At 70.1% G+C, this 84,410-nt stretch carries 61 protein-coding genes and 1 pseudogene; 41 read left to right on the top strand and 21 right to left on the bottom strand.

What is annotated here, in order from left to right; genetic code table 11:
• Together CEK68_RS02410 and radA are read left to right on the top strand one after the other, a co-directional pair.
• The coding region (locus CEK68_RS02410; protein WP_152238429.1) for a transposase at positions 1-302 on the top strand (302 nt) is incomplete at its 5' end.
• A gap of 136 nt (positions 303-438) precedes the next feature.
• Positions 439-1,824, top strand: a complete 1,386-nt coding sequence (radA, locus tag CEK68_RS02405) for a DNA repair protein RadA (protein ID WP_152238428.1) — start codon at positions 439-441, stop codon at positions 1,822-1,824.
• 290 nt (positions 1,825-2,114) lie between these two features.
• On the opposite strand, the gene CEK68_RS02400 is transcribed toward radA, so the two are convergent.
• The 6 genes from CEK68_RS02400 to CEK68_RS02375 all read right to left on the bottom strand — a co-directional run bounded on the left by CEK68_RS02400 (position 2,115) and on the right by CEK68_RS02375 (position 11,759).
• Positions 2,115-3,419, bottom strand: coding sequence for a jacalin-like lectin (locus tag CEK68_RS02400; protein ID WP_152238427.1), 1,305 nt, complete (start codon positions 3,417-3,419; stop codon positions 2,115-2,117).
• Positions 3,420-3,528: 109 nt separating this feature from the next.
• Positions 3,529-4,830, bottom strand: a complete 1,302-nt coding sequence (locus CEK68_RS02395; protein WP_152238426.1) for a histidine-type phosphatase — start codon at positions 4,828-4,830, stop codon at positions 3,529-3,531.
• A 127-nt stretch (positions 4,831-4,957) separates the two neighbouring features.
• Positions 4,958-7,855 (bottom strand): TonB-dependent receptor, encoded by a 2,898-nt coding sequence (locus CEK68_RS02390; protein ID WP_152238425.1) that lies wholly within the window; start codon positions 7,853-7,855, stop codon positions 4,958-4,960.
• 268 nt (positions 7,856-8,123) lie between these two features.
• Positions 8,124-9,122, bottom strand: coding sequence for a FecR domain-containing protein (locus CEK68_RS02385; protein WP_152238435.1), 999 nt, complete (start codon positions 9,120-9,122; stop codon positions 8,124-8,126).
• Between the two features lie 65 nt (positions 9,123-9,187).
• Positions 9,188-9,712 (bottom strand): RNA polymerase sigma factor, encoded by a 525-nt coding sequence (locus CEK68_RS02380; RefSeq protein WP_193314080.1) that lies wholly within the window; start codon positions 9,710-9,712, stop codon positions 9,188-9,190.
• Positions 9,713-10,034: 322 nt separating this feature from the next.
• Positions 10,035-11,759 (bottom strand): IlvD/Edd family dehydratase, encoded by a 1,725-nt coding sequence (locus CEK68_RS02375; RefSeq protein WP_152238423.1) that lies wholly within the window; start codon positions 11,757-11,759, stop codon positions 10,035-10,037.
• A gap of 174 nt (positions 11,760-11,933) precedes the next feature.
• Between CEK68_RS02375 and CEK68_RS02370 the strand changes: the two genes are divergently transcribed.
• On the top strand, positions 11,934-12,731 hold the full coding sequence (locus tag CEK68_RS02370; RefSeq protein WP_150410456.1) for an SDR family oxidoreductase: 798 nt from the start codon (positions 11,934-11,936) through the stop codon (positions 12,729-12,731).
• A gap of 160 nt (positions 12,732-12,891) precedes the next feature.
• Here CEK68_RS02370 and CEK68_RS02365 read toward each other — a convergent pair whose 3' ends face one another.
• A complete protein-coding gene (locus CEK68_RS02365) occupies positions 12,892-13,875 on the bottom strand; it encodes a LysR substrate-binding domain-containing protein (RefSeq protein WP_152238422.1) in 984 nt (327 codons plus the stop codon).
• 152 nt (positions 13,876-14,027) lie between these two features.
• On the opposite strand from CEK68_RS02365, the gene araD1 reads away from it, so the two are divergent.
• From araD1 to CEK68_RS02325, 8 genes are all read left to right on the top strand, one after another.
• Positions 14,028-15,035 (top strand): AraD1 family protein, encoded by a 1,008-nt coding sequence (gene araD1, locus CEK68_RS02360; protein WP_152238421.1) that lies wholly within the window; start codon positions 14,028-14,030, stop codon positions 15,033-15,035.
• An 18-nt stretch (positions 15,036-15,053) separates the two neighbouring features.
• Positions 15,054-16,493, top strand: a complete 1,440-nt coding sequence (locus tag CEK68_RS02355; RefSeq protein WP_152238420.1) for an aldehyde dehydrogenase family protein — start codon at positions 15,054-15,056, stop codon at positions 16,491-16,493.
• A 97-nt stretch (positions 16,494-16,590) separates the two neighbouring features.
• Entirely contained in the window at positions 16,591-17,583 is a 993-nt protein-coding gene (locus CEK68_RS02350) for an ABC transporter substrate-binding protein (protein WP_152238419.1), read from the top strand.
• A 10-nt stretch (positions 17,584-17,593) separates the two neighbouring features.
• Entirely contained in the window at positions 17,594-19,105 is a 1,512-nt protein-coding gene (locus CEK68_RS02345) for a sugar ABC transporter ATP-binding protein (RefSeq protein ID WP_152238418.1), read from the top strand.
• Entirely contained in the window at positions 19,102-20,157 is a 1,056-nt protein-coding gene (locus tag CEK68_RS02340; RefSeq protein WP_017913527.1) for an ABC transporter permease, read from the top strand. Before CEK68_RS02345 ends, CEK68_RS02340 begins: the two co-directional genes overlap by 4 nt.
• Positions 20,154-21,179 (top strand): galactofuranose ABC transporter, permease protein YjfF, encoded by a 1,026-nt coding sequence (gene yjfF / locus CEK68_RS02335; protein ID WP_152238417.1) that lies wholly within the window; start codon positions 20,154-20,156, stop codon positions 21,177-21,179. The genes CEK68_RS02340 and yjfF overlap by 4 nt, the downstream gene beginning before the upstream one ends.
• A gap of 46 nt (positions 21,180-21,225) precedes the next feature.
• Complete coding sequence (locus tag CEK68_RS02330; protein ID WP_152238416.1) at positions 21,226-21,846, top strand: glutathione S-transferase; 621 nt, start codon at positions 21,226-21,228, stop codon at positions 21,844-21,846.
• A 92-nt stretch (positions 21,847-21,938) separates the two neighbouring features.
• On the top strand, positions 21,939-22,658 hold the full coding sequence (locus CEK68_RS02325; protein ID WP_226977738.1) for a DUF4261 domain-containing protein: 720 nt from the start codon (positions 21,939-21,941) through the stop codon (positions 22,656-22,658).
• 63 nt (positions 22,659-22,721) lie between these two features.
• Here the strand turns inward: CEK68_RS02325 and CEK68_RS02320 are convergent, their stop codons facing one another.
• Complete coding sequence (locus tag CEK68_RS02320; protein ID WP_017910272.1) at positions 22,722-23,987, bottom strand: cation:proton antiporter; 1,266 nt, start codon at positions 23,985-23,987, stop codon at positions 22,722-22,724.
• A gap of 178 nt (positions 23,988-24,165) precedes the next feature.
• On the opposite strand from CEK68_RS02320, the gene CEK68_RS02315 reads away from it, so the two are divergent.
• The 3 genes from CEK68_RS02315 (at position 24,166) to CEK68_RS02305 (ending at position 28,427) form a co-directional block, all read left to right on the top strand.
• The gene (locus tag CEK68_RS02315) at positions 24,166-25,296 is read left to right on the top strand and encodes a membrane dipeptidase (RefSeq protein ID WP_226977737.1); all 1,131 of its coding nucleotides are present in this window, start codon (positions 24,166-24,168) and stop codon (positions 25,294-25,296) included.
• A gap of 455 nt (positions 25,297-25,751) precedes the next feature.
• Positions 25,752-27,815, top strand: a complete 2,064-nt coding sequence (fusA, locus tag CEK68_RS02310; protein WP_152238414.1) for an elongation factor G — start codon at positions 25,752-25,754, stop codon at positions 27,813-27,815.
• Positions 27,816-27,944: 129 nt separating this feature from the next.
• A complete protein-coding gene (locus CEK68_RS02305; protein WP_152238413.1) occupies positions 27,945-28,427 on the top strand; it encodes a hypothetical protein in 483 nt (160 codons plus the stop codon).
• Between the two features lie 139 nt (positions 28,428-28,566).
• On the opposite strand, the gene CEK68_RS02300 is transcribed toward CEK68_RS02305, so the two are convergent.
• On the bottom strand, positions 28,567-30,156 hold the full coding sequence (locus tag CEK68_RS02300; protein WP_226977736.1) for an alpha-L-arabinofuranosidase C-terminal domain-containing protein: 1,590 nt from the start codon (positions 30,154-30,156) through the stop codon (positions 28,567-28,569).
• A gap of 377 nt (positions 30,157-30,533) precedes the next feature.
• Here CEK68_RS02300 and CEK68_RS02295 point away from each other — a divergent pair, with 377 nt between their 5' ends.
• Positions 30,534-31,598: an aldose epimerase family protein gene (locus tag CEK68_RS02295; RefSeq protein ID WP_193314079.1), complete on the top strand. Its 1,065-nt coding sequence runs from the start codon at positions 30,534-30,536 to the stop codon at positions 31,596-31,598.
• Between the two features lie 96 nt (positions 31,599-31,694).
• On the opposite strand, the gene ccsA is transcribed toward CEK68_RS02295, so the two are convergent.
• On the bottom strand, positions 31,695-32,489 hold the full coding sequence (gene ccsA, locus CEK68_RS02290) for a cytochrome c biogenesis protein CcsA (protein ID WP_017913516.1): 795 nt from the start codon (positions 32,487-32,489) through the stop codon (positions 31,695-31,697).
• A 105-nt stretch (positions 32,490-32,594) separates the two neighbouring features.
• Here ccsA and ffh point away from each other — a divergent pair, with 105 nt between their 5' ends.
• The 8 genes from ffh (at position 32,595) to rplS (ending at position 39,607) form a co-directional block, all read left to right on the top strand.
• Entirely contained in the window at positions 32,595-33,974 is a 1,380-nt protein-coding gene (ffh, locus tag CEK68_RS02285; RefSeq protein ID WP_152238411.1) for a signal recognition particle protein, read from the top strand.
• A gap of 22 nt (positions 33,975-33,996) precedes the next feature.
• Complete coding sequence (locus CEK68_RS02280; RefSeq protein WP_152238410.1) at positions 33,997-35,271, top strand: hypothetical protein; 1,275 nt, start codon at positions 33,997-33,999, stop codon at positions 35,269-35,271.
• Positions 35,272-35,350: 79 nt separating this feature from the next.
• Positions 35,351-36,415, top strand: a complete 1,065-nt coding sequence (locus CEK68_RS02275; protein WP_152238432.1) for a nitronate monooxygenase — start codon at positions 35,351-35,353, stop codon at positions 36,413-36,415.
• Positions 36,412-37,212 (top strand): aminotransferase class IV, encoded by an 801-nt coding sequence (locus tag CEK68_RS02270; protein WP_152238409.1) that lies wholly within the window; start codon positions 36,412-36,414, stop codon positions 37,210-37,212. Before CEK68_RS02275 ends, CEK68_RS02270 begins: the two co-directional genes overlap by 4 nt.
• Positions 37,213-37,386: 174 nt before the next feature.
• Positions 37,387-37,647, top strand: coding sequence for a 30S ribosomal protein S16 (gene rpsP / locus CEK68_RS02265; RefSeq protein WP_010342240.1), 261 nt, complete (start codon positions 37,387-37,389; stop codon positions 37,645-37,647).
• 43 nt (positions 37,648-37,690) lie between these two features.
• Positions 37,691-38,203 (top strand): ribosome maturation factor RimM, encoded by a 513-nt coding sequence (gene rimM / locus CEK68_RS02260; protein ID WP_017907937.1) that lies wholly within the window; start codon positions 37,691-37,693, stop codon positions 38,201-38,203.
• 73 nt (positions 38,204-38,276) lie between these two features.
• Positions 38,277-39,059, top strand: a complete 783-nt coding sequence (gene trmD / locus CEK68_RS02255) for a tRNA (guanosine(37)-N1)-methyltransferase TrmD (RefSeq protein WP_152238408.1) — start codon at positions 38,277-38,279, stop codon at positions 39,057-39,059.
• A gap of 131 nt (positions 39,060-39,190) precedes the next feature.
• Positions 39,191-39,607: a 50S ribosomal protein L19 gene (gene rplS, locus CEK68_RS02250; protein WP_010342237.1), complete on the top strand. Its 417-nt coding sequence runs from the start codon at positions 39,191-39,193 to the stop codon at positions 39,605-39,607.
• Between the two features lie 298 nt (positions 39,608-39,905).
• Here rplS and CEK68_RS02245 read toward each other — a convergent pair whose 3' ends face one another.
• On the bottom strand, positions 39,906-41,366 hold the full coding sequence (locus tag CEK68_RS02245) for an MATE family efflux transporter (protein WP_152238407.1): 1,461 nt from the start codon (positions 41,364-41,366) through the stop codon (positions 39,906-39,908).
• Positions 41,367-41,884: 518 nt separating this feature from the next.
• On the opposite strand from CEK68_RS02245, the gene CEK68_RS02240 reads away from it, so the two are divergent.
• The gene (locus CEK68_RS02240) at positions 41,885-42,292 is read left to right on the top strand and encodes an RNA-binding S4 domain-containing protein (RefSeq protein ID WP_043092749.1); all 408 of its coding nucleotides are present in this window, start codon (positions 41,885-41,887) and stop codon (positions 42,290-42,292) included.
• A 338-nt stretch (positions 42,293-42,630) separates the two neighbouring features.
• Here CEK68_RS02240 and katG read toward each other — a convergent pair whose 3' ends face one another.
• Both katG and CEK68_RS02230 read right to left on the bottom strand, forming a co-directional pair.
• Positions 42,631-44,880 carry a catalase/peroxidase HPI gene (gene katG, locus CEK68_RS02235; RefSeq protein ID WP_152238406.1) on the bottom strand — a complete coding sequence of 750 codons (2,250 nt, stop codon included), beginning with the start codon at positions 44,878-44,880 and terminating at the stop codon, positions 42,631-42,633.
• Positions 44,881-45,122: 242 nt separating this feature from the next.
• Positions 45,123-48,431 carry an AAA family ATPase gene (locus CEK68_RS02230; RefSeq protein ID WP_226977735.1) on the bottom strand — a complete coding sequence of 1,103 codons (3,309 nt, stop codon included), beginning with the start codon at positions 48,429-48,431 and terminating at the stop codon, positions 45,123-45,125.
• A 350-nt stretch (positions 48,432-48,781) separates the two neighbouring features.
• Here CEK68_RS02230 and CEK68_RS02225 point away from each other — a divergent pair, with 350 nt between their 5' ends.
• Both CEK68_RS02225 and CEK68_RS02220 read left to right on the top strand, forming a co-directional pair.
• On the top strand, positions 48,782-49,477 hold the full coding sequence (locus CEK68_RS02225; protein ID WP_017907930.1) for a YafY family protein: 696 nt from the start codon (positions 48,782-48,784) through the stop codon (positions 49,475-49,477).
• 57 nt (positions 49,478-49,534) lie between these two features.
• Positions 49,535-50,194 (top strand): glutathione S-transferase family protein, encoded by a 660-nt coding sequence (locus tag CEK68_RS02220; protein ID WP_152238404.1) that lies wholly within the window; start codon positions 49,535-49,537, stop codon positions 50,192-50,194.
• 659 nt (positions 50,195-50,853) lie between these two features.
• Here CEK68_RS02220 and mutS read toward each other — a convergent pair.
• Positions 50,854-53,466: a DNA mismatch repair protein MutS gene (gene mutS / locus CEK68_RS02215; RefSeq protein WP_152238403.1), complete on the bottom strand. Its 2,613-nt coding sequence runs from the start codon at positions 53,464-53,466 to the stop codon at positions 50,854-50,856.
• 445 nt (positions 53,467-53,911) lie between these two features.
• Between mutS and CEK68_RS02210 the strand changes: the two genes are divergently transcribed.
• Positions 53,912-55,840 (top strand): alpha-L-fucosidase, encoded by a 1,929-nt coding sequence (locus CEK68_RS02210; protein WP_152238402.1) that lies wholly within the window; start codon positions 53,912-53,914, stop codon positions 55,838-55,840.
• Between the two features lie 186 nt (positions 55,841-56,026).
• On the opposite strand, the gene galA is transcribed toward CEK68_RS02210, so the two are convergent.
• The 4 genes from galA to CEK68_RS02190 form a co-directional block, all read right to left on the bottom strand.
• Complete coding sequence (gene galA, locus CEK68_RS02205; RefSeq protein ID WP_152238401.1) at positions 56,027-58,588, bottom strand: beta-galactosidase GalA; 2,562 nt, start codon at positions 58,586-58,588, stop codon at positions 56,027-56,029.
• The gene (locus CEK68_RS02200; RefSeq protein ID WP_152238400.1) at positions 58,585-59,748 is read right to left on the bottom strand and encodes an arabinogalactan endo-1,4-beta-galactosidase; all 1,164 of its coding nucleotides are present in this window, start codon (positions 59,746-59,748) and stop codon (positions 58,585-58,587) included. The genes galA and CEK68_RS02200 overlap by 4 nt, the downstream gene beginning before the upstream one ends.
• A gap of 16 nt (positions 59,749-59,764) precedes the next feature.
• Positions 59,765-62,479, bottom strand: a complete 2,715-nt coding sequence (locus CEK68_RS02195) for a TonB-dependent receptor (protein ID WP_152238399.1) — start codon at positions 62,477-62,479, stop codon at positions 59,765-59,767.
• Positions 62,480-62,804: 325 nt separating this feature from the next.
• Positions 62,805-63,698: a LysR family transcriptional regulator gene (locus CEK68_RS02190; RefSeq protein ID WP_152238398.1), complete on the bottom strand. Its 894-nt coding sequence runs from the start codon at positions 63,696-63,698 to the stop codon at positions 62,805-62,807.
• 102 nt (positions 63,699-63,800) lie between these two features.
• On the opposite strand from CEK68_RS02190, the gene CEK68_RS02185 reads away from it, so the two are divergent.
• The 3 genes from CEK68_RS02185 (at position 63,801) to CEK68_RS02175 (ending at position 66,848) form a co-directional block, all read left to right on the top strand.
• Positions 63,801-64,808, top strand: a complete 1,008-nt coding sequence (locus tag CEK68_RS02185; RefSeq protein WP_152238397.1) for a putative sulfate exporter family transporter — start codon at positions 63,801-63,803, stop codon at positions 64,806-64,808.
• A 156-nt stretch (positions 64,809-64,964) separates the two neighbouring features.
• A complete protein-coding gene (locus CEK68_RS02180; RefSeq protein WP_152238431.1) occupies positions 64,965-65,576 on the top strand; it encodes a DUF4142 domain-containing protein in 612 nt (203 codons plus the stop codon).
• Positions 65,577-65,840: 264 nt separating this feature from the next.
• Positions 65,841-66,848: a cation diffusion facilitator family transporter gene (locus CEK68_RS02175; RefSeq protein WP_152238396.1), complete on the top strand. Its 1,008-nt coding sequence runs from the start codon at positions 65,841-65,843 to the stop codon at positions 66,846-66,848.
• Between the two features lie 398 nt (positions 66,849-67,246).
• Here CEK68_RS02175 and CEK68_RS02170 read toward each other — a convergent pair whose 3' ends face one another.
• Positions 67,247-69,310 (bottom strand): 3-hydroxyacyl-CoA dehydrogenase NAD-binding domain-containing protein, encoded by a 2,064-nt coding sequence (locus CEK68_RS02170; protein WP_152238395.1) that lies wholly within the window; start codon positions 69,308-69,310, stop codon positions 67,247-67,249.
• A gap of 239 nt (positions 69,311-69,549) precedes the next feature.
• Between CEK68_RS02170 and rpoE the strand changes: the two genes are divergently transcribed.
• From rpoE to recO, 9 genes and pseudogenes are all read left to right on the top strand, one after another.
• Positions 69,550-70,170, top strand: a complete 621-nt coding sequence (rpoE, locus tag CEK68_RS02165; RefSeq protein ID WP_010340494.1) for an RNA polymerase sigma factor RpoE — start codon at positions 69,550-69,552, stop codon at positions 70,168-70,170.
• Positions 70,167-71,132, top strand: coding sequence for a sigma-E factor negative regulatory protein (locus CEK68_RS02160; RefSeq protein WP_152238394.1), 966 nt, complete (start codon positions 70,167-70,169; stop codon positions 71,130-71,132). The genes rpoE and CEK68_RS02160 overlap by 4 nt, the downstream gene beginning before the upstream one ends.
• Positions 71,133-71,231: 99 nt before the next feature.
• A complete protein-coding gene (locus tag CEK68_RS02155) occupies positions 71,232-72,776 on the top strand; it encodes a DegQ family serine endoprotease (protein ID WP_152238393.1) in 1,545 nt (514 codons plus the stop codon).
• A gap of 173 nt (positions 72,777-72,949) precedes the next feature.
• Positions 72,950-74,740: a translation elongation factor 4 gene (lepA, locus tag CEK68_RS02150; RefSeq protein WP_017911022.1), complete on the top strand. Its 1,791-nt coding sequence runs from the start codon at positions 72,950-72,952 to the stop codon at positions 74,738-74,740.
• 101 nt (positions 74,741-74,841) lie between these two features.
• A complete protein-coding gene (gene lepB, locus CEK68_RS02145) occupies positions 74,842-75,642 on the top strand; it encodes a signal peptidase I (RefSeq protein ID WP_010340595.1) in 801 nt (266 codons plus the stop codon).
• 20 nt (positions 75,643-75,662) lie between these two features.
• Positions 75,663-76,040 carry a DUF4845 domain-containing protein gene (locus tag CEK68_RS02140; RefSeq protein WP_010340596.1) on the top strand — a complete coding sequence of 126 codons (378 nt, stop codon included), beginning with the start codon at positions 75,663-75,665 and terminating at the stop codon, positions 76,038-76,040.
• Entirely contained in the window at positions 76,030-76,710 is a 681-nt protein-coding gene (gene rnc / locus CEK68_RS02135; protein WP_026143959.1) for a ribonuclease III, read from the top strand. Before CEK68_RS02140 ends, rnc begins: the two co-directional genes overlap by 11 nt.
• Positions 76,707-77,612, top strand: coding sequence for a GTPase Era (gene era, locus CEK68_RS02130; protein ID WP_010340598.1), 906 nt, complete (start codon positions 76,707-76,709; stop codon positions 77,610-77,612). Before rnc ends, era begins: the two co-directional genes overlap by 4 nt.
• Before the next feature lie 237 nt (positions 77,613-77,849).
• Positions 77,850-78,566 (top strand): annotated as a pseudogene (gene recO, locus CEK68_RS02125) (DNA repair protein RecO); the annotation flags it as partial.
• Between the two features lie 492 nt (positions 78,567-79,058).
• Here recO and CEK68_RS02120 read toward each other — a convergent pair.
• Complete coding sequence (locus CEK68_RS02120) at positions 79,059-81,236, bottom strand: TonB-dependent siderophore receptor (RefSeq protein WP_226977734.1); 2,178 nt, start codon at positions 81,234-81,236, stop codon at positions 79,059-79,061.
• A gap of 307 nt (positions 81,237-81,543) precedes the next feature.
• Positions 81,544-82,260 carry a response regulator gene (locus CEK68_RS02115; protein ID WP_026144765.1) on the bottom strand — a complete coding sequence of 239 codons (717 nt, stop codon included), beginning with the start codon at positions 82,258-82,260 and terminating at the stop codon, positions 81,544-81,546.
• Positions 82,261-82,408: 148 nt separating this feature from the next.
• Here CEK68_RS02115 and rlmD point away from each other — a divergent pair, with 148 nt between their 5' ends.
• Together rlmD and CEK68_RS02105 are read left to right on the top strand one after the other, a co-directional pair.
• On the top strand, positions 82,409-83,755 hold the full coding sequence (gene rlmD, locus CEK68_RS02110) for a 23S rRNA (uracil(1939)-C(5))-methyltransferase RlmD (RefSeq protein ID WP_150409277.1): 1,347 nt from the start codon (positions 82,409-82,411) through the stop codon (positions 83,753-83,755).
• A gap of 83 nt (positions 83,756-83,838) precedes the next feature.
• A complete protein-coding gene (locus tag CEK68_RS02105; protein ID WP_152238391.1) occupies positions 83,839-84,345 on the top strand; it encodes a CYTH domain-containing protein in 507 nt (168 codons plus the stop codon).
• Positions 84,346-84,410 lie beyond the last annotated feature (65 nt).

Raw genomic sequence — 84,410 nt, 5'->3', positions numbered from 1 at the left:
TTGCCTCGGCGGTGACCGCCTTCGCGGGCCTGAATCCGTGCCTGCAGGAGTCGGGCGAGCGCAAAGGCCACGTCTGCATCTCGCGCACCGGCTCGCCCCGCTTGCGCGCAGGCCTGTTCATGCCGGCCCTGGTGGCCATGACCCACAACCCGATCATCCGGGCGCTGAAACAGCGGCTGAGCGAACGTGGCAAAACCGGCAAGCAGATCGTGTGCGCCGCCATGCGCAAGCTCCTGCACCTGGCCTACGGCGTTCTCAAATCGGGCACGGCGTTCGATCCGAAAAGGGGCCTTGCCTGCTAGGGGGTGAGACGGTATCTACAAAATGTCTGGTTTGCCTGCCCGCCGATGTTGCTGGACGAGCGCGGCGCACCTCCGTCGCGGACGCTGAGACCGCCAGCCACTATGCTGGTGCATTGTCTGAGCGGACCAGAAGCAGATGGCGAAAGCGAAAACGGCCTATGTCTGCGGCGAGTGCGGCGCCGAATACAACAAGTGGCAGGGCCAGTGCACCGAATGCGGTGCCTGGAACGCGCTGAGCGAGATCGTGCTGGAGAGCGCGGCCACGGCCAAGGCGCCGGCCGCGGCGCGGCGCAGCGGCTGGGCCGGCAAGGCCGAGACGCCGAAGATCACCGCGCTCAAGGACGTGGAGCACCGCGACCAGGCGCGCGTGTCCACCGGCATCGGCGAGTTCGACCGGGTGCTGGGCGGCGGCCTGGTCGAGGGCGCGGTGGTGCTGATCGGCGGCGACCCCGGCATCGGCAAGTCGACCCTGCTGCTGCAGGCGCTGGCGAAGATGGCCGGCACGCTGCCGGTGCTGTATGTGACCGGCGAGGAATCGTTGGGCCAGGTCGCCGGGCGCGCGGTGCGCCTGGACCTGCCGCTGGACGGCCTCAACGCGCTGGCCGAGACCGGCATCGAGCACATCCTGCAGCACGCCAGCGCGGCGCGGCCCAAGCTGATCGTCGCCGACTCGGTGCAGACCCTGTGGACCGAGGCGCTGACCGCCGCGCCGGGTTCGGTCAGCCAGGTGCGCGAGAGCGCGGCGCGCCTGGTGCGCTACGCCAAGGAGACCGGCACCGCGGTGTTCCTGGTCGGCCACGTCACCAAGGAGGGCGGCATCGCCGGCCCGCGCGTGCTCGAGCACATGGTCGATGCGGTGCTGTACTTCGAGGGCGAGAGCGGCAGCCGCTTCCGCCTGCTGCGCGCGTTCAAGAACCGCTTCGGCGCGGTCAACGAACTGGGCGTCTTCGCGATGGGCGAGAAGGGGCTGAAGGAAGTCTCGAACCCGTCGGCGATCTTCCTGTCCGGCGGCAGCGCGCACCAGCCCGGCAGTTGCGTGATGGTCACCCGCGAGGGCACGCGGCCGCTGATGGTGGAAGTGCAGGCCCTGGTCGATGCCTCGCCGCTGTCCAATCCGCGGCGCGTGGCGGTGGGCCTGGAACAGAACCGGCTGGCGATGCTGCTGGCGGTGCTGCACCGCCATGGCGGCATCGTGGTCGGCGACCAGGACGTGTTCGTCAACGTGGTCGGCGGCATCCGCGTGCAGGAGACCGCGGCCGACCTGCCGGTGCTGCTGGCGGTGCTGTCGTCGCTGCGCGATCGGCCGTTGGCGGAAAAGACCATCGCCTTCGGCGAGGTCGGCCTGTCCGGCGAGATCCGCCCGGTGCCCAATGGCGAGGACCGGCTGCGCGAGGCCGCCACGCACGGCTTCAAGCGCGCCATCGTGCCCAAGGCCAATGCGCCCAAGACCGGTACGGTCAAGGGCATGGAGGTGATCGCGGTGGAGCGCCTGGCGCAGGCGCTGGAAGCGGCGAGCGAATAGGCTGCGGCGTCGGCGGGCAGCGGCGCGTCGTCCCCGTGTACTGCGTCGCTTCGAATCGCGATGCGGTGGTGTGCGCGCGAGTGCGGCCCACGTAGACGCGTGGCCGCATCGCGCGGCCTGGTGTGGAGATTTCCGATCCGTATCGTCAGCGACAATGCATCCGCTCGCTGCACGTCGATGCGCGCGACCGGCCGCAGGTCGCAGCCGGCGCCTCTAAGGCGAACGGCGCGCGTCGCCACGCGTGCCGTTGCCGTTGCGGTGCCGCAGGCGCGATGGCGCCCGCGATTGCGTCAATCCTTGCGGTACACCACGCCGAGCTTGTCGATCTCGTCGCCGTCGCGGCCGGTGAAGCCGGCGATGTGCCAGCCGCTGGGCGCGGTGAGCGTGTAGGTCTCGGCGGTCGGCGTGCCGGCGCTGAGGCTGCGGCCCTGGTTGGTGCGCAGGCTCAGCGAGAACAGCCGGGTGTGGCCGTTGTACTGGCCCACGCTCAGCGTGGCCGAGGTCAGCCGCTCGTTGGCTCCCAGGCGCAGCGTGACCGGGTCGCCGCCGCTGCCGCCGTGGGCCAGGGTGCTGCCGTTGTCCAGGCCCAGCGCGATGCCGTCCAGGCGCGAGGCGCCGCGCAGGGTCACGCTGGCGATGGTGCGCTGCTCGGCGCCCTTGGCGATGTCGTTGAACGGGGTGCCGTGCGGGCCGCCGAACTGGTCGCTGGTGCGCACGGTGGTGCCGACCGCCCAGCCGAACTGCGCGGCCAGCGGGTAGTGGTCGGACAGCGGCTTGCCGTCGCTGTCGTAGAAGTTGCCGTCGTCGAGCTTGTAGCGGTTGGCGACCAGGGTCAGCTGCGGCGCGTCGCGGTACAGGATCTTGTCCACCACTTCGCAGTCGTTGGTCGGCGGGGTGCCGCACAGCAGCGGCGCGGCGCCGGCGGCCGGGGCGCTGCCCTTGACCAGTTCCACCCACGTATCGGTCAGGCCGTTGGCGGAAATCAACGCGCGGATGTTGTCGTCGGCGCGGGTGTAGCGCGTGTTGGAGTCCATCATCACCAGCACCGCGTTGCCGGCCGACCAGGTCTGGATGAACTGCGAGAGCTGGCTGATGTTGGCGCGCCGCGCGGCCAGGTCGGCGCTCTCGGTGCCGGCGTTGGGGTGCGCGTTGTACACGTCCAGCAGCACGCCGTCGTCCAGGCGCACGCGCATGTAGCTGAAGCCCTTGGGGGTGAGGCAGTCGGTGCCGTTGCACTTGTCCCACTTGATGCGGGTGAAGTCGTCGAAGCGGTAGTTGCTCAGCGTGTTGAGGCCGTCGCCGATCGCCGCGCCGCCGCTGGTGGGCGTGCGGTAGGGGTGCTTGTCGCCCGCGTACAAGGTGGCGTGATAGTTGAAGTCTTCCTGCACGTTGATCAGGCCGTAGGGCGCCAGCTTCGGTGCGATCTGGGCGGTGTTGGCGGCCGGGTTGCTGCTGGAGATGCCCTGCGGCAGGCCGGCGACGTTGTAGGTGAGCACGTCGAGCACGCCGACGTCCGATTGCGCGTGGACCACGCCGGCGCAGGCCAGGCTCAATCCGATGCCGTAGCTCACGAGGGTGCGTAGATGCTGGATCATGAATCGCCTCTTGCGGGTTGGGAGGAACAGCGGGTGGCGCGAGCGCCAGGGGCGGTGCCGGAAGGCACCGATGCCGCCGCGCGACCGGCCGGGGCCGGCGCACGTGGCGTCATGGGGTCAGGAACTGCGGATCGAGCGCGGCCTCGACTGCGGCGGCGAAGGCGGGCAGCGGGCAGTCGTAGGCGGCGTCGGCGCGGCTGCACTGCGGGATGAACACGGGCGACTCCAGCGGCGGCGCCTGCACCGTCAGCGCGCGGCGTTCGCGCAGTTGCGCCAGGCTCTGCGCGGTGTAGCGCAGGCGGATCACGCGTTCGCCGTCGGCGCGGCGCCAGCGCTCGAACACCAGCGCGCCGCCGGGCACGGTCTGGTCGGGCTGGTAGCCGGGCAGTTGCCAGTGCAGGTCGAGCATGCCGGCCAGCAGGGTCAGGGTGCCGTCGTGGCCGGACAGCACCACCAGCCGCGCCGCGCCGCCGATCGGTTCGGCCCGCGTGGCCTGGCCGCTGCCGTCCAGCAGCGTCGCCAGCAGCCGCGCGGCCAGCGGCGAGGCGGCCATGCGCGCCACCGCCGGCGCGCGCAGGCGCAGCGTGAACTCGGCCTGGTGCGGGGCGAAGACGCGCAGCAGGCTGGCCTCGTCGACGCCGCGCCAGCCCAGCGCGGCGAAGTCCTGGCCGTCGGCCCAGGCCATCAGCAGGCTTTCGCTGAGGCCGGAAGCAGTCGAGGCCGGGCCTTCGATGCCGGGGATCGCGTCGTCGGCATCGCCCAACCGCGCCGGCACCGCATCCAGGCGCAGCTTGCCGCTGCCGACGTCGGCCGGGCAGGGCCGTTGCGCGCACTGCAGCAGCAGTTGCTGCAGGCTGTCGATGGCATCCGCCTGGGCCGCGTTCCAGGCCTGCGCATCGCCGCCGATGCGGCCGGCGATGGCCGCGCGCATCTGCGCCACCGCGGCGGGAGTGCGCAGGGCGGGCGCGCCGTCGAACAGCGGATCGGAGGCATCGTCGGCGACGCTGTGCACCGGATTGGCGCAGCCCGGGGTCAGCGTGCTGGCCAGCGCCTGCGCCGAGGCGAGGGTGCGTTGGGTGCGGTTGGCCCAGTAGTACGCGGCCGCGCAGCCGTCGCCGGCGAACAGCCCCAGCGGCGCATAGCGGGCGCGGTAGTAGGCGCCGAACAAGCGTTCCAGCGCCGCGCCGTTCGCGGTGAGATACCCGGCGGGCACCGCGAAGCGCGGCCAGGGGCGCGCCGAGTAACGCTCCAGTTGCTCCGCGCTGGACATCGCCGCGCGCACGCCGTGGCGCTTGAGGATGACGACTTTTTCCAGCGTGTCCGTCGCGGCCGCTTGCGCACGTGCGGCGGTGCAGGCCAGTGGCGCGAAGGCGAACAGGACGAGGGTGGCGAGGCGCGGCAGCGATGGCATCGGCAAGCTCCAGGCAGAGGCGGTACGCCGCGCGGCGGTGGACGGCGCACGGTGCGGTGGCCGGCGCCCGCGGCGATGCAGGCCGCGGGGCGGGCTGACTGCCGCGCGTGGGCGGCAGCGCGGCGGATCAGAAACGTGCGCGCAAGCCCACCGACCAGGTGCGGCCGTAGTCGGTGTAGCCGCCGAACAGGCGGTCGCCGACGTATTGGCGCTGCACGGCGCCGGTGAGATTGATCGCGTTGACGAACACCGACAGGGTGTCGTTGACCTTCCAGGCCACGTTCGCGTCGAGGCTGCCGAACTTGTCGCTGTTGAGCGTGGCGACGTTGGCAGTGCCGACCGCGTTGACGATGTCGTCGCTCCAGCCATAGCTCACCCGCGCCATCAGCGGTCCCTTCTCGTAGAACAGCACCGCGTTGTAGGTGTTCTTGGCCACGCCTTCGAGGCTGTCGGTGAAGGTGCGGCTGCCGTCGCGATAGGTGGCCTCGCTGTCGGTCCAGGTGTAGTTGAGCTGCATGCCCAGCCCGTCCAGCGGCGCCGGCAGGCCGGCGAAGACCTGCTGGTAGGCCACTTCCACGCCCTTGACGCTGGCCTGGCTGCCGTTGGTCTTGGACGAGAGCAGGTAGGTCTGGCCCTGGTACTGCAGGTTCGACATCTGGGTCTGGATGAAGCGCGAGATGTCCTTGTAGAACACGCCGCCGGTCAGCGCCGAGGTGCCGTCGATGTACCACTCGAAGGTCAGGTCGTACTGCCAGGCCTCGAACGGGCGTAGCGACGGATTGCCGCCGCTGGCGGTGAGGATCTCGCCGCTGGAATTGAAGGTGAGCTTGGACGACAGGTCGGTGAGGTCGGGGCGGGTGATGACCTTGGCCGCGGAACTGCGCAGCACCATGTCCTCGCGCACGTCCCAGGCGGCGTTGAACGAGGGCAGTGCGTTGCTGTAACTGCGTTCGAAGTGCACCGGTTGCGCGCTGCCGTTGACGTCGGCATGGCCGTCGGTGGTCTGCTCGGTGCGCACCAGGCGCACGCCGAGGTTGCCGCGCAGCGCGCGGCCGGCCAGGTCGCCGCCGAAGTCGGCCATCGCATAGGCCGAGCCGATCTTCTCCTTCACCTCGTAGGAGTTCTGCAGGTCGGCGCTGTTCGGCGTGTTGACCAGGTCCGCGGCGGTCGGCCAGGTGCCGAAGAAGCGCGATTCGATCGGCGCCAGCCACTGCCGGGGCAGGTTGCCGTTGGCGTCGGTCAGCATGTCGTCCACCGGCAGCGCGGTGAAGTTGCCAGCCGGGAAGCGCACCCCGGCGATGCTGGTCAGCAGCAGGTCGGCGCGATCGTAGGTGCGCGAGCGCTGCCGGTACTTGGCGCCGAACTTGAGCTCGCGAAAGAAGCCGTCGCCGAGCGCGCGCTTGGCGTCGAACTGCAGCGCGTCCTCCTTGTCGCGCGCATCGATCTCGCGCCACTCCAGGCGGCGCCCGGCCACGCTGGCCGGGTTGGTTGGGTCGAAGCCGTTGGTGAAGCGCCAGTCGGGCACGTCGTCGCCATCGGCCTGCGGCATGTCCACGCGCATCGACAGGGTGGTGCCGCTGCGCAGGCGCGTGCGCCGGATCGGATCGGAGTCGTAGCTGTGCGCCTGCGAGTGGAACGCCACCGCGCCCAGCGTCCACGCATCGCCGCTCCAGGTGCTGGACAGGCGCGCGCTGCGGTTGTCGTCGGTGATCCCGGAGGTCTCGCGCGAGATCTGCACCTGGCCGTTGCGGTAGTCGAAGCCGGCGACGCCGCCATGCGCCACGCGCAGGTTGCTGAGCTTGGCCAGGCTGTCGAAGCCCACGCCCAGGCTGTATTCGTCGTAGTGCACGGTCTGCTTGGCGTAGAGCAGGTCCAGGTTGGTTTCCCAGGCCGCGCTCGGCTTCCACTGCAGCGAGGCGGCGATGCCGGTGCGTTCGCGCTGCTCCAGTTCCAGCGTCGGGCGCAGGCCGGTGGGGACGTAGTTGGCGCCGGGCACGCCCGGCACGCCGTTGCGGTAGTAGTCCCAGCTCACTTCGTTGACCCGGTCCTGGCGCAGGCTGCGCTGCGCGTAGGCGCCGGACAGCAGCAGGCCGAAGGTGCCGTCGGCGTTGACCCAGTTGAACAGGCCGGACACGCGCGGGTCGTTGGCGTGGGTGCGCTGCGCCTGGCTCGACTCCAGCGACACGTTGGTGAGCGTTTTCCCCAGTTCCAGCGGGCGGAACGTGCGCACGTTGACGATGCCGCCGATCGCGCCTTCGTCCAGGTCGGCGGTGGGGCTCTTGATCACTTCCAGGCCGGCGACCAGTTCCGCCGGCAGGGTGTCGTAGCGGAACTGGCGGCCGGTCTGGCCGGAGGTGCGCACGTTCTCGTTGACCGCCATGGTCTGGCCGTTGAGCGTGGTCACCTGGAAGTTGGGCCCCAGGCCGCGCACGCGCACGTACACGCCTTCGCCGCGGTCGCGCACGATCGACACGCCGGGCACGCGCTGCAGCGCTTCGGCCACGTTCTGCGCCGGCAGCTTGCCGATGTCCTCGGCGGCGATCACGTCGACCACGCTGTCGGCGTAACGCTTCTCGCGCAGCGCGGCGCTGAGGCTGCCGGCGTAGCTGCCGAGCACCTGGATGCTGTCCAGTTGCTTGACCGGCGCATCCGCCGACGCCACCGGTGCCGGCGTCGGTGCGGCCGCCATCGCCGCCGGTGCAGTGGCGGCTGTTTCCGCCGGCGCGCTCGCTGCCTCGATCGTCACCGTGGTCGGGGTGAGGAAACGGTAGCGCAGGCCGGTGCCGTCGAGCAGTTGCTGCAGCGCCTGTTCTGGCGCCGCGCCAGCGCGGCTGCCATGGGTCTGCGGGTTGCCGGTGCTGCCGGCGGCATAGACGAACTGCAGGCCGGTCTGCCGCGACAGCGCATTGAGCGCGCGCGCCAGCGGCTGCGCGGGAATCGCCTCGACCGCGATGGGCGCGGTCTGCGCGCCGGCGACGCCGGCGTGCAGGGCGAGGGCGATGGAAAGGAACAGGGTGCGGCGCATCGTCGGGTCCTGTGAGAGCGGGGGTGGTGTGGTGCGCGCGGCATCGCCCATGGGCGTTTGCTTGCGCTGTCCCCGGACTACGAGGCGCGACGACGAAGATCGGGCACCGTTTTTCGATGAATTTTCTGTGACACGTGCGTGGGGGTGCTGGCTTCGCGTGCGCGCACGGATGCGTGCGTGCACGATGCATGTGACGCGCTGATGGCGTGCCGGCCGTCTGGTTTGAAGGATGCGTGCGTCGCGCAGTGCGCGCGACGCAGTTGCCGCGCTACTGCAGGCGCGCCTGTGTCGGCGTGCGGCTGCGCACGTGGATGCCGTCGGCGCTGGTGCGCACCTGCAATGTCGGTTGCGCATCCAGGAAGGCGCGCAACGCGGCGACGTCGTCGCCACGCAGGTTGCCGGTCAGTCGCATCGCCCCGGCGTCGGCGTCGTCGATCAGCAGACGGGTGCGGTTGAGCCGGTTGAAATCCTCGGCGACATTGGCCAGCGGTTCGTCGCGGAACACGATGCGGTGTTGCCACCACGCGTGCATCGCCGCGACGTCCTCGTTGCCCAGTTCGACCCGGCCATCGGCGGTGTCGATGCGCGCGCTCTGGCCGGCGCCGAGATCGGCCAGCATGGGTTGTTGCGGCCGATCCTGGCGCCACACCTGCACGCGCCCGGCCGAGACCTCGATGCGCGCCTGGTCGGGATGCAGGGCGATGTCGAAGGTGGTGCCGATATCTTCCACGCGCAGGCCTCCGGCCTGCACCTGCAGCGGGCGCCGGTCGGCGGCGACCACGAAACTGGCCTGGCCCTGCAGCAACTGCAGCTTTCGGCTCCAGGGGGTCAGCGTGGCGCGTACCTGGGTCTGCGCATTGAGCCGCACCGTGCTGCCGTCGGCCAGTTGCACGCTGCGTTGTTCGCCGAGCGCGGTGCGGTAGGTCTGGCTGCGCGGCCAGGCCCAGCCGACCAGCACCGCCACCGCGCACACCGCGGCGGCCGCGGCCAGACGCCAGCGCGGCGCGGCGTGGGCGCGCGCCGCACGCGTTGGCGCTGCCGCTGTCGCGCGCCGCGTCACGGGCAGGGCGATGACGTTGCCGCTCGCCGTGCCATCGGCGGTGTCGTCGCTGGCGAGCAAGGCGTCCACGTCCAGGTCCATGCCGCGCAGCGCCTCGCCGAGTTCGCCGGCCACGCGCTGCATGGCCAGATACTCGCGCAGATGCTGCGGCGAGGCGGTCAGCCAGTCCAACAACTGCTGTTCCTGTTTCGCGTCCAGCGGCTGCATGCGTTGCACCGCATGCCAGTGCGCGGCATCGGCGATGGCACTGCGCGAAGAGAACGTACTGTCGTTCACCAGCGGTCTCCGCTCTCGGCCAGCGCGCGGCGGCAGGCCGACAACCCGCGCACCACGTGCTTCTTGACCATGTGCGGCGACACGCCCATGCGTTCGGCGATCTGCTTGTAGCTCAGCCCGTCGCGGTACTGCATCACCAGCACCGCGCGGGTGCGCGCGGGCAGCGCGGCGAGCAGGGCCTGCAGGTGCTGCTGGCGCTGCCGCCGGTGTGCGCTGTCTTCCACGTCGTCTCCCGCCGCCAGCAATTGCGAGAACTGCTCCATCTCGTCGATGCGCAGCGGCGCCTGGCGGCGACGCGCGGCCTGTTCGCGCGCCAGGTTCTGCGCGACGGTGTACAGATAGGCTTCGGGATTGGCGATGGCCTCGCCCTGCTGCCGATGCGCGCGCAGCAGCCGCAGATAGGTTTCCTGCACCATGTCCTCGGCGTCTTCGCGTGCGCCACGGCGCACGAAGAAGCCGCGCAGCACCGGGCCGTGTTCCGCGAACATGCGCGCCCATGCGCGTTTGGGGTGAGCCGCCACCGAGCCTGCCTTGTCCCTGGGGTGCGGGGCAGGCTAGAAGCTGCAGATGACGGCGCGGTGACGTGGGCGCGGTGCGTGTGGAAGAAGGCGGCGTTCGCCGCTTCCTGTGGGAGTCGACTGTCATGCAGCCGCGACGCGCGACGTGGTGTGCGTTCCGATGGCGTAATGCGTCGGGACTGAAGTCCCTCCCACAGTGCACCTGGCGGGCTCGCCGCAAGCCCCTGTGGGAGCGGCTTCAGCCGCGATGAGGCGTTGCCGGTGGCGCGTGTCGCGGCTGAAGCCGCTCCGACGAAATCGCGGTGGATGCATCTCGCCGCGACCGCTAGTGCGAATCGCGCGCCACCGCGTCGCCGCTGCCGCCGACCAGGAAGTCCAGGTCGGCGCCCAGGTGCGCCTGCTGCACGTGCTCCACGTAGAGCTTGCTCCAGCCGCGCGTGGGTGCCGGCGGCGGGGTCCATTCGCTGCGCCGGCGCAGCAGTTCCTCGTCGCTGACTTCCAGGTGCAGTGCGCGGCCGGGGACGTCGAGTTCGATGATGTCGCCGTCGCGCACCAGCGCCAGGGTGCCGCCGGCGGCGGCCTCCGGCGAGGCGTGCAGCACCACGGTGCCGTAGGCGGTGCCGCTCATGCGCGCATCGGAGATGCGCACCATGTCGGTGATGCCGGCGCGCAGCAGCTTCGGCGGCAACGGCATGTTGCCGACCTCGGCCATGCCCGGGTAGCCGCGCGGGCCGCAGTGCTTGAGCACCATGATGCAGTCGGCGTCGATGTCCAGCGCCTCGTCGTCGATGCGCGCCTTGAAGTCCTCGATGCTCTCGAACACCACCGCGCGCCCGCGGTGCCGCAACAGGTGCGGCGAGGCGGCCGACGGCTTGATCACCGCGCCGTCCGGCGCCAGGTTGCCGCGCAACACGGCGATGCCGGCCTCCGCGCGCACCGGCGCATCCAGTGGGTGGATCACCTCGCGGTTCCAGCACGGCGCCTGCGCCACGTTCTCGCCCAGGGTGCGGCCGTTGACGGTGCGCGCGTCCAGCGCCAGTTCGCTGCCGAGTTCGCGCATCACCGCCGGCAGCCCGCCGGCATAGTAGAAGTCTTCCATGAGGTACTGGCCGGACGGTTTGAGGTTCACCAGGCACGGCAGCCGCGAGCCGAGCCGGTCCCAGTCGTCCAACTGCAGCGGCACGCCCACACGGCCGGCCAGGGCGAGCAGGTGCAGCACCGCGTTGGTGGAGCCGCCGATCGCCGCATTGACCTTGATCGCGTTGGCGAAGGCGTCGGCAGTGAGGATCTGCGACATGCGCAGATCCTCTTCCACCATCTGCACGATGCGCCGCCCGCTGAGCCGCGCCAGCCGCGCGCGGCGCGCATCCATCGCCGGGATCGCCGCGTTCTCCGGCAGCGACATGCCCAGCGCCTCGACCATGCTGGCCATGGTCGAGGCGGTGCCCATGGTCATGCAGCTGCCCTTGGAGCGCTGCATGCAGGCCTCGGCCTCGACGAAGTCGTCCTGGCTCAGGGTGCCGGCGCGGACCATCTCCGACATCTCGATCACGCCGGTGCCCGAGCCCAGCGGCTGCCCGCGCCAGTTGCCCGACAGCGACGGCCCGCCGGACACGCCGATGGTCGGCAGGTCCACGCTGGCCGCGCCCATCAGCAAGGACGGGGTGGTCTTGTCGCAGCCCATCAGCAGCACCACGCCGTCCAGCGGATTGGCGCGGATCGATTCCTCCACGTCCATGCTGGCGAGGTTGCGGAACAGCATCGCGGTGGGGCGCATCTGCGTCTCGCCCAGCGACATCACCGGGAACTCCAGCGGGAACCCGCCGGCCTCGTAGACGCCGCGTTTGACGTGTTCGGCCAGTTCGCGCAGGTGGCCGTTGCACGGGGTCAGTTCCGACCAGGTGTTGCAGATGCCGATCACCGGACGGCCATCGAACATGTCGTGCGGATGGCCGGCGCTCTTGAGCCAGCTGCGGTAGTAGAAGCCCTGCTTGCCTTCGCGCCCGAACCACGCCTGGCTGCGGCGCGGCGGTTTGCTGGGTGAGCCCATGTCGGCGGATTCCTCGAGTCCAGGACGCCGGGATCCGCCTTGTGCGCAAGCCGCCCCCGGATGCTTTACGCCGGGGATGCTAGCGGGCATATTGATACGTGAAAAATAGCAAATATCTCCGAATGGATATTTGTTTTCATATATCGAAATCCTATCCACCTAGAGCGAAACGGCATGGACAACTCGGCAAGCGCAGCGCCTTCCTCCCTCGGCAACGCAACCTATGGCAGCCTGCACGGGCGCCGCGTCTTCATCACCGGCGGTGGCTCCGGCATCGGCGCCGCGCTGGTCGAGGCCTTCGCCGCGCAGGGCGCGCAGGTGGCTTTCGTCGACGTCGCGGCCGAGGCCAGCGCCGCGCTGGCCGAGCGGCTGGCCGCGGCCGGCCTGACCGCGCCGTGGTGGCGCCGCTGCGACGTCACCGACGTGGCCGCGCTGCAGGCGGCGATCGGCGAGGCGGCGACCGAGCTGGGCGACTTCCACGTGCTGCTCAACAACGTCGGCAGCGACGACCGCCACGCGCTCGACGCGGTGACCCCGGAGTACTGGGAGCGCTGCGTGTCGATCAACCAGCGTGCGGCGTTCTTCGCCATCCAGGCGGTGGTGCCGGGCATGCAGCGGCTGGGCGGCGGTTCCATCGTCAACCTCGGCTCCACCGGCTGGCAGAGCAAGACCGGCGGCTATCCGGTGTACGCCACCGCCAAGTCCTCGGTGAACGGCCTGACCCGCGGCCTGGCCCGCGACCTGGGCGCGGCGCGGATCCGCATCAACGTGCTGACCCCGGGCTGGGTGATGACCGAACGCCAGGTCACCCTGTGGCTGGACGAGGCCGGCGAGCGCGAACTGGCACGCAATCAGTGCCTGCCGGACAAGGTGATGCCGGAGGACATCGCGCGCATGGCGCTGTTCCTGGCCTCGGACGAGGCGCGCGCGATCACCGCGCAGGAGTTCGTGGTGGACGGCGGCTGGACCTGAGCGCGGTCGCGCGGCTGGGCGTCGCGGGGGCACCGGTTCGGGCAGGGCAACAGCGGAGGCGGTATCCGGCTTCGCTCGTCGGGGCTGAAGCCCCTCCCACAAACAGCCGGGCGCTGCTGCTGGGCGGCGCGTTGTGGGAGGGACTTCAGTCCCGACGCGATCAGCCGTCCGCAGGCAGCGACGGCGTGGCCGCCGTCACGGCGACACCGTAGACCGTGGCAGCCGACTGATGCAGCGCCTGCAGCACGATTCGCGCGCCGGGCGACAGCAGCCAGTCGCGGCGGGTGATCAGGCCGAAGGCGTCCATGCGGCAGGACAGCGCCACCGGCACGATCGCCACGCTGCCGTGGTCGGCGAAATGCCGGGCCACGTCCTCGGGCACCACCGCCAGCGCGTCGCCATGCCGCAGCAACTGCGGCAGGACCACCAGCGCCGAGGTCTCGATCACCCGCTTGGGCGCTTCCAGCCCGGCGTTCTGGAACATCAGTTCGAAGCGGTGGCGCAGCACGCTGCCGTCCGGTGGCACGATCCACGGTGCCTCGGCCAGCACCGCCAGCGTCGGCGCTGGCGCCGCCAGCAGCGGATGGCCGGGGCGGGCGATGGCGCAGACCTTTTCCTCGGCCAGCGCCTGGTAGTGCAGGTGGCGCTTGTCGTGCCGCGCGAACAGACGCGCCACCACGATGTCCAGTTTGTTCTGCGCCAGGTGCTCCAGCAGCACGTCGCTGCCGTCCACGCGCAGGCTCACCCGCAGCAGCGGATGCTGCGCGCCGACCTGGGCCAGCGCCGACGGCAGCAGGCTCATCGCCGGCCCGGCGATCGCGCCGACGGCCACGCTGCCGGCATAGCCGGCCTTCAGCGCCTCGATCTCGGCGCCGGCCTCGCCGAGGCTGGCCAGGGCGATGCGCGCGTGGCGGATCATCGCCTCGCCGTACCAGGTGGCGCGCATGCCGCGCGGCAGGCGCTCGAACAGCGGCACCGTCAGCATGTCCTCCAGGTCCTTGAGCAGCTTGGACGCCGCCGGCTGCGACATGTTCAAGGTCTCGGCGGCGCGGTGGATGTTGCCTTCCTCCTCGATCGCCAGCAGCAGCATCAATTGCCGGGTCTTCAGGCGGGCGCGGACGAACCAGGGCGGGGCGGCAGGCATGGCGCTCACAGAGATACGAATGTTCGTATACGTTAAGCCAAAACCGATATTTGTTGCATATAGGTCGTCCGGCCAGAATAGGTCGGGCGCATCGCGCCGCGCGTGTCCCGCGCCGCCCGCTGCGCGTCCGCATTCCGACAGGCGACCGATGCATGCGATTGATCCAGTTGCTCGATGACGCCGGCACGCCCGGCGTCGGTGTGGTGGAAGACGATGGCCGCCAGGTGCGGCTGCTGCGCGAGGTGGCGTCCACCTATGCGCTGGCCAACGCGGCGCTGGCCGCCGGCAACAGCCTGGAGGCGCAGGCGCAGCACCTGCGCGGCGAGCGCGTGCTCGACTACGCCGCGCTGCTGGCCGCCGGTCGCGTGCTGCCGCCGCTGACCCATCCGGACCCGGCGCATTGCCGCGTCACCGGCACCGGCCTGACCCACCTGGGCAGCGCCGCCACCCGCGATGCCATGCACCAGAACCTGCAGCAGCAGGCGGCGCAGGGCACGCTCACCGATTCGATGAAGATCTTCCAGCTCGGCGTGGACGGCGGCATCCCGCGCGATGGCCAGCCCGGCGCGCAGCCGGAATGGTTCTACAAGGGCGACGGCAGCAGCCTGGTCGCGCCGGGCGCGCCGCTGCCATCGCCGGACTTCGCCCTGGATGGCGGCGAGGAGCCGGAACTGGTCGGGCTGTACGTCATCGGCGCCGACGGCGTGCCGTACCGGCTCGGCTTCGCGCTGGGCAACGAATTCTCCGATCACGTCACCGAGCGCCAGAACTATCTGTACCTGGCCCATTCCAAGCTGCGCGCCTGCGCGGTCGGCCCGGAGCTGCGCTGCGGCGCGTTGCCGCGCGACCTGCGCGGCCATAGCCGCATCCGCCGCGGCGATGCGGTGATCTGGGAGAAGCCCTTCGTCACCGGCGAGGCCAACATGTGCCATTCGCTGGCCAATCTCGAATACCACCATTTCAAGTACGCCGCGCACCGCGTGCCCGGCGACGTGCACCTGCATTTCTTCGGTACCGCCACGCTGAGTTTTGCCGACGGCGTGCAGGCGCAGCCCGGCGACCGCTTCGAGATCGAACTGGCCGAGTTCGGCGCGGCGCTGGTCAATCCCTTGCAGCGCGTCGACAGCGGATTCGCCCTGGGCGGCGTGCGCGCGCTGTAGAACCGCACGGAGGTAGGCATGACCCGACGTTTCCAGAGCTACATCGACGGCCGCTGGGTGGCCGGCGACGCCCTCGCTCCCGACGAGAATCCGTCCGACCTGTCGGCACCGGTCGGCGAAGCGGGCAGCCTCGACGCGGCCACGGTGCGCGAGGCGATCGCCGCGGCCAACGCGGCGCAGTCGGCGTGGGCCGCGAGCACCCCGCAGCAGCGCGCCGACGCGCTGGACGCGGTCGGCAGCGAGATCGTGGCGCGCAAGCAGGAACTGGGCGCGCTGCTGGCCTCGGAAGAGGGCAAGACCTTACCGGAGAGCATCGGCGAGGCGGCGCGCGCCGGGCAGATCTTCAAGTTCTTCGCCGGTGAGGCGCTGCGCATTCCTGGCGAGACGCTGGCCTCCACCCGGCCCGGGGTCAACGTCGAGATCACCCGCGAGCCGGTCGGCACGGTCGGCATCATCGCGCCGTGGAATTTCCCGCTGGCGATCCCGGCGTGGAAGATCGCGCCGGCGCTGGCCTACGGCAACACGGTGGTGTTCAAGCCGGCGGAGATCGTGCCCGGCTGCGCCTGGGCGCTGGCCGAGATCCTCAGCCGCGCGGGCCTGCCCAATGGTGCGTTCAACCTGGTGCTCGGCAGCGGCAGCACGGTCGGTCAGGCGCTGGTCGCCGAGCGCGGCATCGATGCGCTGAGCTTCACCGGCTCGGTGCCGACCGGCAACCGTCTGCTCAAGCAGGCCGCCGAGCGCGGGCTGAAGATCCAGCTGGAGATGGGCGGCAAGAATCCGCTGGTGGTGCTGGCCGATGCCGACCTGGACCTGGCAGCGGAGATCGCGGTCAACGGCGCCTACTTCTCCACCGGCCAGCGCTGCACCGCGTCGAGCCGGCTGATCGTCGAACGCGCGGTGCACGACGACTTCGTCGCGCGCGTGCGCACGCGCCTGGCCGCGCTGAAGATCGGCCATGCGCTGGAGCCGGGTGTGGACATCGGCCCGGTCGCCAGCGCCAGCCAGTTCGAACAGGATCGCGACTACCTGCGCATCGCCCGCGAGGAAGGCGCCGAACTGCTCTACGGTGGCGAGGCGCTGGAGTGCGCGCACCGCGGCTACTACCTGCGCCCGGCGCTGGTGGCCGCGCAGCCGCAGCACCGCATCGCCCGCGAGGAGGTGTTCGGCCCGGTCGCCGCGGTGCTGGTGGCCGACGACTACGAGCACGCGCTGGCCTTGGCCAACGACACCGAGTTCGGCCTGTGTGCCGGCATCGCCACGCGCTCGCTGAAGCACGCCACGCATTTCAAGCGGCATGCGCAGGCGGGCATGGTGATGGTCAACCTGCCCACTGCCGGCGTCGACCCGCACGTGCCGTTCGGCGGACGCAAGGCCTCCAGCTACGGCCCGCGCGAGCAGGGCCGGTATGCGGTGGAGTTCTACACCACGGTCAAGACGGCTTACACATCCGCACCATGAACTGATCGAATCAGCGCACGCCGGCCTGGGAGGGTGGGCGGCGCGTCGCGGCCTCCGGGCCCGTCCGCCGCCAGCGTGCCATCAACGAGGAGGGGCTATGCAGAAGCACACGTCGGGAATGTGGGCGCTGGGAATCGCGGCGCTGCTGGGAATGGCGCTGGCCGCGTGTTCCGGCGGCGGCAAGGACGCCGGCAAGGCGCCCGGGCAACTCACCGTCGGTTTCAGCCAGGTCGGCGCCGAGAGCGAGTGGCGCACCGCCAACACCGCATCGATCAAGCAGGCCGTCGCCGATGCCGGCATGAAGTTGAAGTTCTCCGATGCGCAGCAGAAGCAGGAGAACCAGATCAAGGCGCTGCGCTCGTTCATCGCCCAGCGCGTGGACGTGATCGCGTTTTCGCCGGTGGTGGAGTCGGGCTGGGAGACGGTGCTGCGCGAGGCCAAGACCGCGAAGATCCCGGTGGTGCTGACCGACCGCGCGGTGAAGGTGTCCGACGACAGCCTGTACGTGACCCTGATCGGTTCGGATTTCGTCGAGGAAGGGCGCAAGGCGGCGCGCTGGCTGGTCGAGCGCTCGCCGCTGAAGGACGGCGACAAGCCGGTGCGCATCGTCGAACTGCAGGGCACCGTCGGCTCGGCGCCGGCGATCGATCGCATGAAGGGCTTCAAGGAGATCCTGGCGGCGCATCCGCGCTTCCAGATCGTGCGCTCGCAAAGCGGCGATTTCACCCGCGCCAAGGGTAAGGAAGTGATGGAGGCGTTCCTGAAGTCGGAGGGACGCAACATCGACGTGCTCTACGCGCATAACGACGACATGGCGATCGGCGCGATCCAGGCGATCGAGGAAGCCGGCCTGAAGCCGGGCAAGGACATCCTGGTGATCTCGGTGGACGGGGTGAAGGGCGCGTTCGAGGCGATGCAGGCCGGCAAGCTCAACGTCACCGTCGAATGCAATCCGCTGCTGGGCCCGCAACTGGTGCAGGCCATCCGCGACCTCAAGGCCGGCAAGCCGCTGCCCAAGCGCATCGTGGTGGAGGAGTCGGTGTACACCCAGGACCAGGCCGCGGCCGAACTGCCCAAGCGCAAGTACTGAGGCCGCGCGCATGCATCCGCTGGTGCTGGAGGCGCAGGGACTGAGCAAGGCCTATGCCGGCGTGGCCGCGCTGGAGGACGTGGCGCTGCGTTTGCGCGGCGGCGAGATCCACGCGTTGATGGGCCAGAACGGCGCCGGCAAGTCGACTCTGATCAAGCTGCTCACCGGCGTGACCGCCGCCGACGCCGGGCGCATCGTGCTGGATGGCGCGGTGGTCTCGCCGGCGTCGCCGCAGCAGGCGCAACGGCTCGGCATCAGCACCGTGTACCAGGAAGTGAACCTGTGCCCGAACCTGTCGGTGGCCGAGAACCTGTTCGCCGGCCGCTACCCGCTGCGCGGCTGGCTGCGGCGCATCGACTGGCGCCGGGTCGAGCGCGAGGCCGAGGCCGGCCTGCAGCGTTTGGGCATCGCCATCGACGTGCGCCGCGCGTTGGGCAGCTATCCGGTGGCGGTGCAGCAGATGGTGGCGATCGCGCGCGCGGTCGGGGTGTCGGCGCGGGTGCTGATCCTCGACGAACCCACCTCCAGCCTCGACGAAGGCGAGGTGGCCGAACTGTTCCGGGTGATGCGCGCGCTGCGCGATGGCGGCATGGCGATCCTGTTCGTCACCCACTTCCTGGACCAGGTGTACGCGATGGCCGACCGCATCAGCGTGCTGCGCAACGGCCGCCTGGTCGGCGAATACACGCCGGCGGAATTGCCGGCGCCGCAGCTGGTCGCGGCGATGGTCGGGCGCGCGCTCGACCCGGCCAGCGCCGCGGCCGCCGCGGTGCGCGTGGCCGCGCCCGAGGACGCTGCGCCGCTGCTGCAGGCGCAGGGCCTGGCCCGGCGCGGCCAGTTGCAGCCGGTCGACCTGCAACTGCGCCAAGGCCAAGTGCTGGGCCTGGCCGGCCTGCTCGGCGCCGGCCGCACCGAACTGGCGCGGTTGCTGTTCGGGCTGGACCGTGCCGATCGCGGCCGCGTGGCGATCGACGGCCGCGACGTGGCGCTGCGCGGCCCACCCGACGCGATCGCCCACGGCCTGGCGCTGTGCCCGGAAGAACGCAAGACCGAGGGTATCGTCGCCGAACTGTCGGTGCGCGAGAACATCGTGCTGGCCCTGCAGGCGCGCATGGGCCTGCGCCGGTTCCTGGCGCCGGCCGAGCAACTGCGCATCGCGCAGGGCTACGTGGACGTGCTGGGCATCAAGACCGCCAGCCTGGAGACGCCGGTGGGGCTGCTGTCCGGCGGCAACCAGCAGAAGGTGGTGCTGGCGCGCTGGCTGGCGACGCGGCCGCGGTTGCTGATCCTGGACGAACCCACCCGCGGCATCGACATCGCCGCCAAGCAGGAGATCATGACCCGGATCCTGGCCCTGGCCCGCGAGGGCATGGCGGTGCTGTTCATCTCCGCCGAGGTCGCCGAGATCGCGCGCATCGCCGACCGCATCGCGGTGCTGCGCGAACGCCGCCTGGTCGGCGAACTGCCCGGCGGTTGCGGCGAGCGGGCGATCTTCGAGCTGATCGCCGGGAGCGCGGCATGAGCGCCACCGCCACGCCCGACACCACCGCATCGCGCTGGTCGGCGCGGCTGCGCGCGCATCCGTTGTTCTGGCCGCTGGCGACGCTGGCGGTGCTGCTGCTCGGCAATGGCCTGTTCGACCCCGGCTTCCTGAGCCTGCAATGGCGCGACGGCCATCTCTACGGCAACCTGGTCGACATCGGCAACCGTGCCGCGCCGCTGGCGCTGGTGGCGATGGGCATGACCCTGGTGATCGCGGTGCGCGGCCTGGACATCTCGGTCGGCGCGGTGGTGGCGATCGCCGCGACGGTGGCGGCGTGGATGATCGGCGGCGGCGAGCACAGCCGCTTCCCGCTGTGGGCGGTGCTGCTGGCACCGCTGCTGGTGGCGGCGCTGTGCGGGCTGTGGAACGGGCTGCTGGTGGTCAAGGTCGGCATGCAGCCGATCATCGCCACGCTGATCCTGATGGTGGCCGGGCGCGGCATCGCGCAGCTGATCGGCGACGGGCAGATCCTGACCATCTACTACCCGCCTTATTTCTATCTCGGCAACGGCTTCCTGCTCGGCCTGCCGTTCGCCTTGTTCGTGGTCGCCGCGGTGTTCGCGGCCTTGCAACTGCTGCTGGGGCGCACCGCGCTGGGCCTGTTCGTGCGCGCCATCGGCCACAACCCGCGCGCGGCGCGGGTGGCCGGCGTGCGCGCGCGGCTGATCGCGGTGCTGCTGTACGTGTTCTGCGCGTTCAGCGCCGGCCTGGCCGGGTTGCTGATCAGCTCCAACGTCAAGAGCGCCGACGCCAACAACGCCGGGCAACTGATGGAACTGGACGCGATCCTCGCGGTCACGCTCGGCGGCACGCTGCTCGATGGTGGCCGCTTCAGCCTGGCCGGCAGCGTGATCGGCGCGTTGATCATCCAGACTCTGACCGCGACCATCTACGCCTTCGGCGTGCCGGCGCAGGTCACCATGCTGATCAAGGCGCTGCTGGTGTTCGCGGTGATGCTGCTGCAATCGCCGACCTTCCGCGCCCACCTGCGCGGCTGGATCCGGCGGCCGCCGCCGCAGGTGCGGCCATGAGCGCGGCGGCTCCACGCCCGGTTGGGTCCGGCCTGCGCAAGGCTGCGGGCGTGCTGCAGGGCGCCCGCCTGCCGCTGGCGATCACCGTGGCGCTTTTCGTGGCCATGCTCGCGGCCGGCGGCGTGCTCTACGACGGCTTCCTGGCGCCGCAGGTGCTGGCCAATCTGCTGATCGACAACGCCTTCCTGTGCATTGCCGCGGTGGGCATGAGCCTGGTGATCCTCAGCGGCGGCATCGATCTGTCGGTGGGCGCGGTGCTGGCGTTCACCACCGTGCTGTCGGCATCGCTGGTCGAGCGCCATGGCTGGTCGCCGCTGGCGGCGATCCCGCTGGTGCTGCTGCTCGGCAGCGTCTTCGGTGCGTTCATGGGCCTGCTGATCCAGCGCTACCGCCTGCAGCCGTTCGTGGTGACCCTGGCCGGCATGTTCCTGGCGCGCGGCGCCAGTTACCTGATCAGCGTCGATTCGATCCCGATCACCGACCCGCTGTACACCGCGATCGCGCAGGCGCGGCTGCCGCTGGGCGGCGACGCGTCGCTGTCGGTCGGTGCGTTGATCGCGCTGGCGATGGTGGCGCTGGGCATGTGGCTGACCCAGTGCACCCGCTTCGGCCGCTGCGTGTACGCGCTCGGCGGCAGCGAGGCCTCCGCGCGGCTGATGGGGCTGCCGGTGGAGGCGACGCAGGTGCGCGTCTACGCCTTCAGCGGTTTCTGCTCGGCGCTGGCCGGGGTGGTGTGCACGTTCTACATGCTGTCCGGTTACAGCCTGCATGCGCAGGGTCTGGAGCTGGACGCCATCGCCGCGGTGGTGATCGGCGGCACCTTGCTCGCCGGCGGCAGCGGCTACGTGATCGGCACCCTGTTCGGCGTGCTGATCCTGGGCGCGATCCAGACCCTGATCGTGTTCGACGGCACGCTCAGTTCGTGGTGGACGCGCATCGTGATCGGCGGCCTGTTGCTGCTGTTCTGCCTGCTGCAGCGGTTGCTGACCCGGCGCCTGCCGCAGGGTGCGGCGAGCGAGTGAGCGGCACGGCGGCGTAGAATTCGGCAACCGCAACCGGAGCGCCGACATGCTGACCATCTGGGGCCGCCACAATTCGAGCAACGTGCGCAAGGTACTGTGGTGCGCGGAGGAGATCGGCCTGGCCTACACCTCCATCGAGGTCGGCGGCGCGTTCGGCGGCAACGATCAGCCGGCCTATCGCGCGCTCAATCCCAATGGCCTGGTGCCGGCGATCGAGGACGATGGCCTGGCGCTGTGGGAATCCAATGCCATCGTCCGCTACCTGGCCGCGCGCTACGCCCCGGGCACGCTGTACCCGCAGGACCCGGTGCTGCGCGCGCACGGCGACAAGTGGATGGACTGGACCACCTCGCGCTTCGCCGGCGCCTTCCGCGATCTGTTCTGGGGTGTGTTGCGCACCGCGCCGGAACAGCGCGATGCAGCCAGGATCGCCGCCGCGCTGGAGCAATCGGCCGAGCTGTTGCACACCGCCGACGCCGCACTGTCGCAACAGCCCTGGCTGTCGGGCGAGCACTTCGCCATGGGCGACATCCCGCTGGGCAGCTTCGCCTATGCCTGGTTCGAGATGCCGATCGAACGCCCGGCACTGCCGCACCTGCACGCCTGGTACCAACGTCTGCAGCAGCGCCCGGCGTACCGCAAGGGCGTGATGACGGCGCTGACCTGAGTGCGGCGTTTCCGGCGGGGGACGGTGCCGTCGCGGCGGTGGCCATGCCCGTCAACCGCTCGCTCCCACCTGACGGCAAGGAGCCGCCACCCGTGATCGAACCTCCCAAGATCGTGCTCTGCATTCCCGGCCCATGGCCGGATCGCGCGGACCTGCTCGCGCGCATCGTCCAGGACAGCGGCGGCTACCTGTTCGCCGGGCACGTGCTGATGCACATGGACAGCGGCCAGGCATGCGAACTGCAGTACGAACCGCACGATGCGCGCATGGCCGGCGCGTTCGCCGCCGCCGGCCCGCACTGGCGCGGCTCGGCCGACATGGCCCGCATCGGGACGCACGCCTCGGTCGTCTACCTGATCGGTGCCGGCGGCTCGCGGGTGCGTGCGGAGACGATGATGCGCGCAGCCGCAGCGTTGCTGGACGCCGGCGGCCTGGGGGTGAAGGTGGAAAGCAGCGGCGTCGCCCACAGCCCCGCCGACTGGCGGCAACTGTGCGCGGACCTGTCGCTAGGCAGCGCCCACCGCGCCTATGTGTTGAACATCACCGGCGAGCAGGTCCACTCCTGCGGCATGCACCAGTTCGGCATGAAGGACGCGATCGTCGCGGCGCAGGCGGCATCCGACCCGGTCGCCCTGCTGCACACCTTCACCTGCTACCTGTTCAACGAAGCGCCCGACGTGCGCGCCGGCCATACCTTCTCGGTCGCGGCGGATGCGCCGCGCTACCGGATCCAGGCCGAAGCCAGCAGCCAGTTCCAGCCCGGCGACCTGTTCGCCAATCCCTATGGACTGTGGCGGCTGACGCCGCTCTGACGCCGCGTTGCTTCCTGCATCCGTGTGCGGTGTCGGCGACGCGCCGCCGAACGCGTGCGCGCCTCAGGGTCTCCCGCCCGCCACCGCCGGCAGCGCGTCGCCGCCCGCGCGGCGCATCACCCAGTTGAACAGCGGGGTGGCCATCAGCGTGGAGGTGATGGCCATCAGCACCAGGATCGAGAACAGGCCCTGTTCGATCACCCCGGCCTGCAGGCCGATGTTGATGATGATCAGCTCCATCAGGCCGCGCGCGTTCATCAGTGCGCCGATCGCCATCGCATTGCGGTTGGTCTCGCCGCTGATCCGCGCCGCGGCCCAGCAGGCGATGCCCTTGCCCAGGAACGAAGCCAGCAGCACCGCGCCGGCGGCCAGCAGGATCTGCGGGTCCAGCAGCACGCTCAGCTCGGTCTTGAGCCCGGAGAAGGTGAAGAACATCGGCAGCAGGAACACCACCACGAACGGCTGCAATTGCTCGCGCAGCTTTTCGGTCAGTGCGCCCTTGGGCAGGCAGGCGCCGAGCAGGAAACCGCCGAACACCGCGTGGATGCCGATCGCGTCCATCGCCCAGGCGCTGACGCAGAACAGCATCAGCACCACGGCCAGCACCCCGGCGCTCAGCGGCTGCTCGGGGCGCACGTGGTCGGCCAGGCGGCGCAGCCAGTGGCGGCCGACCAGCAGCATGAACAGCGCGTAGCCCACGCCGCCGCCGATCGCCAGATAGGCGCTGCCCCAGCTGCCGCCGAAGCTGGCCAGCACCAGCGCGAGGATGCACCAGGCCGCGGCGTCGTCGACCGCGCCGGCGGTCAACGCCAGAGTGCCCAGCGGGCTGCCGGTGAGGCCGCGCTCGTGGATGATCCGCGCCAGCATCGGGAACGCGGTGATGGCGATGGCCGCGCCCAGGAACAGCGACGCCTCCAGCAGCTTGGCCTTGGCCGAGAACAGCCCGGGCACGTGCAGCAGCCATGGCGCCAGCACGAAGGCGAGCACGAACGGCACGGCGATGCCGGCCAGCGACACGCCCATCGCGCTGCGGTAGCGCGTGCGGAAGTGCTCGCCACGGAAATCGGTGCCGACCAGGAACATGTACAGGCCCACGCCGAACTGCGCGGCCACGTACAGCATGTCCAGGGTCGGCTTGGGGAACAGCGCCTGCTGCAGGTCCGGCAGCAGCGCGCCGAACAGCGACGGCCCCAGCGCCACGCCGGCGATCATCTCGCCGACCACCTGCGGCTGGCCCAGGCGCCTGGCCAGCAGGCCGACCAGCCGGCACACCAGCAGGATCACCGCCGCCTGCAGGAAGAAATACACCGACATCTGCGGGGTGGTCATGGGCGGCCGTCCTGGAAGTGTCGGCGGATGATAGGAGGCCGTGGCGATGAAATCCACGCGGCCGCGCCGCACATGGTGGGGCGGGGCGCGTTTGCGGTATGGTGCCTGGCGCGCGCGCATGGCGCAGGCCGTACACGCATGCGGGCCGACACCGCAGGACGCACCGGGGAGCGAAGCGATGAGCAAGGGATGGACGCGGCGGCAATGCCTGGGCGCCGCTGCCGCGGGCGCAGTGGCCGGCGTGCTGCCCGGGGCCGCCATCGCGGGCGCCGCCGCTGCCGGTGCGGACGATGCCGACGCGCTGTACCGGCGTGCGTTGGTGCTCGACGCCAACGCCCTGGCCTCGATCGGGCAGGTATTCGATGGCCCGGATGCACCGCAGCTGTTGCAGCAATTGCGCGACTCCGGCGTGTCGGCGCTGAAGACCACGCTGGGCGGTGCGGCCGGCGACTTCGAGACCGCCGTGCAGGACATCGCCGCCGCGCAGGCGCTGGTCGAGCGCTATCCGCAGCATTTCCTCAAGGTGCTGCAGCCGGCCGACCTGCGCCGCGCCAAGCGCGAGGGGCGCGTCGCGCTGATCTTCTCCTTCGAATCGGCAGCGATGCTGGAGGACAAGCCCGCGCGCATCGACCTGTTCCGCCAGCTCGGGGTGCGGGTCATGCAACTGACCTACAACCGCACCACGCCGTTCGGCGTGGGCTGCCTGGACGGCGACACGGGCGGCGTCACCGCGCTCGGCCGCGACGCCATCGCGCGCATGAACCGACTCGGGGTGGCACTGGATCTCAGCCATTGCAACCTGCAGACCACCCGCGACGGCATCGCCCTGTCGCAGCGCCCGCCGGTCATCACCCATGCCGGCTGCGCCGCGGTGTTCGTGCATCCGCGCAACAAGCAGGACGCCGAACTGCGCGCGCTGGCCGACAAGGGCGGGGTGATGGGCGTGTACATGCTGCCGTTCCTGACCGAGGACAGCCGCCAACCGCAGCTGGCCGACTACATGCGCCACCTGCTGCACGCACTGGACGTGTGCGGCGAGGACCATGTCGGCATCGGCACCGACTCGCTGTTCTTCCCGATCACCGAGCAGGACCGGCGCGCCTTCGAGGAAGACCTGGTGCAGCGCCGTCGCGACGGCATCGGCGCCCCGGGCGAGAACCGTCTGCCCTATCTGCCCGACGCCAATACCCCGCGCAAGCTCGAACGCGTCGCCGACGCGCTGCTGCGCCAGGGCTACAGTGCCCGGGTCGCCGAGAAGGTGCTGGGAGCGAATTTCGAACGGGTGTTCGGCGAGATCTGGAGTGTGTGACGCTGTGCTGTGCGCAAAGGACCTGCGTGACGCCCCGGTAGGTGGTGCGTTGCACGCGGCGTCGTTCACCGTTCCAGCGGCGCCGCGCCGCCCGCATTGACCGGGCCCTCGCACAGGTTCAGACTTGCGGCCACATTTCCACCCGAACGTCCACGCCGCCATGGCCCACGCACCGCTGCTGATATTGCCCAACGCCCTGCGCGTCAGCGCAGGCCGGGTGCGCCTGCCTGAAGGAGTGGTCGACGCCGTGCGCTAACGCCGGCCATCGCCGATCCGCCGCAGACAAGCACCCGATGGGTGCTTTTTTATTGCCTGTTTTTCGCTGTTCCACCGTTCCGACACGCCAAGGAGAACGTGCCATGCACTACGCCGCCGAACCCGAAACCTAGCCGCATGCCCGCCTCGCCAACCGGGGCATGCGGCGTCCCCCGTGTTGGCAATGCGGAGTCTTTCTCATGAACACGAACACCCTTTCCAGCTGGCGCAATCTCGGCATCATCGCCCACATCGACGCCGGCAAGACCACACTCACCGAACGCCTGTTGTGGGCCGCCGGTGCGATCCATCGTGTGGGCGAAGTCCACGACGGTGCCGCCACCACCGATTTCTCGGACATCGAACGTGCGCGCGGCATCAGCATCGGTGCGGCTGCGGTGCAGGTGCAGTGGGCGCCGGCCGGGCAGCCGGCGCATCGCCTGACCCTGATCGATACCCCCGGACATATCGATTTCGCGATCGAGGTGGAACGCTCGCTGCGCGTACTCGACGGCGCGGTCGCGGTGTTCTCCGCGGTCGACGGCGTGCAGCCGCAATCCGAAACCGTGTGGCGGCAAGCACGCCGCCACGGCGTGCCGATGCTCGCGTTCGTCAACAAGATGGACCGTGCCGGTGCCTCGTTCGACGGCGTGCTGGCGCAGTTGCGCAGCAAGCTCGACGCGACGGTCTGGGCGGTCGGCGTACCGGTGTCGGGCGACTCCGGCTTCGACGGCTGGAGCGACCTGGTCGACGGCCGCCTGCTGAGCTGGGACGACGAGGGGCACCTGCATGCGCGCGCCTGGCAGGCCGAAGAGGCGGCCGCGTTCGCGGACGCACGCGAGCAGTTGATCGCCGCGGTGGCCGAGCACGACGAGGCGCTGGCGCAGGCCTATCTCGAGGAACGCGCGATCGACGCCGAGCTGCTGCGCGCCGCCTTGCGCCGGGCCACCCTGGCCGGCGCCGGCGTGCCGGTGCTGGCCGGCTCGGCGTTCAAGCGCAAGGGCATCGAGCCGTTGCTGGACGCGATCGTCGACTGGCTGCCGTCGCCGCTGGACCGCCCGCCGGTCGTCGCCCGCGCCGATGCGGACACCGATGCCGGTGCCGAAGACGGGCACGAGACCTTGCTGGCGCCGGATCCGTCCGGTCCGCTGGCGGCGCTGGTGTTCAAGTTCGCGCATACCGCGCAGGGGCCGTTGGCGTTCGTGCGCGTGTATTCGGGCACCTTGCGCGTCGGCGACACGGTGTGGGCGTCGCATGCACGGCGTCCGCGCCGGGTCGGGCGGTTGGCGGTGGTGCAGGCGCAGCGCACCCACGACGTGGCGCAGGCGCAGGCCGGCGAGATCGTCGCCGTGCTCGGCTGGAAGGACGCGGTCAGCGGCGAGACGCTCAGCGGCGTGCAGGCGCGGTGGGTGCTGGAACGCATCCGCACGCAACCGCCGGTGCTGGCGTGGCGGCTCGGCGCGGCCAACGCGACCGACCTGGTCCGGCTGGGGCAGGGCCTGGCGCGGTTGGCGCAGGAGGATCCGTCCTTCCGCGTCGACAGCGATCCGGAGACCGGCGAAGCGGTGATCTGGGGCATGGGCGAGCTGCACCTGGAGGTGATGGTCGAGCGCTTGCGCAGCGAGTGGCACGTGGACGTGCGCACCGGTGCGCCGCGCGTGGCCTACCAGGAAACGCCGCGCGCGGCCGCGCTGGGCGTGGCGGCACGGCTGTCCAAGCAGAACGGCGGCCAGGGCCAGTTCGCGCAGGTGGTGCTGGATGTGCTGCCGCGCGCGGACGGTGCAGTCACTTTTGTCGACCGCAGCCGTGGCGGGGTGGTGCCGAAGGCCTTCGTCGCCGCCACCGAGAAGGGTGCGCGTGCGGCGCTGGCGCAAGGCCCGCTCGGCCATCCGGTGGTCGGCGTGGAGGTGGTACTGGTCGATGGCCAGGCGCATGCGGTGGATTCGTCGGACCTGGCGTTCCAGCGCGCGGCTTCGGACGCGGTGAAGGCGGCGCTGGCGCAGGCCGGCACGCTGCTGCTGGAGCCGGTGATGGCGGTGGCGATCGATGCGCCTGCGCACAGCGTTGGCGACGTGCTCGGCGATCTGCAGCGGCGCGAGGGGCGCGTCGTGGCGATCGAAGAGCGCGGCTCCCGTGCCGAGGTGGTCGCGCAGGCGCCACTGGCGCAACTGCAGGCCTATGCCACGGCGTTGCGTTCGCTGACCCAGGGACGGGCATCGGCGAGCATGACCTTCGACGGCTATGCGCCGGTCAAGGCCGCGTGAGCCGCGTTGCCATCTGGCAATGCGGCAGGAGAACGAGGAGCCGGTTCGCCGGCTCCTCTTTTTTTGTCCGCGCTTGCGTCGACGCCGCGATCCAGGCTTCATAGCCGGCCCCGATCGCCGGAGCCGCTCATGCATCGCCGTCTTGCCCTGCTGACCTTGTTCGCCCTGTCGCCGGTACTCGCCGCGGCACAGCCGCCGGGATGCGCGACGCCGCTGCAGATGGCCGAGCGCCTGTACAAGGCGCGCGATTTCTACTGGCAGCCGCAAAACCTGGACGGCTTGCTGACCCCATCCTTTGCGCACGCGCTGCAGGCCGACCAGCGCTGCGCGGCGCGCGAGGGCGTGTGCCGGCTGGACTTCGACCCGTGGACCAGCGCGCAGGACGGCGACATTCAGGGCGCGCCGACCTTCACCCTGGTCTCGGGCGGTTCGCAGGCCACCGTGGTGGAGGTGCGCATGGACTACCGCTTGGCGCTCGGCGGTCGTGCCGCGCGGGCGCAGTCGGTCAAGATCGAACTGCAGCGCCGCGGCAACGGCTGCTGGGCGGTCAGCGACCTGATCGCGCCGGATGGACAATCGCTGTTCGCGCTGCTGACCGACGCGCAAGACTAGGCGCGCAGCGCGGCGCGCCGCATAGGAGTCCAAATCCCTTTTTGGAATTGGCGAGGAGTGGCTGCGCTGCGCGGGCCGACCCTCACCCCAACCCCTCTCCCGGGGGGAGAGGAGCTAGGAGCGCGGCAAGGGCCTGGGGCTACTGCAGCTTCAGCATCACGATCGCCTTGGCCGGCAGCGCCACCTGCAGCGTGTCGCCCTGCACGCGCGCGCCGGCGAAGGCGGCCGGGCGTACCGCCTGCGGCTGGGCGAAGGTGTTGAGCGCGTCGATGGTCGGTGCGGTCAGGATCTGCCCGTCGACGCCGCGCGCCTGCACCCCATCAAGCTGCACCGCGACGTCGGCGCTGCGGTTCGGGTCCAGATTGGTCAGCGCCACGTACACGTGCCCGTCCTTGGCCCGCACCGCCGAGCCGTGCACCGCCGGCACCGTGTAGCCGGCATGCCGATAGTCCGGCGTCGTGATCTGCAGCGGCAGCGCGGTCGCGTCCTGGTACGGCTTGTACAGCATGAAGACGTGGTAGGTCGGCGTCAGCAGCATCCTGTCGCCGTCGGTGAGGATCATCGCCTGCAGCACGTTGACCATCTGCGCGATGTTGGCCATGCGCACGCGGTCGGCATGCTGGACGAAGATGTCCAGGTTGAGCGACGCCACCAGCGCATCGCGCAAGGTGTTCTGCTGGTGCAGGAAACCCGGGTTCACGTCGGGCAGGCCCTTGTACCAGGTGCCCCATTCGTCGACCACCAGCGCGACCTTCCTGTCCGGGTCGTACTTGTCCATGATCGCGCTGTGCTTGCTGATCAACTCGTCCATCCGCAGCGTGCGCGACAGCGTTTCGATCCACGCCGCCTCGTCGAAGCTGGTGGAGGAGGCGCGCGGCGGCCAGCCGCCGGGCACGGTGTAGTAGTGCAGGCTCAGGCCGTCCATGAACTTGCTGGCCTCGCGCATCATCACCTCGGTCCAGTGGTAGTCGTCTTCGTTCGGGCCGGGCGCGATCTTGAGGATCTTCTGGTCGGCCGGCGCCTTGACGAAGGTCTGGTAGCGGCGGAACACGTCGGCGGCGTACTCGGCGCGCATGTTGCCGCCGCAGCCCCACAGTTCGTTACCGACGCCGAAGAACGGCACCTTCCACGGCGCCTGGCGGCCGTTGCGGCGGCGCTGTTCGGCCAGGGTCGAGCGCGTGGGCGCGGTCATGTACTCCACCCACTGCGCCATCTCGTCCGGCGCCGCGTCGCCGACGTTGCCGGCCACGTAGGCCTGCGTGCCGAGCAGTTCGGTGAGGTCCATGAACTCGTGGGTACCGAAGCTGTTGGGTTCCTCCACGCCGCCCCAGTGGGTATTGACGCTGGTCGGGCGCTGGCTGCGCGGACCGATGCCGTCGCGCCAGTGGTATTCGTCGGCGAAGCAGCCGCCGGGCCAGCGGATGTCGGGGACATCCAGCGCCTTCAGCGCGGCGACCACGTCGTTGCGGTAGCCGCGGGTGTTGGGGATCTTCGAGTCCGGGCCGACCCAGACGCCGCCGTAGATGCCGTTGCCCAGATGCTCGGCGAACTGTCCGAACAGGTGGCGCGACACCGCGGCGCCAGGGCGGTCGGCACGCAGCGTGCCGCGCACCTCGACGTCGGCGGCCTGCGCCAGTGTGGCGGCCAGCGCCAGGCCGAGCGTCGCGGCGATCAGCGGCAACCGTCGCCAGTGTGCCGCACGCTGCTGCAGGAAACGGGGCGAACGCATCGGGAGCTCCTTGTCGGGTAGGGCGGCGCCGTCGCCAGCGTCGCGTGGGAGTGACGGCCAGCGCGCGGCCTTGGCCATGAAGCCCAGGCGCTGCCGCATTCGGGGCGCGCACCCCCCGGCACGATCGCTTCCGCGCCTGTCCCCGGTGTGCCCCGCTCCCGAGCATAGAAGACACGTGGAGGGCGAACCAATGCCCAAATGCGAGGCCGCCATATCGGAATTGCAATGCGCGGCACGGCGCCGCACGCGGTGTGTTGCCAGAACGTGCGCGGTATCGCACAGCGCGCTGTCGGCGCTCGCGCGGCGATGGCCGTGTCGCGCCATCGCTGGTTATGCTGCGGACCCCGCGCATGCGCACCGACTTCCAAGGCTCCTGCATGTCCTCGCTCTTCGGTCATCTTCCCGACGGTACCGCCATCCAGCGCATGGTCCTGGACAGCGGCGACGGCCTGCGCGCCGAAGTGCTGACCTATGGCGGCCTGCTGCGCAGCCTGCGCCTGCAGGGCACGCACGGCGAGACCGAACTGGTGCTGGGGCTGCCGACGCTGCAGGACTACCTGCAGGACCCGGCCTACCTGGGCGTGCTGGTCGGGCGCTTCGGCAACCGCATCGCCGGGTCGGCCTTCACCGTCGATGGCCGGCACTACGCGGTCACCGCCAACGAGGGCGCCAACCATCTGCACGGCGGCGCGCTGGGCTTCGGCCGCCGGGTGTGGACGGTGTCGGCGCAGACCGAGCGCATGCTGCAGTTGCGCTACGACTCGCCGGCCGGCGAGGAGGGCTATCCGGGCAACCTGTCGGTGGAGGCGACCTACCGCGTCGAAGACCGTTGCCTGAGCGTCGAGTTCGTCGCGCAGACCGATGCGCCGACCCCGCTCAATCTCACCCACCATCCCTATTTCAACCTGGCCGGCGATGCCGCGGTGCCGGCCGCGGCACAGTGGCTGCGGGTGCCGGCCGACCGTTACCTGCCGGTGCGCGATGCGGCGCTGCTGCCGCGCGGCGAGGTCGCCACGGTGGCCGGCACGCCGTTCGATTTCCGCCAGGCGCGTGCCATCGCCGACAAGGACATCGCCGCCGATCCGCAGCTCTCGCTCAGCGCCGGCTACGACCACTGCCTGGTGCTGGCCGACGGCCACGACTGCACCGCGCTGCTGTATTCGCCGCACAGCGGCGTGGCCATGCGCATCGCCAGCCCGATGCCGGCCGTGCAGCTGTACGAAGGCCAGGGCCTGGACCGGCAGCATCCGGCGCTGGGCCGCGGTATCTGCCTGGAGCCGCAGGGCTATCCGGACGCGCCGAACCAGCCGGGCTTTCCCGATTGCATCCTGCGTCCCGGCCAGGTCTATCGGCACCGCATCGACTATCGCTTCGCCGAGGTCGGCCGCGGCGCCGACTGGGCGGCGGTGGAGGCGGCGTTGGCGGAGCAGGGCGGCGGTTGAGGCGTGGGACGTCGCAGGCGTGTCTGAAGCCGCGACCGGGCCTTTCCCGGTGTCACCCGTCGCGGCTGAAGCCGCTTCTACGGGAAGACGGGGCCGCTACTGCGCGTGCCCCAGCACCAGTTCGATCACGAACTTGCTGCCGAAGAACGACAGCAGCAGGAGCACCATTGCCGCCAGGGTCCAGTGCACCGCCTTGACCCCGCGCCAGCCGTAGCGCCAGCGGCCGAACAGCAGCGCGCCGAACACGATCCACGACAGCACGCTGAGCACGGTCTTGTGCACCAGCCGCTGCGCCAGGAAATCCTGCACGAACAGCACCCCGGTCAGCAGGGTCAGGGTCAGCAGGATGAAGCCGACCACGATGGTGCGGAACAGCAGCGTTTCCAGCGCGGTCAGCGGCGGCAACGCGCGCAGCCAGGGATGGAAGTCGCGGCGTCGCAGCGCGCGTTCCTGCAGCCACAGCATCACCGCCAGCAGGGCGGCGATGCCCAGCGTGGCGTAGGCCAGCAGCGCCAGCCAGGCGTGCAACTGCAGCCGCCAGTCCAGCACCGGCGCCGGCTCGTGGCCGTAGCCGTGGTAGGCCAGCAGCAGCGCCGCCGACAGCGGGAACACCACCACGCCCAGCGCGGCCATGCGCCCGCTGGCGCCGACCAGGGCGGTCATCAGCGCCATGCCCAGGCTGACCAGCGACAGCGCGGCGAAGAAGTGCATGTCCGGGCCGCCGGCGGTGTGCAGGGCCACCTGCACGTGATAGCCCGCGTGCAGCGCCACCGCCGGCAGCGCCGGCCACAGCCAGGCGCGGCTGCGGTCCACCCGGTCGCGCACCACCGCGGCGATCAGCAGGCCGGTGGCGGCCAGGTACAGCAGGGTGGCGAGGACGGTGATGAGCATCGCGCCAGTTTCGCATATCGGGCCAGCCGCCGTGACGGCGCCGCCGGGGATCGCCGGCGCGCCCGGCTATAATCGACGGCCGTTTCCCGTCCGCGACCCGCCCGCATGTTCGAATCCCTCACCCAACGCCTCTCCGGCACCATGCAGCGCCTGCGCGGCCGCGGTCGCCTGACCGAGGAGAACATCCGCGAAGCCACCCGCGAAGTGCGCATCGCGCTGCTCGAGGCCGACGTCGCCCTGCCGGTGGTGCAGGCGCTGATCGAACGCATCAAGGTGCGCGCGGTCGGCCAGGAAGTGCTCAAGAGCCTGACCCCGGGCCAGGCGCTGATCAAGGTCGTGCGCGACGAGCTGACCGCGGTGATGGGCTCGGCCGCCAGCGACCTCAACCTCAATGTGCCGGCGCCGGCGATCGTGCTGATGGCCGGCCTGCAGGGCGCGGGCAAGACCACTACGGTCGGCAAGCTGGCCAAGCACCTGAAGGAAAAGCGCAAGAAGAAGGTGATGGTGGTGTCGGCCGACGTGTACCGCCCGGCCGCGATCGAGCAGCTCAAGACCCTGGCCGAGCAGGTCGGGGTGCTGTTCTTCCCGTCCGAGGCCTCGCAGAAGCCGGTGGACATCGTCCGTGCCGCCATCGCCGACGCGCGCAAGTCCTTCGTCGACGTGCTGCTGGTGGATACCGCCGGCCGCCTGGCCATCGACGCGGCGATGATGGAGGAGATCAAGGCGCTGCACGCGGCGATCACCCCGGTCGAGACCCTGTTCGTGGTCGACGCGATGACCGGCCAGGACGCGGCCAATACCGCCAAGGCGTTCAGCGAGGCGCTGCCGCTGACCGGCGTGGTGCTGACCAAGACCGACGGCGACGCCCGCGGCGGCGCGGCGCTGAGCGTGCGCTACATCACCGGCAAGCCGATCAAGTTCATCGGCGTCGGCGAGAAGCCGGACGGCCTGGACGTGTTCCATCCCGACCGCCTGGCCAGCCGCATCCTCGACATGGGCGACGTGTTGTCGCTGGTCGAGCAGGTCGAGCACCAGGTCGACAAGGACAAGGCGCAGAAGCTGGCCGAGAAGGTCGCCAAGGGCAAGAAGTTCGACCTCAACGACATGCGCGACCAGCTCGAGCAGATGCAGAACATGGGCGGCCTGTCCGGGCTGATGGACAAGCTGCCGGGCATGGGTCAGATCCCCGAGCACCTCAAGCAGCAGGTCGCCGGCAACAAGGACGTGCCGCGGATGATCGCCATCATCGGCTCGATGACCAAGAAGGAGCGGCGCAACCCGGGCCTGCTCAACGGCTCGCGCCGCGCGCGCATCGCCCGCGGCTCCGGTACCCAGCCGGCCGACGTCAACAAGCTGATGAAGCAGTATCAGCAGATGGAAAAGATGATGAGCAAGATGGCCGGCGGCGGCATGAAGGGCCTGATGCGCGGCATGAAGGGCATGCTCGGCGGCATGGGCGGCCGCGGCGGCCTGCCGTTCCGCTGAGCCCGCGGCCACGGCGCGTGCGGTGAGCGTGTCCGTCGGCACGCGCGTGCTGCGCCTGGCCCTGGCGCTGGCCCTGGCGCTGCACTCGGCCTCCGGCTGGGCGGTGCTGCCGGCGACGCTGGTGTACTGGGTGCTGGTGGTGCTGGTCGTCGCAGCGATCGATCACGCGATGGCGCGACGCACGGCCGGCGGTACCGCGGCGGCGTCCCTGGGCCCCGCCATTGGCGAGGCCGGCGCCACGCCCGCGCCGGCGCGGCTGCCGCCGCCAGCGCAGCCCGTCATCCCACCTGCGGCGATGCGCGCGCGGCCGTCCGGTCCGCGCCAATGGCGCCGCCATCTCGAGGACATCGTCCCGTTCCCGGAGGAGCGCTTCCCGCGCCAGGGCATCTGCACCACCTCCGAGCTGGTGCTGTACGCCGGCGATGCGCTGGTGCTCGCCTTCCATCCCGCCGCCGACGGCCCCGCGCAGTGGCGCTGCGACCTGCTGGCGCCGGGCGCGACCCAGGCGCAGTGGCTGGATGTGGCGGCCGATGCCGAGTGCGTCGTGCCGATCGTGCGCACCGGCGTGTACTCGATCGGTATCGGCCAGGCCGAGCTGCAGGTGCCCGGCACGGTGGCGCTGTGGCGGCGCGTGCCGGAACCGGAGCGGCTGGCGCTGCCGATGCAGCCGCTGCGCGGCACGCCGTTGGCGTATGCGCAGCGCCCCGATGGTAGCCTCGCCGTTGTCGAGGCATCAGCGCGTGACGCATGGCCGCTGGCGCAGTTGCCGCCGCGTTGCGTGGCGCGCGTGCCGGCCGCGGCCGTGTTGCTGTTCGCCGGCGCCGAGCGGGCCTGGGACGTGCATGGAGCGCCGGACACCGCGGTGGCGGATCCCACGGATAACGTGGTCGTGCATCGTCACTTTGTGCAGCTGAGCCAGGGCGACGTCCTAGTGCTGGAGGCGGTGTGGACATCCGGCCTGTTCGGTCAGCCACTGCCGGTACCCGGCGGCGGCCGTCCGACCGACGGCGAACTGGGGCTGTTCGCGCTGTGGCACGGGCCGCAGCTGATGGCCTTGCGTCCGTCCGCGGCGACGCCGACGTGCGTGGAGGTGGTGTGTCCGGTCGATGGGCTGTATTGCCTGGAGCTGCGGTTGTTCGGTCCGGCGGCGTGGCGCGATCGTGCTGTCGAGACGTTCGTCGATCTGCGGCTGTGGGGTGCCTTCGTCCAGTGCCCGTCACGGTTGCGCGCTTTTTCCCTGCAGCAGGTGTGGGTCGGCGATCGGGACCGGCAATGTTTGCCGGTGCCGCTGCCGTGAGCGTCCTCGCATCTCTGGCACGGCGGCCGGAAGGCGGCGCGGCTACCATGGCCGTTCCTGGAATCGCGGAGCACGCATGATGCAGCGCCTGGCGCGCGTGGACGCCTTTCGGCAGCGCTTCGGCCTGAGCCTGCCGATCCTGCTCAGCCCGATGGCCGGTGCCTGCCCGGTGCCGCTGTCGGCCGCGGTCGCCGCGGCTGGCGGCATGGGGGCGATGGGCGCGGTGCTGTCGGCGCCGCAGGACATCGTGGCGTGGATGGATGCGTTCCGCGCCGTTGGCGGCGGGCCGGCGCAGGTCAATCTGTGGGTGCCGGATCCGTTGCCCGCGCGCGATGCTGCCGCCGAGGCCGAGGTGCGTGCCTTTCTCGCGGCCTGGGGCCCGCCGGTCGACGCCGCCGCCGGCGATGCGGCGCCGGCCGATTTCGATGCCCAGTTCGAGGCCCTGCTCGCGGCGCGGCCGGCAGTGGCCTCGTCGATCATGGGCCTGTTCCGGCCGGACCAGGTGCAGCGCCTGCAGCAGGCCGGGATCGCCTGGTTCGCCTGCGCCACCACCTTGGAAGAGGCGCTGGCTGCGCAGGCCGCCGGGGCCGATGCGGTGGTCGCGCAGGGGGCGGAGGCAGGCGGCCATCGCGGGGCCTTCGAGGCCGGCAGCGCCGAGCGGCAGTTGACCGGGCTGTTCGCGCTGCTGCCGCGCCTGGCCGACCAGCTGCAGATCCCGGTGATCGCCGCCGGTGGCATCGGCGACGGCCGCGGCATCGCCGCCGCGCTGACCCTGGGCGCGAGCGCGGTGCAGATCGGCACCGCCCTGCTGCGCACCCCGGAGGCGGCGCTGGCACCGGCCTGGGCGGATGCGCTGGCCCAGGTCGAACCCGAGCAGACCACGTTGACCCGCGCCTTTTCCGGCCGCCTGGGCCGCGCGCTGGCCACCGACTACGTGCGCGCCGCCGCTGCCGCGGAGGCGCCGCCGCCGCGGCCGTACCCGGTGCAGCGTGGCCTGACTGCGCCGATGCGCCAGGCCGCACAGCGCGCCGGCCGCCTGGCGGCGATGCAGGCCTGGGCCGGGCAGTCGGCGTGGATGGCCCAGGCCGAGCCCGCCGCGACATTGGTTGAACGCTGGTGGACGCAGGCGCAGGCCCTACTGTGAGCGCGCAGGTCTTCCATCACGGGCAGTCGGTGGACGCCGAGCTGCTGGCCGCGGCCGCGCTGGTGAATTACGGGCATTTCAGCACCATGCAGGTCCGCGACGGTGCCGTGCGCGGGTTCGATCTGCATCTGCAGCGCTTGCAGCAGGCCAACGCGGCGCTGTTCGGGAGTGTCTTGCCGCATGAGCGCGTGCGCGCCGAGCTACGCGCGGCGCTGGCCGCCTTCGGCAGGGGCGACGCCTCGCTCCGCGTCACCGTGTTCTCGCCGGCATTCACGTTGCGCCGGGCCGATGCCGATTGCGCTGTGGAGCTGCTGGTGTCACTGGCGCCACCGGCACAGGCCGAGGTGGCGCCGCTGCGGCTGCGCAGTGGCGTATTTGCCCGGGAGACGCCCCACATCAAGCACGTCGGCACCTTCGGCGCCTTCCACCAGCGCCGCCTTGCGCTGCAGGCCGGCAGCGACGACGCGCTGTTCGTCGACGCGCAGGGGCAGGTGGCCGAAGGGCCAGCCTGGAACCTGGGACTGTGGGACGGCGCCTGCCTGCACTGGCCGCAGGCACCGGCGCTGCGCGGCACCCAGGAGCGGTTGCTGCAGGCCGGACTCGCCGCGCTGGGCGTAGCGCAGGAGGTGCGGCCGCTGTCGCTCCACGAACTCGGGCCGGACGTGGCCGCCTTCACCTGCAACGCCCGCGGCCAGCAGGCGGTGGCGGCAGTGGACGGGCGCACGTTGCGCCCGGCCGCGGATCTATTGGCCATGCTGGAGGCGGCGTTGCACACCCAGCCCTGGCAGGCGATCTGAGCACTCCGTGGACGGCCATCGTGGCATGGCTGCCGCTCCTGGCGAATCCCCAATCTCGAATCCCCAATCCCGCGGCCGCAAGCCACTGCCCAGACTTGGCAGAGCCGGGGCCGGCCGCTATAATCGTCGGTTCACCGCGCCATCCTGGCGACTGGGCAACACCGGAAACTCACCATGGTCAAGATCCGCCTTACCCGTGGCGGCGCCAAGAAGCGCCCCTTCTACCACATCATCGTCACCGACGTGCGCAGCGCGCGCGACGGCCGCAACATCGAACGCGTCGGTTACTACAACCCGGTCGCCCAGGGCGCCGAGCCGCGCGTGGTGCTGGACCTGGCCCGCGTCGACCATTGGGTGTCCAATGGCGCGCAGCTGACCGACAAGGTGCGCAACCTGTACAAGGAAGCCACCAAGAACCAGGCCGCCGCGGCCTGATTCCGCGGGCCGCGCCCAGCGCGCGGCCCTCGCGTTTGCCCCAATGAAAGACAGCCAGCGCCGCATCCTGCTCGGTCGGGTCCTCGGCGCGTTCGGCATCCGTGGCGAGGCCAAGCTCGAGTCCTGGACCGAGCCGCGCCTCGCCATTTTCCGTTATCAGCCCTGGATCGTGCGCAAGCCCGACGGCAGCGAGAGCAGCCTCAGCGGCGTGCGCGGCCGCGAGTCCGGCAAGTACCTGATCGCCACGCTGCCCGAGGTCACCGACCGCGACGCGGTCGAGGCCCTGCGCGGCACCGAGATCTATGTGGCGCGCAGCAGCCTGCCGCCGCCGCGCCCGGACGAGTACTACTGGGTGGACCTGGAAGGCCTGGACGTGCGCACCGTCGACGGCGTGGCGCTGGGGCAGGTGTCGCACCTGTTCTCCACCGGCGCCAACGACGTGCTGGTGGTGCGCGGCGACCGCGAACGGCTGGTGCCGTTCGTGCAGCCGGACTACATCAAGTCGGTGGATTTCGAGGCCAACCTGGTCGTGGTCGACTGGGACCCCGAGTTCTGAGCGAAGCGGCCATGCGGCCGCTTTGGCGTTTGCCTTTCCCATTCCCCATTCCCGGCTCCCCATTCCCAGCCTCATGCGCATCGACGTCATCAGCCTGTTCCCCGAGTTCGTCGCCCAGTGCGCCGGGTTCGGTGTGGTCGGGCGGGCGCAGGAGCGCGCGCTGCTGGACCTGCACGGCTGGAACCCGCGCGACTACGCCAGCGGCGGCTACCGCAAGGTCGACGACCGCCCGTTCGGCGGCGGCCCGGGCATGGTGATGATGATCGAGCCGCTGCAGGCCTGCCTGGAGGCGGTGCGCGCGGCCGATCCGCAGCCGGCGCCGCTGATCTACCTGAGCCCCCAAGGCCGGCCGCTGACCCAGGCCAAGGCCCGCGAACTGGCCGCGCTGCCGCGGCTGCTGCTGCTGTGCGGGCGCTACGAGGGCGTGGACGAGCGTTTCGTCGCCGCCGCGGTGGACGAGGAAATCTCGATCGGCGACTACGTGCTGTCCGGCGGCGAACTGGCCGCGGCGGTGCTGGTGGACGCGGTCACCCGGCTGCAGGAGGGGGCGCTGAACGACGCCGAATCCGCGGCCCAGGACAGTTTCGAGGGCCCGGACGGCCTGCTCGACTGCCCGCACTACACCCATCCGCGCGAACACGCGCTGGGCGAGGTGCCGGCGGTGCTGCGCTCCGGCAACCACGCCGCGATCGCGCGCTGGCGGCGCATGCAGGCGCTGGGGCGGACCTGGCTGCGGCGTCCGGAACTGCTGGACGAGGCGACGCTGAGCGCGGCCGACCGGCGCCTGCTGCAGGAATTCCGCCAGGAGCGGGAGGCGGCGCAGGCCGCCGAACAGGAAAATCCATCCAGGCCCTAGCCATTGCCGCCGGGCTGGGTTAAAATGCCCGGCTTTCCGGCCAGTGCGTTCCGTGCTTGGCCCATCCGATATCGCGCAATCGCCGTGCGGCGACTGCCGGACCACCTCACCAGACACAAGCGGTGCCCACCATGAGCAAGCTCAACAAGACCATCCTGGCCGACTTCGAAGCCGCCCAGATCCAGCGCAAGCTGCCGGAGTTCAACCAGGGCGACACCGTCGTCGTCAACGTCAAGGTGAAGGAAGGCAACCGCGAGCGCGTGCAGGCCTACGAAGGCGTGGTGATCGGCACCAAGAACGCCGGCCTGAACTCCTCGTTCACCGTGCGCAAGATCTCGCACGGCTACGGCGTCGAGCGCGTGTTCCAGACCCACAGCGCCACCATCGACTCGGTCGAAGTGAAGCGCCGCGGCAAGGTCCGCGCCGGCAAGCTGTACTACCTGCGTGGCCTGGAAGGCAAGGCCGCCCGCATCAAGGAAGATCTGGCCGCCGCTGCGCAGGCCAAGGTCGCGCGCCAGGCCGCTGCTGCCGCCGCCAAGGCCGAGTAATCTTCCGGCGACCCTCGGTCGCTGCCGCAACGGCCGCCTTCGGGCGGCCGTTTGCGTTTGTGGGGTTTGGATCGCGCCGCGCGGGAGCGGAGCCGTCATGTCCGCGATGGCGGGTCTGGCCGTTTTTGTGGCAGGAGTTTCAGCCGTGTCCCACAGGGGCTTGGCGCCCTTGTGGGAGGGACTTCAGTCCCGACGCGTGACGGTGTCGGACGGCTTTGGGCTTCGATCGCTGCGGTTGCATGACAGTCGACTCCCGCACAGACAAGGGCGCCTGTGGATCGAGACGCGAGCGCAGCTTTTAGCGCGCCGGATCCTGCGCCACCGCCACGTCGGCGACCGGTGCCGGCGGCTGCGCCGGCACTTCCGCCGGATGCGCCACGGTCTCCGGCCGCGACGGCGCCAGCATCCGCGCGGTGCGCCAGTTGCCCCAGCGGTAATACGCCAGCGACAGCAGCATCGCGCAGGTGGTGCTGGTCGGGAAGCTCCACCACACCGCATCCACGCCCAGCTGCGGCTGCAGCAACTGCGCGAACGGCACGCGGATGCCCCAGAGCGACAGCGCCAGGATCAGCAGCGGCGGGACCACCGCACCGGTGGCGCGGACCACGCCGGAGATGACGAAGGTGACGCCGAAGAACAGGAACGACCACACCGCGATGTGGTTGAGGTGGCGCGCGATCTCCAGCGCCGCGCTGTGCGGCGGCAGGAACAGCGCCAGGGTCCAGCGGTCGAACAGGATCAGCGGCGCGATCAGCGCGCCGGTCAGCAGGAAGTTGAACAGCACGCCCTTGCGCGCGGTCGCCGCGACCCGGTCCCAGCGCTGCGCGCCGACGTTCTGCGCGGCCATCGACGAGCAGGCCGCGCCGATCGCCATCGCCGGCATCTGCAGGTAGGCCCACAGCTGCAGCGCCGCGCCGTAGGCCGCGGAGGTGGCGGTGCCATAGCCGTTGACCAGCGAGATCATCACGATCATCGCCAGCGAGATCAGCACCATCTGCAGGCCCATCGGCACGCCCTTGACGATCAGCGCACGCAGGATCGGCAGGTCGAGCCGGAACAGCCGCGCGTCGCGGCGGCCCAGCCACAGCACGTGGCGCTTGTGCCGCAGGTACAGCAGCAACCCGGTCAGCGACACCGCCTGCGCGATCAGCGTGGCCCAGGCCGCCCCGGCGATGCCCAGCTTGGGGAACGGCCCCAGCCCGAACAGCAGCAGCGGGTTGAAGCCGATGTCCAGCACCACCGACAGCAGCAGGAAGCGGAACGGCGTGCGCGAATCGCCGGTGCCGCGCAGCGCCGCCGACAGGAACGCGAAGGTGTACAGCAGCGGCATCGCCAGGAAGATCACCCGCAGATAGGCCTCGGCCAGCGGCAGCGAAGCCGCCGGCGTGCCCATCGCCGCCAGCAGGTGCCGCGCCAGCCACCAGCCGCCGGCGGCGATCAGCACCGAGATGCCGATGAAGAAGGTGGCGCTGGTGCCCATCACCCGCCGCGCCTGGGCCACGTCGCCGCGGCCCATCGCCTGGCCGATCAGGATGGTGGCGGCCATGCCGATGCCGAACACCGAACCGATCAGGAAGAACATGATGCTGTTGGCGTTGGCCGCGGCGGTGAGCGCCGCTTCGCCGAGATAGCGGCCGATCCACACGGCATTGACCGAGCCGTTGAGCGATTGCGCGATGTTGCCGGCCAGGATCGGCAGCGAGAACAGCAGCAACTGGCGGCCGATCGGGCCTTCGGTGAGCGCAGCGGGCTTGGTCATCGCGGGTCGGGAGCGAGCGTAAGCCGGCCACACTAGCATCGACGGATGTCGGCGGGGCGATGGGCGGATCTGGGTCTGCGCAGCGTTTTTGTGCAGCAGGCGGGTGGGGGAGCGGACCTGCGCCACCCCATGGCGGGTGGCATGCGCCCTCACGGGGGTGGCCGGTCCTATCCGAGTCGCGGTGGTGCGCTGCGGCGAGGATGGAACTGCGTTCGGCACGGCTCGGGTCATGTGCTTGGTGCCGAGTAGGGGGCGAAGCCAGCACCTGCATGGGACATGAAACCTGGGCGAGCCGTCCTCCGGGGCGCCTGCCTCGAGGGCGCTCGCTCCCTGCCAACCCATTCATCCCGGAAAGGTGAGCTCCTGCGGCGCGGTGCTTGCATTGGTGCGATCGCATCGCCATCTGTGCGGAGAGACGTGTGCGCCGCGCATGCCCTCGGGCGGCACGATGGTGTCCGATCCGGCGTCGCCTTTCGACGGCCTGCAATCCCCAACGCGAGTGGATGTCGAGCAACGCAATGAATGAATCTGTCGTACAAGCTGCCGCGGTGCGCCTGGATGTCTGGCTGTGGGCCGCGCGCTTCTTCAAGACCCGCAGCCTGGCCAAGCAGGCGGTGGAGACCGGCAAGGTGGACGTGGCCGGGCAGCGGCCGAAATCCTCGCGCGCGGTGCGCGTGGGCGAGCAGGTGCGCGTGCAGCGCGGCGACGAGGTGTTCGAGATCCAGGTGCTGGGGCTCAGCGACACCCGCGGCCCGGCCAGCGTGGCGCAGACCCTGTACCTGGAGAGCGAGGCCTCGCGCGAGCGCCGCGCGCAGTTGCGCGCGCAGCGCAGCGCCGAGCGCAACGGCTACCAGGCGCCGGAGGGCAAGCCGGACAAGCGCGCGCGGCGGCTGATCCGCGCGCTGGGGGATCTGGACGCGCTGTAGCCGAACGCGATGGATGCCGTGTGTTCCTCAGGCGACACTGTCTCGATATCCGCCCGAGGATGGCCTGTGGACCTGCCGGCCGTTCGCGTCGATGGATGCCACGACGCGGTTAGCGTGCTGCGGTCGCGGCTGAAGCCGCTCCTACGGCGAGTGGTGCGTGCTGTGGCATCGGCTTCAGCCGCGACGCGCTGCGTCGTCGAAACCATGCCGTCGTCTCTGCCGCATATTCGAAGTGTGGCGGTTGCCCTCACACTCGCGACAACGCCCCGGCGAGCGGGGCGTTGTCGTCATGCAGGCAGGACAAACGAGGCGCCGCTGCGGCGCCCCGTCTGCCGTCGTCAGGCGGCCAGGTCGAAGCGATCCAGCTGCATCACCTTGGTCCAGGCGGCGACGAAGTCGCGCACGAACTTCGCCTGCGCGTCGGCGCTGGCGTAGACCTCGGCCACGGCGCGCAGCACCGAGTTGGAGCCGAACACCAGGTCGGCACGCGTGCCGGTCCACTTCACGGCGCCGTTCTTGCGGTCGCGGCCTTCGTAGACGTCCTTCATCTCCGAGGTCGCCTTCCACTCGGTGCCCATGTCCAGCAGGTTGGCGAAGAAGTCGTTGCTGAGCACGCCCGGGCGATCGGTGAACACGCCGTGCGCGGACTGGCCGCTGTTGGCGCCGAGCACGCGCAGGCCGCCGACCAGCACGGTCATCTCCGGTGCGGTCAGGGTCAGCAACTGCGCCTTGTCGATCAGCAGCGCTTCGGCCGACAGCGCGTAACGGCGCCTGGCGTAGTTGCGGAAACCATCGGCGATCGGTTCCAGCACCGCGAACGATTCCACGTCGGTCTGTTCCTGCGAGGCGTCCATGCGGCCCGGCACGAACGGCACCTCGACGATCTGTCCGGCCAGCTTGGCCGCCTGTTCCACCGCGGCGGCGCCGCCGAGCACGATCAGGTCGGCCAGCGAGATCTTCTTGCCGCCGCTCTGCGCGCCGTTGAACTGCGCCTGGATGCGCTCCAGCGTGGCCAGGACCTGCGCCAGTTGTGCCGGCTGGTTGACCTCCCAATCCTTCTGCGGGGCCAGGCGGATGCGCGCGCCGTTGGCGCCACCGCGCATGTCCGAGCCGCGGAAGGTGGACGCCGCGGCCCAGGCGGTTGACACCAGCTGCGCCACGCTCAGCCCGGAATCGAGCAGGGTCTTCTTGAGCGCGGCGATGTCCTGCGCATCGACCAGCGGATGGTCCACGGCCGGGATCGGGTCCTGCCACAGCAGTTCTTCGGCCGGCACGTCCGGGCCGAGGTAGCGCGCACGCGGGCCCATGTCGCGGTGGGTCAGCTTGAACCAGGCGCGGGCGAAGGCATCGGCGAACTGCTGCGGGTTCTCCAGGAAGCGGCGCGAGATCTTCTCGTAGGCCGGGTCGAAGCGCAGCGCCAGGTCGGTGGTGAGCATGGTCGGCAGGTGCTTCTTCGACGGGTCGTGCGCGTCGGGGATCACCGCCTCGGCGTTCTTGGCCACCCACTGGTGGGCGCCGGCCGGGCTCTTGCTCAGTTCCCACTCGAACTTGAACAGGTGCTCGAAGAACTCGTTGGTCCACTGCGCCGGCTTGGTGGTCCAGGTCACTTCCAGGCCGCTGGTGATGGTGTCGCCGCCCTTGCCGCTGCCGAAGCTGTTGGACCAGCCCAGGCCCTGGCTTTCCAGGTCGGACGCTTCCGGCTCGGCGCCGACGTGGTCGGCCGGGCCGGCGCCGTGGGTCTTGCCGAAGGTGTGGCCGCCGGCGATCAGTGCCACGGTCTCTTCGTCGTTCATGGCCATGCGGCCGAAGGTGTCGCGGATGTCCTTGGCCGCCAGCAGCGGGTCGGGGTTGCCGTCCGGACCTTCCGGGTTGACGTAGATCAGGCCCATCTGCACCGCGGCCAGCGGGTTTTCCAGGTCACGGGTGTGGCGCACTTCGCTGTCGTCGTCCTTCACCAGCACGCCGTGCGCCTCGTCCACGCCCGGCGAGCCGTGCGAATACCGCTCGTCGCCGCCCAGCCACTTGGTCTCGCGGCCCCAGTACACGTCCTGGTCCGGCTCCCAGGTGTCGGCGCGGCCGCCGGCGAAGCCGAAGGTCTTGAAGCCCATCGATTCCAGCGCGACGTTGCCGGTGAGGATGAGCAGGTCGGCCCAGGAGATGGCCTGGCCGTACTTCTGCTTGATCGGCCACAGCAGGCGCCGCGCCTTGTCCAGGCTGACGTTGTCCGGCCAGCTGTTGAGCGGAGCGAAACGCTGCTGGCCGCGGCCACCGCCGCCACGGCCGTCGCCGGTGCGGTAGGTGCCGGCGCTATGCCAGGCCATGCGCACGAACAGCGGGCCGTAGTGGCCGAAGTCGGCCGGCCACCAGTCCTGCGAATCGGTCATCAGCGCATGCAGGTCGCGCTTGAGCGCTTCGAGATCGAGCTGCTTGAACGCCTTGGCGTAATCGAACTGCGGGTCCAGCGGGTTGGAACGGGCCGAATGCTGGTTGAGCAGGTCCACGCGCAACTGCTTGGGCCACCAGTCGCGATTGCTGGTGCCGCTGCCGCTGGCAGCCTGGTGGAACGGGCATTTCGATTCGCTGGTCATGGGAGGCTGCCTTGGCTCTTGGTGGACGAGATGGGGTGGCTCGGCGCCGCGATCATACGGCGGCGACACGGTGAAACTGGAGACACGATAGGCGGAAGCCGCGATTTAGAGAATTCGAATTATTCTAATCAATCGATAGGGCTCGACTATCGCATCGATGGCGGTGCGCGGTGTGGCCGCGCATTGCTCGCTTGCCGGCACTCCCTGCAGTGGCCGCATGCTGCGTGCGTCCCGGGCAGGACTCAGTCGACCGGCATCACGTCGAAATCGCCACCCAGCACGCGCTCCAGGCGTCCGCTGCGCCAGCCGCGGACGCTGTCGCGCACCAGTGGCGAAGGCGCGATCCGATAGCGTCGGCATACCCGCAGTTCGTCCTCGCCGATGGGCGCGCGCCGTGCCTGCCCGGGCAGGTCCGGGGCGACCCGCACCTGCACCGCGAGCCGGCGCAGGGTCGGTTCGTCGACCTCCTGTTCCTGCACGTGCAGGCCGACTTCCGCGTCCAGCAACGCCAGTGCCCCGAAGCCGGCGATGGCCAGCCAGGCGCGGCCTTGCTGCGGATCCTGTGCCAGCACCTCCACCCGCATGTTGCGCTGCTCGGCCCAGGCCAGATACATCTGCAGCAGACGTTGCCACCACTGCCGCGCTTCGGCCGGATGCCGGTGCAGCTCGCTGGCGCCGATGCGCAGGTCCAGCAGCGCATCCTGCGGGCGTTGCTCCTGCAGCGCGGTGCTGGCCAGGTGCAGCAACCACAGCAACTGGGTCAGGCGCGCCACGAACTCGCCATCGCGCTGGGCGCCGCCGTCCAGCCGCGCGCGCAGGCGCACGGCGGTGGCCAGCGCGCTTTCGATGCGGTCGCGGCGCTCGATCCGGTCCAGCACCTGGAAGCGGCCGGGTTGCGACCAGAAATCGCGCTCGCCCATGGCGGCGAAATCGGCCTCGCGCGCCTGCCGCCAGGCCGGCGCGGCGTGCGATTCCTGCAGGCGATGCAAGGCCGCATCCAGGCGCGGCAGGACCGCGCTGTCTGCGTTGGGCGCGTACACCAGGTCGCGCAGATCCGTGGGCGTGGCGGGGTCGACCGCGGCGGGCAGGGGTTCCGGCGGCGGCGGCGCGTCCGCTGCGATGAAGCGCACGTCGAGGCGGTCGCCGGCGCCGCGCACGAACAGGAACTGGTCGCCTTCGGGGGCGCGTTGCTCGACGATGCTGCGTGCCAGGGGCGCAAGCAGATGCTGTTCGATCGCGCGGCGCAGCGGCCGCGCGCCCAGGTCCGGAGTGAAGCCGCGGTCGAGCAGGAACTCGATCGCCGACGGCTCCCATTCCACCGCCCAGGCGCGATTGCGCAGGCCGCGCCGGGTCAGCGTGCGATCCAGTTCCTTGTGCAGGATCTCGCGCATCAGCGCCCGATCCAGCGGGTTGAACAGCACCACTTTGTCGAGCCGGTTGACGAACTCGCGGCGGAAGGTCTCGTACACCGCCTTTTCCACCGCGTTGCGCGAGTAGCCGCCGGCGACGGTGGCGAAGCCGGGGCCGGCGCCGCGGGCCAGCGTGGCGCCGACGTTGCTGGTGAGAATGATGATGCTGTGGCGGAAGTCGGCGGTGTTGCCGTTGCGGTCGCTCAGGCGGGCGTCGTCGAACACCTGCAGGAACAGGTCCCAGACCTTGGGGTGGGCCTTCTCGAACTCGTCCAGCAGCACCACCGAGAACGGCTGCTCGCGGATGCGCGCGATCAGCGTGCGCTGCCCGGCGCTGTCGTCGCCGGTGAGCCGGTACAGCGCGTCCTCGCCCTGGAACTCGCTCATGTCCAGGCGCAGCAGGCGCTCGGGAGTGCCGAACAGCAGTTCGCCCAGTGCCTTGGCCAATTCGGTCTTGCCGGTGCCGGTCGGGCCGGCGAACAGGAACACGCCGATCGGGCGGCGGCTGTCGATCAGTCCGGCCTTGAGCATGGCGATACGGTCGAGCAGGGTCTCCACCGCCTCGTCCTGGCCCAGCACGCGCTTGCGGAAGAAACGGCGCAGCGTCTCCAGTTCCAGCCGTTGGCGATCGTCGATCACCTCCAGCGGCAGCCCGCTGCGCCTGGCCACCGCCTGCAGCAGGGCATCGTCGTCCAGCGGCAGGCGTGCGTCGTCGCCGTCCTTCGCGGCCTGCAGGGTCTCGTCGAGCAGTTGCAGCAGGCGGCCGGGTTCGTGCTGATCGGGGAAGTACTGCGCGGCGAGGCGTTCGGCTTCGGCCAGGGCGCGCGCGTCGATCACCTCGGTCTGCAGCGCCTGCGCCTGGGCCTGCGCCCACTGTGCGCCGATCTGCGCCAGCGCGGTGGACGCGGCCGGTGCCAGCGTCACCACTTCGAAGCGCGAACGCGTGGTCGGCCGTGCCACCTGCAACTGCGCCAGTTGCCGCGGCGTGATCTCGCCGATCAGGCGCAGCTCACCGCGCTCCAGCGCCGGCAGCACCAGATCGAGGATGCCGCGCGGATCGCGCGAATGTGCGCCCTTGTGCAGCAGGTCGTAGAAGTCCGGCGCGCGCCACAGGGCGCGCTCGCGGTGCAGCACCGCCAGCATCTCGCGGATGCGTCCCTCCAGTTCGCCGATGTAGCTCTGCCCCGCCAGGATCTCCGCGGCGGAGGCCTCGAACACACGCCAGCCTTCGCCGAGCAGGCGTTCGCTGAGCAGGTCGATCAGCACGCTCTTGCCCACGCCGTGCTCGCCGACCAGCAGCACCGGCTGCGGAGGCGTGGTCACCACGTGCTCGTAGGCGCGCTGCAAGGCCGCGTCCAGCCCCGGGTGGTGCAGGCGCAGGCGCGCCGGCACCGCGGCGACGACACGGCCGAAGCCGCCGAGCACGCGCTGCTCGCGACGCTGCTTGCGTGCGTCGTGCAGGCGCTGCAGGAACGGCTCCAGCACGGGTTCCTTGAACTGCGCCAGGGTGTCGCCGAGTGCGGTCAGCGCTGCATCGTCGAGTTCGTCGAAATCCACCGGGCGGTCCGCCGGGGCCTTGCTTGCGGCCCACTGCAGATAGGCGCGCAGGCGTTGCCGGAACGGGACGACGTTCCACCACCAGTCGCGTGCGTGGCGCAGCAGCGCGTGCAGATGGTCGGCATCCGGCAGGCGCTGCAGGTAGTCGAACAGGAAACTCAGCGGATACGAGCCCAGGTGCGGGAGCACGTCCAGGACCGCGTCCGCATCCTGGGGGCGGCGTTGCGCCAAGGCCTGCGCTGCCATGCATGGCAGCACGTAGCCTGGGCTGCCCAGCGCCTCGACCAGTTCCTGATGGGAGAACTCCGCGCCCGCCAGCAGCGCCACGCCTTGCTGGAACTGCGGAATCTGTGCCAGATCGGCAGGGCTGTGGATCTGCTCGTCCTGTGCTTCCACCTGCTGGCGCAGCCGCTGCAGATGCTGCGCCGGGGTCTCCAGCGTTGCCTCGGGCGCGGCGTGGTGGTTGTTGCTGGCGTCGGTCGCCGGTGCAGGCCGCTGTGCGGAGGCGCTGCGCCCAAGAGGGCGCGCCAGATGCAACAGCACCGCACCGACGACCACGCCGATGGCGAAAAGGGCAAATTCCATCATCGTCGCCTCAGTCCTGGATGCCGCGACGGCCGCTGCGCGGATGTGGCGCCCGCATGGCACCTGCGATGGTGCAGCTGACCGGGGGGCGTGACGACGTTCGCGAGCGTGGCTGCATGCGTTCCCTCGTTGGATGTAGCCGTCGCGGACGCGTGCGGCCTGTGCTGGTGTGCGCGGCCCCGTTTGCGACGGAGCGGGGCGGTGCGTTCGCCGTCGAGTATAGAAGTCCGTGTTTCCTCCAGGCGACAGCGTCGCTGCGCAGTGCGACACCGATCGGACTGCAGCGCCAGGCGGGCTGCCTGACGCACCAGCGCCTCCCGTTGGCGGCGCCTGCCCACTATCCTGTCGCGATGACCCAACGCGCCACCCGTCTGCTGCGCCTGCTCGACGCCCTGCGCGGGCGACGCCGGCCCGTGGCCGGGGCGCAGCTCGCCGCCGATCTGGGAGTGAGCCTGCGCACGCTGTACCGTGACATCGCCAGCCTGCGCGGGCAGGGCGCCGACATCCTCGGCGACCCGGGCGTGGGCTACGTGCTGCGCCCGGGCTTCCTGCTGCCGGAGTTGAACTTCAGCGAGGACGAGTTGGAAGCGCTGACCCTGGGCGCGCGCTGGGTGGCTAGCCAGGCCGATCCGGAACTGGCGCAGGCCGCGCAGCGCGCCATCACCCGGATTGGGGCGTCGCTGCCGGCGCCGTTGCGGCTGGCGCTGGAGACCAGCGGATTGCTGGTGCCCGCGGCGACGCCCGCGCAGCCGGCGGCACCGTGGCTGCCGGTGCTGCGTCGTGGCATCCGCCTGGAACACGTGCTGCACATGGACTACGCCGATGCCGGCGGCGTCGCCTCGCAACGGCGCATCTGGCCGTTCGCGATGGCCTTCCTGGGCGGTTTCGGCATGATCGCGGCGTGGTGCGAACTGCGCGGCGACTTCCGCCATTTCCGTGCCGACCGGGTGCTGGCGCTGCGCGACGACAGCGAACGCTACCCGACGCGGCGGCATCTGCTGATCCGGCGCTGGCGCGCCGCTACCGGACACGGCGTCGGCTCCTGACAGCAGGTGTCAGCAGGGCACGCGCAGACTGCGTGGCGTCCACCACGGAGTCCGACCATGTCCCACGATCTTGTGCTCTACACCCACCCCATGTCGCGCGGCCGCATCGCGCGCTGGATGCTCGAAGAAACCGGCCTGCCGTACCGCGCGCAGATCCTCGACTACGGCACCGGCATGAAGACGCCGGCGTATCTGGCGATCAACCCGATGGGCAAGGTGCCGGCGCTGGTCCACGGCACCACCACCGTCACCGAGAACGCGGCGATCTGCGCCTACCTGGCCGACCTGGTGCCGGAGCGGCAACTGGCGCCGCCGCTTGGATCGCCGGCGCGTGGCGATTACTACCGCTGGCTGTTCCTGCTGGCCGGCCCGGCCGAGGCGTTCCTGACCGCCAGGCAGCACGGCACGCTGGCCCCGGCGCACAGCGCGGGCTATGGCCATGGCGAGGATTTGCTGGACATGCTGGAGCAGGGCGTCGCCGGTCGCGAGCATCTGGCCGGCGATCGCTTCAGCGCAGCCGACCTGTATGCCGCGGCGTTCCTCGGCTTCTACACGCGCATCGGTGTGCTGCAGGCACGGCCGGCGTTTGTCGCCTTCGTGCAGCGGCACATGGCGCGGCCGGCGGCGCAGCGGGCCGCGGCCATCGACGATGCGTTGCTGGCGGCGCATCCCAACCCGTTCATGCCGCGCCCTAACGCCGTGCCGGCGAGCGCCTAGCGGGAAGTGGGATGACTGGTGGTTGGGTGTGCCGTGCGGGCGGACCCTCACCCCAACCCCTCTCCCGACGGGAGAGGGGCTTGCAGCCTTTCCTTCTCCCACTGGGAGAAGGTGCCCCGAAGGGGCGGATGAGGGTGCGGGCGCAGCCTCGTGCGTCCTGACACTGCGAGACGCTTCGCGCCGGACCCTCACCCCAACCCCTCTCCCGGTGGGAGAGGGGCTTTGGCGCTTCCCTTCTCCCCTTGGGAGAAGGTGCCCCGAAGGGGCGGATGAGGGTGCGGGCGCAGCCTCGTGCGTCCTGACACTGCGAGACGCTTCGCGCCGGACCCTCACCCCAACCCCTCTCCCGGGGGGAGAGGGGCTCTAGCGCTTTCCTTCTCCCCTTGGGAGAAGGTGCCCCGCAGGGGCGGATGAGGGTGCGGGCTCAGCCTCGTGCACCCTGACGCTGCGAGACGCTTCGCGCCGGACCCTCACCCCAACCCCTCTCCCGGTGGGAGAGGGGCTTTGGCGCTTCCCTTCTCCCACTGGGAGAAGGTGCCCCGCAGGGGCGGATGAGGGTGCGGGCGCAGCCTCGTGCACCCTGACACTGCGAGACGCTTCGCGCCGAACCCTCACCCCAACCCCTCTCCCGGGGGGAGAGGGGCTGAATCGCAGGCCGCCTATAGCAGCGACTTGAGCCGGTACAGCGCTTCCAGCGCCTGCTTGGGCGTGAGTTCGTCCGGATCCAGCGCCGCCAATGCTTCCTGCGCGGCGGAGGGCGTGGCCGCGAACAGGCCGAACTGCTGCGGCGCGTCCAGCGCCTGCGGCGCCATCTGCGAGGCGTGGCTCTCGCCGCCGCGTTGTTCCAGTTCCGCCAGGCGTCGCCGCGCCTGCGCCACCGTGGCCTTGGGCAGGCCGGCCAGCGCCGCCACCTGCAGGCCGAAGCTGCGGTTGGCCGGGCCGTCCTTGACCGCGTGCATGAACACCAGGCGGTCGCCGTGCTCGACCGCGTCCAGGTGCACGTTGGCGATGCCACTGGCACCGCCTTCGACCGATTCGTCGGCCAATGCGGTCAGTTCGAAATAGTGCGTGGCGAACAGCGTGTAGCAGCGGTTGTGGTGGGCGAGATGGCGCGCCACCGCGTCGGCCAGCGCCAGGCCGTCGTAGGTGGAGGTGCCGCGGCCGATCTCGTCCATCAGCACCAGCGACTGCGCGGTGGCGTGGTGCAGGATGTAGCTGGTCTCGGCCATCTCGACCATGAAGGTCGATTGGCCGCGGGCCAGGTCGTCGCCGGCGCCGATGCGGGTGAGGATGCGGTCGATCGGGCCGATCACCGCGCGCCGCGCCGGCACGTAGCTGCCGATGTGCGCGAGCAGCACGATCAGCGCGTTCTGGCGCATGTAGGTCGATTTACCGCCCATGTTCGGGCCGGTGATCACCAGCATGCGGCGGTCGGGGTGCAGGTCCAGGTCGTTCGGCTCGAACGGCTGCTCGCGCACCGCTTCCACCACCGGGTGGCGGCCGCGTTCGATGCGCAGGCAGGCGCCGGTCTCGAGTTCCGGCTGGGTCCAGTCCAGCGCCTGCGCGCGTTCGGCGAAGCCGGCCAGCACGTCCAGTTCGCTGAGCGCGGCGGCGGCGCGCTTGAGCGGCTCCAGGCGCTCGCCCAGCGTGTCCAGCAACCCTTCGTAGAGCAGCTTCTCGCGCGACAACGCGCGCTCGCGCGCCGACAGCACCTTGTCCTCGAAGTTCTTCAGTTCCTCGGTGATGTAGCGTTCGGCGTTGGTCAGGGTCTGGCGCCGGCTGTAGTGCACCGGCGCCTTGTCGGCCTGGCCCTTGCTGATTTCGATGTAGTAACCATGCACGCGGTTGTAGCCGACCTTCAGCGTGGCGATGCCGCTGTTGGCGCGTTCGCGCGCTTCCAGGTCGATCAGGAACTGGTCGGCGTTGGTGCTGAGCCGGCGCAGCTCGTCCAGTTCGGCGTCGTAGTCGGCGGCGATGACGCCGCCGTCGCTGAGCTTGAGCGGTGGCTGCTCGGCGATCGCCGAGGCGAGTAGGTACGCGATCTCGTCGTGCTGGCCCAGCTCCGCCCCCAACGCCGCCAGCCGCGGCGAATCCAGCGGCGCCAGGACCGCGCGCACCTTCGGCAGCAGGCCCAGGCCGTCGCGCAGGGTGGAGAAGTCGCGCGGGCGCGCCGAACGCAGGGCGACGCGGGTGAGGATGCGTTCGATGTCGCCGAGCGCGCGGAACGCCTCGCGCAGGTCGGCGTCGGCGCCGCGGTCGATCAGCGTGCCGACTGCATGGTGGCGCTGCACCAGCACCTCGCGCAGGCGCAGCGGGCGGTGCAGCCAGCGCCGCAGCAGGCGCCCGCCCATCGGCGTGACCGTGCTGTCGAGCACGCCGAGCAGAGTGTTGCGGGTGTCGCCATCGACGCGCGTGTCCAGCTCCAGGTGGCGGCGGGTGGCCGCGTTCATCGCGATCGCCTCGCCGGCGGTCTCCATCGCGATCGCGGTCAGGTGCGGCAGGCGCTGCTTCTGGGTTTCCTCCACGTAGCCGAGCAGGGCGCCGGCGGCGGCGGTGGCGCGCGGCTTGTCGTCGATGCCGAAGCCGCTCAGATCGTGCAACTGGAAGAACGCCAGCAACTGGCGGCGGCCGCTGTCGGCATCGAACAGCCACGGCGGCCGGCGGCGCACGCCGCGGCGCTCGCGCAGGAACTCCGGCCACTGGTCCTCGTCGGGCACCAGCAGTTCGGCCGGCTCCAGCCGCGCCAGCTCCGCTTCCAGCGCGTCCTCGCTGTCGACCTCGTTGACCAGGAAGCGGCCGCCGGCCAGGTCGGCCCAGGCCAGGCCGTAGCCGTGCTTGTTGCGTGCGATCGCCATCAGCAAGGTGTCGCGGCGCTCGTCCAGCAGGGCCTCGTCGGTCACCGTGCCGGGAGTGACGATGCGCACCACCTTGCGCTCGACCAGGCCTTTGGCCAGCGCCGGATCGCCGATCTGCTCGCAGATCGCCACCGACTCGCCCAGCGCCACCAGCCGTGCCAGGTAGCCCTCGTAGGCATGCACCGGCACCCCGGCCATCGGGATCGGTGCACCGCCGGAACTGCCGCGCTGGGTCAGGGTGATGTCCAGCAGCCGCGCGGCCTTGCGCGCGTCGTCGTAGAACAGTTCGTAGAAATCGCCCATGCGGAAGAACAGCAGCAGGTCCGGGTACTCGGACTTTGCGGCGAAGAACTGTTTCATCAGCGGGGTGTGCTCCGCTGCGCTTCCGGGGACTTGGGTCTTTTCTCGATTCTGCATCTGATTCAGTGACTTAATGAATTTCGGGGTGGCTTTCCGTGGACAAGTATGGACGGGTGCCGGCAGCAAATGACAGCGTGGCGCGGCGCCAACGCGGTGCATGGTTCGATGCGCCACCTGCCGATCCAAGGTGCAACGTCCGGGGCGCACCGTTTCCACGGACAACGGCAGGAAGGTCAATCGCGAGACAGCGAATGTCCGGTGCGTACGCGGCACGTGCAATGCCGAGTCCGCAGCAACTGCGTGCGAGTCGTCTCGGTGCCAGCTGCAATTGTCCGTAAAAAAGTGGATCGGCGACAGCGCGCAGTGCAATTTCCGAGCATGCGGCGGAGGATCGGCCACACGGTGACGTTGTGCCGTTTGAATGCCCGGGTGTCGCTCCGCTTAGGACTGTTTCGCCGTTGGAGAAGCTAAGATCCGGGCTTGTGTAGAGCCGGAGGCGTCCATGATCGATCGTCGTACCTTTCTTGCCACGGGTGTCGTGGCCGTCGCCGCGGGCTTCAGCGCATCCGCCGCCCGGATCGTGGCCGCGCCGCGCCCGAAAGGGCCGGCACCGTGGGGCGCCGTGCCAAGCGCGCGGCAGCTGCGCTGGCACCGGTGGGAACAATACGCCTTCGTGCATTTTGCGATGAACACCTTCACCGACAAGGAATGGGGTTACGGCGACGAAGATCCGCGCAAGTTCGATCCCAGCGATTTCTCCGCCGATCAGATCGTCGCCGCGGCCAAGGCCGGCAACCTCAAGGGGATCATCTTCACCGCCAAGCACCACGATGGCTTCTGCCTGTGGCCGACGCGCCTGACCGAGCATTGCATTCGCAATTCGCCCTACAAGAACGGCAAGGGCGACATCGTCGGCGAAATGGCCGCGGCGTGCCGGCGTGCCGGCCTGGCCTTCGGCATCTATCTCTCGCCCTGGGATCGCAACCACGCCGAGTATGGCCGCCCCGGCTATCTCGACTATTTCCGTAAGCAGATCGTCGAGCTGTGCACGGGTTATGGCGACCTGTTCGAGTTCTGGTTCGACGGCGCCAATGGTGGCGACGGTTACTACGGTGGAGCGCGCGAAACCCGCAAGATCGATGCGCCCGCCTACTACAACTGGCCGCGGATGATCGAGCTGGTGCACCAACACCAGCCGATGGCCTGCACCTTCGATCCGCTGGGGGCAGATATCCGTTGGGTCGGCAACGAGGAGGGCGTGGCCGGCGATCCGTGCTGGCCGACCATGCCCAATGCGCCTTACACGCAGGAAAACGGCAATGCCGGCGTGCGGGGCGGGGCGCTGTGGTGGCCTGCGGAAACCAACACCTCGATCCGCCCGGGCTGGTTCTACCATGCCGACGAAGACGGCAAGGTGCGCAGCCCGGAGAATCTGGTGCGCTACTTCGATACGTCGGTCGCGCGCGGCACCAACATGAACCTCAATCTTCCGCCGGACCGACGCGGCCGCATCGCCGACCATGACGTCGCGGTGTTGAAGAGCTTCGGCGACGCGATCCGCGCCAGCTTCGCCATCGATCTGGCCAAGGGCGCCAAGGCCAGCGCCAGCGCGTCGCGCGGTCCCGGGTTCGAGCCGGAGCGTGTGCTCGACCGCCAGCCGGACAGCTACTGGTCCACGCCGGACGACGTCACCACGCCGACGCTGACGCTGGAGCTGTCGGCGGCGCACAGCTTCGACCTGATCAGGCTGCGCGAATACCTGCCGCTGGGCGTGCGCGTCACCCGCTTCGCGATCGACGCCGAGGTGGACGGGCAGTGGCAGCGCTTGGCCGAAGCGCAATGCATCGGCGCGCAGCGGATCCTGCGGCTCGATCGTCCGGTCGCCGCGCGCCGTGTGCGCCTGCGTGTGCTCGAGGCGCCGGTCTGTCCGGCGATCAGCGAATTCGCGCTGTTCCGCGCGGTGGCGCCCGTTGCGGTCGCGCGGCCCACGACGAACGCGCCGGACGTGCTGTCCACCGCGGGTTGGCGCATCGTCGCGGCCAGTGCGCCGGGAGCGGAGACGTTGCTCGACGACGATGCCGGCACGATCTGGGTCGTGCCCGCTCCCACGCCGGGCCATCCCGTGCAGGTGACCATCGACCTCGGTGCGCTGCGCCAGGTCGCCGGCTTCAGCCTCACCCCCTCGCGCACGGTGATGAACGGTGCGGCACCGCCGAAGGGCTATCGCGCCGAAAGCAGCGAGGATGGCCAGCACTGGCAGCCGGCCGGGGGCGGCGAGTTGTCCAATATCGCCTACGCGCTCTCGACCCAGCGGCTGAATTTCCCCGAGGTCCGGCAGATCCGTTACCTGCGGCTGTCGTTCGCCGAAACGGCGCTGCCCGCGGAGCGGCTGGCGATCGCCGGGATTGGTGCCTTCTCGCGCTTGCGGTGAGGGCTGGCGCTCCCTCGCCGCGATGCGCGGTGGGGGAGCGTGCATCGCCGGGGCGATGCAGCGTCGTGGCTGCGGCGACGCTGGCGAGGCGTCGTAGATCGGCTTCGGAATGACGCGCCGCAGGAGCACCGAGTCGGGAGCGCATGACGATGGCGCCGCGCAGCGCCTTGAAAGCGCGCGACCGCCTCAGGCGACGAACGGCCGCGGCCTGGTGCGCACACTCTTCAGCGCCAGCCGCGCAGGCACCAATCCGGGCGCGGTCGCTTCCAGTGTCAGCGTGCCGGCATCGCGCGTGGTTTGCAGCAAGGCCATGCACAGACCGTTGAAGGCGCGGCGCTGGTCGGCCTTGTCGGGTTCGTGGCTGGACGGGTCGCCGTTGCCCACGCCGATCAGGCGGCCGGGGCCGCGGACGGCGAAGCGCACGGCGTCGCTGGCGGTGGGCACGACGCGGCCCTTGGCGTCGACGATCTCCACCGCGACCACGGCCACGTCCTCGGCGTCGGCCAGCAGATTCGCCCGTTCGCAGCGCAGGCGTACCGCGGCCGGGGCGCCCACGGTCTCGCGGCGCTGCGTCAGCACCTGTTTGCCGCCGCGGTAGCCGCGCGCTTCGATGCGGCCCGGTGCGTAGCGCACGCGCCACTCGACGTGGCCGTAGGCCGGCACCTGCTGCAGGCCCTGGCTGACGCCGTTGACCAGCAGTTCCACCGCGTCCAGGTTGCTGTGGCACCACACTTCGACCATGCCGTTGTCGCGCTCGTCCAGCAGGCCGTCCCAGTTCCAGTGCGGGAGCAGGTGCAGCACCGGCGCGGTGGTCCATTGCGCGCGGTAGTACCAGTAGTTGTCCTTGGGAAAGCCGCAGCTGTCGAGGATGCCGAACTGCGAGGCCACGTTCGGCCAGCGGTTGTACGGGGTCGGCTCGCCGCGGTAGTCGAAGCCGGTCCAGACGAAGCCGCCGGCGATGTACGGGCGCTGCGCGACATAGCTCCACCAGGCTTCGGCGCTGCTGGCCCACCAGGGGTAGTCGAGGTCGTAGGCGCGGGCATAGCCGCGCACGTCGTCGGTGCGGTAGTTGCCGCGCACGCCGACGGTGCTGCCGGTCTCGCTGCCGTAGACCGGGATCTGCGGATGGCGCGCATGGAAGGCGTCCATCTGTGTGGTGCGGTAGTTGAAGCCCACCACGTCCACGACCTGGCCGACGCCGTCGTCGAAGCCCTTGTCCATGGCGAAGGTGGTGGGGCGGCTCGGGTCCAGGCGCCGCACCAGGCGCTGCATGCGCGCGACGATGCGCGCGCCGCGCGCGGTGACCATCTGCGGCTCTTCGTTGCCCAGCGACCACAGCATCACGCAGGGATGGTTGCGGCCGCGCCGCACCATCGACGTCAGTTCGGCCATGGCCTCGTCGTCGGAGGACATGCGCCGGGTCTCGTCGATCAGCAGCAGGCCCAGCCGGTCGCACAGCTCCAGCACCGCCGGCGAGGCCGGGTTGTGCGCGCTGCGATAGGCGTTGCAGCCCATCGACTTGAGCTGGCGCAGGCGCCACTCGTGCAGGCGGTCGGGAATGGCGGTGCCGACGCCCGCATGGTCCTGATGGTTGTTGGTGCCGTGCAGCTTGTACGCTGCGCCGTTGAGCAATAGCCCGCGCTGCGGATCGAACTGCAGCCGGCGCACGCCGAAGTGCGTGGTGGTGGCGTCGCAGGTGCGGCCATCGCCGAGCAGGCGCGTGGACAGGGTGTAGCGTTGCGGGTTCTCCGGCGACCACGGCGCGGGCGTGCCCAGGTCCAGGGTCTGCTGCACGCGCTGCACCACGCCGGGCTCGACCGTGATCGGCGCGGAACTGGCCTGGGCGACGATGCGCCCGTCCGGCGCGCGGATCACCGAGACCACGCTGCACTGCCGCGGCGTCGCGCCGTGGTTGCCGAGTTCGGTCTCCACCAGCGCCTGCGCGTCGCCGCCGTCCCAGGCGCTGCGCACGTACACACCGTCCATCGGCACGTGCAGCGCGTCGGTGGTGCGCAGCCAGACGTGGCGGTAGATGCCGGCGCCCTCGTAGAACCAGCCTTCGCCGAGGGTTGCGTCCACGCGCACGGCGATGATGTTTTCGGCGCCGTAGTCGAGCACGTCGCTGAGGTCGACTTCGAAGCCGCAGTAGCCGCTGCCGTTGCGGCCGACGATGTGGCCGTTGCAGAACACGATGCAGTCGCGGAACACGCCGTCGAATTCCAGGCTGATCCGCTTGCCCAGGTCTTCCGCCGGAATCTCCAGCACGCGCCGGTACCAGCCGATGCTGGTCTGCGGATCGGTGCGGCCCAGCGGCTTGTAGCCGTGCGCGGCGGCCGGGTCTTCGCCGTCGACCAGGGTCGAAGTTGGGTCCTGGCGCGGCGGCAGCGCCACCGCCCAGTCGTGCGGCAGGTCGATGCGCTCCCAAGCGCTGTCGTCGAAGCCGAGCAGGGCGGCGTCGGCGGTGTCCTTGCCGGCCTTGGCGTAGGTGCGCTGGAAGGTGCCGAAGTTGAAGTCGCGCGCCGGGTCGTCGGCGTGGCCGAGATGGAAGCGCCAGCCGCCATCGCACAGCAGGCGCTGGCGTGGCGCATCGTCGTCCAGATCCAGCGAGAGCGGCGCACTGGCATCGCTGCCGGTGGGCGTGGCGGCCAGCGCGGCCGGTGCCAGCGCCGCGGCCGCGCCGGGCACCGCCACCTGCACGCCGCCGGCGACCAGCGAGCGCAGCAGGTCGCGGCGGCTCAGTTCGATCATGGCTGCGCGTCCTGCGCCGGCGCGGTCGTCGTGGCCGGCGCCGGTCGGTAGGCGTGCTGCATGAAGCCGATGCCGGGCAGCAGTTCGTTGCCGTGGCGGAAGTCGAAGAAGCTGGCGTTCTCCCACGAGGAGCCGACGCCCCAGCGGGTCTTGCAGGTGTTGCTGGTCCAGGCCGATTCCCAGTACACGACGCCGCTGCCGCCGTTGTCGACCACCAACTGCGTGAGGTCGACCAGGTAGTTCAACTGGCCCTGCGGGGTGGCCGGGTAGCCCTTGATCAGCGAGTCGGCGCCGAGCAGGTTGGGCGAGGGGTCGCCGCTTTCCAGCGTCCACGGATAGGCGGTCTCCACCACCATCACTTCGGCCGGATAGCGCTGGCGCAGGCGCTTGATGGTGGCGCCGAGCTGGTCCATGGTCTCGCGCGACCACTTGCGGTAGTAGCTGATGCCGATGAAGTCGAAGTCGCGCACGCCGGCCTTGGCGGCGTCGGCGAACCACGGCTCCACGTTCTCCGGCTGGGCGATATGCAGCATCACCTTGGGCTTGATCGTCGAGCGCGCGCCGGCGTCGCGCACCGCCTGGATGCCGGCGTTGAACAGCTTGGCGTTGCGGGACCAGTCGATCGGCCGGCGCTTGTCCCAGGGCTGGCTGTCCATCAGGTCGGAATTGCTCTCGTTGCCCACCTGCACCAGTTCCGGCATCAGCCCGGCGCGGTCCAGCGCGCTCAGCGTGTCGTAGGTGAAGCCGTACAGCGTGCGCGCCAGTTCGTCCTGGTCGGTGATGTTGGCCCAGGCCTTGGGGATCAGTTGCTTCTCGCCGTCGGCCCAGTCGTCCGAGTAGTGGAAGTCCAGCAGCACCTGCATGCCCTGCGCGCGCGCCCGGCGGATGGTCTTCTTGACGTCGCTCAGGTCGCTGTAGCGGGTCCAGCGCGCATCGTTCCACAGGCGCACGCGCACCAGGTTGGCGCCGTGCGCATGGAACAGCTCGAACGGGTCGCGCACCGCGCCGTGTTCGCGGTACTGCACGCCGCAATCCTCCATCTCGTTGACGTAGGACAGGTCGGCGCCGAGGTACAGCGTGCCGGCGCCGGCCATGGGCGCGGCGAGGGCGGTGGCGAGGGCCAGCGCGAGCGCCGGCAGCCAGGTGCGTCTGGATCGCATGCGGGTCTCCACCGGCTCAGAACGTGTAGGTCGCTTCCAGGGCGAAGCGGCGGCCGAACAGCTGGTAGCCGCCGTCGTCCTGGTTGGCGAGCCGGTTGCGCTTGTTGTCGCTGTAGGCGCGCAGCGGTTCGTTGGTCAGGTTGCCGACCTGGAACTTGAAACCCAGGTGCTCGCTGTAGCGCCACGCCAGGCTCAGGTCTACCGTGCCTTCGCTCTCCAGTCGCGCCAGCCGCGCCGCGTTCCAGCCGTACACCACGGTGTAGGGGCTGTGGTACTTGTAGCCGATCCGCGCTTCGAACTTGCTGTTGTTGTACCAGAGGTCCAGCGTGCCGGTGTTGCGCGCCAGGCCGCTGAGCGGCAGCGGATTGTCCGCCGGCGAGAACTCGTGCAGGTTGGATTCCACGTACGAGTAGTTCGAGTAAATGCCGAAGTTCTCCATGTGCGGGATGAAGAAGAACGGGGTCTGGAAGGTCAGCTCGGCACCGTTGATGTAGCCGCCGCCGCCGTTGAACGGACCGCTGATCAGGTAGTCGCGGCCGTCGATGGTCTCGTGCTGGGTCTTGTAGCCGATGCTCGAATCCACCCATTTGCGGTACAGCGCCAGCGCCGCCAGCGCTTCCTTGTGGAAGTACCACTCGTAGGACAGGTCGAGCTGGGTGGCGCGGAACGGATTGAGCTGCGGGTTGCCGCCGCTGCCGGTGAGCTGGCCGACGGTGGTGTTGGGGTCGTCGAGCGCACGCCCGGTGCGCAGTTCGTCCAGCGGCGGCCGCGCCATCACCTTGGCCACCGACAGACGCAGGATGCGCTCGGGATCGATCAGGAAGTTGACCGTGGCGCTGGGCAGCACGTCGGTGTAGGTCTTGCCGGCGCTGCTCGGCTGCACCACGCCGCCGACGGTGTCGTAGCCATGGCTGTCGGTGTCGGTGTGGACCACGCGCACACCGGCGTTGCCGGTGACGTCGACGCCGAACCACTGCGAACTGAACACCGCCTTGGCGAAGGCCTCACGCACATTTTCCTCGACGTTCCAGTGATCCAGACGCTGCTCGGTGGCCAGGTTGGGATCGAAGCCGCCGAAGCCGAGCTTGGCGATCGCGTCCAGGTCGCCGCCGGTCAGGGTCGGCACGTTCAGGTCCGGCATCGTCACCGGATAGATCAGATCCTGGTAGGCCGAGATCGGCTGGCTGTAGCCCGACTGGAAGCTGGTGAAATGGCGGTTCTGCTTCTCGCGGCGTGAGGCGCGCGCGCCGAATTCCAGCGCGGTGACCGGCGAGTCGGCGATCGCGCGGCTCGCGCTCAGCGCCAGCGCGGCGATGCGGTCGCGCAGCGCCTGCGGTTCGGTCTGGCCGCTGATGCCCCATTCCGGCGCGTCGGAACTGGTGCTGATGGTGGGGGTGACGCCGTGGCGGAAGTCGAACGACACCGTGTCCGGGTTGCTGCCGAAGCGCACCGCGCGCCAGTCGTTGTCGCGCTTTGCCTGCGAGAACGACAGATCGCTGCCCAGCGTCCACACGTCGCCGCGCCACTTGGCGTTGAGGCCGCCGGCCGCCAGCGTCTTGACCTCGTCGTAGCGGGCCACGACGTGGTCCACCTGCAGCTTGGAATTGGCCAAAGTGCCGGCCACGACGTCGCCGTCGACGATGGTGTAGGACGAGCCCGGGGTGGTGTACGGATTGCTGGCCGAGTAGATGCTGTAGCCGAGGTTGTTGAACCAGTTCTGGCGCTGGTCCTCGTCGATGCGGATACGCGAGTACAGGCCGTCGAGCTTGAGTTCCAGGTTGCCCGAGCGCCACTGCACGGTGCCCATGGCACCGGTGCGGGTCTGCTCGGTCAGCTTGAGCTGGTCGGCCGCGCCCCAGGGCGTGTAGTCGACCTTGCCGTCGCCATCCACATCGCGCGCGTTGCTGGCATCGGTGTAGCCCCAGCTGCCGATCGAGACGCCGGCGTTCTTCTGCTTCTGGTAGGTGGCGCCGAGCGCGACCGCCAGGTTGTCGTTGATGCGGTGGATCCAGCTCGCGCCCAGGCGCTGGCCCCACGGCGAGTAGTCGCGCGCGTCCTTGGCCTCGTCGTAGTAGACCGGGCCGCCGGTGGCGACGAAGGTCGGGCCGGTGTGGTCGAGCGGGTTGATGGTGGAGATGTCCACGGTGGCGGCGATGCCGCCGGCGATCAGGTCCGCCGACGGGGTCTTGTAGACCTTGACGGTGGAGACGATCTCGGTGGGGAAGACTTCCCAGCGCACCGCGCGGTTGGGTTCGGAGGAGGCGATCTCGCGGCCGTTGACCGTGCCCATGGTCATGCGCGGGCCGAGGCCGCGCACGGTGGCCAGGCTTTCGTTGCCGCGGTCGCGGGTGCCGTTGACGCCGGGCAGGCGCACCAGCGCCTCGGCCACGGTGACGTTGGGCATCTGCCCCATGTTGTCGGCGGAGATCACCTCGACCACGTGGTCGTCGAGCTGCTTGGCCTGCACGGCCTGTTCCAGGCTGGCGCGCTGGCCGACCACCATCACGTTGTCCAGGGTGACCGGTTGCTGGCCGGTCTTGGCATCGGTCTTGGCATCGGTCGTGGCATCGGGCTTGGCGGGTGGCGTGGCTGCCGGATCGGCGCTGGCGCTCTGCGCCTGCGCGGCGAAGCTGCCGGACAGGGCCAGGACGATGGCCGCGCCCAGCAGGGTGCGGGCGGCAGGGCGGTGCGCGCGCCGGCCGACCGGGCGACGGGACTGTTCCAAAGGCATTTTTGTTCCCTCCCAGGACAAAAAGTGACCGAGCAAGTTGGCGTGGACCGGAAAACCCGGTCCTGGAGGCATCGGCAGGGCGTCATGCAGGGCTGCAGGCTGTCCCGGTCGCTGTCCTCGATGGCGTGTCTGTCGACGTGGCGGGGCGTACGTGGCGTGTCTGCTGGCGGCGCCGCGGACATTCCCCGTCCGCTGCCTTGGCGCGCGAGAGACCGGAAGCGAGGATAGAAGCGACAGGCATTCCATTCCAATGAAGCATTTGCCGAGGGCTATCTCGTTTTGGAATGGATATCGCGCGTCGCGTCTACCGTCGCCCACGCCAGGCTCAGGCCGCGGTGGCTGGGGCCTGCAAGCCCAGTAGAGCGGCTGCCGCCGCACCCAGGCTGCGTTCGCGGTGGCGCAGGGCATGGAAGGTGCGTTCGCCCAGGGCCACGGCGAGGGGCTGCAGGCGGCCGCTCTCCAGCCACGGCGCCGCGGCCAGCTGCGAGATCGCCGCCAGGCTGGGCCCGGCCTGCACCGCCGACAGCACCGCTTCGTTGGAGGGCAGGGACAGGGCCACGCGCAGGCGTTCCGGGCCGATGCCGGCATCGCGCAGCGCCGCCTCGAACGCCGAGCGCGTGCCCGAGCCGGGTTCGCGCATGATCCAGGTGCTGTCGGCGACCAGTCGTGCCAGCCCGACGCGGCGACGCCCCGCCAACGGATGGTCCGGCGCGGCGACCACGCGCAGCCGGTCGTGGTCCAGCGCCGAACTCAGCAGTTCGGGGGCCTGCACGCGGCCCTCGACGAAGCCCAGTTCGGCGCGGCCCTCGCGCACCGCGCGCGCCACGCTGTCGGTGTTGCCCACGCTCAGGCGGATCTCGATCTGCGGATGGCGCGCATGGAAGGCCATCAGCCGGGTCGGCAGCCAGTAGCTGGCCACGGTCTGGCTGGCGTGCAGATCGAGCGTGCCGCGCAGCACGCCGCGCCACTCGCTCAGCGCCAGTTCGGCCGCGCGGCTGCGCGCCAGGATCGCCTTGGCGTCCTCGCAGAACGCCGCACCGGCCGCGGTCAGCACCAGGCCGCGGCCGACGCGGTCGAACAGCGCCACCCCGTACTGCTGCTCCAGCGCCTTGATCGCGGCACTGGCGGCCGAGGGCGTGCGATGCGCGGCCTGCGCGCCCAGGGTCAGGTGCTGGCGCTCGGCCACCGCCACGAACAGCGTGAGTTGCTCCAGAGTCATGCGAAGACCGTTCGGACAGATCGAATGAAATGTGCGCCATTATGCGATGGATCGAAACGGTCTGCGGGCGCAACCTGCCGCCACTCGATCCGGATCGCTGCCATGCGCACCCAACTGCACAGACCTTCCACCTTGCTGCCCGGCCTGGCCCTGGCCATCGCGGTGGCGGCGCTGGCCTGGCTGGCCGAGCGCGCGCAACTGCAGTGGCTGGGCCGGCGCTGGATCGACGCGCTGGTGTTCGCGATCGTGCTCGGCACCTTGCTGCGCACGGCGTGGCGCCTGCCGCCGTCCACGCACGCCGGCATCGCCTTCGCCGCCAAGCTGCCGCTGGAACTGGCCATCGTGCTGCTTGGGGCCTCGGTCGGGATCGGCGCCATCGGCGCGGCCGGCGGCCTGTTGCTGGGCGCCATCGCCGCGGTGGTGCTGCTGGCGATCGCCATCGGCTACGGCATCGGTCGCGCGCTGGGCCTGCCGTCGCGGCTGGCCACGCTGGTCGCGTGCGGCAATGCGATCTGCGGCAATTCGGCGATCGTGGCGGCGGCGCCGGTGATCGACGCAGACTCCGAGGATGTCGCTGCAGCGATCGCCTTCACCGCGGCGCTGGGCGTGCTGGTGGTGTTGCTGTTGCCGCTGGCGGTGCCCGTGCTGGGCCTGGACCAGCGCCACTACGGCATCCTCGCCGGCCTGACCGTGTACGCGGTGCCGCAGGTGCTGGCGGCGACCGTGCCAGTGGGCGCGCTGAGCGCGCAGGTGGGGGCGCTGGTCAAGCTGATGCGGGTGCTGATGCTCGGGCCAGTGATGTTGCTGCTGGGGCTGATGCGTGGTGGATCGCCGACGCAGCGGCGCCCGGCGCACGCGCTGGTGCCGTGGTTCGTGTTCGGCTTCGTCGGCATGATGGGCCTGCGCGCGCTGGGCGTGCTGCCGGCGTTGCTCATCGAAGCGGCGCAGTCGCTGTCGCTGCTGTTCACCCTGGTGGCGATGGCCGCGTTGGGCCTGTCGGTGAATCTGCGCACGGTGCTCGCGTCCGGCGGCCGCGTCTTGGCGGCCGGCACGCTCTCGCTGCTGGCACTGGCCAGCCTCAGCGTGCTGTTGCTGCGCTGCTTGCCGTAGGCGTAGGCGCCGCAGTCCACGTGCATCTGCAGCATTTCGCATCGCCTGCACCCACGTTCAACCAAGCGCTCACGAAAGGCCGCGGAGCATGGCGATACCTGCCATGCAAAGGACATTGTCATGCGTCATTCCCGTTCCACGTTCTCTCTCGCGCTGATGTCGGTTCTCGGCGTCGGCCTTGCGCATGCGCAGACCGATACGTCCGGCCAGGCCGGCAGTGCCGATCCCGGCGCCATGCAGCAGCAAACGCCATCGACCTCTGCCGCGCAGACGTCGACCGGCATGCAGGGCGCGCAAGGCGCGCGCGCGTCCGCGCTCAACGAAAAGCAGGCGCTCGGCGTGTTGTCGGCGATCAACACCAGCGAGGTCAACGCCGGCAACCTGGCCTTGCAGAAGCAGGTCAAGGGCCCGGTGCGCGATTACGCCATGCAGATGGTCAAGGAGCACGCCGACAACAACGCCAAGATCGCGCCGTGGGGTCCTGATGCGAAGGCCGCGCCAGCGCAGCAGCAGATGCAGAAGGCCAAGGCGGAGGCCGGCAAGCTGCAGGCCCTGGACGGCGATCGCTTCGAACAGGCCTATGTCATGGCGATGGTCAAGGATCACCAGGCCGCCCTGCAGATGCTCGACAGCACCCTGATCCCTGCCGCGAAGACCCCGGACGTGGCCGCGCATCTGCGCACCACGCGCACGCACGTGGCCGAGCACCTGGCCAAGGCGCAGCAGTTACAGAGCGCCGGTGCCCCATCGGCGGCGCCAGCCCGGTGAGTGTCGTGCGGGTCTCGGCCGCCATGCCGAGATCCGCGCTTTCATGAGTCGCGCCTCCTCCTTGGCCAGCGTGTGGCAGGTCGGGCCGCGATCAGACTTCCTGAGCCCGGTATCTGGCGTGCCTGGTTGCCGTATCCCGTTGCGGTCAATCGGCTGCGCGAGTGCACAAGAGCGCGTGCCGCTGTCGAACGGTGTAATAGTCTCCGCACAGGCGGCGGTCTAAGGTAGCGGCCATCATCCTCCGCATCGCCGCCCGGTCGCCCCATGGGACACGATCACAGCCACGCCCCCACCGAAATCCGCCACGAGCAGCCCCTGTGGTGGGCGCTCGGTCTCACCGCGCTGTTCCTGGTGGTGGAAGTGGCCGGCGCTTTCCTCACCAACAGCCTGGCGCTGCTGTCCGACGCTGCGCACATGGCCACCGACACGCTGGCGCTGATGATCGCGCTGATCGCGGTGCGGCTGAGCCGGCGCCCGCCCGATGCCAAGCGCAGCTATGGCTACGCACGGCTGGAGGCGCTGGGCGCGCTGGTCAACGGCGCGCTGCTGTTCGTGGTGGCCGGCTACATCCTGTGGGAGGCGGTGCAGCGCTTCCGCCAACCGCAGGAGATCGCCACCGTCGGCATGCTCGGCATCGCCGCGTTCGGCCTGCTGATCAACCTGATCTCGATGCGCCTGCTCAAGGCCGGCAGCGGCGAGAGCCTCAACATGAAGGGCGCGTACCTGGAAGTGTGGAGCGACATGCTCGGCTCGGTCGCGGTGATCGTCGGCGCGCTGGCGATCCGCGTCACCGGGTGGAAGCTGATCGACCCGATCCTGGCGGTGCTGATCGGTCTATGGGTGTTGCCGCGGACCTGGGTGCTGCTGCGCGAGGCGATCAACGTGCTGCTGGAAGGCGTGCCCAAGGGCGTGGATCTGGGCGCGGTGCGCGGCTATCTGCAGGCCGCGCCCGGCGTGGCCAGCGTGCACGACCTGCACGTGTGGGCGCTGGCCTCCAGCACGCCGGCGCTGACCGCGCATGTGGTGGTCGCCGACGGCGGTGACGCCGATGCCGTGCGCGCCGCGCTGTGCGATGGACTGCATGCGCAGTTCGGCATCGATCACATCACCCTGCAGATGGAAGCCGGCCATTGCGGCGCTACCCCGTGCGGCACGCCGGCGGCGGGCGAGGGTGGTGTTCACGATCATCACGGGCATGGTCACGAGGACCACGATCACGATCATGCCCACCCCGCACATGGGCACGGCCACATGCAGGGGCATTCGCACTAGCAGCACGGCTGCGTAACGGCGTTCGTGCGGGTGCGGCGTTGTTCTGGTTTGGGATTTGTCGTCCGCGCGCACCTGGAATGCCGAGTGCGACTGAAGGGCGCCTGCAGCGACCTGCTTTCCCCACAATCAAGCTACGGGCAGCTTGCTTTGTGGGAATCACCTGTCATGCAGCAGCGCCTGGCGAAGCGGCCATGCTTTCCGATGGCGTAATGCGTCGGGACTGAAGTCCCTCCCACAGTACGCCCGGCGAATTCGCCGCAAGATCGCGTGGGAGCGGCTTCAGCCGCGACGGGTCTTGCCGGGAAACGCCCGTCGCGGCTGAAGCCGCTACCAAAGGGGCGCGATCCGTCGTTATGGGAGGTGCCCTGACGCACGCTTACAGAAGGCGTGCGCGCGCCTCACACCACCGGTTCGCGCAACGCCGGCGACTCCCAACCCGGTCGCGGGGCGAAACGCTCGCCGTAGCGCGTGTGCAGGGCGCGCAGGCGCGCCAGCAGCACGTCGGCGCCGGCGGCGCGGATGTGCTGGATCGGGCCGCCGCGGAACGGGGCGAAGCCGGTACCGAAGATCACGCCGGCATCGAGCAGGTCGGCGTCGGCGACCACGCCCTCGTGCAGGCAGGCCACCGCTTCGTTGAGCAGTGGCAGGATCAGGCGGTCTTCCAGATCGTCCGGTGCACGGTAGTCCTTGGGCAGTTCCGGCTTCTTGGCGCGGCCGTTCTCCCAGGCGTACAGGCCCTGGCCGTCCTTCTTGCCGCGCTTGCCCGGCTCCACCGTCTGCAGCGCCGCCGGGATCGGCAGGCCCAGGAACGGCGCCAGTTCCGCGCCCACGCCGGCGGCCACGTCCAGGCCCACGGTGTCGATCAGTTCGATCGGGCCCATCGGCATGCCGAACTTGACCGCCGCCTTGTCGATCGCCGGGCCGGGAATGCCTTCGGCATAGGCGGTGGCCGCTTCCAGCATGTACGGGAACAGCACGCGGTTGACCAGGAAGCCCGGGGTGCCGGCGACCGGCACCGGCAGCTTGTCGATGGCCTTGCAGAAGGCGGCCAGCCGCTTCTGGTTCTCCGGCGCCAGGCCGTCGTGGCAGACGATCTCCACCAGCGGCATCTGCGCCACCGGGTTGAAGTAGTGCAGGCCGCCGAACTGCGCCGGGCGCTGGATGTGCTCGCGCAGTTCGGTCAGCGGGATCGAGGAGGTGTTGGTGCTGAGCAGCGCGGTCGGCTGCATGCGCGGTTCCAGCGCCTGGTACAGCTCGCGCTTGGCCTGCGGGTTCTCGATGATCGCCTCGATCACCAGATCGGCGCTCGGCACGCCCTCGCCGGCCAAATCGCCCTTCAGGCGCGCCGCCACCGCCGGGCGCTTGCTGTCGTCCTTGACCCGCTTGGCGAAGAGCTCGCCGGCGCGGCTCAGCGCGCCGTCGATGAAGCGCTGCTCGCGGTCCTGCAGGGTCACCTCGAAGCCCTTGTAGGCCGACCAGGCGGCGATGTCGCCGCCCATCACCCCGGCGCCGACCACGTGCACGTGGCGGATGCCGTGCTCCTTCCCGCCCAGCGCCTTGAGCCGCTCGGTGAGGAAGAAGATGCGGATCAGGTTGCGCGCGGTCGGGGTGCTGGCCAGCTTGACCACCGCCTTGCGCTCGGCGTCCAGGCGCGCCTGGATGCCGCTGCCGCCGCTGCGTTCCCACACCCCGATCAGCGCGTACGGCGCCGGGTAGTGCTCCTTGCGCGCCTTGCGCGCCACCTGCTTGCGCATCTGCGGCGCCAGCAGCTTGCGCGCCGGCCAGGTGTTGGTGGCCCAGGCGGTGGCGCGCTGCTTGAAGGGGCGGGCGCTGCCGGACAGCGCCAGCGCCACCGCGGTATCGGTGAGCACGGCCGGCGCGGCGACCTTGTCGACCAGGCCCATCGCCCGCGCCGCCGAGGCCGACACGGTGCGTCCGGTGAGCATGAGGTCCATCGCCGCCGGCGCGCCGATCAGCCGTGGCAGGCGCGCGCTGCCGCCCCAGCCGGGGAAGATGCCGAGCTTGGTTTCGGGCAGGCCGATGCGGGTGGAGGCATCGCTGGAGGCGACGCGGTAGCGGCAGGCCAGGGCGATCTCGGTGCCGCCGCCCATGCAGAAGCCGTGGATCGCCGCGACCGTGGGGCAGGGCAGCTCGGCCAGTTTCTGGAAGGTGGCCTGGCCGCGGCGGATGGCGTCGTTGACGGTGCCGCGGCGGTCGAATTCCTGGAATTCCTTGAGGTCGGCGCCGGCGATGAAGCCATTGTCCTTGGCCGAGCGGATCACTACGCCCTTGGGCGGATCGATGGCGATGCGCTCGAGCAGATTGCCCAGCTCCAGCAGCACGTCCTGCGACAGCGCGTTGACGGGCGCGTCCTGGCGGTCGAGGCTGAGCACGACGATGCCGTCGCCGCGGATGTCCGCTTGCCAGTGACTGAATCGGAGCCCGTCGAAGCCTGAAAGCATGGGGAGGACCATCCGCTTGTGTATGGAGAAGATCGTTATCATCCAGAGGTTGTTTCCGTCGCGTCAAATCCCAATCCAGGGGAATTGAGGCGCGTCCCGCGACCGCTGGCCTTGCGCCAGCCTAACGGAACGCCGGTTAACGTCGTGGGGCGGCGATCCGCTGAGGGGCGCTGAACTTTTTTCCGAATTGGCGGTCAGAGGGTCCGACGTAGGTTGGGCTGACAGGAGTGCGGCCCGCTATGGCCGATGTCGAAACACCCCAGGAGCTGGACCTTGAACTGGTCCGGCGTGTGCAGCGCGGCGAAAGCGCGGCGTTCGATGTGCTGGTGCGCAAGTACCAGCATCGGATCGTCGGCCTGATCGGGCGCTACATCGCCGACTGGAGCGAATGTCAGGACGTGGCCCAGGACACTTTCATCCGCGCCTACCGCGCGATCGGGAGTTTCCGCGGCGACGCCCAGTTCTCCACATGGTTGCACCGGATCGCCGTGAACACCGCCAAGAACTACCTGGTCGCGCACAACCGCAGGCCGCCCACCGACGACGTCGATGTGCTCGATGCCGAGCAGTTCGACAGCGGCACCCGCCTGCGCGACACCGACACGCCCGAACGCGAGTTGATGCGCCAGGAGCTGGAACGCACGGTGATGAAGGCGGTCGACGCCTTGCCGGAAGAGTTGCGCACCGCCATCACCCTGCGCGAGGTGGAGGGCATGAGCTACGAGGACATCGCGCAGAAGATGGGCTGCCCGATCGGCACCGTGCGTTCGCGGATCTTCCGCGCCCGCGAGGCCATCGACGCCGAACTCCGTCCCCTGCTGGATACCGACAGCGCCACCCGTGAGCGACACCGCGTATGACCGATAGCACGCCCTTTCCCAAGCCAGTGCCGGCGCCCGACAGCACAGCGCCGGACAAGTTCGAGCTGCACTACCGGCAGCAATTGTCCGCGCTGATCGACGGCGAACTGCCGGCCGACGAGGCGCGCTTCGTGCTGCGCCGGCTGCAGCACGACGAGGAATTGTCCGGTTGCCACGAGCGCTGGCAGCTGTGCGGCGACATCCTGCGCGGCCGCGTCAGCGTGCCGGCGCCCAGCGATTTCAGCGCCCGCGTGCGCCAGGCGGTGGCCGCCGAAGCGCAGCAGGCCGCGCGTGCCGATGCGGCCAGCGCCGCCGGCAAGCGCCGCACCTGGCGCTGGGGCGGCAGTGCGGCCCTGGCCGCCTCGGTCGCGGTGCTCGCGCTGTTCGTGACCCAACGCCTGCCGCAGACCCCCGAGGCGTTGGCGCCGGCGCAGGTCGTCGATGCCACCGCGCCGAGCCCGGCGCCGGCCGCCACCACGCCGCAGGTCCCGACACCCGCGCCGGCACCGGCCGATCCGCAGGGCGATCTCGCCGCGGCCGTCGCCGCCGCGCCGGCAATGGCGATCGCCGCCAATCGTCGCCAGGAGGCGGCCGCGGCGGCGCGACGCGAGGCCACCCGTAGCGCCCAGGCCGCGCGCACCCGCAGCGTCCCGGCCGAGCGCGCCTATGCCGCAGCGGCGCCTACCAAACCGCAGGCCAAGGCGCCGGCGCAGACGCCGTTCGTGGCGCCGGTCGCGCCCCCGACGATGGTCGCGCAACGCGCCAGCGATCCGTTCGGGCATCCGGCGACGCCGCTGCAGGCCCGGCCGTGGCCGCGCTCGACGCTGCCATCCGCCGATGCCGGGAGCGAATTCACCGCCAGCTTCCCGCACAGCGGCGCGGACCCGGCGGCGTTCTATCCGTTCGAACCCCGATTGCCTGCCGACGCCGTGGCCAACCCGCCGCTGCATCCGCAACCCTGACCCCGCGCGCCGGCAGGCGTCCGTGCCTCATTCCGGCGCGTGGTCCCCGTTGCTTCGTCCCCTCGTTGTTCCCCTTTCCGAACCGGAGGCTTGCGTCCGATGACTCACCGTATCCGCCACCATCTGTTGGGCCTGCTGGCGCTGACCGTGCCGCTGGCCGCCTGCGCGCAGCAGCCCAGCCCCGGCACCGCCAGTGCCCCGCCGCCGGCCGCGCAGGCCGCGCCGGCGCCGCAGCTGGTCGGCAACCTTCCCGACTTCACCCGCCTGGTCGAGCAGGTCGGCCCGGGCGTGGTCAATGTCGAGACCACCATCAGCCGCCGCGCCGCGGCCGCACGCTCCGGCGGCGGCATGCCCGACGACGACCAGATGCCCGAGTTCTTCCGCCGCTTCTTCGGTCCGGACGGCATGCCGGGCATGCCCGGGCAGCCGCGCGGCGGCCGCGGCGCGCCGGACGACGACGATGGCGCGCCCGCCGGCCGTTCGATGGGCTCGGGCTTCATCATCTCGCCCGACGGCTACGTGCTGACCAACCACCACGTGGTCGACGGCGCCAGCGAGGTCAAGGTCAAGCTCACCGACCGCCGCGAGTTCACCGCCAAGGTGGTCGGCAGCGACCAGCAGTACGACGTGGCGTTGCTGAAGATCGACGGCAAGAACCTGCCGACGGTGCGCATCGGCGACTCCAACCTGCTCAAGCCCGGCCAGTGGGTGGTGGCGATCGGTTCGCCGTTCGGCCTGGACCACTCGGTCACCGCCGGCATCGTCAGCGCCACCGGCCGCAGCAACCCCTACGCCGACCAGCGCTACGTGCCGTTCATCCAGACCGACGTGGCGATCAACCAGGGCAACTCCGGCGGCCCGCTGCTCAACACCCGCGGTGAGGTGGTCGGCATCAACTCGCAGATCTTCTCCGCATCCGGCGGCTACATGGGCATCAGCTTCGCGATCCCGATCGACCTGGCGATGAGCGCGGTCGAGCAGATCAAGAAGACCGGCAAGGTCACCCGTGCCCAGCTCGGGGTCATGGTCGGCGCCATCGATTCGCTGAAGGCGCAGGGCCTGGGCCTGCCGGACACCCGCGGCGCGCTGGTCAACCAGCTGGTCCAGGGCAGCCCGGCGGCCAAGGCCGGGCTGGAAGTGGGCGACGTGATCCGCACGGTCAACGGCACCGAGATCGGCGCCTCCAGCGACCTGCCGCCGATGATCGGCGCGATGCAGCCGGGCGCCAAGGTGCGCCTGGGCATCCTGCGCGACGGCAAGCCGCGCGAGCTGACCGTGCAGTTGACCGCGCTGGCCGACGACGCCCAGGCCAGTGCCGGTCCGGCGGTCGGCGACAACGCCGCCCCGGCCACCGGCGCCAACGCGCTGCTCGGCATCGACGTGGCCGACCTGGACGCGGCCACCCGCCAGCAGTTGGGCCTGGAGCCGGGCAAGGGCGTGCGCATCACCGCGGTGACCGGCCGCGCCGCGCGCGAGGCGCAACTGGTGCCGGGCATGGTGATCCTGCAGGTCGGGCGCACCCCGGTCGGCAGCGTGGCCGCCCTGAACCAGCAGCTGAGCGCCTACAAGAAGGGCGACGTGGTGATGCTGCTGATCCGCGTGCGCGACACCACCAGCTTCGTCGCGGTGCGCGCCGGCGGCTGATCCCGCGCGCCCGGCGGAGGCCGGGCGCCATCCCGGGTGCCGATCCAGACGGGTCGGCCCCCCGGGGCAGGGGCGAATCCGGCGGCCGTCACCAGCGGCCGCCGGCCATGCGATAATGGCCCGTTATCCTGACGACGGTCCTGGCCGCCGCCCACCTCATGTCCTCTGATTCGATGCGGAACATCCGCAACTTCTCCATCATCGCCCACGTCGACCACGGCAAATCGACCCTGGCCGATCGCATCATCCAGCTCTGCGGCGGCCTGCAGGCGCGCGAGATGGAAGCGCAGGTGCTCGATTCCAACCCGATCGAGCGCGAACGCGGCATCACCATCAAGGCCCAGTCCGTGTCGCTGCCGTACACCGCGCAGGACGGGCAGGTCTACCACCTGAACTTCATCGACACCCCCGGCCACGTCGACTTCTCCTACGAGGTCAGCCGCTCGCTGGCCGCCTGCGAGGGCGCGCTGCTGGTGGTCGACGCGGCGCAGGGTGTGGAAGCGCAGTCGGTGGCCAACTGCTACACCGCGGTGGAGCAGGGCCTGGAAGTGGTGCCGGTGCTGAACAAGATCGATCTGCCCACCGCCGACATCGACCGCGCCAAGGCCGAGATCGAGGCGGTGATCGGCATCGACGCCACCGACGCGGTGCCTGTCAGTGCCAAGACCGGGCTGAACGTGCGCGACGTGCTGGAGGCGATCGTGCACCGCATCCCGCCGCCGGTGCCGCGCGACACCGACAAGCTGCAGGCGCTGATCATCGATTCCTGGTTCGACAACTACCTCGGCGTGGTCTCGCTGGTGCGGGTGATGCAGGGCGAGATCAAGGCTGGCGACAAGCTGCTGGTGATGTCCACCGGCCGCACCCACCAGGTCGACAACGTCGGCGTGTTCACGCCCAAGCGCAAGGTGCTGCCGGCGCTGCGCGCGGGCGAGGTGGGCTGGGTCACCGCCAGCATCAAGGACGTGCACGGCGCGCCGGTCGGCGACACCCTGACCCTGGCCGGCGACCCGGCCAGCAAGCCGTTGCCGGGCTTCCAGGAAATGCAGCCGCGCGTGTTCGCCGGCCTGTTCCCGGTCGATGCCGAGGACTACACCAACCTGCGCGAGGCGCTGGACAAGCTGCGCCTGAACGACGCGGCGCTGCGTTTCGAGCCGGAAAGCTCCGAGGCGATGGGCTTCGGCTTCCGCTGCGGCTTCCTCGGCATGCTGCACATGGAGATCGTGCAGGAGCGCCTGGAGCGCGAGTACAACCTGGACCTGATCAGCACCGCGCCGACCGTGGTCTACGAGGTGCTGAAGACCGACGGCAGCATCATCAGCATGGACAACCCGGCCAAGCTGCCGCCGGTGAACATGGTCGAGGAGATTCGCGAGCCGATCATCCGCGCCAACATCCTCACCCCCGAGGAATACATCGGCAACATCATCAAGCTGTGCGAGGAAAAGCGCGGCAGCCAGATCGGCATCAACTACCTGGGCAGCCAAGTGCAGATCAGCTACGAGCTGCCGATGGCCGAGGTGGTGCTGGACTTCTTCGACAAGCTCAAGTCGGTCAGCCGCGGCTACGCCTCGCTGGACTACCACTTCGTGCGTTTCGACGCCGGCCCGTTCGTGCGCGTGGACGTGCTGATCAACGGCGACAAGGTCGATGCGCTGTCGCTGATCGCGCACCGCAGCCACGCCGACCGCCGCGGCCGCGAACTGTGCGAGAAGATGAAGGACCTGATCCCGCGGCAGATGTTCGACGTGGCGATCCAGGCCGCGATCGGCTCGCAGATCATCGCCCGCACCACGGTCAAGGCGATGCGCAAGAACGTGCTGGCCAAGTGCTATGGTGGCGACGTCTCGCGCAAGAAGAAGCTGTTGGAAAAGCAGAAGGAAGGCAAGAAGCGCATGAAGCAGGTCGGCCGCGTGGAAATCCCGCAGGAAGCCTTCCTGGCTGTGCTGCAGATGGACAAGTAGCTGGGAGTCGTGAATAGGGAATGGGGAATGGAAAGAGCGCATGCTCTTGCTTTCCCGATTCCCCGTTCTCCATTCCCGATTCCCATTCCGAAGGAATAAGAATGAAATGGTTTGAAATCGCGCTGGTGGTCCTGACCTTCGCCACCGGCATCATCACCCTGCTGGACAAGCTGTTCTTCGCCAAGCGCCGCGCCGCGCGGGCCGGGTTGCTCGACAGCGAGCCGGTGATCGTCGACTACTCGCGGGCGTTTTTTCCGGTGCTGGCGGTGGTGCTGATCCTGCGCAGCTTCATCGCCGAGCCGTACAAGATTCCGTCCAGCTCGATGATGCCGAACCTGCTGGTCGGCGATTTCATCCTGGTCAACAAGTTCTCCTACGGCTTCCGCCTGCCGATCACCAACCAGAAGATCATTCCGGTCGGCGAGCCCAAGCGCGGCGACGTGGTGGTGTTCAAGCCGCCGCACAAGCCGGACGAAAACTGGATCAAGCGCGTGATCGGCCTGCCGGGCGACCGCATCGGCTTCCACGGCGACACCCTGTACATCAACGGCACGCCGATGAAGTACAAGGTCATGGGCGAGTACGTCGGCAAGGGCAAGGGCGCGGAAATGACTGGTGCCACGCTGCTCACCGAGTACCTGCCGGGCCGCACCCACACCGAGCTGGAGTGGATCGACCGCAACAATCCGGCCGGCCAGGGCGATTGGGTGGTGCCGCCGGGCAAGTACTTCGTGATGGGCGATAATCGCGACAACAGCGAGGACAGCCGGTTCTGGACCCAGACCCATTTCCTGCCCGAAGAGAACCTGCGCGGCAAGGCGTTCCTGATCTGGCTCAATTGCGAAGGCTGGTTTTGCAGCGGCAGTTTCGATCCGTCGCGGATCGGGACGACCATTCAGTGACTTGCGTGAGGGGAAGCGCGATGAAGCACAAGCAAAGTGGCATGACCTTGACCTCGTTCGTGATCGTGCTGGCGGTGGTCGGATTCTTCGTCTACATCGGTATGAAGCTGTTCCCGATGTACATGGAGTTCTATGCGGTGCGCTCGGCGATGAAGGGTCTGGCGACCGAGGCCGGCAGCGCCGAGATGGACCCGTCGCAGGCCAAGGCCTCGTTGTTCCGGCGCCTGGACATCAACAACTCGGACAACGTGAAGCCGGGCGACGTCACCTTCGAGCGCACCGACACTGGCGTGAAGATGCACGTGGCCTACGAAGTGCGCCGCCCGCTGATCGCCAATCTGGACGTGGTCGGCAAGTTCGACGCCACCCAGGACCTGACGACGCGTGGTGGCCAGTAAGACCATCCTGCGCGGTGACCGCATCGGTCACCGCTTCGCCGAGCCGCAGTTGCTGGCGCAGGCGCTGACCCATCGCAGCGCCGGCGCGCCGCACAACGAACGTCTGGAATTCCTCGGCGACGGCATCGTCAACCTGCTGATCGCCGAGGCGCTGTACCAGCGCTGGCCCAAGGCCGACGAAGGCGCGCTGACCCGTGCCCGCGCCGAACTGGTGCGCGAGGCCTCGCTGGCCGCGATCGGCCGGCAACTGGAACTGGGCGAACGCCTGACCCTGGGGCCGGGCGAGATGAAGTCCGGCGGCCATCGCCGCGACTCGATCCTGGCCGATGCGGTGGAGGCCGTGGTCGCGGCGATCTACCTGGACGCCGGCTTCGAGACCTGCCGCGCCACCATCCTGCCCTGGTTCGAGGCCGCGCTGGCGGCGTTGCCGGTCGGCAAGGTGGAGAAGGACGCCAAGACCCGCCTGCAGGAATGGCTGCAGGCCCGGCAGCGGACCTTGCCGGCCTACGAACTGATCAGCGAGACCGGCGACGATCACGCCAAGCTATTCCGGGTACGCTGCGTACTCGCCGAGCCCGCCCTGGTCACCGAGGGCGAGGGCACCTCGCGGCGCCTGGCCGAGCAGCAGGCCGCCGCCGCCGCCATCGAGCAACTGGATTCGAGCAAGTGAACGAACAAGCCACTCCCCCTTACCGTAGCGGCAGCGTGGCCGTGATCGGCCGCCCCAATGTGGGCAAGTCCACCCTGACCAACGCCCTGGTGGGCGCCAAGGTCAGTATCGTCTCCAATCGGCCGCAGACCACCCGGCACCGGCTGCTGGGTATCGCCAGCTTCCCGGCCGGCCAGTTGCTGCTGGTCGATACCCCCGGCCTGCACCGCGAGCAGAAGCGCGCCATGAACCGGGTGATGAACCGCGCCGCGCGCGGCTCCCTGGAAGGCGTGGACGCCGGCCTGCTGGTCATCGAGGCCGGGCGCTGGGACGAGGAGGACACGCTGGCGTTCAACGTGCTCAGCGACGCCGGCATCCCGGTGGTGCTGGTGGTCAACAAGGTCGACCGGCTCAAGGACAAGACCGCGCTGCTGCCGTTCCTGCAGCAGGTCAGCGAAGGCCGCAGCTTCGCCGCGGTGCATCCGATCTCCGCACTCAAGCGCAAGGGCCTGGAGGCGCTGGTGCGCGACCTGCTGGCGCTGGTGCCGGAAGCGCCGCCGATGTTCGGCGAGGACGAGATCACCGACCGCAGCCAGCGCTTCCTGGCCGGCGAACTGGTGCGCGAGCAGTTGATGCGCCAGCTCGGCGAGGAACTGCCGTACGCCACCACCGTGGAGATCGAACGCTTCGCCGAGGACGGCGCGCTGCTGCGCATCGGCGCGGTGATCTGGGTCGAGCGCGAAGGCCAGAAGGCGATCGTGATCGGCAAGGGCGGCACCCGCTTGAAGGACATCGGCGCCAAGGCCCGCCAGCAGATGGAGCGCCTGTTCGGCGCCAAGGTATTCCTGGAGACCTGGGTCCGTGTGCGCGAGGGCTGGTCCGACGACGAGGCGGCGCTGAAGGCGTTCGGGTACGGGGAATAAGCCGGGAATGGTGAATCGGGAATCGGGAATCGGGAATCGGATTTCCGCGCCTCCCGGATAATCATGGCGTGCGTAGGGGCGGCTTCAGCCACGTGCGCTCCCCCGGTAACGCCCGTCGTGGCTGACGCCGCTTCTACACGACGCTGGCTCCTTCCGTTCGTTGGACGATGATGCGGCCAGGGACGGCATGCTGTTCCATTCCCTATTCTCCACTCCCCATTCCCAGCCTCTGCAGCCTTGATCGAGCACGAACCCGGTTTCGTCCTGCACGCCCGGCCCTGGCGCGAGACCAGCCTGCTGGTGGAGGTGCTGAGCGTGCATCACGGCCGGCTCGGCGTGCTGGCGCGCGGCGTGCACGGGCCGAAGAAGCAGGCCTTGCGCGCGGCACTGCAGCCGCTGCAGTCGATCCGCTTCAGCGCGCAGCGCCGCGGCGAACTGGCGCAACTGCGCGCGGCCGAGGCGATGGATGCGGCGCCGCGGCTGAGCGGCGAGGCGATGCTGGCCGGCTTCTACATCAACGAACTGACGCTGCGCCTGGCCCCGCGCGACGACCCGGCCCCCGACCTGTATCTGGCCTATGCGCGGGTGCGCGCACGGCTGGCGGCCGAGGCGCCGCTGGCCTGGTCGCTGCGCTGCTTCGAGCGCGATCTGCTGGAGGCGCTGGGCGTGGGATTCGACCTGCGCCACGACGGCGACGGCGACCCGATCGACCCGGCCGCGCGCTACGTGCTCGACGCCGAGCACGGGCCACGCCGGCTGCTGAGCGACCGCGGCCACGATCAGCGCAGCGGCATGGCCACCGGGCGCGCCCTGCTGGCGCTGGCCGACGATACCGAACCGGCTGCCGAGGATCTGCCCGGCCTGCGCCGCGGCATGCGCGTGGTGCTGCTGCACCACCTCGGCGGGCGCGGCCTGAAATCCTGGGAAATGGTCGAGGACCTGGCGCGGCAGCGCAGTGCCAGCGCCGCGGGCATCGCGCCGATGGTTGCCGATCCCGAGCCGCCGCAGGACGATCCGCCGCCATCGGATGCACCCGGCGTCGCCGCAATGCCGGCGTCGGCAGCGCCCGCGGCGACGCCGGAGCCGGACGCCGAGCTGGATGCGCAGCGCGATCCGATGTCGACATCCACACCCGAAGCGCCGCCGCGGTCGCCGCCTTCCGCGGCGTCGTGAGCGCGGCGGATCGACGGCGCGAGCGCTGTCGGCACGCATGCGTCCGAGTGACCTGCGTTCGTCACACACCCAGCCGGACGCGGCTTGCTCCGTAGAAGCGGTTCTTGTCCGCTTTTGCGGGATCAGCGGCGACGGGTTTTCCCGGTAACGCCTTCGCAGCTCAAGCCGCGTCTGCGGTCGCTTCCGTCACGACCACAGACCTCCACGCCGCCGCGCAGCGCCGCCGCCCGTCGCTGCCGTCGCCACGCGGAGCCACGGCAGCGGCAGGCGCACTCAGCGCCAATCGATCCGCAGGCTCAGCGCCGCATTGCGTGCCTCGCCCAGCGTGTGCTGGTTCCAGTAGGTGCGATCGAACAGGTTGTTGATGTTGCCGGTCAGCAATGCGTCGTAGCCGCCCAGCGTGGTGGCGTACTGGAAGCCGGCCGCGGCGACGGTATGCCCGGGGATGAGCACGCGATTCTGATCCTCGTAGTAGGCAGCGCCGGAGTAGCGCACGTTGCCGTGCAGGCTCAGGCCGCGCACGCCCGGCACGCGCCAGGTGGCATTGGCCAGCAGTTGCCGGCGTGCGGCGCCGGCCGGGCGGTTGCCGCGCAGGGCCGCGTTGTCCGGCGACAGATCCTCCAGCCGCGGGTCCATCCACAGTCCGCCGACGCCCATTTCCAGATCCTCGGTCACGCCGACGCTGCCGATCACTTCCAGCCCGCGATACAGGGTCAGGCCGTCCTGGGTCAGGTAGCGCAGGCCGTCGCGGTAGGCGTCGATCTGCGCGCCGCGCTCGATGCGGAACGCGGCGGTGGTCAGCGCGAAGCGCCCGCTCTGCAGCTTGGCGCCCAGTTCGTACTGCTTGCTCACCGTCGGCGCCAGCACGCTGCCGGCGTTGGCATAGGCGGGCAGCGCATCGGTGCCGACGCGGCTGCCGGGCTCCAGCGCCTCCACGTAGCTGGCGTAGAGCGACACGTCGTCGATGGGCTTGTAGATCAGCGCTACGGTCGGGGTCGTCACCGAGGTGCGGTAGCCGCTGTCCACCGACGCGTCGCCATCCAGATCGCGTTGCTGGTAATCCACGTGGCGCGCGCCGAGGATGGCGCGCCAGTGGTCGCCGAACTGCAGGGTGTCGCTGACGAACACCGCCTTCTGGCGCAGGTCCGCGCTGACCGGCGCCAGGCTGTAGTCCGGTCGGCGGTTGGGGCGGAAGGACTGCGGGCGATACAGGTTGCCGTCGAAGTCGTTGCTCCAGTAGAACGCCTTGCTCCACTGGTCCCAACTGCGCTGCACCGAGGCACCGAACACCAACGCGTGCGTCACCGGACCGGTGTCGACGCGGCCGTTGACCAGCAACTGCACCACGCTGTTGCGCAGCACCGCACCGAAGTCGTAGGCGAAACCGGCGTAGTCGCCCGCTTCGTTCAGCAGATTGGCGAACATCTTGTGCGACGTGTGCCGGCGGCGGCTGCCGCCCAGGCTCAGTGCCGCACTCCAGCGCTCGTCGATGCGCCAGTTCAGGCCGGTGGTCGCGTGCAGCAGGGCGGTCTCGTAGTAGGCCCCGTCGACGCGGATCTTGTCGTAGTCGCTGGTGGGGCGGGGCAGGCGGGTGCCCTGGTAGGCATCCCAATAGAAGTACAGCGGCTCGTGCTCGAGCGTGTTGCGCTCGTGCACCAGTTCGGCATGCCAGGTCAGGCCCTCGACGATCGGTTGCTCGACCGCAAGAGCGATCGTCTTGCGGTCGATGCCCGCGCCGTTGTACGCGTCGCCGCGTTCGATGCCGGCGTTGAGCCGGTAGCCGAAGGAGTCGGCGCCGTCGGCACGGCCGCCCGCATCCACCTGCGCCGAGAACACGCTGTCGTTGCGGTAGCCAACCGTGGTGGCCAGCAGTGGCGTGTCGGTGGGGCGCTTGGTCTGGTAGCTGACGATGCCGCCCGGTGCGCCGAAGCCGTACATGAAGCCGCCCAGGCCCTTCAGCGCCTGCACCGATTGCACCGCTTCCAGCGGGAACTCGCCGCCCCATTCCATCAGCATGGGCACGCCGTCCACGTAGAAATTGCGCACGCCGATGCCGCGGATCTGCGTGCCCCACCAGTTGGTGGTGGCCGGCGGCTCGGCCGCGAACACCGATGGATCGTTGATGAAGATCTGCCCCAGCGTGGTGGCCTGGCGCCGCGCGATCTCGGGTTCTTCGATCAGGCTCACCGAGAACGGCGTATCCAGCAGGCGCGACGTGCCCAGCGCGCCGACCGCCGCATCCTGCTGCAGGTCCAGGCTGAGCCGCTGGCCTTTGACCATGACCGTGTCCAGTTGCGTGGCCTCGGCCGATGACCCGGCATCGCGGGTGCCGGCACTGGCGGTGTCCTGGGCGCTGGCCGAGGTGGACGCGGCGGCCACGAGGGCGGCCAGCAGCGCGCGGGCGAGCACGCCCATGGCCGGCGCTGGCCGGTGGAATGACGTCTGAAACATGAGAAGGCCCCTGTTGCGTGTAGTGAACGGACGGGGCGATGGCTGGTCCGCAGATGTCGTCGGGGCGTTAATTTATTCGAGAACGAATCTTATTTGCAAGTTTCGCTGTGTGGCGAGCGCCATGCGGACGCCGTCGTTGTCATCACCGTCGCGAGGCCGGATCGTGACGGCACGGGGAAGGGCGGCTGCCAGCCGGGACCGCCAGGGCAACGCTCGAGAAGCACGGGTTGCGGCAGATGGCGCCGCACGCCGACGCGTGGGAAGTGACTGGGAGCCATCCCCAATCTCCAATCCCCAATCCCGGCCTTCAGTGCAACAACGCCGCCACCGCCTCGCTGAACTGGTGGCGGGCCTGCGAAGAGGCCGGGTCGCCATGCAGCTGACGCACGGCCCGCGCCAGGCGGGCGGCGCCGACGAAGCCGCAGCTGGCCTGCAGCCGGTGCAGGTGGCTGCGCACGGCCTGGTCGTCGCTGAGTTGCAGGGCCGAGGCCACCGCATCGCGGGTGCCGGGCAGCTCGGCCAGGAACAGTTCGCGCAATGCGATCAGGTGCGCGCGCTCGCCGTTGAGCGCGGCCAGCGCGGTGGTCTCGTCCCAGTCCAGGGTCGGTTCGGCGGTCCCGGCGGTGCCGCCGAGGCGGCCGCGCGCGAGCAGCCGGCGCACCGATTGCAGCAGCCGTTCGGTGCTGAGCGGTTTCAGCAGCACGTCGGCGAACCCGGCGTCGAGCAACTGCGCGCGGACCGTGGCGCTGGTGTCGGCGGTATGCGCCAGCCCCAGGGTGCCGGGGCGTTGCCGCTGCAACTGGCACAGCAAATCGCTGCCGCTGCCGTCGGGCAGGTTGGCGTCGATCAGCCACAGGTCGTGCGCCTGCGTCTGCGCGCGGGCGAGGGCGCTGGCGACGGAGTCGGCCAGGTCCACCTGGGCCGGCAGCGCCTGCAGCGTCGCGTCGAAGAAAGCGCGGCTGATCGGGTCGTCTTCGACGAGCAGCAGTCGCGTTACCGGGTCCTGGTTCGATGCCATGCTGATGCCTCCATGCGGCGTGGTCGCATCCCGCGCGGCGGCGCGCGTGCGTGCGTGCGCCACTTTGCCTCGCCGGCGCGGCAATCGCAAGCCGGTCCCGGCCCGGCCCATCTGCGACAATAGCCGCCCTTTTCCGCCCGCAGCCTGTTGCCACGTGGCCCGATCCAGAAACCGTCTCGACCGCACGCCCTTCCAGACCGACATCGCCGACCTCAGCCACGATGGCCGCGGCGTGGCCCGCCGCGAGGGCGACAAGGTCGCCTTCGTCGCCGGCGCGCTGCCCGGCGAGACCGTCCTGGCCGAACCGACCGCGCGCAACCGCCACTTCGACGAGGCGCGCACCGTGCAGGTGCTGCAGGCCTCGCCGCAGCGGGTGACGCCGCGCTGCCCGCATTTCGGGGTCTGCGCCGGCTGCGTGCTGCAGCACCTGGCCGAGGACCAGCAGATCGTCGCCAAACAGCGGGTGCTGACCGAGAACCTGGAGCGCATCGGCCACGTGACCCCGCAGGCGGTGCTGCCGGCGCTGACCGGCGCGCCCTGGGGCTATCGGCGCAAGGGCCGCTTCTCGGTTAGGCGGGTGGAAAAGAAGGACAAGACCCTGGTCGGGTTCCGCGAGCAGGATCCGCGTTTCGTCGCCGACCTGTCGGTCTGCCACACGGTGATCCCGCAGATCGGCTTCAAGGTGACCGCGCTGGCCGAACTGGTCGAAAGCCTGGACGGCAAGCGCGACATCCCGCAGATCGAGTTCATCGCCGGCGACGCCGCGGTGGCGCTGACCTTCCGCCACATGCAGCCGCTGAGCGCGCGCGACCAGGACGCGCTGATCGCCTTCGCCCAGGAGCACGACTTCGCCATCTTCCTGCAGCCCGGTGGTGTGGACAGCGTGCACCCGCTGTATCCGCAGGAGGTGCCGCTGTCGTTCCGGCTGCCGCAGTGGGATGTGGAACTGGCGTTCCGGCCGCTGGACTTCATCCAGGTCAACGCCGCACTCAACGAGAAGATGATCGCGCACGCGCTGGCGCTGCTCGACGCGCAGCCCGACGACCGCGTGCTGGACCTGTTCTGCGGCCTGGGCAACTTCACCCTGCCGCTGGCGCGCACCGTGCGCGAGGTGGTCGGCGTGGAAGGCGACGCCGGGCTGGTGGCGCGCGCGCGGGACAACGCGCAGCGCAACGGCCTGGACAATGCCCAGTTCTTCGCCGCCGATCTGACCCAGGACCAGCGCCAGGCGCCGTGGATGCGCCAGGGCTTCGACAAGCTGCTGCTGGACCCGCCGCGTTCCGGCGCGCTGGAGGTGCTGCAGCAACTGCCGCTGAAACAGTTCCAGCGCATCGTCTACGTCAGCTGCCATCCCGGCTCGCTGGCGCGCGACGCCGGCTACCTGGTCAACGAACAGGGCTTCGTGCTCAAGGCCGCCGGCGCGATGGACATGTTCCCGCACACCGCGCATGTGGAGAGCATTGCGGTGTTCGAAAAGCCGGGAATGGGGAATCGGGATTAGGGATTCGTCACAGCGGCTGCGCGCGCGGTTTAAGCTTTTTCCATTCTCCTTTCCCTATTCCCTATTCCCTATTCCCTATTCCCATGGCCATCGAAATCGAACGCAAATTCCTCGTCATCGGCGACGGCTGGCGCGCGGCGGCGCACGCGGTGATGCCGATGGCGCAGGGCTATCTCAACGACCAGGCGGCGCTGGCCAGCGGGGCGCAGAAGGCGTCGGTGCGGGTGCGGGTGCAGGGCGAGGCCGCGTTCCTCAACCTCAAGTCGCGCGAGCTCGGGCATACCCGCCAGGAATTCGAGTATCCGATCCCGCTGGCCGATGCGCGCGCGCTGCTGGCGCTGTGCGTGGGCGGCCTGATCGACAAGCGCCGGCATCTCGTGCAGTACCAGGGCCACCTCTGGGAAGTGGACGAGTTCCTCGGCGACAACGCCGGGCTGGTGGTCGCCGAGATCGAGCTGGACAGCGCCGACGAGGCGTTCGCCACGCCGGACTGGCTCGGCGCCGAAGTCACCGACGATCCGCGGTACTACAACGTGGCGCTGGCGACGTGTCCATTCTGCGAATGGACGGGATTGGGGAGTCGGGATTAGGGATTGGCAAAAGCGGGCCAGCTGCAGCGATCCGGCTTATGCTTTTGCGAATCCCCAATCCCCAA

Origin of the sequence: Xanthomonas sp. LMG 12461 (assembly GCF_009192935.1) — a bacterium.
In the GTDB taxonomy this organism is placed as follows: domain Bacteria; phylum Pseudomonadota; class Gammaproteobacteria; order Xanthomonadales; family Xanthomonadaceae; genus Xanthomonas_A; species Xanthomonas_A sontii.
This window is presented reverse-complemented; position numbering and strand designations above follow the sequence as displayed.

Excerpts from the sequence above, each read along its gene's own strand:
- lepA (WP_017911022.1), top strand. The coding sequence starts at position 72,950 with ATGCGGAACATCCGCAACTTCTCCATCATCGCCCACGTCGACCACGGC.
- CEK68_RS02300 (WP_226977736.1), bottom strand. The coding sequence starts at position 30,156 with ATGCGTTCGCCCCGTTTCCTGCAGCAGCGTGCGGCACACTGGCGACGG.
- CEK68_RS02345 (WP_152238418.1), top strand. The coding sequence starts at position 17,594 with ATGCATCCGCTGGTGCTGGAGGCGCAGGGACTGAGCAAGGCCTATGCC.
- yjfF (WP_152238417.1), top strand. The coding sequence starts at position 20,154 with ATGAGCGCGGCGGCTCCACGCCCGGTTGGGTCCGGCCTGCGCAAGGCT.
- rpsP (WP_010342240.1), top strand. The coding sequence starts at position 37,387 with ATGGTCAAGATCCGCCTTACCCGTGGCGGCGCCAAGAAGCGCCCCTTC.
- CEK68_RS02355 (WP_152238420.1), top strand. The coding sequence starts at position 15,054 with ATGACCCGACGTTTCCAGAGCTACATCGACGGCCGCTGGGTGGCCGGC.
- rplS (WP_010342237.1), top strand. The coding sequence starts at position 39,191 with ATGAGCAAGCTCAACAAGACCATCCTGGCCGACTTCGAAGCCGCCCAG.
- CEK68_RS02220 (WP_152238404.1), top strand. The coding sequence starts at position 49,535 with ATGTCCCACGATCTTGTGCTCTACACCCACCCCATGTCGCGCGGCCGC.
- CEK68_RS02395 (WP_152238426.1), bottom strand. The coding sequence starts at position 4,830 with ATGCCATCGCTGCCGCGCCTCGCCACCCTCGTCCTGTTCGCCTTCGCG.
- CEK68_RS02385 (WP_152238435.1), bottom strand. The coding sequence starts at position 9,122 with ATGCAGCCGCTGGACGCGAAACAGGAACAGCAGTTGTTGGACTGGCTG.
- CEK68_RS02225 (WP_017907930.1), top strand. The coding sequence starts at position 48,782 with ATGACCCAACGCGCCACCCGTCTGCTGCGCCTGCTCGACGCCCTGCGC.
- CEK68_RS02105 (WP_152238391.1), top strand. The coding sequence starts at position 83,839 with ATGGCCATCGAAATCGAACGCAAATTCCTCGTCATCGGCGACGGCTGG.
- CEK68_RS02140 (WP_010340596.1), top strand. The coding sequence starts at position 75,663 with ATGAAGCACAAGCAAAGTGGCATGACCTTGACCTCGTTCGTGATCGTG.
- CEK68_RS02200 (WP_152238400.1), bottom strand. The coding sequence starts at position 59,748 with ATGCGATCCAGACGCACCTGGCTGCCGGCGCTCGCGCTGGCCCTCGCC.
- CEK68_RS02320 (WP_017910272.1), bottom strand. The coding sequence starts at position 23,987 with ATGACCACCCCGCAGATGTCGGTGTATTTCTTCCTGCAGGCGGCGGTG.
- CEK68_RS02195 (WP_152238399.1), bottom strand. The coding sequence starts at position 62,479 with ATGCCTTTGGAACAGTCCCGTCGCCCGGTCGGCCGGCGCGCGCACCGC.
- katG (WP_152238406.1), bottom strand. The coding sequence starts at position 44,880 with ATGACCAGCGAATCGAAATGCCCGTTCCACCAGGCTGCCAGCGGCAGC.
- CEK68_RS02370 (WP_150410456.1), top strand. The coding sequence starts at position 11,934 with ATGGACAACTCGGCAAGCGCAGCGCCTTCCTCCCTCGGCAACGCAACC.
- ffh (WP_152238411.1), top strand. The coding sequence starts at position 32,595 with ATGTTCGAATCCCTCACCCAACGCCTCTCCGGCACCATGCAGCGCCTG.
- CEK68_RS02375 (WP_152238423.1), bottom strand. The coding sequence starts at position 11,759 with ATGGGCTCACCCAGCAAACCGCCGCGCCGCAGCCAGGCGTGGTTCGGG.
- CEK68_RS02180 (WP_152238431.1), top strand. The coding sequence starts at position 64,965 with ATGTCGGTTCTCGGCGTCGGCCTTGCGCATGCGCAGACCGATACGTCC.
- CEK68_RS02190 (WP_152238398.1), bottom strand. The coding sequence starts at position 63,698 with ATGACTCTGGAGCAACTCACGCTGTTCGTGGCGGTGGCCGAGCGCCAG.
- CEK68_RS02275 (WP_152238432.1), top strand. The coding sequence starts at position 35,351 with ATGCAGCGCCTGGCGCGCGTGGACGCCTTTCGGCAGCGCTTCGGCCTG.
- radA (WP_152238428.1), top strand. The coding sequence starts at position 439 with ATGGCGAAAGCGAAAACGGCCTATGTCTGCGGCGAGTGCGGCGCCGAA.
- CEK68_RS02305 (WP_152238413.1), top strand. The coding sequence starts at position 27,945 with ATGCATCGCCGTCTTGCCCTGCTGACCTTGTTCGCCCTGTCGCCGGTA.
- CEK68_RS02155 (WP_152238393.1), top strand. The coding sequence starts at position 71,232 with ATGACTCACCGTATCCGCCACCATCTGTTGGGCCTGCTGGCGCTGACC.
- ccsA (WP_017913516.1), bottom strand. The coding sequence starts at position 32,489 with ATGCTCATCACCGTCCTCGCCACCCTGCTGTACCTGGCCGCCACCGGC.
- rimM (WP_017907937.1), top strand. The coding sequence starts at position 37,691 with ATGAAAGACAGCCAGCGCCGCATCCTGCTCGGTCGGGTCCTCGGCGCG.
- CEK68_RS02340 (WP_017913527.1), top strand. The coding sequence starts at position 19,102 with ATGAGCGCCACCGCCACGCCCGACACCACCGCATCGCGCTGGTCGGCG.
- CEK68_RS02240 (WP_043092749.1), top strand. The coding sequence starts at position 41,885 with ATGAATGAATCTGTCGTACAAGCTGCCGCGGTGCGCCTGGATGTCTGG.
- trmD (WP_152238408.1), top strand. The coding sequence starts at position 38,277 with ATGCGCATCGACGTCATCAGCCTGTTCCCCGAGTTCGTCGCCCAGTGC.
- CEK68_RS02185 (WP_152238397.1), top strand. The coding sequence starts at position 63,801 with ATGCGCACCCAACTGCACAGACCTTCCACCTTGCTGCCCGGCCTGGCC.
- CEK68_RS02365 (WP_152238422.1), bottom strand. The coding sequence starts at position 13,875 with ATGCCTGCCGCCCCGCCCTGGTTCGTCCGCGCCCGCCTGAAGACCCGG.
- CEK68_RS02330 (WP_152238416.1), top strand. The coding sequence starts at position 21,226 with ATGCTGACCATCTGGGGCCGCCACAATTCGAGCAACGTGCGCAAGGTA.
- CEK68_RS02170 (WP_152238395.1), bottom strand. The coding sequence starts at position 69,310 with ATGCTTTCAGGCTTCGACGGGCTCCGATTCAGTCACTGGCAAGCGGAC.
- CEK68_RS02295 (WP_193314079.1), top strand. The coding sequence starts at position 30,534 with ATGTCCTCGCTCTTCGGTCATCTTCCCGACGGTACCGCCATCCAGCGC.
- rpoE (WP_010340494.1), top strand. The coding sequence starts at position 69,550 with ATGGCCGATGTCGAAACACCCCAGGAGCTGGACCTTGAACTGGTCCGG.
- CEK68_RS02175 (WP_152238396.1), top strand. The coding sequence starts at position 65,841 with ATGGGACACGATCACAGCCACGCCCCCACCGAAATCCGCCACGAGCAG.
- mutS (WP_152238403.1), bottom strand. The coding sequence starts at position 53,466 with ATGCAGAATCGAGAAAAGACCCAAGTCCCCGGAAGCGCAGCGGAGCAC.
- CEK68_RS02160 (WP_152238394.1), top strand. The coding sequence starts at position 70,167 with ATGACCGATAGCACGCCCTTTCCCAAGCCAGTGCCGGCGCCCGACAGC.
- CEK68_RS02120 (WP_226977734.1), bottom strand. The coding sequence starts at position 81,236 with ATGTTTCAGACGTCATTCCACCGGCCAGCGCCGGCCATGGGCGTGCTC.
- CEK68_RS02390 (WP_152238425.1), bottom strand. The coding sequence starts at position 7,855 with ATGCGCCGCACCCTGTTCCTTTCCATCGCCCTCGCCCTGCACGCCGGC.
- lepB (WP_010340595.1), top strand. The coding sequence starts at position 74,842 with ATGAAATGGTTTGAAATCGCGCTGGTGGTCCTGACCTTCGCCACCGGC.
- CEK68_RS02350 (WP_152238419.1), top strand. The coding sequence starts at position 16,591 with ATGCAGAAGCACACGTCGGGAATGTGGGCGCTGGGAATCGCGGCGCTG.
- CEK68_RS02210 (WP_152238402.1), top strand. The coding sequence starts at position 53,912 with ATGATCGATCGTCGTACCTTTCTTGCCACGGGTGTCGTGGCCGTCGCC.
- fusA (WP_152238414.1), top strand. The coding sequence starts at position 25,752 with ATGAACACGAACACCCTTTCCAGCTGGCGCAATCTCGGCATCATCGCC.
- galA (WP_152238401.1), bottom strand. The coding sequence starts at position 58,588 with ATGATCGAACTGAGCCGCCGCGACCTGCTGCGCTCGCTGGTCGCCGGC.
- CEK68_RS02400 (WP_152238427.1), bottom strand. The coding sequence starts at position 3,419 with ATGATCCAGCATCTACGCACCCTCGTGAGCTACGGCATCGGATTGAGC.
- araD1 (WP_152238421.1), top strand. The coding sequence starts at position 14,028 with ATGCGATTGATCCAGTTGCTCGATGACGCCGGCACGCCCGGCGTCGGT.
- CEK68_RS02230 (WP_226977735.1), bottom strand. The coding sequence starts at position 48,431 with ATGGAATTTGCCCTTTTCGCCATCGGCGTGGTCGTCGGTGCGGTGCTG.
- CEK68_RS02245 (WP_152238407.1), bottom strand. The coding sequence starts at position 41,366 with ATGACCAAGCCCGCTGCGCTCACCGAAGGCCCGATCGGCCGCCAGTTG.
- CEK68_RS02315 (WP_226977737.1), top strand. The coding sequence starts at position 24,166 with ATGAGCAAGGGATGGACGCGGCGGCAATGCCTGGGCGCCGCTGCCGCG.